Here is a 115,343-nt window from a genome sequence, read left to right as displayed (position 1 = left end):
AATCGCCTATAGGGCTTTCTTATATAAATTATGCCATGTGGGGTATTGCTGGTATCTTTCTGATCCGTTTTATTGGTGATTTTAAATATGTCGGTATTACCAAAAGGTTCCGACAATCTGTTTTCGCTCAGAAAGATACTTTTTTCTATAGTCCGTTATGTTTTTTACTGGCCGTATCTCATGCTATTTTGCTTATGGATTAGCTAGATCTGATCAATTCCACCTTTAAATTGTGGTACAAAGTCTACTTTACTGTAAATATGAGGGGCGTTCATTTCAATACCAGCAGCTAGGAAATCGTTCAGGATCAACTGAAATATTTCAGATTTGGCGAGCTCAATTTCCCCAGATTGGGTGATGTAGACATTCAATTCATATAATACATAAAAATCATCTAATTTCTTTTGTAATACAAAAGGAGCTGGGGTTGTATTGACTCGAGCGACGCGGGGTGGTATACTCAGTAATAGCTCATGGATCCGCTCCCAGGGTTCTTCATATCCCACAGATAATTCGACTTGAAAGCAAATACCTTGATCTGAAAAAGTGGAATAGTTAACCGTGTTGCCCGATAATATAGATGAATTAGGGATTGTAATTTCTTCGTTTTTAATGGTTCGAAGCCGTGTTACTAGTGGAGACTTTTCAATGACGACTCCTGTTTTATCGGCTATGGTGATTCGATCTCCTATGCGGAAGGGTCTCATGTAAGTGATAACAAGACCGGCAATAATGTTGGATATCGCAGATGAAGATCCTAACGAAAACAATACCCCGATAAATACCGATATACCTTTGAAAATATCGGAGTTTGATCCTGGTAGATAGGGAAATATGAGAACGAGTGTGAAAGCCTGTAATAGAAAGCGGACAATGGTAAAAGTGGGCATGGCAAATTCTCGGTGAAAACCATTGATCTCTAATTTTCCTTTATCGATTTCAGTGAAAATATACTTCACAAAACGTACCGCATAGCGCATGACAAATAGGATCACAAATACCGTAATCAGATTGGGGATATAAGCCCAGATCGCTAAGATTGCTTTTTTTAAGGGTTTGGTGAAAAGGCCTATTAAACTGTTTGCCCAGCTTTGTGTAAACGGAAATACACTGAATATAATAGGTAGCATGATAAAAGCCATCACAACGATCAATATCCAGCGCAACATGTCGATGCTGCTGATGAGTATGCGTGTTTTCTGAACGGAACTGATCAGGACATAGTTTTTAATTTTTACATCCTTGATCCGTTGGGTACGCTCGGTCATGATCCGTTGAATGCTGTAATTTTTAATTCTGTTGATCAACAGAATTAAAAGATAAAATACAAATAAAATGAGGATAATAAGTCCGATACGGATCATTACTTTGGTGATGCTGTTTTCTTCTTTTTCTTGGGAAATGGCTTGTTGAATGCTTTTTAAATATTGGTTGGCTACTTCTTCTTTGCTTTTCCCTTCCAATAGGGCATCGAGTTCTGTAATTGAAGTAATGATCAAATCTTTGTATACAATATCGGAGCTGATTTCATTGTTTTCTATCTTAAAGGAATCAACACGAACAAAGTCATCTTCGTACAGATTATGAATACGATTGACCACGTTGGCAGCACGGTCTTTTGCTAAAGATGAACCTAGTTTATTGTAAACGTAAAAAAGGGTATCCTGAAAAGGAGCAACGGCATAGCCTTTGGTATTTTTCTTAATGGAATCGACTTTAAGCTTTGCCTGTTGGTTGCGGATGAGATTTTCTTCATCCAAATTATTCAATTGCTGTTTGAGATTTTCTTTTTTAGTGCTGTTTTGAGTCTTTAGATTGGTAATCTCATTTTGAAGCTTCACGCGCTCTAAGGAATCGTTGATCTGCTGTTGTCTAATACCGTTTAATAGGGAGCTCAATCCGAGTTCTTTTGCATCTACGGAGTCTATCTCTTGCGCCGACAGTGGGTTAAGGGCGGTAAAACAGAGTAAAGAAAAAAGGAAACATATGTAAAGTCTTTTCATGTGTACGGGCTTTTTGATGATACTTCCATCTGGATGGTTGTCGATCGGGCTGTTTTAGAAAAATCAAACATAGATAAATTTGCTTGTAAACGCAATCAAATAACCTGATAAAATTTTGAAAGGTATCGCCTTTTCTGAGTTTTTTGGGTTGCACTGATTCCGTTTAGGGAATATTGGCTACTAATAAGATAAGTGATTGAGTTTGGTTCTTGTTATAGCTGGAGAAACAAGTTCAGAAAAGGCCAATAAGATGATATGTCTTTACTTTTTTAATTTCGATAACACAAGATCAACATGAAGAATGATTAGTGTAATGGTCGATAAGATGATGATCGGTATGACCGAAGTATACAGCGTACAATAGATTTCGGCTTTTAAATCATAAGTGCTCCAAGAAGATTCGCGATCCACAAAAATCGTGTAATCCCAGAAAAACCATCCAGCCATTAATAATATCCATTTTGCTGCGACCTTGACGCTATTTTTCTTGATGAGATCCAGCAGTACAAATAGAACAGTCAAAATCAGAGTGGAAAATAAAGAAATGAAAAAAGCATCATGAAAGAAGCTACAGTCCAAACATCCGCTTGATGTGTTATCTGTCAGTACACCCATGGACCAATATATCTGGATGAAGGTGCAGATCCAGATCAGGATGGCAGTTCGTGCTGTGTTTGTCAGTAAGTTGATCATCAGTCCTTATTTAGCAGTATTTATCAGTTGATGTATTCCTTTTTTTTAACATCTCATGTTGTGTCCGATTTTTTGAACAGGCTAAAATAATGAATAATTAATGAATATCTACTGAGTTGATGACATAAACCCGCAGGATTGCTGAGCAATACTCTGCGGGTGGCAACCGCTAAGTTACAGTTCGTTTTCCTCAAACATCTTGGCGTCGCGGGTATTTTTTTGAACAGCAATAGCTGAAAACATACTTAAGCAAAATGACATGGCATAAAATCCTTTTTCACTAAGCAATAAATCTGCATTCCATAGACCTACAGTGAGTAGGATCATAGCAGCTATGGTAGCAAACCAACTTAATCCATAATAAAGGTCGGTCACGACAATACCTTCAGATCGATCTCTCACACTTTTTTGCACCGAGATCACGGCAAATAATCCAAAGAGTAGGATGGTGAAGTAATATCCTTTTTCGTTGAGTTCCATCGTGGCATTCCATAAACCTATACAGAATCCCACTGTCCCTGTAAGTAAGGCAAACCAAGATGCACCGATAAAAGCACCTGTGGGTTTAAATGGGTTTTTTACTTTTTCATCATGTTTTGTAAGTGGAGCATGCTCCTCAGTTTTGTTTTTTAGCGGTTCCATATTTGTAGTTTTTAGTGTTTTACTGATAGCAAATGTCTGATGTAAGTGAGTATTGCACAAATGAATTATTGTTAAATACTGACGATATAAGTTGTCAATGATGCGTATATTTATTATCAAATTAAAATTGTATGGATACACTTTCTGCATTGGTAAATTTGTTATTAGATGATGATAAAAAGGCTTTTAGGTTATTTTTACAAAAAAGAAATAAGCGAGATGATGTCCGGAATATTATCTTATTTGATTTGATAAATACTGATGATATAAATGGTTTAGATAAGCTGTATAAAAAAGCTAAAAATAGATATTCTTATCATGCTTTACGTAAGAGACTGCAGGATAACCTGCTATTGTTTCTTTCACAGAAAATATTTGAAAGGAACAGTAGTCAATCTGCTGAAGTGATGCGTCTGATCGTCGTAAGCCGTTACTTATTGGAAAACAATTTGGATAAAACGGCTTTCAAGTCTTTGGCAAAGGCAGAACAGCTAGCCGTAAAATTAGAGGAATATAACCTATTGAACGATGTTTTGCTGCTGAAGATACAATATGCACATAGTGCAGCTGCTGAAAACCTTGAACTGTTGACCGCCCGTTTAGTGACTAATCAGCAGCATATGCAACGTGAGACAAAATTAAATCTCGCTTATGCCTTCTTACGGCAAGAACTGCGGGATGTGAATCTGAATGGTAAAGTTGTTAATCTGACAACACTGATGATGACGACTATTCGTAAATATCAAATCGCTGTCAGTGATCTCATGACTTATAAGTCAATCTATCAGATTCTTTTTATTGCAAATGAGTATGCCGCTATTTATCATGATTATCGTTTTATAGAACGCTATATCAAGCGTATTCATCATTTTTTGAAGAAGCAAACGAAAACTAATGAGCAGCAGTTGTTTTATCATCTTTATGTACTCTATTTTTTAGCCAATTTTCATTTCCGTAATAAAGATTTTGCTCAGAGTGATAAATATATTGCAGAAATGCAACTCTGCATGGATGGCAAAAGCGTTTATAGCGTTCAATTTTATGCAAGGCAACAATTAATGTCAGCACTCAATCTTTATTTTACAGGAAATGATGGAAAAGCTATTTTGCTGTTGCAGCACATGTTGACAGGTGCAACCCAAAAGTATAAGCAGGAGGATGTGGAAGATCTGAGGATCTGTCTGACCATGTTCTTGTCTTTGCGGCAGGATAAAAATTGTCTGCGGCAGCTGGCCATGTTTCAACATACAGATCAATGGTACGAAAAGAAAATGGGTATGCTCTGGACGATCCGAAAGAATCTAATGGAAATCTTGATCCATGCACAGTTTGAACATCTGGATCTTGCTATGTCGAGATTGAATAGTTTTAAGCGTAGGTATAGTGCATATCTTGCAAGCACCCATGAAGAAAGGGTCTTGAAGTTTGTGAGTTTCGTTGAAAAATATTTGATTAAGCCTGATGTTGTATTTCATCCAGCATTTCAACAGGATGTTCATCAGCTCTTAAAAGCTAATCAGGATATTTTCCACCTTTGTTTTCTCTCTTGGCTGATCGCGACTTGGAAGAAGAAGTCTGCCTATCAAATTGTAATGGAACATCTTGCAGTTCATTAATGCTTTCTTAAACTACCTTTCATGACTTTGAAATACCAGTTTTAATTGAGGTTGTGCTGTTTTTATATGGATCTGTTTAGCTTGTGACAACTTATTGTGATATTGCTTGTTTTATAGTTATGGATGCATGGTATTATTCTGGAACAAGCGGTATTCTATTACCGTATAAAAACAAAAACTTTTATCCCGAGAGTTTTCAGGGTAAAAGCAGGCTTACGGTTTGTAGTCACCTTTTCAATTCTTTGGAGGTAAATAGTTCTTTTTATAAAATACCACGTCAGGAAACTGTACAGCGGTGGTCGGAAGAAGTGACTGCCGATTTTCGCTTTACCTTTAAATTATGGCGTGGCATTACGCATGCTAAAGGATTGAGTTTTGATCCTCAGGAAGTGCATCAATTTATGGATGTCATTGCTGCGGTTGGAGACAAGAAGGGATGCCTGCTCGTACAATTGCCGCCATCAATTTCATTGAGTTACAACACTCAGGTAAATCATTTGTTGGAGACGATCATGAAAAATGATCAAAGTAATGGTTGGAGGGTGTGTGTGGAATTTAGACATGAGTCGTGGTATCGGGAGGAAACATACCAACTGTTGGAGGACTATGGAATTGCTTCTGTGATACATGATAAACATGGTCGTGGTATACACCTACAGGATACCGTAATGCCATTTGTCTATGTTCGTTTTCATGGTCCTGATGGGAATTATAAAGGTTCTTACGAAGATGCATTTTTGCAAGAATACAGTTATTACATTAAAGATTGGCTTGACGCTAAAAAAGAAGTATATGTCTATTTCAATAATACCATTGGAGCTGCTATTGATAACTTAAATACTTTGTCTGCATATGTTGCGGAACGTGATTGATTGCTTGTTGCGTCACTTTTTATGAACAGATGAAGTGCTGAAATGCGAGTAGCGCAGAGGCTAATTTTTTGCGGAGTAAAGAGGAGCAAAACTTATAGCTCTTAATCAGGCTTTCATGCCATAGGTTTTCGAATTGAACTAAAAACATCTCTTAAAAAGCAATCAATTGTAAGAGATGTTTTTAGTTTATCTATTTTAAAAAATCAGCATACCAATGTCCTGATGATTTAATAATGCGTTGCTGCGTTTCAAAGTCAACATAAACCAAACCAAATCGTGGTTCATAACCCTCTGCCCATTCGAAGTTATCGAGAAAAGTCCATGCAAAATAACCGTTTACTTGAACACCTTCTTGTTTCGCTCGATATACTTGTTCAATAATCGCTTGTAAATACTGTACTCTTTTGGGATCATCTACCCTGTTATTTTCTACTTGATCAGGAAAAGCAGCGCCATTTTCTGTGATAATCAAAGGCGGCATATTTTCGTAGGCATGAAATTTTTTAAGGATGTGATACATGGACTCTGGATAGACTTCCCATTTCATGGCTGTCATGGAGACTTTACGATCCTTGGCACTTACAATTTTTGCTTGCAGGTAGGGGACAAATAAGGAATGGCGGATAATCTCTCGAGTATAGTTTTGTACACCAATGAAATCCATGTCAAATTTTAGATCTTGTTCATCGTTTTGTTTGATGTACTTCTCGATTCTTTTTAGAATTTTGATTTCACTAGTCGGATAGCCCTTGCCTAGTAACGGTTCTATAAAGAGTCTATTCAATAGTACGTCTGCTCGTTGTGCAGCACGGATATCTTTTTCCCGCGTGGAGAACGGTTCAACATGTGAGCATGAGAAGGTCGTGCCTACAAAACTGTCTTTTTGTAACGATTTAATGATTCTGGCACCATGTGCCTGTGCTAAAGTGGCATGATGTGCGGCGGCTAAGAAATAATCAATTCCTTTTTTTCCAGGGGCATGTACTCCAAAGAAATATCCTGCTGCGGTAAATACGGCAGGTTCATTGAGCACCATCCAGTTTTTTACCCGATCACCAAATGATCTGACACAGACTGCTACGTAATTGCCAAACCATTCTTTAACATCGCGGTTGAGCCAGCCCCCTTTTTTTTCAAGGGCATGGGGTAGGTCCCAATGGTATAAGGTCACCCAGGGCGTAATACCTAACTCCAAAGACAGGTCGATAAGCCGATTGTAAAAATCGATTCCTAATGGATTGATTGTTCCGGTACCTTCTGGAACTATGCGGCTCCATGAAATGGAAAATCTATAGTTTCGAATATTTAAACTGTACATCAAATACAGATCTTGGGTATATTGATTGTAAAAATCGCAAGCTATATCTCCGCTATGGTTTTTGAATATTTTATTTCTTTTCTGAACAAAAACGTCCCATATGGAAAGTCCTTTTCCATCTAGATTATGTGCTCCTTCGATTTGGTAAGCTGCGGTTGAGACACCCCAGATAAAATCTTCACCAAAGGATTTTTTAGTTAAAGGCATTTACTCGTATAAATTTTCAGGTGCAGTAAAAAAATGTTCTATTATATCTTCTAGTTTTTATGGAATCTAAGAGGGGAATAGAATGAACTAAACTGTACAAGAAAGAGACGAAATATCATCCTTTGAAATAAATGAGTGATCGTTTTCATAATTCAAATGTTTTAAACCACAGGCTATGTAAATTTACTTGTCTAAATATACATCGTCAGTGTGAACTGTAGGTTAATAACCTATTAATTTTCAAAACATGATGATGGTGGCTTTCTTGTCCTCTATATTAGATCTTATTTTGATTTTAGATCATGCCATAAAGCTTAAAGATACCTTTTTATTTTCCTATTTGCTATGTGTTTGATTTTTTTGATCTTTTGAATAATTTTTATTTCCTAAATGGGCATTAAACTCTGGACTTAGAGCAGTCCTTGTCTATATCTTTGAGGGCTGATTCCTATTAATTCTTTGAATAGGTTTGAAAAAGTGGGAATACTGTCGTAACCGATTTTGTAAACAATTTCACTAATATGCAATGATTGGTCTTCTAATAATTCTAATGCGAGCTGCATACGGCTTAATTTTATAAACTGAAAGATGGTTATATCTGTTTCTTTCTTAAATTGTCTTGACAAGGTCCGCTCGGGAATATTTACGTGTTGCGATAAGGATGCTATTGTAATCTGTTCACTAATGGATTGGGTAATATATTCAACAACTTTTAAGAGTGATTCGGACTTTGGTGGTTGTGCATGAAGTTTTAGGGGGCTGATCAATATATGTGCTAACATTTTTTTTAAAGACGCTAGCCCAACTTCTTTCAGTTCTTTATCGGACCAATGTTGTACGCCAAATGCTAAAAGATGATCAAGTAAGTTTGATGGAGAGAAAATAGCGATATTTCCCCAATGAGCAATAGGATACGTTTCCTTATTCAAATCAAGAAAGATCGTCTTGAGTTTTAAATTGGGCGATCTTGATATTAATTTATGTTTGACATGTGCGTCAACATAAGCATAGTGTCGGGCAGGAATACAAAAACTTCCCTTTTCTGAGTAAAGATATACAGCACTCATTTCAGGGGAGATCAGCTGTGCTTTTTCATGATGATGTATTTAGGTATTAAATTGACCAAAATACCGGATCTCAATATCTCCATCATCAATAACTTTTGTACAATCTAGTGTTGATATGTAAGCTTTTGGCATAATTAGATAAGTATTGCTTTATTTTCAAATATAACAAAATAAAAACGCTCATTATTTTTGATAAAACAAAAGATCATGAATAAGAAAAAAATAGATATTTTCGATACCACTCTCCGTGATGGTGAGCAGGGGCCTGGGTGCTTGCTGACTCTTCAATCAAAACTAGAAATAGCCGAACAGCTTGAATTTCTCGGTGTTGATATTATAGAAGCGGGTTTCCCTGTGAGTTCTCCTGCAGATTTTAAGGCGGTACAGGAAGTTTCAAAATTAATTAAAAATGCTAAAGTGTGCGCATTGGCCAGAGCCCGTGAGCTAGATATTGACACTGCGGTTAATGCGCTCAAAAATGCGGTATGTCCTAGAGTACAACTTGGAATCGGGACTTCGGATATTCATATTAAAAATAAATTTAATAGTACCAGAGATGATATTTTAGCTGTAGCATTTAAAATGGTGCGGTATGCCTCTAATAAAATTGAGGAGGTGCAATTTTTTGCTGAAGATGCGGGTAGAGCCGATAATTTATTCTTAGCAAAAATGGTTGAAAATGTGATTGAGGCAGGTGCAACTATTGTTAATCTACCTGATACCAATGGTTTTTGTACTCCTTTTGAATATTATGAAAAGATCAAATTTGTTATAGAAAATGTCCCGAATATGGACAAAGCTAAAATTTCGGTACACTGTCATAACGATCTAGGCATGGCAACTGCAAATACAATTGCGGGGCTGCTGGCTGGTGCAAGTCAGGCGGAAGGAACAATAAATGGTGTCGGGGAGCGGGCTGGTAATGCGGCATTGGAAGAAATTGTAATGACTCTTATTATTAAAGATTTACCCATATTTACTACTGTTGATCCTAGTTATATAAGCAAGTTGAGTAAAATGGTTGAAATGGCCATGTCCAACCCTATACAAGCGAATAAGGCTATCGTGGGACGGAATGCTTTTTCCCATTCGTCTGGAATACACCAAGACGGCGTTCTGAAAGATAGGAGCAATTATGAAATTATTGATCCGGCTGTGATTGGGTTTGAAATGCCAGATCTTATACTGACTGCCCGCAGTGGTCGTGCAGCTTTGCGACATCGAATGGAAATTCTTGATATTCATGTTCAGGAAAATGAATTTGAACAGTACTATGCCTATTTTTTGCAAGTAGCAGATACCAAATCTATTGTGGCGGATAGCGATCTTATTGACTTATGCACATCGCGCTCAAGAAAGGTCTGCTAAGTATCATCAAGCAATTGTAGGGCTTCAGTAATTGAATCTTGTTTTTAATCCTATCGTCATTGCGCCGATATATAGAGGAGAAAGAAAGTTTCCATCTTTCCCCTCTATAATCGTGGTCTTTAGGTATTAGGTGAATCTAAAATTTACATCAGTCCAAATTTTAATCCTAAGAAAAATGTTCTAGGCCTACTCGGGCCATAAATATAGTTGCTGTCTCTATTTTTGCCCGTATCAAAATCGCGTTGATATTGATTGAATATATTTTGAATACCAATATGGAATTGTAAATCTTGCTTGATTTGTTTTAGTGTACATGTATAAGATAGCTTAATATTGTTTTCAAAGAATGTAGGGGAGGTGTAGAGAACATCCTGATCGATACCTGGAGCACCTGCAAAATGAGGAACTTGCGTGGGACCGGTCAAGACGCCGGACAATACAGCATTGAATGGATTTTGAGGCCAAAAACTAAGGGTATAATAACCATAAAGATCAGGAGAGCGCAGATATTGTTTCGTGCCTGGAAGATCGGATGACCAGGATACAGTTTGATCATAGGTGGATTTTTGTAAGGTCAAACCGATCTCCAGTTGTATTTTTTGATCATAATTTAATCTACCTTCCACTGTTACCCCTCGTACGGATGAGTTTCCTCCGTTTTTTCGTAAGAGTTGCTGATTGTTATTTTGATCAATACCGATTTCTTCCAAAACGAATGTGTTGTACAAGCGGGTGAAAAATCCATCTACTGTAAACCCATAAATCATGTGTTCACTGGCTCTGTTAAAGTCCAAAGAACTATTCAAACTATTGGACGTTTCTGCTATCAAATTTGCATCGGTTCGAATGACGGAAACGCCACCTCCGGCAAAAGCCATATGCATATCGGTTTCTAACGCTTGTGGGGCTTTAAATCCTCTTGCATATGATGTTCTCCATTGGGTTTCATGGCCAATTTTATATAACGTGCTGAGTCTCGGTGTGGGAACCATGTTGTCCATACGGTTGGATTTGTTTAAGCGAAGTCCGGATAGTAATGTTAATTTACGGGTTACTTCCCAGTCACTCTGTAAAAAAGCTCCGAGTAAATTGACCTGTTGGTCAATCAGGTAATCGTATGCTTTAATTTCATCAAACGTGTATTCGTATTGATTTTCTACTCCAGCGGTAAAGGTGTTTTTTCCATTTAGGAATTCCGAACTGATATAATTGTATTGAACTCCGTTTTGTACCGAATAATTTTTTGTATGTCCCCATGCATCGATTTGGTCTATACCTGTGTAATGTGTTCTTTTTGTATTTTGGGCAGAACCATAGATACTGAATGAACTTGATTTGTCTTTTGCCTGACGTTCGTAATTGAAGCCTGCTACCAGAATATGATGCAAGCGGTATTCAGATTGATCGGCTTTGTCGGCTTGAAGATCTAATTTGTTTCCGCCTTTTCTTTCTTCATTGATACTCCATCCATTGATCTCCAGTTTATCTTGCGGAGATAACTTAAAAAATGAATTGAAACCGAAAGAGTTGTTTTGTAAGATGGGCATTTCAGAAAATCCATCGCCATTTGCATCATAGGAGTCACGATTGCGATGAGATGCGAAAAGAGAAACTCCAGCATTCTGCTCATCATTAACTGCTGTTAGATTGGCATTGAAAAAATGATCCCAGGTTTTGTTCCCGATTAATGAGCTGTTATTGGAAAGTGTGAACGAGCTTTTTCGCGGTTCCTTTGTTAAGATATTGACCGTTCCAGCAATGGCTGAGGATCCATATAAAACCGATCCACCACCTTTTACAATTTCGACGCGGTCAATCATATTGGCAGGTATCTGTTCCAGTCCATACAGACTCATCAATGAACTGAATACGGGGCGGCTATTAATTAGGATCTGGGAATAGGAGCCCCCAAGCCCATTCATTCTTAACTGAGAATAGTTACACGTCTGACAGTCTGTTTCCATTCGCAATCCCGGTTGAAAACATAGACCATCTGCTAAGGTGTTGGATTGCGTAATATCGAAAGTCTTACTGTCTAGAATATGGACTGCTATAGGACTTTCGGATTTTCGGTGCGCTGTTCGGGTGCCGGTAACGACAACGCTATTTAATCGGTTTGAGCTAGCATTCAGTTCTAGATTTTTTACTTGAACTACCCTCTCTACTATGGTTACCGATAAGAGCTTGGTTTCAAAACCAATAAAACTGACCTTTAATTGATAGGATCCTGCTGGAATAGGAGGTAATTCATAATTTCCAATGCTATCCGCTTTTGTAGCCATACCTAATCGTGGAATGCTGATAGTAGCCCGCTCAATGGGGGCTCCTTCGGGATCGGTTATCTTACCTTTTAATTGCCCTGTCTGTGCAGAAAGGGTCAAACTCGATAAGATGAGGCTACCCATTATTAGAAAATGATTGATCTTCATCGTGTAAATATTATTTGTTAGTGTTGCAAATCTATAAAGTTTGTTTGAACTAACAAATTATTTAGAACAATATTGTTAGATTGTGCTAATAATTTGTATTTTTGTTATCATGATATCACAGACGGAAGAAAATTATCTGAAAGCATTATTTGCTTTGACGAGTACAAAAGGTGAAGCTAGTGTAAATGAGTTAAGTAAAATGCTGAACATTAAAATGCCTACCGTAAATGGTATGATGAAACGTCTTAGTGAAAAAGATTTTGTTATTTATGAAAGTTATAAACCTTTGAAACTAACGGAAAAGGGAAGGAAAGAAGCATCATTAATTATTCGGAAACATCGTCTGACAGAAATGTATCTGGTGGAAAAAATGGGATTTGGTTGGGAGGAAGTACATGACATTGCTGAACAAATTGAACATATACAGTCTCCGGCTTTTTTTGCTAAAATGGATGAAATCTTAGGTTTTCCTGAGGTGGATCCACATGGTTCGCCTATACCTGATGAAAATGGTAAAGTGATCGTTAAGGATTTTGATAGGTTGAGTGATTGTGAAAGTGGCGATGTTGTAAAATTTATGGCAGTGAAACCGTCTTCGGAAGAATTGCTTAAATTTTTAAATAGCCGCGAATTGGTACTGGGAGCTGTGATTACTATACAATCTGTTGAATTGTTTGATAAAAGCATGTCGGTCAATTATGCGCATAGAGAGATGGAGGTCTTGAGCAATATGGTTTGTGAAAAATTACTTGTGGAGCATGTTGCTAAATAAATGATTTAATTTCCAGCAGCCCTTGATTGATTTGAATAGCTGCTGGAAATGTTTATTTATTGTTTCTCTAAGACCCACCTTTGATTGTTGCTGCCAAGATTATTATTGATACTGTATAATACGACTTGCGTATTGTCGCTTGTACTGCTTCCAGGGTTGTCTATGATCAATCCTTTGCTCAGTATACTTCTTATAAATACTGTATTGCTGATATCTAAAAAGTTAAAGGTCCATTGTTGATTTTGATTTGTTGAGCTACTGTACTGAATCAATCCGGTATTGAGATCATCTGTACTGGCCGGGATATCGACGGATTTGGAACTTCCAACATTAACTAATGCATATCCGGAACTGCCACTGACAATTTTCCATTTTTGAAAATCGCTTGTATGAGCACTGTATTGTACAATTTGAGCAGAATTGGCTGTGCTATTATCCCGAACTGTGAGATACTTACCGCTACTGACATTTTTAATCTTATACGTATCATTATTATTGAAAACTGTTATAGGAACTAATTTTGCCGGAGCTTGTTGATTAAAAATATCTGTCAATGTGATCCTAATGGTATAATTTCCATTTGCTAAAGTACTGGAAAGGGTATCTATTCTTTTCTCTGGTTGTATTTTTTCTTGTGTCTGTAAAACGGAACCTGAAGCATTTAATAGTTCAAGTTTATAGCGTAGTTGTGGAGATTTGTTCTCGTTGATTCCCCAAGAAACAATAACTTTAGTATTATGATAGCGGGCGGTACTATAGCTATTTTCGATAGTTGTCAATACGGGAGCAGTTCCTTGTCCTGCCTGTTCTGGTAAGTTTAATACACGACCAGTACCAAAAGCGGGATCTGGAGTCGTGGAACCTCCATGCTCCATAAAATACGCGTCCTCGGCACTATTGTAACCGACATTAAATGCTCGATCAAATTGCCCATTTCGTGCAGCATCATTATCATTGGCCGAGAAATAACGACTACTCGATTTTTCCCAAACATTATTCACACTGAGGTTCCAATTATCTTTCAACAATGCTTTTCTATGGAATCTGCCATCATAGCTCGGATTGTCGCCTACCCAGTTTTCTAAAAATGTACCACTGCCCGAACCTAAATATCCTGCGCTAGCTTCTCTACCGATGGTGGAGGTGTGTAACCATTTTCCCGTTGAGAGGTCTTGAACGAAATTGGCAATGTATATTTTTCCGTTTTCTTTCCAAGAACGGATGACCATATTGTACCACGTATTGATGCTCCAATGATATGGATTTAATGTTTTTTGACCATCTCCTTCACCTCCGAAACGACTAGCAACTGTTTTGCTATCTAAATATGAATAGAAAGCGAGATTATTTGTTGCGGTATTTTTATCCCACAGCGAAGCAAGCATAATGTTGGATGTTCCATAACGCAGATCTGGTGTGTCTTGTAAACCCATATATCCACCATCATAATTGAGCACCGAGAAATATTCCGTTTTAGCTGTATTTGTAATCTTTATTTTGCCCATCTTCAATACCGCATCATTTGGAAAACTATAGACGAGATGCTGTGAGGGTGCAGCATTACTTCCTGTTAATATCAGATTGGGTAGATCTTTATCACTCTGTGAGATAGTCGCAGAGGGTTTTTCTAATCTTGATTTTACAATTTCTTTTGAGCAGGAAATCGTAGCGAGTGTTGCGAATAGTACGCCTGTGAGATGTGTTTTTTTCATAACTGGAATGGATTCATAATGGTTTATTATTGATTTTGGTTAACATAATAGTATTAAGTTAGCCGTTTTGTTTGGATAATTTATGGGCTTATTAAATGAAATCGATTGCGTAATTTTTATTGTTCATGATATCTATTGTAAGGGGTAACTGATTGATAGCTAGATTTGAGCGTGATGTATGCTTCACATTGCTTATCTCTTAAAATCAAGCTGGTTGGAAATTACTTTCGATAGGGCATTTTTATCTTGCTTCTGGTGGATTAATTATTTTACGTTATCTGGATTGATCAAAAACATTAAAAGCTGCTGTGTCTGTACGCTGTTTTTTTCGATTTGTAAGAATTAATCAGCGTCTATTTTTATATTGGAGAGGATCATAAAGCTTTTTTTTTAATTTTTTGTTTAGTACCACAAACCAATATCCCATTTCAATTGTTATATAAGCAGGTTACTAAATATTTAAACATCATAAACTACATTATACTATGGGAAATTTATTATACATCATCGCAGTAATTTTAGTCATTATCTGGGCGATCAGTTTTTTAGGAGGATTTTACAGTGGAGGTATTATTCACGTATTATTAGTAATTGCTATTATTGTCGTGTTACTACGTGTTATTCGAGGAAATGCATAAAATTTTAGCTTATTCATAACATTCAGAATATTTCAAGTTAGTAAGCTATAGAAAAAGAGACTTTTAAAGTCTCTTTTTTGTTTTGTATGACAGCATCTACATGCTGATCAGTAAGTTTTATATTTTGCTCTGCAAATGGTATTTTAAAATTATAGTGATACATTTGATATCTATATAACAATAGACTTTTTATGAAATTTTGCTCATCTGTTTGTTTTCTCCTTTCATTGTATGCTATTCATCCTGTATTTTCACAATCATCGATTCGGGATCTGAATCGAGAAAAGATCAATAAAAATCTTAAGATCTTGGTCTTATCGGATTTAAATGACGGCTATGGGTCGACCACTTATAGTCAAGAAGTATTGGATGTGGTAGACCGAATTGCTGAGCTGAAGCCCAATCTTATTTTATGTGGCGGAGATATGGTCGCTGGTCAGAAAAAAGCTTTGACGCGAGTAGATCTAGAGGCTATGTGGGCAGGATTTGATCGGGTTGTTTTACAACCAATAAAGACAGCTGCTGTACCTTTTGGATTTACCATGGGCAATCATGATGCTTCTCCTGGCTACGCTTTAGATCGTGAAGTTTCAGCGTCATTTTGGAACAATCATAAGCGTGATGTGAATCTGACTTTTATAGACAGTAATCATTTTCCATATTATTATTCCTACTTGAAAAATAATGTACTGATCATCTCATGGGATGCCTCCTCTGCTCAGATACCAACTGAAGTAAAAAGTTGGATGAAAGAACAATTGAACTCTTCCTTGGCTAAAAAAACAAGATTTAAAATTGTACTCGGGCATCTTCCTTTATATGCTCTCGTTGAATCCAAGAACAAACCTGGTGAAGTATTGGAACAAGCTGATGAAACCTTAGCTTTTTTAAAGGAAAATGGAGTTGATCTATATCTGTCTGGTCATCAACATGTCTATTACCCCGCACAGAAAGAAAGTGTCCTATTATATCATAGTGGATGCTTAGGTGGGGGACCACGATCTTTATTAGGAGATGATCAAGTGCCATATAAGGCATATGGTCTGATTGAAATTCCGAAGAAGATCAATAAAAAACAGGATGTCAGAATCAGTGGTATAAAGGCGGTTGATCATCAGGAAATTGAACTTCACAAGTTACCTGTTCAGGTGTCGGGTTTTAATGGTACATTGAATCGGATAGATGTTGTTAAGTAGAATAAAGAACATAAAAAGCTAGTTTTTTTTACGATTTGAGTTGTCATCATAGGTTTTTTTACAGCTGTGTTTGTACACTTATTAAAATATCGATTACGTCCTCTTTTTAGATCCATCATCGGCTTGATGTACACCATAATAAAAATGTTTAGCTATTTTTTTAAATTAAGTGCTATTTTCCTGTTTTTTAAAGAAAATCATTCCGTATATTTGGCCATATTGAAAAAAACTAAAAGGTTTTGAAACGTATCTGTACTTATATTATTCTGATAACATTGACATTGCAGTCCTTCTATCGCAATGTCATGGTACTTGAATATGAGATACACTTGCCCGATTATATTGCTCAATGTATCAACAAGGATCGCCCTCAGATTCATTGTAATGGGCAATGTGTATTTATGAAAAAAATAAGAGAAGAAGAGCAGAAGGAAGCAAAAAAGAATCTGGTAGTAAATGAGCGTAACGCTTTTTATATGCATAAGGAAAGTATCTTTTTTACTATGCATCCACCAGAAGAAAATCTTTTTGTTAAACATTTTTCTCCTTATTTGGCGGATTACAGATTTACATTTACCACGCCTATTTTTCGTCCTCCTGTCCCGTTTTTGCTTACCAGCGAAGCTTAGTTATTAACGTCAGCTATTTTAATTTAGTGATCTGATTTTATCCCGATATTATCGAGACGGATACTGATATCGTATTTCATGAATTTCTTGATGTATTGTTTAAGATAGATTTTTATCCTATTCATGTGATTTTACCTGCGATAGATCAAGATTGAAAATGAGGCTCTGCATTACGAATTTTATTGATCATTTCGGAGAACAGACTTCAAGATGTTGATTAGTGGCTGAAACAAAAATGAATTGAAGTATAGCATTTATTAAAATACTATCAGAGCATTAATTAATGATCTCGCATGAATTATTTCTGCAGGATAGCTTTTTATATTAGGTATGTAGCAGTGGAAGATTTATAGCGTATGATTGTCTTATTTTGATAAGCTGTTTTCTACTTACTGATGACTACTATGAATCAAAGTCATTCCCAAGTCTTAGATCAAGGTAAGGATATTCCTTATCTTTAGATTTGACGTTGTACCACATATAGCTAGAAGCCAAGCTGGATTTCCCATTTTTTTTCACAAAACAGTAGATAATAATGAAAATACTATTATTTATGGCCGCGCTATGCGTTGTGGTCATGTCATGTACAAAGGGTAAAACGGATTACGAAGCTGAAATCGATACTGTAGTAACGGAACATGTCGAGTTTAAAGAGGCTGCAGCTGTTACTACTAACGGTTATTATATTCGTATTGAAGCTTTGAATGGAACATTTTATAAGGGTTATAATGAAATCCGTTTAAAAATCACCGATAGTCAGACAGGCGAAATATCAAATACTTCTGAAGTTACATTTTTGCCTATTATGACTAATACCATAGGGGAACATCAATCTTGTCCTCATCGGTATCAATTGATTGAACAATCTGATGAAAAATATTTTTCTGGATATGCTGTATTTACAGAGCAAAGTAGTTTAAATGGCAGCTGGAATCTATACCTCAGTTTTACAATAAATGGTCAAACTTTCCAGGTCACAAAAAGCATAAATGTACAGGAGCAAGCGAATAAAAATCTCAATATGACGGCGTTTACGGGGAAGGATAACGAACAATATATCATCGCTTTAATATCTCCTCAGAAGCCAAAAGTTTCTGAAAACCAACTGCTAGCTGGAATCTATAGATATCAACGAGCTATAGGTAATCCATCGGGAGTATTTCCAGATCCGACACAGTTCTCCTACACTGAGGTTAATGGTTATATGTTGCAGCTGGATCCGCGAATGCCAGAACCTTCTATGGGGAATCATTCGTCACCCAACAATAAAGATCTCACGCAACAGAACGACGGGTTGTATCATGGCGTAGTGAATTATACCATGACCGGAAACTGGACATTGAATTTTATTATGCAGAACCAAGATGGACAGATCATAAAAGGAACTGTTGTACCGGATGATTTTACACCTGGCATTGCAGGTGCTAAAAGCGACCTGCATATTGATATTTTATTTTAACCATGATGAAGAAATTAAGTGTTGGCTTAGTGCTTCTGGTATTTGGTATATATGCTAAAGCGCAAGATTTGCAGATAAAACAAGATAGTACGCGTCGTATCGATGAAGTACAGGTAAATAGGATGGTCAAAAAGAAAATAGAGACTGAAATGAAAATGTCCGTGTCGGTTGATGAATTTTTGGCATCCTCGGAAAATATAAGTTTTATCAAACGTGGTGCTTATGCTTGGGAGCCCTTGTTGAATAATATGAGTTCAGAACGGACGAATCTGACCATTGATGGTATGCATATCTTCGGAGCTTGTACCGATAAAATGGATCCGATCACCTCTTATGTGGAGAGTAACAACCTTTCTGCGATTGACATTACATCGGGGCAGGCTGGAAGTATGCACGGATCTACCGTGTCGGGAAGTATTGATCTGAAGCGAAAAAGTACCCCGTTTAGTCTGGATCCGAAGTGGAGTGGTACCTACCAAACAGGATTCGAATGGAATAATAAACAGTTTTTCAATATGGGAAATTTGTCTTATTCAGATGACAAATTTGTAGCAGATGGAACTATTTCTTTTAGAAAAGCGGGTAATTATGCTGATGGACATAACGATGAAGTCAAGCATTCGCAGTACAATAAATTTAATACGTCTTTAGGTATGGCTTATAAAACAAGTCCATTGTCTGCATTAAGAGTGGATGCTATTTTTGATATGGCCAAGGATGTCGGTTTCCCAGCATTACCGATGGACCTTTGGCTATCCCGAGCATTGATCACATCTGCTTCCTATAAGCAAATGTTTGAGGATGGGCCAGTCAAAGTGTGGGATTCAAAAATCTATTTTAATGCAGTAGAGCACTATATGGATGATACAACTCGGCCTGAAAATCTAGTGCATATGGATATGCCGGGATGGAGTACGACTTACGGACTTGTGAGTAAGATTAATCTAAAAAAAGATGATTACGCTTCCGAAATACAGTTGAATGCTTACGAGAATGTATCGATCGCTGAAATGAGAATGTATCCTCAAGATCGAAGCAACCGTACCATGTTTGCCTACAGTTGGCCATGAGTAACGACTCGATATGGAGGACTTTCGATGAATAATGCATGGGAAATCTCCGATAAGAGTCAAGTAAATGTTGGTGGAACATTGGGGTTGAACTACAATCATGCTAAGTACGTGGAATTTAATTGGATTTTCCATCCGGGTACACCACAAGAAAAAACAAGAGTCTTGCCAAGTCTTCATGCAAATTATCAGCTTAATTTTGACAGTTTTCATTTTTCTGCGGGAACGGGTTATGGACATAGGGCACCATCTGTTTCCGAAGGTTATGGTTATTATATCTACAATAGTTTCGATCGATACGATTATATCGGAAACCCGGATTTGAAAAATGAAATTTCATATGAAATGAATGCGAGTTTGGGCTTTAAGAAAGAAAAAGTCGGGATTGACGTTAAGGCAAACTACTTCTATATCCAAAACTATATCGTTGGTCGGATTTTAAGTATGGGTAGTCCAATGAATTACCAATCGGTAGGTGTCAAAGGTTATACCTCTTTGGACCATGCTACACTTTTCAATTTCTCTATTGGTGGTCATTACGACATCTTGCAAAATCTGCAATGGAAAGGTCTGCTGACTTATGCTCGCGGTCAAGATGACAGAGGTGGAAATTTACCCTTTATACGTCCCCTAAGTTATCAGACATCAGTCCATTTTACACATCATAAAATTGGGTTTCAAACCAGTTTGAATGGTGATTTTACACAAAATAATTACAGTCCGGAGTATGGAGAAGATAAAACTTCCTCTTATAAGATTTGGAATGTTTCGGCAGACTATCGATTTAATATCAAGAATTGTAAAGCTGTTGTACAGGTAGGTGCCGAAAACTTATGGAATGAATACTACAGTACATACGCTGACTGGGGAAATATTCCTCGAATGGGGCGTAATATATTTACATCCTTAAAAGTGGGTTTTTAGAAAAACCCATAGTGCTAACAATAAATAATGTTTAATTAAATAAAAATTGAAATGAAGAATCTAAAAAACTATCTATTATTATCAGCCTGTACACTGGCCATGGTTTCATGTAGTAAAAGTGATGACATGCCTGTGGCTAATCATGTAACCTTACATTTTAATAATACCTTTAAAAATACAACGATAATCTTAGGGGGTGCGAGTTCAACTACTGCTACAACAAATACTTCTGCAGTAGGACAAGTCCATCATTTATCTGAATTGAAATATGTGATTAGCAATATCCGTCTTATCAAAGCTGATGGTGGGGAGATACCTTACCATGTTAATGATCTGGATAAGGGAGCAACAGTTATTGATCAAGCGAAGCAACCTAGTCTCGATTATGTCTTAACGAACATTCCATCGGGTACCTATAAGCAGATCAAATTTGGTTTGGGTGTAAAACAGGATTTGAATACCATCGATCAAGTAAGATTTCCAACATTTTATGCCACTGCTGGTGCTAATGATACTAAAATGATGTGGGAGTGGGGAACAGGTTATCGATTTACAAAATTGGAAGGCTTTTATGAAGTCGATAATAAGACCATGTCTATACACACCGGTAGCACTATTGAAGGAAAGGAAGGAGCATATACGCAAGGAGTGGATGCATACCGGGATATCACCTTAGATCTGACAACAGATGCTATCGTGGGTCAACGTGGCCCTAAAATAACCATCACCGCAGATTTTAATAAACTCTTGAGTGGTAAAACCAATATTACGCTGTCAACGGGGACAGGTATGGGGAATAATGCTACACCAAATGTTCATACTGCTGTTCAAATGCTAAAATTTGTGGACAATCTAGGCGGTAATGGTTCTAGTGATATATCTGGAATGTTTTCTATAAGTAAAGTAGAAAACTAATTTTTAGCACGAGCTGATCAAATGAGCTGATTTGGGCAGCTCGTGTATTGTTTAATTTAAAAATAGGCATGCAAGTGAAAAAAATAGTAGGAATTATAGTCGTGCTCGCATTGTTGCTCTCTTGTAGTAAAGAAGATGATAAAACTTCCTTTTCTTTTGATAACCCAGAGCTTTCATTGGAAATTCCTGCTGGGTTTCCTATTTTAAATAATAGTGTGAAAAATAATAGGCCAACAAAATATGGAGCAGAACTGGGAGAAAAGTTATTTAATGAAAAAAAATTAAGCGGAAATAATAGCATATCCTGTGCGAGCTGTCACCATAGGGCCCATGCTTTTGCTGATCAAAATCCTAGAGCTATTGGTATCTATGGACGGATCGGTCTGAGAAATACTCCACCAATACAAAATATGGCCTTTATGCAGTTTTATAATTGGGATGGGAATGTTCTGCAGCTAGAAAAGCAACCTTTGGTGCCTATTATAACACATGAAGAGATGAATTCTTCTATTGTGGAAGTTATTGGGAAATTAGGAGGAGACGTGGTATATCAAGATATGTTTAAAAAAGCCTTTGGTGACGAGCATATTACACCTGATCGCATTTATCGTAGTATTGCTCAGTACGCCTATACGCTTATCAGTGCTAATAGTAGATATGATCAAGTAATGCGAAATAAGGGGGGAAAATTTACTAAAAGTGAAGCGCAGGGTTATCAGATATTTAAACAGAAATGCCAGAGCTGTCATAGTACGGAGCTTTTTACGGATCAAACTTTCAGAAACGTGGGCTTTCCGCTACACAGTAGTTCTGAAGAAGCGGGACGAGCTCGGGTGACGGGGATACTTTCCGATTATATGAGCTTTCGTGTTCCTAGTTTAAGGAATATTGAATATACTGCGCCTTATGGCAGCTTCGGACAGTTTGCAACTTTATTAGAGGTGTTGGATTACTTTGATAAAGGTGTTATAGATGCTGAAAATCTGGATCCTATTTTAAAAGAAAATGGCAATCGGATTCCATTAACGGATCAAGAAAAACAAGATATCATTTCATTTTTGAAAACGCTAAGTGATCCTGAATTTTTAAGATCAGGATCCTAACTTTGGATAATATAATCTACTGAGGCTTATAATAAAAATAAGTGAAAGTTATGATTGATAAATTAGGATATTCCTCTTGTCTTGAGTTCTTGATTGATTTTCTTTAAATTTTTAAAATTAATGATAGTGATGGGTGACAAAGCAAAAGGAATAGCTACCAATGCACTGAATTTTTTGGTTACGGAAATATAGATTCCCATTCCCAATAGGATAAGTAACATAACGGTCAATAGAACTGCAGCTATTGTTGTTACTTTTTTAGCATTGATTAGTTCTTCATTGCTCATTTCATGGTATGATTTCTTATTCATGGTAGGTTGTAGTTGATTGATTGTTAGTTAAAGATAAAAACCTTTGTTTATTAATTTGATTTTTTTTATAAAAAAATCAAATCATATAGCATTTTTAAGAATTGTTTAATGATGATTTACTAGTTTTTAAAAGTCGTTTTGTTAAATACTTTCTTACTGGTATGTCGTAAAATTTTAAACAGATATAAGCGAGTATAATACTTCCAATAAGAACAGCGGCTGCACCAGGTAATGACTCTTCAAATGTAAGTTTATGATTTTTTACCCAGGCATAATACAGATAGATAAAAGGATAATGAACCGTATATAAAGGATACGAAATATCGCCTAAAAATTTACATATCTGAGTTGTAAACTTATCGCTGGTTTTTCCAGATGCTCCAACGTAAACTAATATTGGGAAAATCAAGATACAGCATAAGGTATCATATAGCCCGTTTATCCATAAATACTCTGCTCCGCCAATACGTGGTACGGCAAGAAGAGCAACTAATAGGAGACTACAAATCCAAAAAGCTCTTTTTATATGAACGGGATTGAAAACACGTGAGAGTAATAAACCTGCAGAAAAAGAAAATAGCATCCTTAAAAATCCAGCAGTAAATTCGATTTCGGTCAGCGAGAATCCAGCACAGAGATCTCCGTATGGGCCTACTATTGCAAATGTCGCTAAGCCACAACCTGCAATAAAGACTAAACCTGCAAGAATCTTGGTAGAAAATCTTCGGATAATCAAGGCATAGAGTATATTTCCGATATATTCAAAAAATAAAGACCAGCTTGGGCCATTCAAAGGGAACATTTCACCTAGACCGCGTACTTCATGCCCTGGCATTGCCGGGATCAAAAATGCGTTTAATAATGTCGCACCGAGCAAAGCCATGATACTCACAGTAGAAACATCCCACACCGAGCAGCCTTGGAAGTAAAATAGAATAGCGCCAATGATCGCACCTATAAAGACCATGGGATGGAGTCGAATTATTCGGCGTTTGATAAAATCTAAGGTCGATGTTGTTGCCCAACGATCATCATAAGCATAACCAATCACAAATCCCGATAGCATAAAGAAAAAATCGACGGCTAAATAACCATGATTGATGATCTGATCCAAATGACTCGTTGCAAAAGCTTCAAATATGTGAAAACATACCACCGTAATCGCTGCCACTCCTCGTAACCCATCGAGTATAGCGTAATGTGGCTTTGTATTACTGAAAGTTGCTGTTGAAATTTGCGTATGGAGCATAACATATAAGTCGGTTGTTCGTATTGTTGGTTTTTGTAAGAGAAAGATGGTGAATATAGGAAATTATAACAATTTATAAAATAATTATTTATAATTAGATACCATCAACTTGTTTGGACTTGTTTATCTCAGCGTATTAAGAGCTAATAAAAACGGTGTATAGGAATATTTAGGTTGATATCTTAAGAGTGAGGGAGGCTCGTTGTAATGATGCTGTAATGGTATTATGCATGTAGATGTTAGAATACATCAAATATGATATCAAAGGAATGAAATTAGGTCATGATAAATAGAACAGGATAAGAATATTGCTCGACTTGCAAAAGTTTATATATTCATCTTATTACGTTAATGAATACGTTAAGGGAAATAAAAAACTTATTTTAAAAACACAATTAGGAATGGAAATATCGGTATTTTATCTATAGACTGTATATGCTATAGATAAAATACTTGATGATATCACAACAATCAATTTTTATAAACTCATGATGTAAAATTAGTTTGGAATAGTGCCTTTTTAGTGCTTTGACCGATCTAAGACAAGCTACCCAAACTTTTTGCTTCAAATGTCGACAGTTCATCGAACTTCTCTGCATGTACTTTTTTGACCCAATTTGGATCTTGTAAAATTGCTCTACCTACGGCAACAAGATCAAAATCTCCTCTTTCATATCTGCGAACCAATTCATCTAAGGCAACTGGAGCTGATTTTGATTCGGAATTGGTAAATACATCCCCAAAATCTTGATCAAGACCTACAGAACCCACGGTAATAGTGGGTTGTCCAGAGACTTTTTTCAGCCAACCTGCAAAATTTAGGTCACTGCCTTCAAATTCCGGTTCCCAATAACGGCGTTGGCTACCATGAAAAATATCTACTCCAGCATCGACCAGTGGTAAGATCCAATCTTCTAAAGATGTAGGTGTTGGAGCCAATTTAGCAGTATAATCCTGTTGTTTCCATTGCGACAGGCGTAGGATAATAACAAAATCAGGGCCTACTGCTTGGCGCATCGCTTTTATGACCTCAACAGCAAATCTGGATCTTTCTTTGATTGTTTTACCTCCAAATTCGTCAGTTCTATGATTCATACCTTCCCAGAAAAACTGGTCAATTAAATAGCCATGTGCACCATGAATTTCAAATGCATCGAATCCTAGATCTTTCGCTGCTTTCGCCGCATGCGCATAAGCTTGTATCGTATGTTCAATATCTGCTAAGCTCATCGAGTCTGGACTTTCAAAAGGTGCTGGAGGAGTCCATTGCATCGGTGTATAGCCTACATGCCATATTTGAGGGGCTATTTTTCCACCTTTTTGGTGTACGGCATCAGCAATATTTTTCCAAGCTGCTAATGCTTGGTCACCATAAAAATTTGGAATATCCTTTAGGTTTTTTGAAGAAGGTCTGTCAATGACGGTACCTTCTGTCAGGATCAATCCAACTTCAGCAGCAGCACGACGTTCGTAATAACCTTTGACATCATCACCAGGAATACCATCAATAGAAAATGCTCTTGTCATCGGTGCCATAACAAAGCGATTGTTCAGAACGAGTTTTTTGTAATGAAATGGATTAAATAGTGTTTGTATACTCATTATCTTTTTATTTTAAAATTTGATTGTTGCAAATATATTTCAATTAGTATACTTTTGTAACTATTAATAGTATAAAGTAGTTACCTATATGTAACTATTCAAGAATTTGTATATGAAAAGAACTGATTTGAAAAGCTGCTCGTGCGCTATGCAGCGTTCGATGGGAATTTTAGGAACAAGATGGAAGCCTGTCATCATCTATACTTTGCGAGATCGAAAAGCACGTTTTGGACAATTGGATGCTTTGATAGAACATATATCAAGAAAGGTATTGACAAGCTCGTTGAAAGAGTTAGAAGAGGATGGTGTTATTTTTAGAGAGGAGTTTAAAGAATTGCCCCCTCGAGTCGAGTATTCTTTAACCGAAAAAGGAAAAGCATTGATTCCAATCATGTGTCAATTGGCAAAATGGAATGAAGAATATCATGAAAAGCCAGAAATGGAAATGGTTTAGTTGGCTTTTTTGTTGTATAGGTAGATGAAATTAATGATTCATCTTGTCTTTTCACATCTTAACTATATCCGCAACAATAGGAGAGCTGCGTGTTTTTCAATAAATTGAAAAGTTCATGGAAAAATATAAAATATAAGGGATTCAATCTTCAGTTTTTAAGCGATCGTTTGTGTATTGATTAGTGATTTTTTAATTATATTAGTCACTGGTTTCTGATATTTGAAAAAGTTAATGCTTAATTTATAATATAGCCTTATCTCTTAAATAGTTTCTTAAGATTACCACAATAAATTTTAAAAATTAGCAATTTATGCGTCAATTGGAGTGTCATCAAGAAGAAATACATTTATGTGGTAAGATTCAGTTTGGAGGATTTCTTTTTGTTTTTAACAATAGTGGTTGTGTGGCTATTAGTGAAAATATAACAGATCTTTTAAATAGGACTATAGATCAAGTATTGGGTTTACAAATTGAAGATATATTAAGTTTACTGTCTCAAGAAACGGAATGGAATCTTGCAGAAATAGAGCGTCAGATCAACGGGCAGGTGTTTATACGTTTTGTTGAACGGATCCAGATCGACAAAATAGAATATTACTTAAGTATATATAGCTATGATGAAAAGAAATATATCGAAATAGAACCTTGTAATGAAACTCATTTAAAGGAAACACGATTATTTTACTATGCTAAATACCTGGAAGAACAGCATGATCGCGCATGGCAATCTTTGACGGTTCTAATAAGACAAATCATTGGATTTGATCGGGTGATGGTTTATCAGTTCCTTGAAGATAACAGTGGTCAGGTTATTGCGGAATCCATTTCTGAGGATATGACTTCTCTCATTGGGTATCGATATCCTGAATTTGATATTCCCGAGCAAGCACGAGCACTATATACCAAATTTCTGGCTCGAAATATTGCAGATATTGATGCGTCTACAGTTAATGTAAAGGGGATAGATCCAAAGGAATTAGATCTTACAAGATGTAGTCTCAGAGCTTTATCTCCGATCCATTTGCAGTACCTACGAAATGCTGGGATGCGCGCTAGTGCAAGTTTTTCCATTATTATGAATGGAAAGCTTTGGGGATTGGTTGCTTGTCAAAATCGGCAACCACTGCATGTTGACCTTGCGCAACGACATTTAGGCGCTTTCCTTACGCAATATGCCGTGAACTATTATCTTTCGGAACATCAGAAAATGAATCTGTTCAATCAGGAAGTCATGGGAGCGATGGAGATTGACCTCAAGTCCGAGCTTCTAATCAAGACAGATATGTATGCTGTTCTTGAAAAGTTTGCACCACAAATTATGAAAATTGCCGAAGCTGATGGGTTGATCATTTTACATGATCGGGGACTTAAATCATTTGGAGATGTACCGACTGAGGAGCTTCATGCGCAAATCGACCAAAGTTTAATAAATCATGAAGAAAATTTATATGCCACTTCAAATTTTGTTTATGATATACCAGCTCACATAATAGATCCGATTATCTTTCCAGGTGTGATCAGAATAAATGTTCAGCCTGGGAGTAAAGTATATATGTATTTGTTTAGAAAGGAGCATGTATATGAAGAGATATGGGCAGGCAAACCGGAGAAAATATTTAAATATGATCCAGAGAATAATGTAAAATTTCCTTCACCCAGAACATCGTTTGATGCATGGATCGAACACACAAAAGGTAATGCTCCGAAATGGAAACAATCTGAACTGTCGTTTATGGGCAGAATCGTACAGATTATACAGCAGGCCATTGCGCAGCGAAGTGTCGAAATAGCCAACTTAAATAAAGAGCTTGTTCGATCAAATAATGCACTAGATACATTTAGCTATACGCTGACACATGATCTTAAAAACCCACTTTCTTCAATACAGCTTGCAGCACAAATGATTCTTTTAAAAAATGACATCTCCAAAGAACTGTTGCATAAATTAGGTGAAAATATTTTGGATGCTACTCGTTTGATTACAGAGATGATGGATAAAGTATACCAATTATCTCAGTCTAACTATGTGGCATTCAAGAATGAATTGATCGATCCGCGAACAAAAATTCTGAGTATTTTAGAAAGTTGTAAGCAACAGTATGGTGTTGTAGATCTTGACTTTAGGCTTGGTCCTACGATTCCTATTTTAGGAGAAAGAACGTTACTATATCAATTGTTTTTAAATTTGATGGGTAACGCTATTAAATATAGGAGTACGATTCAAAAGCCATTTGTTGAGATATCCAGTGAGAACGTAGGCAACTCTGTTTTTTATTATATTAAGGACAATGGCATAGGTATGGACCTTAGAGAAGGCGTCAATATATTTGATATCTTTAAGCGATTGCCTAATTCTCAGGGATATGAGGGATCGGGTATTGGACTTTCTATTGTCAAGCGTATCATTGATCGTTTAAATGCTGAAATTACTGTTAAAAGCGAACTTCATGTTGGAACTACTTTTTGTATTGAATTTAAAAAAGAATAATCGACATCTGTAGTCGCTTTGCGCCAGAGATAATCGAAATAAAGATAACTTGAATATCTTTATCTGGTCAACTATATCTACTGTTTAAATAGGCTGGGAGGGACACGGGTTAAGCTTGGGCTAAACAAACTTATTAAAGCTTATCAAAATATTGGAGTTCCTACTCATATGATTTATTCATGTATAAATATCTATTCATCAAATAGATGTTTTCAAGATGTCTTTAGTGGATCTGAGTTGGACGTCTAAAAGCGAAATTATTATATCCACGACCCAACCACTTTTTATTGCTGGAGGTAAATACGTTATCGCAGTGTTAATACCCGAAATGAATTTAATACTGAACCTATTGCTGATGTTGTTGTTTTCAATGCAATGATTTACAACTCAAATAACATAATTGCTATGGAAAATCAAATTAATAATCCAGAAATTATCAATGATCTTATCAAGATCAACAATGATCGCATAGAAGGATATAAAACAGCATCTGATCTTGCAAACAATATGGGAGTGGATAGCTTAGGTGGTATTTTCGGGAAATATATGCAGCAATCAAAACAATTTATAGAAGAGTTAACACCTTATGTTAAACTCGAGGGTGAGGAACCAACGGAAAGTACGATGATGAGTGGTAAACTTTTTAGAATGTGGATGAATGTTAAAGTAAATATTTCAGGAAATGATAAGAGAAGCTTATTGGAAAGTTGTGAAAAAGGAGAAGATGCTTTTAAGGAAACCTATAAAAACACACTAGAAGAGGATGCTGATCAGTTATCAATAGAAGTGAAAAATATGGTGTTGAACCAACTGGGTAAGCAGCTAGCTGCGCATAATGATATTAAAATGTTACGTGATAACGCATCGTTATAAAACAAGACTTTATTATGTAATTGTAGTTTGAATATAAATATAGTATATTTAAATTACTGAATTAAATGAAAAGGGGACCCATGTCCCCTTTTCAACATAAGGCTTATATCACCTGATGGTATGCTGCACAACATTCATTTTATAAACTTAGAAATTGGAATATAAACATCATAATTGGAGAGAATATGGGAAAACGTTTTTTTGTGTGTGTATTTTTTGTGTTAAGTACAATTATTTGCTTTGGTCAAATTGATATTGATAAAATAAGATCGGACTATTCGGTAGCTGTTAAAGATAAAAAACTCTGTGAGAACAATCTAAAAACCTTAGAATCTGGAGCCAAAACTGCAACAGAACAAGGATATCTCGCAGCATATGAGATATTATGGGCAAAGCATAAGAACAATCCATTTACAAAGCTAAGCCAGTTTAAAAAAGGTAAGAATAGACTAGAATCTGTTATATCAAAAAATAAAGACAATATTGATCTGCATTTTATAAGATGGTCTGTCCAAACACATGCTCCCTCATTTCTAGATTATCATAAAGATCGATTAGTGGATAAAAATTTTTTAGTTCAAAATCTTAAAAAATTGCCAAGTCAAGAAGGTAAAAAAATAATTTTCAAATATCTGAAGGAAGCAAATAGTTATTTGAAAGGGGATCATGTATTCACGAAAGATGAACTTGCGGAACTGTCAAAATAGAGACTTTCTGTGGAGTTTTAAAAATATTGTCATTATAAAAAACCTTTTCCCATTGTCGGTTGTACCTATACTGATCGATATTGATAAAATAAATAATATGCTGATGAATCAATCCTATTTTCAAAAGGTAAGCAGAATTGCTCTTGGTACTTTTTTAATGACTGCTGGTATCTCACATCTAACATTTGCTCGTAAAGAATTTCGGGCTCAGGTGCCTAATTGGGTTCCTCTTAAAAAAGATGATACGGTGGTGTTTTCTGGACTAGCGGAAATTTCTTTAGGTGCTGCTCTAATTTTTACAAATGAAAAACATAGAGAAACTGTTGGTCAAATAGCGGCTGGATTTTTTACATCTGTGTTTCCTGGCAATATCGCCCAATATGTAGAAAAACGTGATGCCTTTGGTCTCGATACCAATGCTAAAAGATTTGCACGACTGTTCTTTCAACCCGTACTTATTGCTTGGGCATTAGCGAGTACGAAGGATAACAAAAGCAAATAAAATAACTTTCTTTTTTTATTCAAAACATATTATTTTATCTCAAATAGTAATATGATGGATATATTATTTTTAATAAAATTCCTGTATTAATTTCTTAATACCATTTTCAACAATATATACCTAGCCTTTATGCTATGTTTTGAGTCACATTGGTTCAGTACAAGGAGTATAATGGATCCAATTATGCACAACATGCCTAAGCATGATTAATACGTGCTGATATTATCAATTGGTTATAATTTGTAGATGCTCCTTTCCTATGGATATATCTGCCTTGGCATGTCTTAGTTTTGCAATCTACGGTATGCTGAATTTACTTGGATGTGTTGAGAAAGTGCCTCATTGCCATTTACAAATAAAGGGGTAGAGTCTGAGTGAAAATTTTGGATTTTGATAGGCGACACTAGTCATCTCATGATGGATTGAAATTTCATTTGCCAATTCTTCATAAATTTCCATTTTTAAACAATTTTCTGTGCTTTTATCAGTTTCGATCTTTCTTCCCCGAAATTTTCATTTCAATATAGTGTTCATTAAATTAGAACGGTTAGATTAATACTTTTGATCATGTTATAGTGGTGGGACCAGAGTAGCATGGTGGATTAAAAATAGATATTCTACCCTTCTAAAATTGTCGTATCTGATTGTCATAGATGGTTTATCATGTTCTTCATGTATCAAGATTGTGTATGATAAATTACTTACTAAAATGGCTTAGCGATTGTATTAAATACCGAAAGGGCAAGTATTATGCGAAAACGCATAACCTTGCCCAAATCGTAATCATATTAATTAAATATGATACATGGAATATTATTATTTACTGGAGTTACCCTCTTGTCAACCATCCGCTGCGTCCTGCTGTAGCAATTGCATATGGAGTAATCCAGAATAGAGAGAATGTATAGAATATACTGTAAGTATAAGCCCAAAATGCTTCTTTTTTATTGTCACTTTTTGAGGCAAAGAAGAATGCTTGAATACTTGAAAAAATTAGTATTCCTACAAAAGTTGAACTCAAGAACATTAAAGGATAATGAAATATTGTCCACATCATTAACAAAAGCAGGGGATAGGAAAGCAATACTTTTTTCCATTGCATAAGTAATAAAATACGCGTTCCTAATTTTTTGCCTTCACGGAAATTGGTAAAAGCAAAACGGCTCATCATAATATTTTCACGCACATTACTTCTTTCCCAACGAATAAACATCTTATATAAGTTTTTGTAACGTACAGGAGTATCGGTATAGACATATGCATTGGATTGAAACAAAACATGGAAACCTTGTTTCAAAATCATGTTGGTCATAGCCCTGTCTTCTCCAATATCCGAAGGTTGATTCATGAATGTTTGATTCATCCAATCTTCTAAACAATTCATGACGGCATCTTTTCGATATGCTGATAAAGCCCCCGGTGTACACATGACCGAACCTAATACACTTTGTGCGGAGCGGACAAATTCAAAACTGAATATAAAACTCACACTAAGCATGCGTGGTATTATAGCTTTTTTATTATTGAGTACACGAACATTTCCAGCAACAGCACCACAATCTTTATTTTTCACAAAAGGAGAGGCCATATTTCTAAGTGTATCTTTTTTTACCACAGAATCACTATCAACAGTAATGAATATATCACCTTTACCTAATTTGAAACCACGGTAAAGCGCATGTCGTTTTCCCATATTCTTAGGTTGTTGATAAATTTCGACGCGATCACCCAACTCTGCTTTAGCGCGTTGTATCCACGAGAATGTATCATCTTTACTACCATCATCGATTGCTATTAATTGGAGCTTGTGACCAGGATAATCGCTATTAGCAAGACTACGTAAAGTATCATAGACAAGATGTCCTTCATTGTAAGCTGGTACTATAACTGTACAAGAAGGCAATTCTTCATCAGATACAGAGGCAATAGGCTTATATTTTGTATGTAAAATTATCAAATAGACCAAGAAACTGATACTGGATAGTAAAAGGAAAATACCGAATCCAATAATTATAGTTCCGCCAATGCTATCTAGACGTTCAAAACGTAATGCTTCGAATTCTGTCTGAAGCATATATAGACCAAATACTGACGTTAATAAAATCAAAAATGTTATGCCCCATATACTATACTCTTTGAGACCATATTGAATTGATTTGCGTAACAAACTGTTTTTTTGTTGTTTTAATTGCTGCTCGTTTGAATTTAATACAGCTGGCTTTACTAGCACCTTAACCTCCTTTGTAGGAGTGAGAACTTCTTCCATGTAATTCATATCCTATATTATTTAGTGTGTGTTAATGCATTTGATCTTAGATACAAATGACAAACTTACCTTTGTAATAAAAATATTACGATTTGGTATTTACAAAAGACATGCCTCAATAATTAGCACGAATTGAACTAAATTTATAATTGTAACAAACTTGATATAATAAGTGGTTTTGTAAATAGTTGATTTACAGTGATATTTATGTGAATATTTTTATTTAAATCTTTTTTAACATGATATATGGTATGTGCGTTTTTTAAGGTTTTTTAACATTTCGATCATTTTTTCATTATATTCTTTATGGTTATGATTTCGAATTTGTACTGTAATTTGGGATAATTATCCATAGATCTTATTCCATTGTGACGAATATTTGGATGGTTTTCTTTTAGAATTGCTGTTCTAGTAAACAAGATCATCCTACCTAAATTTGTCAATTAGATGGCTCTCCTTAATATAATTTGATGTTCAAATAGATATTTCCACTTTACAGATGCAAATAGGGTGGTTTGATGATGAAAAATGAACTAATGCCAATGTAAAAGAATGATAGAGTAGTTGTAGATCCCTGCCAATATAAAAAAGATAGATAGATGATTTCTAGGTACCCATCTGTTACTGGGTCTGGTAGTAAAGAATTTGCTGCTCTTTCTGTTTTTTAGAAAGCATAATTAAAACTTATGTCAAATGTTGCTATTTCAGCTACATATGAAACGGGTCGAGGTTCTAAGGTGACTTTTGTAAAATAAAAAAACTAGTCTTATATACGAGAAATAGAAAACGGATTGGCCCTAAGGGATCAATCCGTTGATTAATAGTTTAAAACTGTATTGCATTAATATCTATTTCGATAATAGGGCGAGTAATTCCTTAGCCGTTTCTTCTGAAGAACCTGGATTTTGACCTGTGATCAAATTGCCATCTTTTAAAACATAACTACCCCAATCTTCTCCTTTACTATAATCACCACCAAGTTTTATAAGTTCATCTTCTACTAAGAAGGGAACAACATCTGTCAATTGAACAGCCTCTTCTTCAGAATTCGAAAATCCAGTAACTTTTTTACCTTTTACTAATGGGATACCATCGCTGTCTTTAACAAACCGGAATACACCAGGAGCATGACATACCGCGGCAACAGGCTTATTGTTTTTCCAAAAATCTTCTATAAGTGTTATAGAGGTTTTATCATTCGCCAAATCCCAAAGTGGGCCATGTCCTCCGGGATAAAAAATAGCATCGTAATCCTGTTCTTCTACTTCACTCAATATCATGCTATTGGCCAATTTAGCTTGTAATTCCTTGTCCCCATCAAATCGTTTTGTCGCTTCAGTCTGGAATTCTGGAAGTGCGCTTTTAGGATCTATCGGAGGTTGTCCCCCTTTTGGAGAAGCGATTGTCACATCGACTCCTGCATCAGCCATAATATAGTAGGGTGCAGCAAATTCTTCGATCCAAAAACCTGTTTTATTTCCTGTATCTCCAAGTTGATCATGAGAGGTAAGTACGACTAATACTTTCAAATTTTCTTTTTCCATCTTTAAAATTTTTTAAATGATATCACAAAATAGGGTATAAATTATCGAACCCTTATGTGATATACATCACATTTTAAAGAATGTTTGTTTTGGTGACATATATCACCCTATCTGGCATGATACAGGCGGCTGAGGGTTTCGCGGGATACACCAAGATACGCCGCAATTAAATGCTTTGGAACCAGGTTGTAGAGTTCTGGATATTGTTGCATCAATTCTTCATACCGACTTCGGGCATCGTTGTTAAGTAAGGAGAGGATTCTTTTTTGTAAACCTATATAACCCTTATTGGAACGCCACCTTAGAAAAGTTTCCACTTCGTGTATTTCTTTGCACACTTTTTCTCGGTCTTCACTAAACAGGCAAAGGGTATCTGCATCACTTACACAATCCAGATTAACTGTTGCTTTTTTATTGTTATGTAACGCATTATAATCAGATGCCCACCAGGTTTTTGTTGCAAATTGTAGGATGTGCATCTTTTGTTCATCATTAACAAAAAATGTTTTAAGACAGCCATTTAAAACAAAATACTCGCATGGTACATCATCACCAATTTGGATGATGGATTGTTTCTTCTTAAATGATACGGGTTTAAAAAAAGAAAAGAAGTAATCAAACTGTTCATCGTTGAGTTGAATAGTTTGATCGATATGTCGTCTAAGAATTTCGCGATCCTTCATGAGTAGAAGATACATTTTTTATAGCAAAGTTCAATAATATCTCGATTATTGAACTTTGCTCTTTCTTATTATTTAGAATGATCATCAGCTTCTAAACGATATTTTGATCTTTATTTTTGTTTTTAAGTTTGTTCTTTAGATTTTTCCCGAGTATGTAAATGGAAAATATAAAGACAACGCTGTAAACAATAGCTAGTGCTGGTTTCTCAAATTTTAGATTTTCAAAGTCGAATTCTTTATATAATCTTACCCCAATTATGATCGCTATAATACCAAAAATAAAGGATGATGCTTTTTTATTTTCCATATGTTAATGTTTTATAAGTATGTCAATTAATGTTCCTATTGCAACAGCTAAAATTGCAGCACTCACGACCCCTAACATATATGCAGCAAATCCTTTTAGATAATTACTGAGTTTCTTATCAAAAAATTGTCCAATAGCCCAACTGAAATATGCAATTCCAATAATGCCTCCATATTGCATGATGTCAATTTTTATTAAAGCTTGCAAGAGTGCGCAACATGCAAAAATGAGCATTTCTATCCCCATGACAAAACAAAGTAAGATTAGAATCTCAAATAAATTGTAGTTATAGTTTTTAAAAAATATTTTAACCCAGAAAGCAATGAATATTCCAAGTATAATATTGGAATAACCATAGTGAGCTTGCACCCAAGTAAAAATTTTTCCTGTCGTTGTTTGCTCGATTTCTTGATAATTTATATAGCCGTCTTCTATATGGAAAAAACCATTAATCAACGAATAAATAAGAGAAGTTACAATAATAAATATGATTGGTTTTACAAGTCGAGCACGATTTTCTGAAATATAATGCCTGACATTATCACCGGGTTTGGTTAGTAATTCTCTTATCGTATATAAAATCCCTCTTTCGAAATGTAAAACATGCTCGATTTCGTGCGTAATGTAGTGTCTATCAATTCTTTTAAGGATTGCGGGTTGTCCACAATTTGGACAATAGTTTTGAAAGACTTCGGTGTTGCAGTTTTTACAATTCATTTATTTTTTAATATTTTACACAATATGTAGTTAAGGTTAGTTCGGTTAAAACTGCTATTTATATACAAATATGTAAAAGTTTCATCAAATATGCAATTGCAGTTAGGTTTTTAAGATACCAACGATAAGTAAATTGTTTAAGCAGATTATTGTAGATATGATTATGCTACTTATTGGTTCCATTTTGTGTGTTAGGTCGGAGATTGGTTATTTGAAATCATTAACTATTGTGAGCATAGATTTAATTGATTAATCATTAAGCACCAAGTAGTCTATTTTTCCATCTTCATGAAACATTGATCTATTCCCTTTCCAAAACCATCCTGTACAATAGCTATGGTATGAAATCCATTTTTTTCGTAAAATGCTGCAGTATGTTGTGAGGTTTCCAATACATATGTTTTATTCGGGTAGCAGTTTTTCATGATCTCTAGCCTATATTGAGTAAGCAATTTACCTATTCCTTTTTTATGATGCTGGGCATGCACCATTCCCCATGCTAGACTGGCTTCGCCTTTTATTTCGTCAATAAAAATTCCTCCACAGGCTAATATCTGCTCACCTTCTTTAATCAGGTAGTAATTTTCATGAGTATGGTGATCTAAAAAGTTTTCAAATAATGGCAACTCTTGCTGGTCAAAAAAGATCGGTAAATTACTTTTAAATATTTCGATACATTTTTCCCTGTAAAATGCTGTATAGTTTATGAATAGCATGAAAATAAAAAATTTAAGCAATTAAGATACAGCAAAAGTAGTAGAATACCTAACAGGTCATGGTTTTTTAAGAGATTGTATTATCTTCCAATTGATTCCAATAGCCTTTTAATGAAGAGTGTATTAAAAATGGTTGTTTACAATAACGTTAGTAGTACGATAGGAGTAATAATCAATGGATATGGTAATTTTTAAATATTGGGTTTGATTATCTATTATCATCATTTAATAATGGCATCATGAATAAAGGTATGGATCGTGTTTATTTACTTTCAATTCTCGTTAAGATCATGATATCTCGATCTATGGAATCAATTTTATATAAATTGTTTGATGGATAAAATGCACTGTCGAAATGGATCATATTCTTTGAAAATTTAAATCTTCCCTTAGTCGTTTGCTGATTATTGGGAATGGTATAAGACTCCCGGTACATGCGATCGTATTCCTTACGGTGACGCCATGCATTTTGATATGTAATTGTTTTTTTTCCTTTATAGGTTCCATCTTTGCTTAATTTAATTAAATAAGAAGTTTCTATATCATAAGATTCGGGACTCCATGCCGTGTCGGGTTTGACCGGATTCTCAAATCGATGGAGTAATCCGCCATTGAATTTGTTGTCAAAATTAGGATTATTGGTGATTGGGTTTTGAAGACGATAATTTTTATTGATCCCAAATAAGGTATCGAGATTTTTATTTGCAACAAATTGCCAGTTGTCGTAAATATAATCTTCAGGTTGGATTACTTCACTTATACGTTTAATATATAGGGTATCTAGATTGTCTATGGCACCCTTTGTTCTACCGCCACCATATCTGCTAAAAAAATCTTTGCTATAACTTTGATAACCTGGCTTTTCTATATCCAATTCAAAAAATAAAGGCGGAGCCTCCATAACCATGATCTCTGATAATAAAAATCTACTTGACCTGATTTCTTTTAAATAAAATTTTCCGTTTTCATCAGTATGTGTTTCTCCAACTTTACAGCCAGGGATAGGCTTGTTGTCATAATCATAAATATAGCCTGTGATAGCGGGGCGGCTTAATCTTGAAATACAAGAATTAAAGAAGCATAAGATTGTACTTAAACACAAGATAATGATGATGCTTTTTTTCATGATTTTAATTTATTTGTATCTAAGCCTATTTTCTTTCAACGAATAATTGACTTATTTGTTTTCCAAAGTAATCGATTTTGAATTGGGTAATGTATTCTCAACATAATTTCTTATTTATCAGGTTCGAATAGATTTTAATATCTATTTTGTAGATATTATCTTATCGATTTATAATCGATCCATTTGTCTGGGGATATACTAATTCTATATATTTTTGAGATCAAAAGATTTTATATAACCTGTTCCTTGAAAGGAAACACGTGCACCTACAATTTTACCAATACTTTTTGCAAAACGATCTTCATAAATCTTCGTTCCATTCAAATCAATTTTTATAGATTTTGATTTTGAAATACAGCTGATTTGTACTGGTTTTTTAAAATCAGTCGAGAATGTTGATAAGTCATTTGTCATCCCATCAACTAACTTTTCACCAATCCTTAATTTAAGTTCCCCAACACATCCTGGTGTTGATAAAGGAATGGTAATCACACCTTCAGTTCCTAATAACATAATACTTGCTTGTTTGCAAGGATTATTGTAATGGTTAGCAGTATTTTGTAGTTCAAGCTTTAATGCAAAATTTTCACTGGAAACATTGAATTTTTTACCTACATGTGTAAGAATAAGCGTTGGTACTTCTTTTTGATTATCCAATTGCTCATTCTTTAAATCACTTTCTTTAATCCCAACCCAATCGCCATGATTAACCGTCTTTTCTGGTAAGTAAATGGGTATTGGTTCCCTATGAAGCATTCCCATCCAATCTTTAGATTCTATCAGAATATCATGTTCACGAACGATCGAATCATTGAGAATCAATTTAGCTCGGTAATAGCCAGGCATGTAATAGGTACTCGTATATTCATGTTTATTTTTATCTACTTTAAATCTTCTTTTAGGATCCCAGCTTTGTTGGATAAAAACACTGTCCGCATTACTTTTGCTCACATTGTATTTGAATATCACTGTATTTGGCACGCCAAAGGTGACAGGTCTACTGGAAAAAGTGATCTGACTATAGATTAGTTTTTTAGCATCTTTAATGAAGAATGCAAAGCTGATCAACAGTGTACATGCTAAGATTAAAAAAGCAAGAAAGAAAGGATGCTTGAAATCATATTTTTTACGATTTATTGGAGTATGGCTTATATTTAACGAATTTGTAAAAGATCGCCAGTTAGGAAAATCAGCAAACTTTGCTAGAGCATCCAGTGTACTCAAATTTGGAGTACTATTATATTGAATTTTACCCCAAATACGTTTTAAAGTACTGGCACTTAGCATGACATTGGTCTGCTCGAATATCAGATTGCTCAGATTCTCAAAATCTTGAGATTGCCACAAAGAGCTATTTCCCCAACCAAGTTTGTTTTCGATCAGTTCTTTGCATTTATCTATAAGCTGTTGATTTTTAAACATATATTTCTTGTGATCAATCTTGAAATGACTTGAATGGCTTTGAATATACAACTTATCCAGCATATAAATATCTTAGTTGCCGAACAATAAATTAATTAAATATAAATTTCAAACCCTAACACATGTTAAAGATGAATAGATTTAAAATTTTTCTATGTATCATAACTTTTATCAGTCTTACGTTAAGCACCCGTGCACAAGAAATTATTCTTAAACCAGTTCTCTCGCATCAGGCATTAGAAGTGATCAATAGAACAATAGTTGTTTTAAAAGATCAGCATAATAGGCCGATCGTGAATGTAAAGGCTCAACCTTATCCTGGTATTGCTTGGATAAAAGGAATTGAATTTCAAAATGGGATAATTGAATTTGATGTAAAAGGAAAGGATGTTTTACAGGAGAGTTTTGTAGGAATTGCCTTTCATGGCATGCGTGATAGCATATATGAAGCAGTTTATTTTCGTCCGTTTAATTTTCATGCCAAAGATCCAATAAGAAGAAAACATGCTGTACAGTACATTGCAGTCCCTGAAAATGATTGGCCTTATTTAAGGGAGAATTTTCCGGATAAGTATGAAGCTCCTTTGTCAATCCCCGTCGATCCTAATGACTGGTTTCATGTCAAAATTATTATTCATAATAACAACATTAAAACCTTTATAAATGGAGCTCCTAATCCTGCTCTTATTGTTGAATCTCTTCATCCGAATACAGCTGGCAAAATAGGTTTTTGGACTGGACACAAATCGGATGGTTATTTTTCGGATCTGGTTATTACTCGTGAAGGCAATAGTGTCTTAGTAGAATAATAAAAGATGAGTTAAATATATTTTAGTAAATAAATCCCATGTATAAGTTAGTAGTAACTTATACATGGGATTTATTTTGACAGTTTTAAAATTTGTAGACAAACGCGTTGATATTCATGCCTGCTCCAACAGAGGCGAATAGCGTAATATCTCCTTTATTGATCGAATGCTCGGGTATTTCTCCGTGTAGAATCATTGCTAATAATGTAGGTATGGTTGCAACACTATTATTGCCCAATTTCTGAATGATCATAGGCATAACATTTGGCGGCTTCGGGAGATCGTATAGTTGATAGAACCTGCTTACGATCGCTTCGTCCATTTTCTCATTAGCTTGATGAATGATGATCTTAGAAAGTTCTTTTATGGAGTAACCGCTATTGTCAAAACACGTTTTCATAGCCTGAGATACATTTGTTAGCGCAAATTCATATATTTTACGTCCTTTCATTTTTAAATACTTGGTATTTGAATCCTGATGGAAGTAAGACTTGCCGAAATATAAATAATCGCTTTCATTAAGGGTGAAAGAAGCCGATAGATGAGATAGAAGTCCAGAATCATCTTGATTAGCATCTAGGATTACTGCACCAGCACCATCTGCATAAATCATGCTGTCTCTATCGTGAGGATCTATTACTCTAGATAATGTTTCTGCTCCGATAACCAGACATCTTTTAGCAATACCTGCTTGAATAAATGCATTGGCCTGGATGACGCCTTCAATCCACCCCGGACAACCGAATAATAAATCGTACGCAACACAAAAGTTATTTTTAACCTTTAAAAGGTGTTTAACACGAGAGGCTAAACTTGGAACCATGTCGGACTGTATAGATCCATGCACAACATCTCCATAATTATGAGCAAAGATGATATAATCTAGGGTTTCGGGATCGATCTGAGCATCTTCGATTGCTTTCTGTGCAGCAAGAAAACCAAGGTCAGATGCCACTTGGTCAGTTTCTGCATAACGCCTTTCTTCAATTCCAGTTATTTCCTTTAATTTTTGGGTTATAATTGCATTTGACTGTTTTAATGGTACTCCGTTTTCGTCAAAGAAAGTAGAATCGTCAAAAAATTTATTTGTAACGGTATGTAAAGGAATATAATTTCCAGCGCCTATAATTTTGCTATTCATTTTTTTTTATATTACTTATTAATGTAGTCATTATTACTGATATCTGCAAATCTGCATCTCACGGCAATTGTAAATTTTATCAATCTAATATAATTTTCCTTTATTTGTGAATATTATATTTGTATATTAAATTAAAGCTATACTTATGTAGTTTTTAAATTGGTTCACACACTATAATTTGATTTTATAATGGGTAATAATTGTAATTTGATATTAGGTTCGTTTTATACGAAAAATCTTGTAGATGAACTTCAGCTTTCGATGTGTGTGTTTATTAACAAGCATAAACAAAAGTCGATCGGGTTATTTCTCATGAGCGATCTAAAAGTAGATAATGAATTATTGGTCAGTTATGTACAGAAAAATGCAGGTCAAGGTCCAAAGCTTATCATCAATGAGGATTTGGTATTAAAGCATTTCAATAATAAAAAGGAACAATTTTACTATTGGAAGGGTACCGTAGCTACGATTCGAAGTATGTTAAGATTATTGGACTTCTATTGTTTTACTGAATTGGGACAAAAACCAATTACTCCGATTGAAGGCCATCCATTTGTTATTCAAACAATGTATATGTTAGAGGAAGTGGAAAAAAGAAATTTGCAGATTGAAGCGAAGCTGAAGCAGTAATTGTTTTCGCTTTTATACATCATGTATATGAATTTAGAGTGATTTGTATTTGAATAAGACATTAAGATTGATTCTTCAAATTTACTCGTTACGATGATTTGGTAATTCTCCGATTTTGGTTGATATTATTTATACAGGATGATTTCCTGAACTCGTGAAAAATTCAACCTCATTTCCAATCTTTGAGTACCATATCTTTCCTATATCTTCCATACTCAAAGTATCTTTATTCTCTAAAAGTTTTATAATCTATGTTTATCACGTGCTATAACCATATTGGGTTGGTTTTTAGCAGCGCAGTCTACTTTTTCAAATTTATCACCGTACCAACACATACATTCCTTAGATGTGAAGGTGTAGATTATAGTGGTAATAAAAAAAGTTAATAAAGGACAAGATTATGCTCGATCAAATCAGTTGGGACTGTGGAAACTATATGAAAATCCAGTATTTGATTAATGTCTACACGTTTAAATTAAAAGTTTTCTTAATAAAAGCTCGACCTCTTTAGCATGGGTAATGGTCATAAAATGACCAGCATGGTCGATTACATAAGATGTATTGATATTATTAATGGGGATTATACGATCTTTACTCCCATGGATATGAATGAGATCAGCTGAAATGATTTTATTTTTCCAGTTTAATATTTTATCGACTGCCCATGCTAAGAATTGTGGGTCAGTATCACGTAAAATCTGTTTGAGCATCAATTTGTCTTCTTCGTAAGTTATGCCAAAGAAATAATTCATCACCATAGTATGTTTTTTGAGGAAATTATTAGGAATAATATTATTGAGTTTTAGCGCTCCTATGATTCTGTAAAGTACGGGTATTTCCTTAGTGCACTTTGCGGAGGCTAGCAGTATTATTTTTTTTACTTTAATTATCTTTGCTATTTCCATTGCCATCATGCCTCCAAAAGATAGCCCGATTAGGATGGGATTTTTGACTGTTATTTTTAATGATAACCTTTGAGCATATGATACCATTGACTCACTCGGAAGCGGAGACATCCAATCTAAGTATTCTATATTTATACCTTCAAAGTTTATTTTTGAAAATACTCTTCGATCTACGCCCAATCCGCTTAGTATATAAATATGACTGTTGCTCATGTACTAATTGATGATTATACTTGATGAATAATTCAATTCCTTAAAATTTATAGAGATATTGACCGGAATCTATATTTTATTATTAATACTTTTAAATTAGTGAAAATATAACAAAATCGATCTTATGAAAATTATTTTTTTGGTTTAATGGGAAGATGTTCAATATAAAATTTGAAGCAAACATGTTACATTATGATTTGGGACAACAATTAATTGGGGAAATTAATTATTGTCAGAAAAAAATACTTCTAATCAAAGGATTAGTCACTTCTTTTTGATCGCTGTAGAAATTTAGTTATTAAAAATGTGAATTTTGGATATAAGCTTACATGATTTGTTAGATCATGTAAGCTTAAACTAATTATTTTCCAGTTATTGCAATTTTGATTTCATTTCCTTTATCAAGTCCACTAACACCACCGCCCGTGTATTTTACGGTGTATTTTCCCGGCTTAATGGTGTAATTCTTGGCCAGGTTATATATGGTGCTCACGCTATCATGTGGTTGCACATGAATAAAGCTGTCTATAGGAGGGGGCATTATTCTTCTAGCCATAGGACCAGTAAAAAGTGCTTCGTTGCCCTCCTCATCGAGAACTTCCATGTATTTTCCTAAAAATGGTTCAAAAGGTGTTTCCCATTTGCAAAAATGCTGCACCGTATCCGCATGATTGATCACAGTGAAAGACAATTGTACAGAATCTGTTGAGAAATTATTACCTATTGTTCTTAAATGTGTTTGAAGTGTGGGTAGTGCGGAGTCATTTTGTTTTACTTCATTGGACGAGCTTACCGTTTTTTGATTTTGACAACCTGTTAACGTTACAGCTGCAATACATAATATTAAGGAATAGTGACGAATCATACATTTTTGAATTTTAATAATTAATTATTATTGTGTTTAGGATGTATTTAGATCGATGACATGTTACTGAGAAAGGGGAGTGCTAATGAACATTTTTCATATCTGAAATTGTATTGTGCTCAATATCATTACTTGAGCGAAATATCTGATACTTCAATCAATTCGGGTCCGGCCTCTAAAGGATAGCCTGCGAGCTTTTTACCTTTAATTATAACAGATTTATTTATATAATCATCCAACTTTATTTTAATACTTTTCAACGCATAGCTTTTATTCTCTGCATTTATCATGTGTGTTCCATATTGAAAGGTAGTTATTCCTAACGGAGTTATTTCCCCTGTAATAACAAGATTGCTCTTATCTCCAGTATTTTTCATACTGCAGCAGCTAGAGAGAAAGCCTACAAGGATGGTAAATATCACGATCTTTTTCATACGTACTAAACGATTAAAACAATATTGATGCTACATATTTACTGGTATTAAATAAATCAGCTTAGAATTTGATAAACATACTGGTGCCTGATGTCTCTTTATATATACAAAACGCCCAAATATCTGGGCGTTTTGCATTACTTTAAATATACTAATCTATATTTTTCTTATAGATTTCTTCTGCTTCTTTATCATCAAAAAGACGCATTTGTTTTACTAACTTTTTTTTCATCATCTTGACCACAGCGCCATAGACAGGATCAAGATATACATTATGAAGTTCTTGAGGATCTTTCTGTAAATCAAATAATTCCCATGTTTCTAGACGTTTGTAATATCTGATCAATTTGTATCGGTCATCACGCACTCCAAAATGTGGACTTACTGCGTGCTCCCCATTTTCAAAATAATGATAGAAAAGATCTTTCCTATGTTCTTTGTTAGGTTTTTTGAGCACATGTACAAAAGATTCACCTTGGATATCCTTCGGCTTTTTGACCGATGCAAGTTCAAGTAGAGTCGGTGCAATATCGGCATTGACCACTTTGGCATTAATTTCAGTATAGGGTTTTATCAATGCTGGATAGCGCATGACCATCGGTGTACGGAAGGATTCTTCATACATCCAACGTTTATCAAACCAACCATGTTCGCCCATATAAAAACCTTGATCGGACAGATAGATGACGACTGTATTTTCCTTGAGTTGCTTACTGTCTATATAGTCCAGTACTTTTCCGATGTTCCTGTCCATGGATTGTGCAGTATTGAGGTAATCGGTCATATAGCGCTTAAATTTCCACTCTGCTAAAGCTTTTCCCGTCAACTTGGATTGCTTAAGTTCTTCATAGATCGGTCTGTAATAATTGATGTATTTTTCTTGCTGTGCTGGTGTCATGCGTTTAAAATTACCATCCTGCATCATCGCTTCAACAGATTCGAACATCTTTAGATCGTAGCCCATGCGCATATCCTTATCAATAGACATCTCCTGAAGCTTGGCTGGTTTACGGCTTTCGTAGTCGTCGTAAAAGGTTTCCGGTAATTTAAAATCAACGCTGTCATAAGTGCCAAAATCTGCAGGATCGGGCATCCATGTACGATGGGTCGCTTTATGACCGATAACCAAGCAAAAAGGTTGTTCTTGATTTATGGTATCGAGCCAATTTAAAGCTTTGTCGGTCACGATATCTGACACATATCCTTCACTTTGTTTACGTCCTTGTTTACTGATAAAATCTGGATTGAAATAGGTGCCTTGATCAACCAAGATGTCAAAATAATTGAATCCTTGTAATTTATCCCCCAAATGGATTTTACCGACCCAGGCGGTATTGTAACCGACCTGCTGGAGCTGTTTGACAAATAAATCTTGACTGAAATCGAATTCGGAAGTCTCGTTATCCTTAAAACCATTTTTGTGACTGTACTTTCCTGTCAATAAAGTGGCCCTACTGGGGCCACATATTGAATTGTTGACAAAAGCATTTTTAAAAATAGCCCCTTCATTGGCGATACGATCTATCTGGGGTGTTTTTCCGTATTTTGAACCATATGCTCCTATGGTTTGATAGGCATGGTCATCGGAAATGATGATCAAGACATTAGGTCTTTTTTGTCCGTAAGCATGTCTTCCTGTAGTCAAAGCAAGCGCTAGAATTACAATAAAACTTAATTTCATGAGCCTTTTTGTTTAAAGTTGATGGTTAATTCTTCTTTTGAAGTGGAGTTTATTTTGACCCAGCCTGATCGATCTTGACCCGAATCATTTGCTTTGATCGTCAGCTTTTGTGTTACATTACCAGATCCGAATTTGCGTTCCACACTGTACCACTGTACATTTGCCGGTAAAGTAACCCACCAGCCATTGGTGGTCCCCTCAATACTTATGGTATAAGTACCTGCTATTTTCTCTATTTCGTTTGTCACGGTACTGGTCACCTGAAATGGACCAGAGACAGGTTTAGCAGGAAGGTTTTCTTTTTTGCAAGCAATTAACGATAATAAGATTAGGAGTATAAGGAAACCGGAGTTTCCTTTTTTATAAATTAATGTCTTCATGATAGTGATTTTACCAGTTTGGGTTTTGTTTCCATTTACCATTTGTCAATTCGATCATCCGTTGCTGGATGGGAAGTAAGTAATCTCGATCGACTCTAAATCGATAGCCACTTGGCAATACTGCTTTGTAAGGATCCATGTAGCGTGTAGCATCACCAGGATTACCTGAAAGGAAGAAATTGACATTTTTTCCTGTTGGTGCTGTGTCATAGTATAAAAGATTGTCTTTGTAAAAACCTGCACTGCTGTTTTCTTGCGCAATATTGCTTCCCATAAAAAGGATACCTAAAGGTCTTTTGCCAACGATCAGTTGATCAGCAGCTGCCCAACGGAAAATATCTTGCAAGCGCAGACCTTCAGCTACGAGTTCAACACGTCTTTCTCTTCTCACTGCTTGTATATATTTGTCTAGCTGTGCAAAAGGATAGTTTACTGAAGTATTATATTCTCGGTCGAAGTCCATGTCAGGCATATTAACGCGTGCACGCAATGGTCGTATCGCATCAATAATTTTACTCGGATCTTCTTTAAGTTCAGCTATAGCTTCCGCATAGTTGAGCAATACTTCTGCATAACGAAAATAAATGACAGGAGCAGCACTCATGCCATCATCAGATACCGCAGGAAGACTGTTGTATTCCACATATTTGTACATCGGGTAACCTGTGGTGGAACGATTGAATCCACTTTGATTGATCGGTGGAAAATTGGCTGCAACAGCATCAGGTCGTAAAGGTGCCTGTGGCACTACTGCTGTTTGTGCCAATCGTGGATCACGAACTGTAGGTCTTAAATCTTGGCTGTATGTTTTTTGCACTTCGGTCTGTAGTGTACCTACAAATGGTTTCCCATCTGCTGTTAAATAATCACTCACGAGACTCTGGGTCAAACCGATATCTCCTCCTCCTGTTGATAGGTATTTGGAAACACCGTGTCCGACATTTTCTGAAGGATTATAGCGTCGATATAATAAAACTTCATTGTTTGTAGAAAGATTTGCCGTATTGAACATATTGCGATAATCATCATTGAATTTTCCGGTGGTATATATTTTCCAGCGGTTACCATCTATAATAGTCTTGGCGGCATCGCGTGCTTGAGTCAGATAACTCTTAATCTTATCTTCTGTAGCTTCCGTGCTCGCAAATGGTGTCCCTTTTAATTTATGGTACCGCTGCCACGTTCCTTCATAAAGACCAACTCGCGATTTTAATGCCAGAGCCACATCACGGTGCACACGCATACTCGCATTGTTAGATGCTGTAGGTAAAAGATCGATTGAACGGTTCAGGTCGTTGAGGATAGAATCTACGATCATAATACGACTATCCCTAGCTAATAACGTGGATTCATCTTCGGAACTCAACAATTGATTGACCCAGGTGACATCGCCATACTTTTTGACCAATTCGAAATAATACCAAGCACGGAAGAAATATGCTTCGCCGAGATATTTGTTGATATCGGTTTGATTTCCTTTTGCATTTTTAGATTGCTTTAGAAAAAAATTAATCGATCTTATTTGCGTGTATTCACTAATACTGGAAGCATTGGAGATCGTCAACTGTCCGCTAAGTCTCGGATCCACACTGGTAAAAATCATATTGTCAGTACGTGCATCGTCAAAGGCTGGACCTACACCGCCTGTAAAATTGGGATGCCCAGGTAAGGTTTGATAGAATTGATTGACATACAATTTAAGCTCATTGGTCGAAGATAAACTCCCTGTTGTAGATAGCTGATCCAATGGTTCCCGATCCAGAAAATTACTGTTGCATGCTGAAAATATCGTAATACTTGCTGCAAGTAGGCATAAATATAGATTATATAGTTTCATGTTGCTCGGATTAAAAATTAACGTTTAGACCAAAAGAATACACTTTGCTCAAGGGATATATCTTCCCAGTACCTGAACCGCCGTTAATGGTTTCTGGGTCAAACATTTTCGCCAATGGGCTAAAAGTCAATAAGTTTTCGCCACTAACGAATAGATTGATGCGTTCGAATTTCCAGCGCTGTATTAATGATTTTGGAATATTATAACTGATAGTTAGGTTTTTGAGGCGCAAGTACGCAGCACTTTGCAAATAACGGGTTGAAGATAGCTGTGTCTTATTGATATAAGAATTGATGGCACCTGCAGGTGCTGCATAAGGATTTGGATAGTAAGCATCAGGATTACTTTCAGAGAAATAATCTAAATGTTGTTTGAAAACGGTCACTTGTGCTAAGGCACCTGCTCCCCAGAAATAAGCATCTGCAACTGCTGGACTAAAATCCCTTTTACCAATACCTTGCCACAGCATATTCATCGATAAATTTTTCCACGTTAATCCACCAGATAAACTATAGTTGTACCTTGGGGTGTTGTTTCCGATGATGGAAATGTCGCCCATATCACCTAATCGGTTGGTCCCATTATTGATTTTCCCATCATTATTGTTATCTAGATACATGACATCTCCAGGGATCCAATCACGAGCGGACAAAAATGATTGATCCAATTTATTATAAGCATCTGCTTCTGCTTGTGTACGGATCAATTGATTGGCGGTATAGCCCCAGATTTCACCAGAGGTTTTGCCTTCATACCATTGTCCACTTGGATCAAATTTGGTTGGATTTTGATATTTCGTAACCATTGATTGGTAATCTGTGAGTATTAAGCCTAGGTTATAGCTCCAATCGTCAGAAAGTTGATCACGCCATTTAACATTGACTTCCCAGCCACGTGTTCTTAAATCAGCATTATTACTTTTTGCAGGTACTGTACCGAAAAGATCGGCTACATCTCGAGATGGACCGAGCATATCTTTGGTATTGCGCTGATAGATATCAATTGCACCTGTCAATCTATATTGGAATGCCGTAAAATCAAGACCGAAATTTGCGCTGCGTACAGTTTCCCAAGTAATCAAAGGATTGAATGCTCCTGGAGCGTTTATGTAGCTCTCGCGGCCATTTTCAAAATAATACCTTCCCCCAGCTCCATTAGCTCCTGGTACGACGATGCTCATGTTTTCCGAGTACGCATAGAGTCCTGCTCCAGCCTGATTTCCTAGTGATCCGTATGAACCTCTTATTTTCAGTTGATTGACCCAGCTCACTTCATCTTTAAAGAATGACTCTTCACTTATGTTGTATGCAGCCGATACCGATGGAAAGAATCCCCAACGATTGTCGGATGCGAAACGTGAAGAACCATCATAACGTCCATTCACTTCCAATAGGTATTTTTGGTCGAAATTGTAATTCAAACGCGCAAAGAAACCACGAGTTGCCCAATGATTACGGGCTTCTTTACTGGATTTGGTTCCTGTTGATAAGTCTATGCCAGGGCGGTCAAAACTAATCAAATCACTAGCGGATGCATAGATTTCCTTAAACTGATTTAGCTCTTGCTGAAAACCCGCTGTGAGATCAAAGTTGTGCTTGTCGACCGAAACTTTGTAATTGGTATAGATGTTGGGTGTGAGATAATTGTTAGTATTCATTTTACGTTCGAAACTGCCACCTAAGGGTATATTGTACTCAGAACGGTTAACAAGATAGGACGTTCCATCGATGCCATAGATCGTGCCTGGTAATTTTAAGATATCATTGGCATCATTATCCAATCTGTAATTGAGATCAGCAAATATTTTCCAGTTTTTTAGGGGATTTATTTCTACACCACCTAATATAGCTAATGTATTGTTTGTTAATTCATCTTTTGTACCCGATTGTAAATATGGCACCATGGATTGTTCATTCCAGTTTCCATAAAAATCATAGGGTGATACATTAGGACGCATACGAGCTAAATTGTGAAAGAACATGTCTTCGTATCCTGCTAAAGGTGTTTGATTGTTGTTTTTAGTATATTTAACATTGGCTTTGACTTTTAACCAAGAGGTCAGATCTGAAGAAATAGAACTGTTGAAATTATAGCGTTTATAGTCAATATTTGCATAGCGCAAGATTCCTTCTTCGTTGTAATAACCTGCCGATACGTAAAATTGAGTACCAGCATTACCTCCGCTCATGTTTACGGTATAATTCTGACGTAGAGCAGTAGGTTTATAGTGCAGATTGAACCAGTTAGTATTAGCAATTCCATTGGCACTGTTTTCCCAGCTTGCATAATTGTTCGTGTTGATTTCTGGAAAGATCGACAGACTGCTTGGATCATTAATATACTGTTGCAATAGCGCAATTTTGTCTTCCGAATATTGCTTTGTACCCAATGCATTAAAGGTTGCTGTATTGAAGAAATTGGCAAACTCTACCGAATTGGCCATATCGGGTAATCTTACAGGGGATGTGAGTCCAGTATTACCAGTAAAACTGATTACTTTTTTTCCTGCGGTACCTTTTTTAGTTGTTACCAAAATAACACCGTACGCAGCTCTTGATCCATATATCGCAGATGCTGATGCATCTTTTAATACCGAGATGTTTTCAATATCGCTGGGATTGATATCTGCTAGTGACATCTCCATTCCGTCGACAAGTACATAAGGACCATCGGTACCGCTGATATTTCCTACTCCACGTACATTGAGATTGAAACTTTGACCAGGCTTGGTATTCCCTCCAACATTCACATTTAGTCCTGGGACCACACCCTGCAAGCTTTGTGTGGCATTGACAACGGGTCTATTCTCCAATTCCCGACCGCTTATAGCGGAAACAGCACCTGTTAAGTTGACACGTTTTTGCGTTCCATAACCAACGACAACGACTTCTTCGAGTTGAGCAAGATCATCGGCCAATTGGATAGATTGAAAAGTCGATGAGTAAGATAATTCTCGCGAAACAAAACCGACACTACTGATCATGATCGTACTTTGAGTGTTTTTAACTGCAATTATAAATTCACCTTTTTCATTTGTAAGTGTACTTCTATCAGATCCTTTTTCCTTAATGGATACGCCAGCTAAAGGCTCGCCTTTGCTATCGGTGACCTTACCATGAAATTTTGGATCTTGTATTACGATTGGTGAAATGATGATGCGACCACCATTGATCTCCTGCATTTTTAGTCCTGTTTTTTGTAAAATAGGTTCCAATAGTTCATACCATGGTTTTCTAATTGCATTGATATCACTGATCACAAATTTGTCGATCTGATTGTCATTGTAGATAAATCGCAGATCAGTTTGTTTTTCGATCAACTGCAGTAAAGTTTTAAATTTTATGCTTTTGTTTTTTAATGTAATGTTGCCTTGAGCAAGTGTCGAATTTGCATAACTACTGTAGCCAAAAGCTACAATAAGTAAAAGCGTAAATTTTACCATGAAGAGCCACTTTAGGTAATAAAGAATTGGCACATGACTGACGACATGTGAATTTTTTTTCATAATTTTAGATATTAGAAGTTAGTAATTAAGCACATTACTTTCCTAGGGCTTTGTGCTTGTTCATTCATCTTTAAGGGTGTATCATTACGATATACCCTTTTTTGTAAAGTTCTGATTCATAATTTTAAGTTTTAATAAATTAATATACTGTCTTGTTTTTCTGTATAATGTAAATTAACACCTGTTTTAATCAACAGGTCAAGTAAATCTTTACAGGTTTTTTCCTCAAATACACCGCTGAAAGATTCATTCATAAGTTTTTCATTTTCGATTAGAATCGTTTTATTATACCAACGTTCCATTTTTTTTGTCATAAGCGCTAGTGGATCATTTTGAAAAACAAGCTTATTTTTAGTCCAAAGCATATCCAGTTGCTCACCGTCTTCAGAGTTAGCTTTTTTTATATCAATAATTACTTTCGTATTTTCAGTTGAGGCACTTTGACGATTTGTGTTGATCCGCATGGCATTGGTCATCATATTGGTCACTTCAATCTTGTCTCCAGGCTGCATGATATAGTGGCGAAATTTACCATTGTCCTTTATCTGCAAGTTGACCTTCCCTTCAATCAATGCTGTTTCCATTCTCTTTTCTTCGGGATATGCTCTGACATTAAATTGAGTCCCTAATACCTCGATTCGGTTACCATAAGAATCGACATGAAAAGGTAGCTTTTTGTTTTTTGCAACATTAAAGTAAGCTTCACCAGAGAGTTTCACATCACGGTTACTATGTCCATATGACTTGTTGTACTCCAATTTGCTCTCACTATTGAGCCAAATCTCCGTACCGTCTTTCAACCGGTAGAATTTGCGTTCTCCTTTGGCAGATATAAGTATGATGTTGTCATTGGTCATTGGTTTATAGATGTAGTTTACAACTATTGCGAGCATAAAAAGTATTAGTATTGCCGCTAGAGGAATACTATATTTTCTTATTTTACTGTATATTTTTTGTTGTTGCGGTATGATTTGTTCTTCTTGAATAGCAGTTAATTTAAATTTCTGCTTAGATTTTTCATATTGCGTCTCGATCGATATTATTTTTTCGGTAGAAGTAGGTTTACTGTTCGTAAGGAAAAGGTATAGATCGATTCTGCTTTCATCTTCAGCCATCAGACGATATAGATCATCTAGTTGTGGCCCCGTGATAGTTTGGTCCAAAACTTTATGAATCAATTGTAGATATTGCTGATCTGTTGATGACATATTTTTAGGGTTTATCATGAAGACACATGAAAAGATCAATATCCCCAATATGAAATCTTATTTTTTTGATTTTAATAGAAAATACAATTTTTCAATCGCGATCTGGATATGTCGATCTACTGTTTTTACCGCAATGCCCATCGTTTCTGCAGCTTGTTTATAAGTCATTTGGCAATCTTTTACCAATAGAAAAGCTTCTTTGGTTTTAGGCGAAAGTTGATCTATAGCTCGTTCTATCTCTCGAGTTTTTTCTTTCGATATGAGTAGAGCTTCCGGTGATAAGTCGTCCACTAGAGTATCACAATACACTTCTGCAGGTTGGTATTGAATGATTTTGTTTCGTAATAGATTGAGACATTTATTCTTTGTCGCTCTGTATGTATAGGCAGATAGTGATTTGATCTGAACAAGTTTTGGACCCATATTCCAAATTTCCCAAAGAACTTCACATGCTACATCTTCAGCATGATATCCGTCTTTTATAATAGATGATGCATAGCCTTTTAGAACTTCAAAATTTTGCATGAAAAACTGTTTAAACACATCTTCATTGCGCATAATGGCAATTTTATGTTTTTGTTCTTCAGTGATTTCTTGAATGTCGTACATCGTTATGGGTTTTTGATTGGGCTTGACTAAGATAAACAAATCATACATAAAACGATTATTCTTGAAAAAATATTCTTTGCGCTGTCTCTTACTTAATGAAAAAAAATCAATCTACTATCTAGTTTTAACATCTACAAACTTATCTTTCTTTAAATCTTACGTACATTAAATAACACTGAAAATCTTTTAGTTATCTACATGTAATTTATCAATGGTTTGAGTATTTATCAAATATTCTTTTCAAGTATTAATGCTGTTTTGCAAATATAAAACGAGGAAAATTGCAATGTTGAATTGGGATAATACTAAATAAAGCTAGCATATTCAAGTAATACATTTGATAATGTATACTTAAAAATTAACCAATATTGTAAACCTTTTCTTTGTTGCCAAAGAAAACGAAACCAAAAAACATAAAAAAAAGTATGTTTTACTGCCTATTATGATCGGGCTTTCCCTACATAGTTGGGTTCAGGCTAAACTCACATTTATATCATTTAAAAATGATTTGGAATCGAATAATATAAATCAATGACCTATTAAAGGAGTTCTCAAATCTACTAATGGAACAGTAATCACCAACCTCTCTACGTGTAAGACGACTCAAACAGACACAGTTGGGACATTTGAAATAGCTGGATTTATGGACCAAAGTCTTAAAATCACAATGGTAGGTTATCATGCACAAATACTCAAGGTTGAATCAAATGAGATACAGATTATGTTATCTACAGCGGACGTATCACTCGCCAACACTAAAATACCTAATTTTAATTATAAATTCTATTTTGGATTTTTGATCAGGTTTGAAGTTATTCAATAATTTCGGTAGGCTTGTGGATATGCTATGATAACCTTTTTTATCTGATAAATATTTCTGAAGTTGAAATAGAGGTGATTGAGCAATTATTACTACTAAATATCGAAAATGTGTTACGTTGATATCTGTATAAATTGATTACATGTAATACTTAATCTGACCTAATAAAGTATTTGTATACCATTGATTTTTATATCTATACAACCGGTCTTTCCATCTCTTTAGCCATTCCAAAAGCATTGCTGCCACTATTATTTTTGTTAGATTATTTTTCTAGATAATAGATATGTAATTCCAGTTGACCATTTTTCATGTCATAAAGATATTAGTAGATATTAAGTATTGAAATGTATCATTAATGGAGTGAAATTGTCGGCTATGGGATAAATAAAATATATACATATTTATTGATCTCTCCATAGTCGGCTAATAAATAGATGTTACAGAGTGAATTTGGGTATAAATTTTTTTTATAAAAAAAATAGTTATTATAAAAATTATTGTATCTTAGAAATATTATGTACTACATAATTAATAAATTAATCATTTGTAACTAAAGCAGCTAAGATTAGAATAGACTGAAAAAGAAATGTGATAAGGAGGATTTTCTAGTTACAATTTATAGTGAACACATTTTAAATTTTTTTAATAATCATTATGAAAAAGAGAATCCTAAATTTTATGACAGCAAGTTCCTTGCTATTTCTTTGCAGTACAATAGTATCTTGCAACAAAGAACAAGTAGATCAATCAAGTAATCAAATGGTAAGTGTATCAAAAACAAATGCTTTGACGATTACTTCTTCTTTACAAAGCCTATCCGATTACGAGTTAATTTGGTCAGATGAATTTAATACAGTCGGTGGATTTGACGATAGTAAATGGAGTTATGCAGAACGTGGTACCGTTGCCTGGAACAAATATATGACGCACACTTCTGATTATGTTTCGCAAGATGGTAATAACTTATTATTGCGTATGGATAATGCTGTGATTCCAACAGATCCAGTCCCTTATCATAGTGGGGGAGTAAAATCTCAGAATAAATTCAGTATGACTTTTGGTAAGGTTGAGGTAAGAGCAAAATTTACACAGGGTAGGGGTTCATGGCCAGCAATTTGGATGATGCCAGAGCCTGCAACAGCTTACGCTGGATGGCCAGGTTGTGGCGAAATTGATGTTATGGAACATGTTAATAATGAGATGGTCGTACACCAGTCCGTACACAATGCTACAGTTACAGGGTCTGGGGGGGGCACAAGTGCTACACATTCTACGAGTTATAATGCAGCAGACTATAATATTTATAGTCTAGAATGGAGCCCGGTTGCACTCAAATTTTATGTCAACAATATTTTGCAATATACTTATAACAAAGCCAGTGGAGCTACTTGGCAACAATGGCCATTTGATGTTCCATTTTATATAATTTTAAATCAAGCTGGAGGTGCTGGTTGGCCAGGAGCCATTACAAATGCAGATTTACCTTTTAATATGCAAGTGGATTATGTTCGTGTTTATAATCTGCCTATATTTTACAATGGTGGTTTTGAAACAGGCACACTTTCCCCTTGGACTTCTTGGGGTGGAAATGCATCTATTATCAACACCAATGTGCGTACCGGTTTAAAATGCATTCAATTATCAGGTGGGGCCAATGCTATAGAACAATATTTAACAGGTTTACAACCCAATACAACATATCGCTTTTCTGGTTATGGTAAAGTGTCTGCAGCTGGCCAACAGGTGTTGTTAGGAGTTAAAGGCTATGGCGGCACGGCTGTTAATGTCGCTTTTAATACGACCTCATATATCAATAACTCAGTTACATTTACAACAGGAGCGACACAAACTACAGCAACCCTATATTTTTATAAGGCAGGTTCTGGAACTGTTTATGGCGATGACTTTACATTGGAAAAATTATAATAATATCTTAAGTATTTAATATTTCATTCACTAAAACTCAATGAATATCAGCAGGTTTTAGTGAGTGAAATTTATCCCCTTTTAGGGGGTTTTATCGTTGCATTCTTTTGCAGATGTACTTTTTAAAAAGTAGCAAGGAGCTCGCATGGAAATTCTTTTTGGCAAGAAATGTACAATAATTAAATCCTAACCTTTCCACTGTATAGTTAAACTAGCGGTTGTTAAAATGGTCATTGATAATTATGCTTGCTAGCTAGTCCAAATAGATCAAGTGTGTTTATATGAAAAAAAAAGATCTGATTATCCTACAATTTTTACTTAGTATCGGCTGACAAATAATTTGCATTAGCTATTTAGTTATTATATTTCTAATAATATGTTTTGTTCAAAGCATTAGTTATGAGTGTGTAACATATGTTGTGATTGATTTTACGTTGATATATAGTCTGGGCGTGACTTACATAAAGCTCAATTTAACCGATTATAAGTAATACGTATGTTAAAAACTAATTGTATTATGTTATGTATTAATATACATATTGCTTTATTTTTATTTAAAAATATTCATGGAAAAAAGAACAGTACTAGTATCTGGAGCCAGTATTGCTGGTCCAACTCTTGCTTTTTGGTTGTCTCGATTTGGTTTTGAAGTGACTGTAGTAGAGCGCGCTCCAGAATTGAGATTAGGTGGACAAAATATAGATGTTAGAGATGAAGCACAGAAAGTCGTACAACTCATGGGGTTGGAAGATAAAATCCTAGCCGCTAATACTGGTGAGTTAGGAATTCGTTTTGTCGATGCCGCTCATCGTATTAAAGCTGAGTTTCCAAAAGCAAATTCAGATTTTGGAACGGCTGAATTAGAAATCCTCCGAGGGGATCTTGCTCAAATCCTCTATCATGCAACCCAGGAAAATGTAGGTTATATTTTTGATGACCAGATTACGGTGTTAGAAGATCAGGGAAATCAGGTTTTAGTTACCTTTAAAAATAATGCGCCGCGCATTTTTGACCTCGTGATCGCGGCAGATGGAATCCGTTCCACGACACGTAAGTTGATGTTCGGAGATGAGCCACAAATCAAGTACATTGGCGTTTATTGTTCATATCTCACCATTCCTCGGATCGAGTCTGATGATGAATGGGCATATTGGTATAATGCACCTGGCTCGAGAGTCTTAAACACAAGACCTGATAATGTGGGTACAACCCGAGCTTCCTTTTCTTTTCTTTCACCAGATAACGGCTATGAAAAATTAGATTTAGTAAAACAGAGAGAAATTTTGAAGGATAAATTTGCAGATGCCGGATGGCAAGCTCCACGTATTCTAAAAGCATTAGATCAAAGTAAAGATGTGTATTTTGATCGTATAAGTCAGGTAAAGGCTCCTCGATGGTCTAATGGAAGGTGCGCAATGGTTGGTGATGCGGCCTATTGCCCCACTCCAATGTCAGGAATGGGAGCAAGTCTATCCATTGTGGGCGCATATATATTGGCAGGTGAATTAGGACGACATAAAAATCATCAAGATGCTTTTGAAGCTTACAAAAGTTGATGAGACCTTTTGTTGAAGATATTCAAAACTTACCTCCAGGAGTGCCATGGGTAGCACATCCTAAGACAAAGTTGGGCATCACACTTTTTAATGCTGCCCTTGGAATAGCATCAAGCAGGTTGGTGAAAAAAATTTCAAAAATTTTTGGAGGTAATGCCAAAAAGGATCTAAAAGAGCGTGTTAAATTGCCTAATTATAGATAAATAAGTTGTTAAATTTTAATGGTTCAATCTTTCTTTGTTTCCATATTAATATTTGGATAATAAACAGATACTAAATTTAATTTTTTAAGTCAATGCTTATATACTCTCCCAAATATCTAGTTTTAATTTTTGCCATGCTGGTATTGATCGTAAGTAAACTGAAAGGGCAGTTGATTAATAATAATGATATTGGGTATGTTGAAGATTACCAGAAATTACCAAGAATAAATTTTGTAAAATCCAATGTTGTGGAATATGAACAATGCAAATCACTAAATCAATTCGTAATACCTAAGATTAAGCAGAGCAAAACAAATTTTTATTTACAGACAAATACCGGTCAAATAAAATTTAAGAAAACACTACCGGATAAAAAAGATTTTAATGGATATGAATTCCTTGGATACTATCCTCAGCTTAATATGTATGCGATCACAGAGAATATCATGTCTGATGAATTAAGTTTTGGTTCACTTGCATTAATCGATAGTATAACAGGAAATTCGTATACGATTGTTTCCATAGGGGATGGGGCAGTTGAAACCCCTATCATATCTCCACGGGGCAACTATTTAGTTTATTATTATAATTGGCTATATGATGGCAATAGTTGTTTTATTGGGTTATTGCAGATGAATAGAAATAAGACACATATTCTTGAAGAGCATCAAAGTTTCGAGAGTAAAAATTTTATGATTGAAGGAATCCGTTGGTTGGACAACGATACGTTTATAGTAAAAACTTTTCAATCAAAAGATATCGATGGTGTTCACTTTAAAAAAATCAATTATTATAGAGCCAGTTTAAATTGATAATGGATCAAAGACATGTAATAGATCCGTTGGAATGTTACTATAAAATAAAGACGTAGTTCCCACATAAAAATGTATGTTAACATTTAAGCGTATTTTTTGTTAATAGAGTACTTATGGTAAATCAGAAGTTAACCGTTAAATTATAGATATATTGAATTATAAATATTTTATTATGAGAATTAAGTTGGCCATTTTATTATTGTCCGTTTTGTTTTGTGCTCCGGTTTTTGGTCAGATCAAAAGTATTTATGAAAAAACAGTAGATTCTTTAAATCAAATCGGCCAACCAGAGAAGATTATTCCATATTTAGAGATAGAAGTTAAAAAGCAACCTAAAGACGAAACGTTACTTCGATTAACGGGGTATCAATATTTGCAATTAAACAACTTAGAGCGTGGTGAGCATTATTACCGTCAAGCACTTATGGTCAATCCAGCATGTGCACGTTGTTATCTCAATCTAGGTCTGATTTACGCTTTTAAAAATGATTTTAATCAAGCATTAAACTATTTAGATAAAGCTGTGGCTAATGATTCAAACGATGATATGATTTTATCAAATCGAGGAAGAATAAAGGATATGATCGGTGATAAGATTGGTGCTTTAGTAGATTATGATAAATCAATATCAATTGCTCCTGATCGCGCCAGTAACTATGTGGAAAGAGGAAATTATCATTTAAATCATCAAGAAAAATCTAAAGCTTTGTTGGATTTTAATAAAGCGATCGAACTCGATTCTAAGCATTATAAGGCTTATTTTTTTAGAGGTAGATTGAAATTTGAAAATAACGACCTCTCTGCTGCATTGGAAGATATCAATCAAGCAATCTCCTTAGTTGCTCCTGATCCTCAATTATATAATTTTCGGGGTACTGTTTATAACCATTTGAAACAATTTGAAAATGCTTTGACAGATCTTAATACATCGATCCAACTTAATCCCAATGATGTTATCACTTATTTAAATAGAGCCGAAATATATTATGCGCTAGAAGATTTGGATGCATCCTGTCAAGACTATACAACAGCAAAAGCATTAGCTCTGGAGCAAAAGTTAGAGGATGCTGAATTATACAAAAACATGGAGGAATCAATGTCGACCTTTTGTGATTCCAGCAAAGCCAGTTATTACTATCAGCGCGGGGTGGCTTTTTATAACTTACAACAATATGAAAAAGCATTAAAAATTTACGATGCAGGATTACGGCAATTTCCTGATAACGCCATGATTTTATCTTTTAAAGGTAATGCACACTTGGCTCTGAAAGATTTTACTAACGCTACTTTAAATTATGATATTGCTTTAATTAATAAGGCGAGCTTGATGCTTGAATTTAAAAATAATCCTCGCTTTATCAATGCAAGCCAACAAGAACTTCAATCCTATTACGATGCTTCTTTAGCGGATATTTATTATCACGACGCGGAAAGTAAAGTGAATACTGGAAAATTGGATACCGCTTTAGTACGAATGAATGATGCCATTGCATTGATTCCAAATCTCAATGGATTTGCAAAAGAATTATATTTTAATAGAAGAGGCCATATCTATTTGTTGCTAGGGCAATATAATCAAGCTTTGGTTGACTTCAACCAAAGTATCCAAATCAATGGAAAGTATGCTCTAGCTTACATAAATAGGGCCATAGCCAAGGTAAGCCTATCCGAAAAACCAACCCAGTCAGCTATTATTATCCGTACTAAACAGCCTAACCAACCTTTCAGGATGAATTGGACAATTAATTCAAAAATACGTTCTGAAAAAGCAGATCTAAATCTTAAATCTGCTTTAGCAGATTGTAATAAGGCAATAGATCTAGACAAAAGCGATGGTTTTTCATATTATGTTAGGGGACAGATTAAACAGTTTTTAAATGATCCAACATGTTGCGCAGATCTTCTTAAAGCAAAAAAAATGGGTATTGTCGTAGAAGATGATTTGCTAGTTTCATGTAATCAATAATTCTAAATTAAAATAGTATAACCTAATCGTTAAATAATGAAAATTTTAAAATACTTTCTATTACTTTTTGTTGTCGTTGCTAGTCAAAGTATAGCACAAACAAAGTCTACAAAGAAAACTAGAATTAAAAGACCAGATATTATAGCACCGCCAGAAATTGTCATTCCTGAGGAATATAAAACGAGTGAAAATGTACCGCTTTTTCCTCTAGCTTTTGCTTGGCAAATAAATGCGGATACGACCTTAGCTCCAAATGTTATTTTTAGGGAAATTATCGAATTAAACGGTGACCAGGTAGACAGCAGAGTTTCCTTTAGAGATGTTGAAGTTAAATTGAAAAAGAGCGAACAAGAGAATTATAATGTACAGAACGACGTGCTATCTATGTTTGTCAAATTAGTTCAGTATGATGCAAAAATTGACCAGAATATGCTTTATCTCACGGATAGGAAGAACAAGATTTTGCGAACTTTTAAAATATTTTATGATCAGCATAACCATATCGAACGCTTGCAAGATCTGAGCACAAAAAAGTTCTATGAATCTACCCCGTTCGAAGGTGCTTCACCTTCTATGTAAAAAAGTTAAAAATTGCTTTAATGTAATATGATGTCTAGTCATTATATTACAATTATAAAAAGCTTATAGGTTTGGGTATATTCCTCCAAAACAAAGCTAGACTTAGTTTGTTGTTTTTATATACATAAAATGATACTAGATATGCTTAGAGTTATTCAAAATCTACCAGACCATGTATTTGGTGTACGTGCAAGCGGAGAGGTCACAGCAGATGACTTAAAAAATGTTTTATTACCCGGGCTAGAATCATTAACTGATCGTTATAACGAGATCTATTATCTTTTACTGTTGGAAACAGAGGTGCAAAATTTTACAGCAGGTGCTTGGGTGCAAGATCTAATAGCGGGCTTGAAACATTTTACAGCTTGGAAAAAAATGGCTATCGTGACTGATCAAACAGCAGTAGAAAAATTTACGGATGCCTTTAGCTATATCAGTCCAGGAGAGGCTAAAGGTTATGAAATAAGTGAACTACAAGAAGCTATAGATTGGTTAAGCATAAAAAAGTAAGAAAAGTTTATCCATTTATTGTAGGAGTTTAGGCTGTAGAAGTGCATAGGATATATAGGGAATAAATAAATGGAGTACAATATAAATGGGTTACATCATGTGATGTAACCCATTTATATTTTGGGAAAATATTTCATCAATAATGATCCTGTCTATTGATTTATTTTATTGAAAACTAGTTTTTTAAGTTGATAAAAATTTCATTAGGAATTTTTTTTTATTTAAATTTATTAGATTAGAATAACCAAAATAAGAATTTAAATTACTGATAAAATAGCAATCAATGGAAAACGAATTAAATGATATTAATAAGTGTCCATTTCATAATGGAACAATGCGAAAAGCTGTTGCAGGTGGAGGTACAACAAATCAAGATTGGTGGCCCAATCAGTTAAAAGTTAATTTGCTACGTCAACATGCTACTAAGTCAGACCCAATGGGATCAGATTTCAATTATACGGAAGAATTTAAAACCTTAGATTTAGAAGCAGTAAAAAATGATTTAAAACAGTTAATGACACAGTCACAAGATTGGTGGCCAGCTGATTTTGGGCATTATGGGCCATTATTTATTCGAATGGCTTGGCATAGTGCTGGAACTTATCGAGTGGGTGATGGACGGGGCGGTGCTGGGCGTGGGCAACAACGATTTGCTCCGCTAAATAGTTGGCCCGATAATGTGAGCTTAGATAAAGCAAGACGTTTATTATGGCCTATAAAACAAAAGTGCGGACGTAAAATATCTTGGGCAGATTTACTGATCTTAACTGGAAATATGGCTTTAGAATCCATGGGATTCAAAACTTTAGGTTTCGCAGGTGGTCGAGAGGATGTATGGGAAGCAGATCAGGATGTGTATTGGGGTTCCGAAAAAACTTGGTTAGGAGGTGATGTCCGTTATGCGCAGGGATCTGAAGGTGTTGCAGAGTCACATGGTGTATTGGTGTCGGATGATGATGCAGATGGAAAAATACACAGCCGGAATTTGGAAAATCCCTTAGCAGCTGTTCAAATGGGATTAATATATGTGAATCCAGAAGGTCCCGATGGCAACCCTGATCCAATTGCTGCCGCAAAAGATATTCGTGATACATTTGGTCGTATGGCTATGAATGACGAAGAAACCGTTGCCTTGATCGCAGGCGGTCATACATTCGGTAAAACACATGGTGCAGGTCCTGCTGACCATGTTGGTAAAGAACCTGAAGCTGCAGATCTAGCATCTCAAGGTTTAGGATGGGCAAACTCATTTGGATCTGGAAAAGGCGCAGACACGATTACCTCTGGCTTAGAAGTAACTTGGACTAGTAAACCCACAGAATGGACGAATCAGTTTTTTGAATATTTATTTGATTTTGAATGGGAATTAACAAAAAGTCCTGCTGGAGCACATCAGTGGATCGCTAAAGATGTTGGAGAAATTATTCCGCATGCTCATGATGCCACTAAGAAATTAAAACCAACCATGTTAACAACGGATTTGTCACTGCGTTTTGATCCGGAATATGAAAAAATATCTCGGAGATTTCGCAATAATCCAGACGAGTTTGCTGACGCTTTTGCTCGTGCTTGGTTTAAGTTGACCCATCGCGATATGGGACCTCGGTCACGTTACTTAGGACCAGATGTACCTCATGAGGAGTTTGTATGGCAAGATCCACTTCCAAAAATAGAATATATACAGATCGATGACGCTGATGTTCAGTTTTTAAAGACTGAAATTTTGAATACAGGTCTATCAATTTCTGAGTTAGTATCCGTAGCTTGGGCATCGGCATCTACTTTTCGTAATTCGGATAAACGCGGTGGTGCCAACGGTGCTCGCATCCGCCTTTTACCGATGAGTAATTGGGAGGTCAATCGGCCAAACCAATTGAATCAGGTTTTGATCGTGTTAACAGATATCCAGCAAAGGTTTAATCATGCGCAATTTGACGGAAAGCAGGTTTCAATTGCAGATTTAATTGTGTTGTCTGGCGTAGCTGCTATTGAAAAAGCAGCACAGAATGCAGGTCATGATGTGCAGATACCATTTAATCCTGGACGTACGGACGCTAGTCAGGAGCAAACCGATATGGAATCCATTGCATTTTTAGAACCACTTGCAGATGGCTTCAGAAACTATCGTAAATTAAAAAATAAAGCCATTTCAACAGAGGAGCTTTTAATTGATAAAGCTCAGTTGTTAAATCTTTCTGTTCCCGAAATGACCGTTCTAATTGGTGGTCTTCGAGTGTTAGACATCAATTATGATGGCTCTAAACATGGTGTCTTTACCTTGCGCCCAGGGCAATTAACTAATGATTTTTTCGTGAATCTGTTAGATATGCAGACAGAATGGAAAGCCATGGACGAGACAAAAGAATTATATTTAGGGACTTGTCGAAAAACGGGGCAACCAAAATGGACTGCTAGTCGAGCTGATCTCGTGTTTGGATCACATGCTGAGTTGCGAGCAGTGGCAGAAGTATTTGCTGAATCGGGAAATGAGAAATCTTTTGTCCATGCTTTTATAAAAGCATGGAATAAAATCATGAATGCTGATCGATTTGATCTGGTATCAGCATAAATAAAGATTTGATTTTAGAATTCGTATTATAGTTTTTTGATCTAAAATAATATTGAAATATGATCAATCCTAGTTTTTAACCTAAAAGTGCCTAAAGAATCTAGTTCTTTGGGCATTTTTTATGCTTCATTATTCCCCATGTTTTTAGAAAGAGCAATCCGATAAGCACAGCGTCTAGCACCAGCTACTATGTGGTCGGTACGGTGAATAGAAACACTTTCTCCTAAAACGGACTGGAAAATTTGTAATTCTGAATTACAAAACCCTTGACAAGCTTTTGCCGCTGCACAAATGGGACAATGATTTTCGACCAGTAGATATCCTTCTTCATCTTCAGAATAATCTGCCATATACCCCTCACGTGTACGAATAGCAACCAAACGGGCGATTTTAGAGTTTAGATCGGGTAGAGGATCGATCTCTTCATGATATCTTTTTTTACCTGTTACCTCATTAGCATCAATAATCGTTTGTAAAGCATCCTTGCCCATTGCATCTTTTATGATTGTTAATAATTTAACAGTCAATTCAGCATGAGTATCCGGAAATTTCCGATTTCCGATTTCTGAAATCGTAAAATACTTTTGAGGCCTTCCAACTCCTTTCGATTCTGTTTCAACTTCTATTAAGCCTTCTTCCATAAACTTAACGAGTTGTTGTCGAACACCTTCCTTAGTTATTTTTAATTCATGGGCAATGTCGAGTGCCGTTAGAGGCCCACGCATTTTCAGTAACATTAAAATTCGATTTGTCGTCATAAAATAATAAAACAAGTATTTGGTTGTTTTATTATTCAAAATTACTACTTTTGTTACACTTATCAAAATGGATAATTTTAAGCATAGACTTTCAATTATAAATTTGATGAATGTAAAGTAAGAATTGTAATATTTATTTTATGTGGATTGATACATCAAAAATACACCTTCCTAAACAAATAACTCAAGGAGCTCATTTTGCCTTTATAATTGTGGTTCCGTACTGGAATACGCTGAAGAGGTAATAACCCTCGCGCAAAAGATGAACATATAGATTTCATCATCTAAATATTTAAAATATCCCCAATCCCAAAACAGGTTTGAGCGGGGGAACGGGATAACTATGTCTTGTTATTAATAGCATGTTGTGGTCTAAAAATCTCATTATTAAATTTTTACATATTGTTTATTCAAAAATTATTACCATGAAAAAAACACACTTATATCTATTATTCTTTCTTTTCATAGGATTAATATCTTGTGAATCGAAAAAGGAGTCTCCTACAAATAAAATTTTTTTATATCCAGTGTTAACGTTAAATGCGCAGAAAGCGGATTTGTATGTTGAATTTCCAGCTACATTAGAAGGGATACAAACTGTTGAGATTCGATCCAAAATAGATGGTTACATCGAGGAGGTGTTTGTCGAGGAGGGTAGTCTGGTCAAGATAGGACAAAAGCTATTTAAAATTGATGCCAACCGTTTTGTCCAAGATGTTAATCAGCGAAAATCAGCGGTACTAGCTGTCGAGGCTGCTTTGGAGACGGCTAGTATTCAAGTTTTGCGAACACAGGCTTTAGTCGACAAAAAAATAGTGAATTCATTTGAATTGACTACAGCAAGAAATGTGGAACGCGTGAAGAAAGCTGAGCTTAACCAAGCTAAAGCTGCTTTGTCCGATGCGCAATCACAATTGGCATTTACACAGATTGTAAGTCCAATTACGGGTATTGTAGGTCGTCTTCCTCTTAAAAAAGGTAGCCTAGTCAGTAGTAATTCTGAGATGGCCTTAACCACAATTGCCAATACAAGAGAAGTATATGCACACTTTTCATTAAGTCAGAAACAGTTAAATGGCTTTTTAGATCAATATACAGGTCGAAATATGGCTGAAAAATTGAAAAATATGCCTTCTGTTACTTTGAGAACAGCAGATGGAAATGATTACATGCCCCATGGGAAAATTCAAAGCTTAAGTGGTGTGATGAGCAGGGAAACAGGTTCTGCTAATTTTAGAGCATTGTTTCCTAATCCTGAAGGACTTTTATGGAGTGGCGCCAGTGCGATACTTCGTATACCTACTACTATTGATCAAGCAATTTTGCTTCCTAAAAAAGCTGTTTTTGAAATCCAGGGAAATTACTTTGTTTATAAAGTAGGTCCAAAGAATATTGTCAATCACACTGAAATAGTGGTGTATCCAACCTCAACGGAACAAGAATATGTTGTGAAAAGTGGGCTTCATATTGGAGATATTGTCATTACAGAAGGTATTGGGACTTTAAGTAATGGGATGGAGATAAAACCGGCCCCTATTTCGAATAAATAAAATAGAAAAAAAATGTTAAAAAAATTCGTAGAAAATCCGGTATTATCCACGGTAATATCGATTATAATTGTGATGCTTGGTGTTTTAGGATTGTTATCGCTACCCATTTCACAATATCCTGAAATTGCACCTCCTACAGTAGTGGTAACAGCCTCTTATCAAGGAGCAAATGCCAATGTGGTCCTGAAAAGTGTCATTATACCTTTAGAGGAACAAATTAATGGTGTTGAAAATATGACTTATATGACCTCTACTGCCAGTAATAACGGAACAGCTGCTATCACTATATTTTTTAAACAAGGAACTAATGCAGATATGGCGGCAGTGAATGTCCAAAATCGGGTTAGTAAGGCAACTAGTTTATTACCTGCTGAAGTTATTAAATCTGGAATTACCACCAGTAAGCAGTTGAGTAGTACAGCATTTAGTTTCTTATTGTATAGTAAAGATGGAAAGTATGACCGTAAATTTCTCGATAATTACTTACGTATAAATATTATGCCTCAGATGAAGCGCGTAGAAGGGGTTGGTGCAGCAGAGATCTATAGTGATCAAGAGTATTCCATGCGTATTTGGTTGAAACCAGATGTCATGGCGACTCATGGTTTAATACCAGAAGATATTATAACTGCTTTGAAAGAACAGAATATAGAGGCTGCACCAGGTAAAATAGGAGAGAATAGCCGTCAATCTTTACAGTATGCATTGAAATTCACGGGTCGCCTTGAGGATCCAGAGCAATTTGAAAATATCATTTTGAAAAGTGGTGTATCTGGAGATTATTTACGGTTAAAAGAAGTTGCAGATGTAGAATTTGGTGCGCTTGATTATACGACTTCATTGATAACACAAGGTAAGCTCTCGTCTGGAGGAGCGATAAGTCAAATTTCAGGTTCAAACGCAAGAGAATTGATTATTGCTTGTGAAAATATTTTGAAAGAAGCCTCTAAAGATTTTCCTCCCGGTGTGGAGTATCATACTTTTTTAAATGCCAATGAGTTTTTAGATGCATCGGTTGAGAAAGTTATTTATACAATCATCGAGGCGTTTATATTGGTTTTCTTAGTTGTTTTTCTTTTTTTACAAGATTTGCGTTCTACCCTTATTCCTGCCATAGCCGTTCCAGTAGCTATTATAGGAACATTTTTTTTCTTAAAACTCTTTGGCTTTACGATTAATTTATTGACTCTATTTGCACTTGTGTTAGCTATTGGTATTGTGGTAGATGATGCAATTGTCGTAGTTGAGGCGGTACATGCAAAACTTGATCAAGGGGCTAAGTCTGCAAAAAAAGCAACTCTGCATGCCATGAGTGAGATTAGTGGAGCTATTGTTTCGATTACCTTGATCATGTCGGCTGTATTTGTTCCTGTTACTTTTATAACCGGTTCCGCAGGTGTCTTTTATAAACAATTTGGTTTAACGCTAGCTGTGGCTATTATTATTTCGGCGATCAATGCCTTGACTCTAAGTCCAGCATTATGTGCTTTATTATTGAAACCACATACAGCTGATGCTGAAAACCACAAAGGTTTTATTCCTAAATTTTTTACAGGTTTTAATATCGCCTTTGAAGTTGTGACTAAAAAATATGTAGGAGTGGTGCGCTTTTTAATACGACGCAAATGGATTTCTTTTGTTGGTATTGCAGCCTTTGCATTGCTATTTTATACCTTAATAAAAACCACGCCAACGGGGTTTGTTCCTAATGAAGATGGCGGTGCGATCTTTGGAAATGTTGTTTTACCTCCAGCCTCAACTTTGGAACGTACTGAAAAGATCGCTTTCGAGGTTGATAGTATCGCCCGTAGCATACCAGAAATTGAATTATCCTCGACATTGTCTGGAATGGATTTACTGCACGGTACCGGTGGATCTTATGGTGCCTTGTTCATCCGTTTAAAGCCTTGGAAAGAACGTAAAGGAAAAGATCAAAGTGCAGCAGCGATTGTTCAAAAATTATTTGAAAAGACAGCTCATATCAAAGGTGCAAGTGTTATTTTCTTTGCGGCACCGACTTTACAGGGATTTGGAAATAGCAATGGTTTTGAAGTGCAGTTGCAAGATAAAACAGGAGGAAGTTATTTGCAATTTAACGAAAATATTGATCAATTTATTACTGCCCTGAGCAAACGTCCAGAGATTAATTATGCGACGAGTTCATTTAATGTTGGTTTCCCTGAATTGGAAATTAATATCAATGTAGCGCAGTGTAAAACTGCTGGTGTGAGCGTCAATACCGTGTTGACCACTTTGCAAGGATACTTTGGTGGTATTTATGCCTCAGATCTCAATCGCTTTGGAAAGCAGTATCGTGTGATGATGCAGGCTGGAGCTGATTATAGAGCAAAGGAGGAAGATATCAATAAAATTTATGTGCGTACGATAAAAGGTAATATGGCGCCAATTGCTGAGTTTGTAACCTTAAAAAAAACTTATGGGCCAGAATTTATTCAACGATTTAACCTATTTACCTCCAGTACCATTACAGGAATCCCAAATGTGGGTTATAGTTCTGGCGATGCTATTAAAGCCATAGAAGAGACAGCCGCTCAAACATTAGATCGTGGCTATTCGTACGAATTTTCAGGATTGACGCGTGAAGAATTATCCAGCGGTAACCAAACGGTTTTAATTTTTTCCCTTTGCCTTCTTTTTATATACTTTCTTTTAAGTGCACAGTATAAAAGTTATATTCTTCCATTTTCAGTACTCTTGTCATTACCTATTGGTCTAGCGGGGGCATTTGCTTTTGCGCAATTATTTGGAATTGATAATAACATTTTTTTACAAATCAGTCTAATTATGCTGATTGGTCTATTAGCAAAGAATGCCATTTTGATTGTAGAATTTGCTCTTTTACATCGTCTGAGTGGTAGAACTTTGGTTCAGTCCGCTATTTATGGAGCAAAGTCGCGATTAAGACCTATTTTGATGACTTCCTTTGCTTTCATTTTCGGATTGATTCCTTTGATGTTAGCAACTGGAGCTGGTGCGCTAAGTAATAAGTCTATTGGGACTGCTGCAGTAGGGGGTATGTTGATTGGGACTGTATTTGGTGTTTTTGTAATACCTATTCTTTTTATAGTATTCCAAGGTTTACAAGAAAAGATTTCAGGTGTGAAAATATCCAATCAATCAGCTCGTGCCTGAGAAGATATATAATAAAAAATGACAATCACTTTTAAAATAAATTCAATTTAGATGATAAATATGCCTTATAAAATAATGGTGCTTGTTATGATCGGCCTGGTTAGTTGGAGTTCCTGCCAGATAACACGCCCATATGCATCACCAGAAAATAAAGTGAATGAACGTTATCATTCCCCTATGTCCAACCCTAAGGATACCACAGGTCAATCGTCTTTAGAGATCGATACCATGAATATGGCTACTTTAAAATGGTCTGAAATTTTTACTGATACCCTTTTGCAGGGATTGATAGCAGAAGGACTAAAAGCAAATATCGATATCAAAATAGCTGTTGAACGTATAACAGAAGCGCAAGTTAATTTACGTTTGCAAAAGGCAGCATTTTTGCCCTCATTGAACACTAATATATCTGCAAATTCTCAACAATATCCTACTTTTCAAAGTTTTGGTTTTCCCAGAAATAATACACAGTATGATGTGCGGTTAAGCACCGATTGGGAAATTGATATCTGGGGTAAACTAGGGAGTGCTAAACGTGCTGCTTTATCTCAGCTATTGGCTACTGATGCAGCAAAACGTGCTGTACAGACGCAATTGATTGCAGATATTGCGTCAAATTATTATGAACTATTGGCGTTGGATCAACAGTTGCTGATTATAAAAAAAACAGCTGAAAATCGGGCTGAGGATGCAGTTGCCATTGAAATGCTTTTTGAAAATGCATTGCTTAATGGAGTAGCAGTTGTACAAAGTAAAGCTAATTTTTATGAAGCTAAATTGGATATTCCAGATATTGAGCAAAAAATAAAAGAAAAAGAACATCGTCTTAGTTTTTTAGTGGCTCGAAATCCAGGTACAATCATACGTCAATCATTAAAGGAACAGCAGGTTGAATATGATCTAAAACCAGGTATTCCTGCACAACTCTTAGCGCATCGTCCAGATGTACAAATGGCAGAATTAAATTTCAGAACAGCATTTGAGGAAACGAACGTAGCCCGTACCTACTTCTACCCCGTTTTAAAAATAACTGCTTCTGGAGGTTTTTCAAATCTTGGTTGGAACCAATGGTTTTCAAGTAAAAGTCTTTTTGGTTCCATCGCTGGTGGTTTGACACAGTCAATCTTTAATAAAGGTGCTAATCAAGCACGTTTATCTACCGCTCAATCTAGACAGCAACAAGCTTTATATCAATTTGAAAAATCCCTATTGATTGCCAGTCAAGAAGTGTCTAATGCTCTTTTTGAATATGATACTGCTTTACAAAAAGAAAAATCGAGGAGAAAACAGTTGGATGCCTTATCCCAAGCACTTGAATTTAATAAGGAACTGTTTATAAACCATCAACAAACTAATTATACAGATGTGTTGGCTGCGGAACAAAATCTTTTAAGGGCACAATTGAAAGATATTGATGACCAAAGCCAAAAATTATATGCGGTAGTTCAACTATATCGTGCATTGGGTGGCGGTTGGGATTAATTAGGATATGGAGAAGGTCTATTCGATTAAATTAAGGACTAGACCTTCCCCATTCTATATGATTAGATCCATCAATCTCGAGGTTCACACATCACATATAGAACTCTATTCTATCAATACACCTATATAGTAATTGAAAGTGTCTATGGTGATATTTTCTTTAGTTAGATTGGGTATTTTTATCTCTTTGAAATGTTGATCCAGCATCAAAAGCTGTTTTGGATTTTCGTTTGTACCGATATGGATGGGCATATGAAAGTCTTTTACTTCACTGATCCACCGCCCAAGTATTTTACCAGAAATATCCTTTCTTATTTCAAGTATCGGAATAGAAATGTGTTGTACATATTGTTCAAAAAACTTGGAGAGATCTATACCTGATTTTTCAATGATGTACTGAGCAATATCTTGATAGTCAACCTGCTGATGAAAGTACTTCGCATTTAATCCTCTCAAGATGGACCGCCATTTTTCATCATCATCAATCATTGTACGAATCATATTGAGCATGACTCCTCCTTTGGGATACATATCACCAGATCCTTCTTTATTAACATGAAATGGGCCCTGCATGGGCTTATCATTCTGTATGCCGCTGCGATTACCATGGACATAGGCCTGACTCGCTTCTTTTCCATAGAAATAATCTATAAATAAAGCTTCTGAGTAGTTAGTAAAGCTCTCATGAATCCACATGTCGGCAAGATCTTTGGAGGTTATGTTATTGCCAAACCATTCATGTCCAGATTCATGGACTACAATGAAATCCCATTTTTTGCCCCAGCCAGTTCCAGAGGCATCTCGTCCACGATAGCCGTTTTGGTATTGATTGCCATAGGCGACTGCGCTTTGGTGTTCCATACCAGTATGTAAAGTTTCGACTAATTTGTATCCATCCTCATAAAATGGATATGGGCCAAACCAATGTTCAAATGCTTCTAATGTTTGCTTTGCATTTGTTTGTAAATGTTGTTTTTTCTGTGGTTGATTATTTTCTCTCAAGATATAATAATCAATATCAAGAGGACCTTTTTCACCCTTATATTTTTCTTTGAAATGAATGTAGTCTCCAATATTCAGAGCGACATTGTAATTGTTGATTGGATTGACAACCTTCCAATGATACTTAGTAAAGCCGTCCTTCATTTTTTCTATTTGGATTAATTTTCCATTGGAAACATTCATAAGCCCATTTGGAACCGCTATGGAGATTAACATACTGTCCACTTCATCATATTGATGATCTTTATTTGGCCACCAAACACTAGCACCCATTCCTTGACATGCCGTAGCAATCCAAGGTTTTCCATTGCTATCTTTTTTCCAATCAAAACCACCATCCCAAGGAGCGCGTGCTGCTTCTGTTGGATGACCCTCGTATGATACTATAAACTCATCTTCTTTGCCTTTGGTAATGGTTTCGGGAAAGTCAATAAAAACGGCATTGTATTCTCGTGTAAAAGGTAGTTCTTTACCACGATAAATAACCTTGTTCACTTTTAGATTGGCAAATAAGTCAAATTGTAATTGCTTAAAATCTTGTGTTGCCTTAAAACGAAATAGATTAGTTCCTGATATAAATTTACGATCAATATCAACTTTAACATCCAGATGATAATATCGAATATCATAACAGGTCCTTAAAGGAGTTAAATGACCTCGCAAGGAATCTGCTCGGGAAAATTCTTCCTTCTCTTTTTCATTAACTGAGCTGAAGCAGATTTTATACCTGCTGTAAATAAACAGCAACTGGTGAATAGATATATTAGTTGTCTTTTCATATTAAGATGATATGTTATGGAGCCTAAACTATTACTCATTATTTGAAATGAGTAATAGATTATACTTATTTAGTAATGATAAACACTTATAATTTGCTCTAATTTTATCGATTTTTCTAATTTTTTAATTCGGTTTGCTATTAAACTATTTTTTGAACATTTCTTATTGAATAGCTATCTTAAATATAGTGACATCATGGTATATCAATTGATTGTCAAAATTGGACCATAGAGAAGATGACTTGTTCATAATTTGTTACAATTTTTTAAATATATTATATTCTTACACCAAATAGACTAGGAATGAGATGATATAAAGTTCAATAATTTTCATGAGGTACAACAACAGAAAATTATCTAAGTAGATTTGTATATTAACATTATTCTTTTTTTTGGAAAAAAGATTCTCAGTATGATGAGTTTGTTGCATTAATCTATTCAATCACGTCGATTAAGTAAGTTTCCTTTTTATGATTTTTTAATTAAGTTTTTTGAATGTTTACTTGATTTTTGGGGATATTGAGATGTAGTTGTTATATTTAGATCAACCAAATAATAAATTTTTGTAAAGTTTAATTTTGAATATGCTATGAAAACTCTCCAATTTAACGTGCCAACAACCCAAGGACAAAGCTTAACAATACAAGAAGATGTAATGGATTCCTTCTATCCTCATTTGCACAGGCATCAAGAAGCACAATTGATGTGGATTAAAAAAGGTAAGGGCGTATTGGTTGTTGAGGATACTTTGCATCCTTTTAAAGAAAATGATATATTCTTTCTGGGAGCAAATCAGCCACATGTATTTAAATCGATGTCACAAGATGGCTTATCAAATGAATCTAGATCTATTTCTATTTTCTTTGATCCTAATGGTAAATTGAAATCTTTGTTTTCGTTAGGTGAGTTTGATTCTTTGAACCATTTTATTCAAAGTAATGCTCGCGGATTTAAAGTTCCTCACACTTATTTTCAACAAATCTCGGAAAGAGTAGTGCAATTAAAGGAAGCTGATGAGCTCGATAAATTGATGCAATTTTTTTATTTGTTACGCTCTTTAGCTATGATTTCAAAAGAAACAGAACCGCTTTGTGCAGAAAGAATTGAATTTAATCATGAAAATTCAAGTGGTGTAAGCCGAATTACTTTAATATGCAATTATATAAAGGAAAATTTTAAGAATGAACTTACTCTAGAAGATGTTGCCAATTATGCTAGCCTTACCCCACAGGCTTTTTGTCGGTATTTTAAAAAACACTGTGGAGTAACCTTTGTATCTTACTTAAATCGTATTCGGATAAAAGAAGTCTGCAACCAATTAAATGAGGATCATTTGGAGAGTGTATCCTTTATTGCCTATAACTGTGGTTTCAACAGTATCACTAATTTCAATCGTGTCTTCAAACAGATAAGGGGATGTAATCCAAAAGAATATACGGATAATTATAAAAGTACAGTTTTTTCAGAAGTTTAATGAAATAAATACCTATTAAATTCCCTTTTAAGAGAAGATAATAATATCAAATATTTAGGGTTAAAATATGGCTGATCATTGTTAAGATAATGTTAAGATTCCAAGGATAGTATTGATAACTTAGTTTATACATATAAATCATAAACTAACATTTGAAACTACTATTTTATGAAGAAAACAGCTATTGCATTTCTAGCAGCTAACTTGTTGGTTAGTTCAGCTATTTATGCACAGACCGTACTCAAGGGTACGGTTGTCGGTCAAGATGGAAAACCAATCCCTGGGGTTTCCATTTCCTTACAGGACGGCACAGGAACACAAACTGGGCAAAATGGTGATTTTTCTATTTCTTACAAACAAGCAGGCACATTAAGTGTATCAGCAATTGGCTACGAGCGAAAACAAATTAATCTCAGTAACCAAACAAACCTCTCTATTACTTTAATCTCAAATACGGAAAGTTTGGACGAGGTCGTAGTGACGGCAATGGGTATTTCAAGAGATAAGAAATCTTTGGGATATGCCGTTCAAGAAGTAAAAGCCAAAGAATTGACCGATGCAGGACAATTAAGTGTCACAGGTGCATTGACAGGTAAGGTCGCCGGAGTACAGGTGAATCAATTTGGGGGAGCTGTAGGTTCTTCTGCAAGGATATCAATTAGAGGAAATACGTCCTTGCAAACTGATCAACAGCCACTAATTGTTATCGACGGTGTACCTATGACAAATAATAGCCAACGAAGCGGAGATAATACTTATTCAGGGGTTGACTATGGATCAGGTATCAACGATATCAATCCAGAAGATATTGAAAGTATGACGGTCTTAAAAGGTGGATCAGCTGCCTTATACGGAATGCGTGCAGGTAAGGGTGTCATTATGATTACAACCAAATCGGGTAAGCGAGCTAATAATGGCGTACAAATCTCTTATGATGCTAATTTTAGTGTTGACAGAGTATCCACTCTTCCCAAATATCAAAATTTGTATGGACAGGGGTCAAGAGGAGATGAATATAGCTATGGTCGATACGCTAAAGGAAAAGGTATCACTTATCAACAATATGCACAAGATAGTTCTTTCAATTATGTTGATGGTGCAGGAGGTGGCGTGAACGATGGATTTGATGAATCTTGGGGTCCTCGCCTAGATGCAGGATTAATGATTCCACAGTTTAATAGCCCATTTGTGGATGATGTAAGACAAGCGACTCCGTGGATTTCTCATAAAAATAATATTAGAGATTTTTTCCAAACTGGTTTTTCTCAAAATCATAATCTTTCATTACTGTCAAAAACTGACCGCTCATCAACTCGGGCAGCAATATCTTACCGTAATCAAAAGGGAACCGTTCCTAATACGGATCAAAAGAAATATACGGCTCAACTCAATAATGACTATAAAATCAGTGATAAGGTTTCTTTTGATATCATGTCCAATTATACACGAACAGAAAGTGATAACTTGATTATGCAAGGATATGCTGGAGCAAATCCGATGAATGGATTGATTTGGTTTGGTAGGCAAGTCGATATGAAAGACTTGAAAAAAAATTGGGATCAACGAGATGCACAAGGCAATTATACGTATTATAACTGGAACTCCAACTATCATATGAATCCATTTTATACGATGAATGAGTCCATTAATTCATTGCAAATGAATCGTGTATTTGGAAAAAGTTCATTGTATTATCAACCTGTTGATTTCTTAACATTTGAAGGAAGGGTTGGTCTTGATTATGTTAATTCGCAAAGATTTGAAAGAAACTATTATAATTTCGATCATTTGAATGGAAGTTTTAATGAAAATAAGAATGATAGGACAGAGCTAAATGTTGACTTTTTAGCTAATTTTAATAAACAATACGGTGATTTTAGTGTACTGGGTACTTTAGGGGCAAATTATCGTGATTATAAAATGAGTATGAATTCATTAGGAGCAACAGGTCTTAATGTACTAGGTGTATATACGATTACCAATAAAATAGGACCTGCAGAAGTGGATATGGATCATGCACATAATCGTTCTAATTCCATTTATGGGCAAGCATCAGTTGGCTGGAGAGATCAATTGTATGTGGATATGACAGCACGAAACGATTGGTCATCCACTTTAACCAAATCATTCTTTTATCCATCGGTTAGCATGAGTTGGATTCCAACGACTTCTTTTTCGAATCTTAAGGGGGATGTATTATCTTATTTAAAATTTAGATTGAATATTTCTGAAGTAGGAAATGCAACGGATCCTTATCGTAATCAAAACTATTATTATGCACAACTTGATGGATTCAAAGATCTAGCTCAAATGTATAAGAGTATGACCTATGCGATTCCTGGTTTAGAGCCTGAAAAAATTCGAACTTGGGAGACTGGTGCTGAAATTGCTTTATTTAATAATCGATTTCATGCAGATTTCACCTACTATCATAAAAATGCTAGAAAACAATTGCTTGCGGTAAGTACATCAAATACCGTAGGTTTTACACGTATTTTTTTGAATGCTGGTGATATACAGAGCCATGGTGTAGAGCTTCAATTGCGTGGTGATATTTTTAAAAAGGAAAATGATTTTAACTGGACTGCGACAGCAAACTTTTCAAAAGATAAAAGTAAAATTTTGGAATTATATCCGGCACTTGATTTAAGAGATCATCAAATTGGATGGACTTGGGGGATTGCGAATATGGCTAGAGAAGGTCAGCCATGGGGAACTTTAGTTGGAATGGGATATGATCGCGTTGAGGATGGACCGATGAAAGGGGCGATTAAAGTGACTGATACTGGAGTAGTTGAACGAAAAGCAGACCAAAATATAGGTAGTGTTGTGCCAGATTTCTTGGCAAGTCTGCGGAATGATTTTTCTTACAAGAATTTTAGTTTTGGCTTTATGTTGGATTTTCGAAAGGGCGGCGACATTTGGTCTCAAACCATGTCGCATGGTTATACTACCGGAATAGCAGAGATTACAGCGGCCAATGGAATACGCGAACGTTCAATTGTCGCAGGAAAGGATATGATGACAAATGAGCGCTTTGCGATGTCTGATGGCAAGAACGGATGGGTAGAGAATACCATAGAAACTAACGCTCAAAGTTGGTATGAAGGAGGAGGGATTGATGAAATGTATGTTTTTGATGGTTCGTTTTTGAAATTAAGGGAAGCCTACTTTACATATAATTTACCTCAACATCTTTATAGTCGTATCAAAGGTATTAAGAGGGCAAATCTATCTGTTATCGGATCTAATTTGGCTTTACTTTGGGTAGATAAATCTAATACCATGAGAATAGATCCTGAATCAGGAGGCGTATCTAGTGATTCGAGAGGTGTTGGTTTTGAACAGGCGACAGTTCCAAATTCTAGAAGTATTGGCTTAAAACTAGGATTTACATTTTAAGTCAAAATACTATTTATCTGGAATGAATTTCAATTGAATTAAAGAATCAGAAAAATGAAAAAACTACTATTTAATATAAAATTTGCTTCCATACTCGCGATAGTTTGTCTAGCAAGTTGTACAAAAGATTTTGAGAAAATAAATACGGATCCCGATGCATTACCCAATGTTCCTCCCCAAAATATGTTGATCAATGTACTACGAAATGCGGGCGAGCAGTTTGGAGGAGATGTGGACGGCTATGGTACTTTTGCAGGCTATATTGTTAAAATTCAGTATCCTGATTATCTGTCATCATTAGTTCCTGGAAATAATACCTATGGTAACCGTTGGTATGCTTGTTATTACAATATCACCCAAATGAATGATATGTTGAAGAAAACCGAAGACCGAGCTGAGGGGTTTAAGAATATTAGAACTGTTGCTCGTATTTGGCAAAATTATATGTGGTCTTATCTTTTAGATGGCTGGGGAGATATACCTTACTCAGAGGCATTTAAAGGAATGCCAGAAGATGGTAATCTGTTAAGACCCAAATATGACAAACAGGAAGATGTTTTTCCTGCAGTATTAGCTGATTTAAAGAAGATAGCTGATGAAATGTCCGATGGTCTAGGAACCGATGATATTGGCGATTACGATATTATCTATGAAGGAGATATGCTCAAATGGCAAAAGTTTTGTAATTCTTTGCGACTTCGTATAGCTATGCGTATCTCATCAGTTGCCCCAGCTTTAGCAAAATCAACCATTGAAGAAATTGCAGGAAGTAAGATTAACTATCCAGTTATGGAAACAAATGATGAAAACTGTTATTTATATTATCCTGGAACTTTACCCTATATGGAGCCTTGGTACAAATCGGGTATAAATGGTAAGCGTATTGATAATTGGGGTATGTTTGACATCTTTATTAATTATTTAAATGAAGTAAAAGATCCTAGAATTGCATCGATAGCACAAAAAACCAATTTGGGAACTTATGTTGGATATAAGAATGGTTTAGCTGCCTCACCTAATCCCCTTAGATCAGTTTCTTGGATAGGTGAACATTACATTAATGATGCTTCAGGATATACTCCCTTTTTTAAATCGTGTGAAACTTACTATATTCTGGCTGAAGCTGCAATGCTTGGTTATGATGTTGGAATTAGTGCAAAAGATGCATACAATAAAGCTGTTATGATTTCAATGGAAGATAATGGAATTTCTAAAGACGATGCGAATTTATACCTTTCAAAAGAAGGTCAATTCGATGGGACAAAGGAGAGAATTTGGTGGGATATGTGGACAGCATTATTTAAAGAAAATTACGAAGCCTGGGCATTGTATAGGAGAACTGGTATTCCTTCAACCAATTATCCTTCTGTAGGCTCGATATTTTTGGATAGGCACACCGATCAACCATGGAGATTGCCTTATCCCAACAATGAGTATTTAAATAATAAGGTTAATACCGATGCAGCAGCAACTGGCATTGTTGACCACTCTTGGGGTAAAAGACTTTGGTGGGCAAAAGATAATGGTAAAAATTAATTTCATGTGTATATGTTTATTGAAAAGCGGGGTGACGAAAGTCATCTCGCTTTTTTTAGTTCACTGAGGGAGGTGTTACAAAATTTAGTAACTAATATTTTGGTTAAGGACATTAAATGCTTTTGAGACCTCTAAAATTTAATTTTTAAATAAGACAAGAGCGATTCTTAGAATAGCTCTTTTGTATGAAAAAGGTTTGATAAAATTAATCCATCTTAATGGTCACCATATCCGACATCATCTAATTTGCCTCTGAAAACTTTAAATTGAATGATGAAATATACAATCACCAATACTGCTGCTACACAGAACCAACCTATCCCAACAGATAAACCATATTCGTTTGCGGATACATTCTGTATAGTTAAAGAAGGATTTACCGCATTAGTCGAAGGTAGTAATATGGGGAACATGGAAGCTATAGTAGATCCAAAACTTCCAAAAATAAATAAGGATGAATAAATAAAACCGGATAAATCTTTTGTAAATTTTTTAATTCTAAACTGTCCAAAAAGACCAACTGCAGCAATAAGAGGGAAGATCCACAACCAATAATAAGTTTCAAAATTATGTAATGATATTGGTTTCACATCATGCCATACGTAAGCGGATAATATTACTAAAAACAATAAAACAAAATTGAGTTTAAAAATTACAGTTTTTAGACGTATACTCAGGGTGCTTGATGTTTTAAGAATGATCCAATTTGCACCATGAATGGTCAGGGTCACAACTGCGACAAGACCCAATAATAAAGTGAACCAATCAATCACTCCTTGATGTTCGGCCAATGGATCAAATGTTGGATTCCATAAGGCTAAAAAGAAATAATGAGGTTCTTGAGTAGATACACCATTTTCAACCATACCAAGATTAACTCCTCGAACGACATTTCCTAAAGCTGCTCCAAAAAATAGAGCGAGTAATAGACTCGCCAAACCGAACAATTTATCCCACATCAATTCCCACATCCGGTTATGAACCTGTCCTCTTAATTCTAGACTGATCGCTCTAAAGATAAGCAACCATAACACAAGCATAAGGGGTAAGTAAAAACCACTAAAAGCTGAAGCATATAAGGTTGGAAAAGCGAAAAAAAGTACCCCTCCCGATGCGATGAGCCAAACTTCATTGGCATCCCAAAATGGTCCAATGGAATTGGTTACAGCTTTTTTTTCTTCTTCTGTTTTAGCAAAGAAAAGATGAACAATTCCTGCTCCAAAATCGTAGCCATCGAGAATGACATAGATTCCGAGCATAATCATCAACACAACAAACCAAAATATTTCCATAGCTAATTATTTAAAGCAATTTGGGATTCAGGACCTTTTCTGATGATTTTTAATACCAGCATTAAAAACAATAATCCCAGTAGTATATAAAGTCCTACGAATCCTAAAAGTGTGAATAATGCATTTCCAGAAGAAACGGTAGGTGATACACCATCTACCATGCGCATCAGGTTATATACCAGCCATGGTTGCCTTCCTAATTCAGCTGTATACCAACCTGCAGTATTGGCGATATAAGGAAATGGAATCATAAACATGAGGATCCATAGTAGCCATTTCGTTTGAAATAGTCTATTCTTCCAAAGTAAAAAAGTAGCTGTTAACATGATCGCAATAAATATGGTTCCAAGACCAGCCATGATGTGGTAGCCATAGTATAATCCTGGAATATTTGTAGGGTGTATAGATTCATCAAATTCATTTAAGCCCTTAATTTCAGCATCCCAGCGTTGATAAGTAAGAAAGCTAAGGACATTTGGAACAGCAATTTTGTTATCTAATTTTTTATTTAGCATATCAGGCTGACCGATAAGAACAATTTCAGAACCTCCTTTTTCCGTTTTGAAAATGCCCTCCATGGCAGCAAAAGTGACAGGTTGATATTTGACTACATTTTTTGCAGCCATATCACCTGTGGGGAACGCAACCACAATAGAAGATATGACTCCAAAAATAACTCCAGTCTTCACGAATATTTTTCCAAATCGACTATGCTTGTTACTCAGCAAGTAAAAAGCTCCCACTGCAGCAACAAAGAATGAACTGGTGATCAGAGAGCCAGCTTGATTATGTAAATATGATGGCCAGAGCCAAGGATTATTGAATAGAGCTGTAAAGTTATTTAAGACAAACTTCCCATTTTCTACTATTTCATATCCCACAGGATATTGCATCCAGGAGTGTGTAGCGATAATAAGGAAACCACTTGCCCAAGATCCTATAAATACCATCAACCCAGAGAGAAAATGGAGTTTATGACCAAGAAGCTTTTCCCCAAATAGAAACATTCCTAAAAAAGAAGATTCTAAAAAAAAGGAAAACATACCTTCCATGGCTAGTGTTTGTCCGATAATACCTCCCGTCAACTCAGAAAATTTGGCCCAATTTGTACCAAATTGAAATTCCATTGGTATTCCTGTAACCACTCCCATTGTAAAATTCAAGGCAAAGATTTTCATCCAAAATTTTGCAGCATGATTGTAGTCATCAATTTTTGTGCGTAAAAATTTCCATTTGAAGTAAACAATCATTAAAGATAATCCCATCGTCAATTGCGGAAACAGGTAGTGAAAAGTGATGGTAAAAGCAAACTGTAACCGATTGTAAAGTATCATGTCTTCCATACGACATTTTTGTAGGTTGAAATATAAATTAAATATAACTGTTTTTTACTTAAAACTCCATGTTAAAATGCTCTTTTTTATGGTATAATTTAAGGGAATATTAGTTGTTAAAATGTCTCATGAGTAAGCATTATTATTGGATAATTTCAAATATTTATTTTATATTTACCTATCAGTCAGGTTAAAATTGATTTGAGTGTAAACCTAAAAAAATCTCCAGGTTATAATTAAAATACAAAATAATAAGCATGCAGATGTCTTTGTCAACATGTGCATGTATGATAATAGTATGTTTAATAAATTATAAATAAATATGAACAAGAATTTTTTAATGATAATGAGTAGTTGTATGCTGTTCTTTGCATCTTCAACTTATGGACAAACGAAAAGACAAAGCTCTTTCATACCAATTTTTGATGGAAAAACATTTAATGGATGGAAAATCCTTGGAGGAAAAGCAAAATATACGATTGAAGATGGTGTGATTGTAGGCGAAATGGTCAAAGGAGTGCCAAATTCATTTTTGTCAACAGAAAAGGAATATGAAGACTTTATTTTAGAGTTGGAATTTAGAATTGAAGGAACAGAAACTAATTCTGGGATTCAGTTTAGAAGTAATTATGATCCACAGGGAAATAATGGTCAAGGTCTTGTTTTTGGTAAGCAGATGGATATTGATCCAAGTGAGCGAGCATGGACCGGTGGAGTATATGATGAAGGTCGGCGAAACTGGCTTTATCCGCTGGATTTGCAGGAATCTGCTCAAAAAGCTTTTAAAGCAAATCAATTTAATAAAGTACGTATAGAAGCGATTGGTGATGAAGTCCGTATATGGTTAAATGATATTCCTACCGCCACTGTAATTGATACACTTGATAGAAAAGGAATAATTGCATTGCAAGTGCATAGCGTACCAGATCGTTTGGTTGGTCAGAAAGTGTATTTTAAAAATATAAGAATTAAAACAGCAGGCTTGTCATTCACCAAATTGCCTCAAGATATGTTTGTTGTTAATCTCAAAAAAAACAATGTATCATCTCAAGAAAAGAAGTCTGGCATCAACTTATTGTTTAATGGTATAGATTCAAAAGGATGGCGTAGTATAGATGCAAATCATTTTCCAAAAAAAGGATGGGAAATTAAAGATGGTGAAATAACTGTTTTAAAAGCTAATGGAGGAGAGTCAACTAATGGAAGGGATATAATAACCGATAAACAATATAGCGCTTTTGATCTTTCATTTGAATTTAAACTAACTCCAGGAGCGAACAGCGGTGTGAAATATTTTGTTACGATGCAGGAGGAGACGAAAGGATCGGCGATTGGACTTGAATACCAATTGTTGGATGATGAAAAACATCCAGATGCTAAAATGGGTAAAAATGGTAATCGTACCATGGCATCTTTATATGATTTAATTCCTTCGCTGAAACATGTGCGCGCACCACGACCTATAGGTGAATGGAATAGAGGACGAATTATGGTTACACCAGACAATCAAGTCACACACTATTTGAATGGTATAAAAGTATTGACTTATAGACGAGGTTCGCCAGAATTTAAAGAGCTTGTAGCAGGGAGTAAATATAAGGATTGGCCAAATTTTGGAGAGGCTGAAAAAGGACATATTCTGTTGCAAGATCATGGTGATGAGGTTCATTTTCGAAATATTAAAATTAAGGAATTGAAATAATGAAGCAATTATCAAGAAGAAATTTTTTACGTAACACAGCTTTTATAGGGGGTGGATTATTGATGTCAAACGCAGCTCTTGGAAATGTAAAATTAGCATCGGCAAATGAAAGACTGAATTTGGCATGTGTAGGAATAGGAAATCGAGCAGCAGAAGTGATCAAAGAACTTTACAAAACAGGTTTGTGTAATGTTGTAGCATTATGTGATGTTGATTTAGAAGCTCCACATACTTTGGAAATATTAAAGATGTTTCCTAACGTACCCCGCTTTCGAGATTTTAGGCAAATGTTTGATAAAATGGGTGGACAAATTGATGCGGTATCTATAGGTACTCCTGATTTTGCACATTTTGCAATTACCATGATGGCTATAGACATGGGGATTCATGTATACGTAGAAAAACCGATGGCGAGTACATTTTGGGAAACAGAGCTTATGATGCAAAAGGCTCAAAAATTTAATAAAGTAGTTACTCAAATGGGCAATCAGGGACATTCGGAACCCAACTATTTTCAATTCAAAAGTTGGCAGGAAGCTGGTATCATCAAAGACGTGACACGCATAGATGCACATATGAATTTTGCAAGACGTTGGCATACTTGGGATGCTAATATCAAAGGTTTTCCATATCCAGAACGCATTCCCTCGACGTTGGATTGGGATATGTGGCAGATGCAAACTTTAGGTCATGATTATAATAAAGACTTTGTTAACGGACAGTGGCGTTGTTGGTTTGATTTTGGGATGGGAGCTTTGGGAGATTGGGGAGCACATATCTTGGACACAGCACATGAATTTTTACAATTAGGTTTACCTCATCGTGTAGAAGCAGTGAAACTTTTGGAGCATAATTCTTATTTCTTTCCGAAATCATCCACGTTGAAATTCAAATTTTCCAAAAGAAAGCATATGCCAGCTCTTGATATCAATTGGTATGATGGATTGGACAATTTACCAGAAATACCATCAGGTTATGGAGGTTCTAGCTTGGATCCAAATATACCAGCTCCTAGTACGGGTAAAGTAGAAACTGTGAAGTTGAACCCTGGGAAAATTATATATACTAAAGATTTGATATTCAAAGGAGGTTCGCATGCAAGTATCTTAGAGATTATTCCAGAAGAGAGGGCTCGTGAGGTAGCAAAACTTCTTCCAGAAATACCGAAATCACCCTCTAATCATTTTGCAAATTTCTTGAACGCCTGTAAAGGGCTAGAAAAAACACGCTCAAGTTTTGAAGTAGCAGGTCCATTGAGCCAAGTGTTTTGCTTAGGCGTCATTGCACAAAGATTGAATGCTAAGTTTGATTTCGATGCAGTTAAAAAAGAAATTCCTAATGATCGTTTTGCCAATGCTTTGCTCTATGGTCCTCCACCAGCAAAAGGATGGGAGCAATTTTATCGAGTATAAAATAAATTAGACCATCTAGAACAGCAAGTAGTTGCAGGATGGTCTAATTTTCTTTCTTTCTTTCTTTCTTTCTTTCCTTATTTCTTCTTAAAATGGTTTTACTTCAGGACTATTGAGGATTGATTGACAAATCAAATTACTTATATTCTTATCTATATTTAGGATCTCGTCATGCTTTTATACATAGGGCAAAAAGTATTAAATGATTTTATGTATTGCTGAATAGTAACTTATGTCTAAATTCATTTGAGAAATGATTATGATATGTTGAGATTAAAATTTATAATTTAATTAAGCAACTATGTTGCATTTGAATCTTGTTTTATTATATTTGCAACATAGTTGCAAATGCTATAACATTTAATGGTTGAATTATTAAACTGAAATCAAAATCAAATCATGAAAATTAAATTTATCAAACGTACTACTGTATTCGTGTTAACATCCTTAGGTCTTTTAGTTGGTATTGTATCGTGTAAAAAAGACGATGATACTCCAATAGTAGGTAAGGAAGTGAGAGCATCCTTACAATTTACTGAGCTTGAAGGAACTAAAGGAGCCGCTCACGGAGACCATTTCCATGGTGTAGCTACTGCAAAAGAAGGCGCTGTGATCAAAATAAATTTTGATGCTTCAGGTCAATCACTAGCGAGTAGTGCTATTAATCTAAATACTGAGATTGCCTATAAGGTCGACTTAAAAGTTTACGATGAAAATGGAGGCGAAATCCAAGATACTTATGTCAAGAATCTCACTACAGCAAATGAATATAAAGCTTTCCTAATCGGCGATAAATTGATCGCAAATGCAAAGTCAGAAACGAATGGTGGAGCGATTTTTCAACCACGTGATACAATTTATGCAGACGGAACAAAGGTTAATGGTAAATATGAAATGACAGGCTTGATGGCTTTCTTTACATTAGGAAATGAAAATAAAGGAAATACGAAGAAATTATCGTACATCTTACGCAAAATAGAACCGGATGTTAAAGCAAAGATTGAACGTGTAGATCTACTTGATCAGGCATATGCCACTAAATTCCAAGGCAAAAATATCTTAGAATTGACATTTGATATCAAATAAGTTCTCTAATGACTTTAAATTGAAAAGGAAATTAGAGAAATAGGCTATCCATTTTGGATAGGCAAGTACACGTATAGGAAAGGAGTTATCTATTTTTTTTGGACAGCTCCTTTCTTATTGATGTTTTATTGAATAGTAATGGTTAGCCATATCATAGCGTATTAAAAAATTATAGTTTATAATTTAATTAGTTATAAGAATTATTCTTCTGGTTTTTCTGGCGCAATCGTTAACGAGTTCTCATTAAAAGTAAATATCACATTCTTTCCTTGAAGTGAGGCTAGATAAACTCCCTCTTTCACTTAGGTCACATTTTTATCAAGTGTACAAGTTGGTTTTTTCTTGTCAGCACGCGATCTGACTTGTATCGTGATACTGCTGTCCTGTTCGCTTTTAATAGTAATACCAACCCAGTCAAATCCCTCCGCTCTTTGATCATATTCAGAAGTCACATAACTGCCATCTACGATTAATGTACCTGCAGTTTAAGCCGCTGTGGCTTGGATTTTGGAATTTGGTTGCTTACAACTGTTAAGTGTCAAAAGAAAAAATCCACACACAACGATGCTTTTTAGAATATACATTTAAAGTGATTTTATTGCTCCTAGTAATATCGCAAAAGACCTATCAGAAATAAAAATGTATTGGTTAAAAGTAGAATATCTTCATAGTAGGATTTATTTTTAATAGTTGAGGTAATATAGTGTCAAATCAGGTTAGTATTGTTGCAGTAAGTTGTTTTATATCCCATTCACTTTATGATCAAGTCAATGATTATTTGTAAGCATAAATCTGTACAGATCGTATTCGTATCGTTGTGTATTGTTTTTTAATAGTCAGATTGCAGAGTGAATTCTCCAAAAAATCCAGATCCAAAATTGTTTATTAATCAGGGACAGGTATATTATATGCCATTCGAGACAACAGTAGTTTTGGGACAGCAGTTTTTGGGAAAAGATCGTTTTATTATGCAGATGATCATACGCCGCGCCCTGTTGCTGAGCTCGCTGATCTTTATAACAAAGCAACGGCTCAAGATCATATTTTGATATTAAACGTAGGAGCTAATCGTGCAGGTCGGATAAAAGATTCGGATGTAGAAGTGCTAAAACAATTAAAAGTAAATCTGGGTTTATAATCGATCTATTAATTTTTGTTATACACCCAATTTTCAATTTGATCGAGATGGTTTTTAAATTTAGCAGATTATAGTCTTTTATCTAAGATAATATTAATTTATTACGATATTCACGAGGCGTTGAGCCTTTAATTTTTTTAAAAAACTTGTTAAAATTAGAGAGACTATTAAATCCGCAGTCATAAGCTAAATTGCTCACCCGATACTCTTCCTGATTAAGTAATTTACAGGCATGACCGATGCGAACTTCATTCACAAATTCAACAAATGTTTTTTGTGTTCTGTTTTTGAAATATCGGCAAAAAGATTGTTTATTCATATGGATCATATCTGCTACATCTTCTAATAGTATTTCTTTAGAAAAATTATTGAAAATATACTTTAAAATGATATCCATCCGATCGTTATCTTTTAAGTGATAGGTGTTGGTGTAACCCGCACCGGTAAGTAAATCATAATCTTTAGTTTGACTCAATACGTGAAGTATTTTTGTGAGCAATGTCAATCTCTGCAATACGTTTGCTTCCTCCGCTAATTCCATTAAAAGATTTTTGATTTGTAGTTTTGCTTCCCCCTTAAATCGCATACAGCGTTTACTGAGTTGAAAAAAATCAGCAAGTGTCTTGACATTTCCAAACTGTGAAAAGATATCGAGTATTTTATCGGGATGAAAAAAAAGTGTGATTGACTTGGCCTTATTTTCAGGATTAGAAGAGATGAAATATTCCCTACTGTTGTGCCAGACATGTGGAATATTAGAACCCACTAAAATAAGATCATCATGACCAAAACTCTCGAGACTATCTCCGATCATTCTAGTGCCTACACTCTCGACGACATAGTTTATCTGACATTCTTCATGAAAATGAAATAAGGTAGAAAAATAAGGTGAGGTGACAATTTTTGTATCAAATACATCATTTTCTTTACCCTCTAATATTTTAGCAGGAATCGGTTTCATAATTTGATATCACTTAAATATTTAAAAGCAATGTTCTATTGCCTGAATATTAACGTGAAATTTTTCATTATGCTAATATAACGCATATAATGGTGAATTGCCAATTGGTTTTTAATTTTTTTAGCAGCTACCTTAGTATTTATATACACGAGCTATATATCCTTAATGATAAAAATATCAAATTAATGAAATCAATTATAAAAAGTAAGCGTTACTCAATATGGGCAATTGGAAAAATTAGTCTTTTGTTATATGTGTTGCCCATACTTTCGACTGCCGTTTACGCACAAGATAAGCGTGATCTGTATCCCTTACAGTCTGATTTTGTTGATCTACGATTTGGTGTGATGCTGCATTTTAATATGGGGACATTTACCGATGAAGAATGGGCATCTCCAGATCATGATCCGCAAAAATTTAATCCTACCCAACTTGACTGCCATCAATGGGCTGATGCATGTCTTGCAGCAGGAATGAAATATGCGATTCTGACAACAAAACATCACGATGGCTTTTGTTTATGGGATTCGAAATATACGGATTACGATGTAGCCAGTAGTCCCTATAAAAAAGATATTGTTAGAGAATATGTAGATGCATTTCGTAGTCGTGGTATTAAGCCCTGTTTGTATTTTTCCATTTGGGATCGGCATAATGGTGTAGAAAATGGAGGACAGGAAGAAGAAGAATTTGTCATCAACCAACTTACGGAATTATTAACAAACTATGGAGAGATTCCACAAATTATCTTTGATGGTTGGAATTGGAAAATGGGTCACAGTAGAATCTCTTATCAGCGTATCTATGACCATATAAAAAAATTGCAACCCAACTGCCTAGTATCAGAACACAATGGAAATAGCAATTTTCAGACGGATCTTATCTATTATGAAGGCCCCAAAGGAGTCTTTCCTCCGGGAAATAATATCTTTGCTTCACAGATGGCTCTAACGATGACAAATGGTTGGTTTTGGCATACAGACTCACCTAAGAATGTGAAAAGTCTTGACTATACCCTTGACAAGTTACAGCGTCTCGAGCCATTGTATTGCAATTTTATGCTCAATGTAGCACCTAATCGCAACGGTCTTTTTGATAAAGAGGTGGTTGATCGCTTGGCTGAAATAGGAAAAAGATGGAAACCCAATATGAGTCGATTACCACTGCCAACTCAGCCTAAGACGATCAATAACTATATATTGCCAGCAGGGATCATCGCTTCTGCAGGTAAAGCAGTGACTCAACCGTCACCACCAGCCAGTGAAGGATCGCCTATTGCCGCATTACTGACACAGACTAATGCTGACGTTATGATTGATGGATGCAGCGATGAAATACCAGACAATGGTGGATTTTCTGCATTCCAGACCTATTGGAAATTTGAGCCAAATCCATCTCGTTATCTTATTCTTGATCTTGGAATCTCCAAAGATATCAGTAAGCTTTATTATCTCCCTGCACGATGGTTAGGGTATAATGGAGTGGTGACTAAATATCGTATTCTAACAAGCATAGATGGTAAAAATTATAAAAAGATCAATGAAGGAAAGTGGGAAAAAAACACCAATCTAAAGATTTTAGATTTTCTTTCAGTGAAAGCACGCTATGTGAAATTTGAAATTTTGGAATCTATTGATGAAGCTATTATAAGCGAAATAGGAGTTGGAAATTGATCTTAAGATCAATGATTGATCATCAATTTTTAGTTTAATGTATGATTTTTATAAAAGAAAAAATGAAAGCAATTATATTACAAGAGCCTGGCAAGTTTCAATATATGGAAAAGGAAAATCCGACAGAATTGAAACCCGATGAAGTCCTATTGAAAATTAATAAAGTATCCATTTGCGGTACAGATTTGCACGCGTTTAATGGTAAACAACCGTTTTTTACGTATCCCCGAATTTTGGGACACGAAGTGTCTGCTGAAATCGTAGCTACTGGAGATGAAGTTAACCAATTTACTGTAGGAGATAAGTGTACTGTGGAGCCCTACCGTAATCTTATGAATGATCAGGCGGTCTATAGAGGTAAAACTAATTGTGGCATTACGCTAACGGTTCTGGGAGTGCATGAGGATGGAGCTATGCAAGAATATATCACGTATAAAGCAAGTAATGTACACCTCGCCAATGGGCTTGAAGATGATCAAATTTCTCTAATTGAACCGTTTGCTGTTGCAGCACATGCAGTCGATCGAGCTAATATTATAGACGGTGATACTATTTTAGTAATCGGTGCCGGACCCATTGGCTTAGGTATTATTGCTATTGCGCGCTTATTGGGGGTCAAAGTCGCTGTTTTAGATCTTTCAAAATTTAGATTAGATTTTGTGAAAAATAAATTTCCTGATGTGGCAACCATAGTCTTGTCTGATGATTTGGAAAAAGATATCAAAACATCTTTCAATGGCGAACTTCCCACTGTAATATTCGATGCTACGGGAAATAAAAACTCGATGGAAAATTCATTTAATCTCATTGCCCATGGTGGTACAATCATTTTTGTCGGACTTTTTGTTGGACATGTTACATTTGATGATCCTAATTTCCACAGAAAAGAAATTACTTTAAAAGCCAGCCGTTCTGCTCGTGCAGTTGATTTTAAAAAAGTGATTCAACTGATGAAAGCAGGACTTATCAACACGAACGGATTTATTACCCATCGTATCCCATTTGATCATCTTATTGATAAATTTGATCATCTATACAATCCCGAAGAAAATCTTATTAAAGCTGTTATCGATTTTTAAAATATAAAAAGTGTCGATTTTTATGAATTTCTAGAGTCAAAGAATCATGTATTCAGAATCAAAAAATCTATGTTAACCAAAAATTAATAAAATTATGAATAAATCCATCCTATGGACAGCTATGTTAGGGCTTGTCTCTGTATATAGTCATGCGCAAGTGAATAATAAGAAAATACCTGTTAAAAGCACCTATGAAGTTAAGAGTACAGATCGTCCGGAAGATATCATATGGAAAGCCGTACATGTTGTGCCTACAGCAAATCAATATCAGGCTCTCAAAAATGAATTTATAGCTTTTATCCATTTTGGCCCTAATACATTTACGAAAATGGAATGGGGAAATGGTATGGAGGATCCTCAAGTTTTTGATCTTAAAACTTTGGATACCGATCAATGGTGTGAGGCTATGAAAGCTGCAGGAATGAAAAAAGTGATTATTACAGTGAAGCATCACGATGGTTTTGTGCTTTGGCAGAGTAGATATACAAAACATGGAATTATGTCTTCAGGATTTAGAGGTGGTCAAGGAGATGTACTGAAAGACTTAACCGCTTCTTGTCAGAAATATGGATTAAAACTGGGAATTTACTTGTCCCCTGCAGATCTTTTTCAGATTGAAAGTCCCGACGGACTTTATGGTAATTTAAGCGAGTATACGCAACGTACCATCCCTCGTGAAGTAGCTGGAAGACCATTTAAAAATAAAACGAAGTTTAATTTTAAAGTGGACGATTATAATGAATATTTCTTAAATCAGCTATTTGAATTACTGACGGAGTATGGTCCGGTACATGAAGTTTGGTTTGATGGTGCACATCCAAAGAGAAAAGGAGGCCAAACATATAATTATAATGCCTGGCGCGAGTTAATTAAAAAATTAGCTCCAGAAGCGGTTGTATTCGGAAAAGAAGGCATTAGATGGTGTGGAAATGAATCCGGAAACACTAGAAGTACCGAGTGGAATGTAATTCCTTATCAAGAAGATCCAGCAATACTTCAAAATTTCAGTGATTTGATGGATGAGGATTTGGCAAGCAGAGAAAAGCTTTTTAAAGGAAAATTTCTTCATTATCAACCCGCAGAAACCAATACTTCCATTCGAGAAGGATGGTTTTATAGAGATGATATACATCAGAAAGTGAGGAGTACAGACGATGTTTTTGACATTTATGAACGATCGGTTGGCGGTAATTCTATATTTCTTTTGAATATTCCACCCAATAGGGAAGGAAAGTTTTCACCAGAAGATGTAAAAGTTTTACATGAAGTAGGAAGTCGTATTAAAGAAACATATGGTCGTCATCTTTTGCGAGGAGCAAAAGGAAGTAAAGAAACATTAGATGGCAATCTGGAGTCCTTTACTGTACTATCCGATAAAAGTCCGGAATTGATTTATACAACTCCAAAAGCTATAAAAATAAATCGTTTTGTGATTCAAGAAGCAGTAAGTACGCATGGAGAGCGTATAGAAAAGCATGCTTTAGATGCCTGGATTGGTGGAAAATGGAAGGAGATCGCTCAGGCGACTAATGTAGGATACAAACGTATTCTTCGTTTTCCAGAAATAACAGCAGATAAATTCCGCATTCGAGTACTGGCTAGTCGGGCAACTCCCATAATCAGTGAGGTGTCGGCGCATTATGCTCCGGGAAGACCTCCACAACTGGTATTTAATCGCAGTATAGATGGTATGGTTACTATTGATCCTATGAAAAGTGAATTTGGATGGAATCCTCACGGAGAGGATATTCTTAAAAATCTAAATACCAATTATCAAATACATTACACATTAGATGGTAGTCAGCCTACCGAACAGTCACCGGTATATAAACAACAGATCTATGTAAAAGGCGGTCAAATAAAAGCTGTAGCCATCAGTGCAGATAAACGAATAGGAGCAGTTGCTGAAGAAACAATTGGTATTGCGAAAAAACTAGGAAAAATTTTAGATTTTACTAGCGAAGAGCCTAAGCATAGTGCAAAGATGGCTTTCGATGCAGATCCGAAAACGTATTGGCAGTCTAATAACGATGGTGCCACTCAGCATATTTCAATAGATCTTGGACAGCAGTACAATTTAACAGCATTTAGTTATACGCCACAAAAAGAGCATGGAAGTGGTATGATGGCTAAGGGTATTTTAAAAATCAGTAATGATGGAAAAAATTGGAATGAGGTCGAGCGATTTGAATTCGGAAATCTAATTAATGACCCTACAAAACGAACGCATCGATTTTCTAAAAACATTCAAGCGAGGTACATTCAGGTTGAATCCACTGAAATAACGGGTGGAGGAAAACTGCTTACTATTGCTGAACTGGATTTTATTGAGCAATAGCTTTGAGTTCGGTTCTTAATTTTTTTTAAAATCAATAAATAACAATTCTCGAGCTGTTATTTATTGGTTTTTTAAATTTGATCTGTCTGTATAATTTAAGATGTAGATGTGATATCTGGACTGAATTACCTTGATTTAAAACTCGCAAACCTAGTTTGGTCATTAATGAATGTAGTTGCTGTAAATTTCAAATTTTGAAAGATTAGCTATCTTTATAGTGAATGATTAAGTTTTTTATGTCGACTTCTTTAAGGTGTTCAACAGGGCTTTTATTCATTATTGGTTTAATTTAAAAATCGGAGAAGCCAAGCCCTCCGATTTTTAAAAATGATTTCTTTTCATTATCATTTACAACCTAATAGAGATTGTTATAACTGTTTGATAATATCAATATACGCTTTAGGTTCTTTAATAAATAGGTCATGTGGATAAGCCATTAATTCATTTTCTTTGTGCGTGCCGTAAAGAGAACCTACTGAATAAAGTACATTTGCATGGTGTGCAGATTGTAGATCAGAAGGGGTATCTCCTAAGTTAATTACAGATTTGCTGTCTGAAATATTAAACTTTTGCATCGCCAATTTGATCATATCTGGAGCTGGTCTGCCATACATCACATCGCTGCTGGATATGGAACAGTTAATGCAATTAGATTCTGTATTGTCTATACAAAGATAATTCTTGTCTAAGTCTTTATCCCAGCCTAGTTTTTGTAGAATGATGCCCGTTACTTTACGGTAGAAACCTGTTGTCAAAGCTATTTTAATATCCTGCTTTCTACAGAACTCGAATACGTCCAGTACGCCATCGTATGGCTTAGCTCCAACAGACTCATAATGATTTTCTAAGGTATGACAGAATAGTTGATAAGACTTATTTACTTGATCACGGTAGGAGGGATGATCAATACCAATTTCCTCTTTCCAGATCGTTTCAAATACTAAGATCTTTGACCAGCCCATCATACTATTTATTTTTTCCGGAGATACGTCTATGTTTGTTGCTTTAATGGCATCAAAGAAACATTTTTCTACTTCATTGTGGTCTTGAACTGTTGTTCCCGCCATGTCAAATACGGCTAATTTTACCTTACTCATGTTTATTAATAGATGTTTGCGGTTTTAAAAAGATATAATGATTGCGCAAGAAGCATAAAACCACAAAATGTATGAAGATCACTGCCACAAAGTGTAGCATAATTTATTTTAACCAGTATTTCGCCATCTTCAAGAGTGAGTATCTTACTTGATACTGCCCGAAGTAGTTGATGAGGTTTTTCAAAAACAAAAAAATTTCCTTGTATAGCCATGATAGTATGGTAAATATAACTTAAAAAGTTTTACAATACTAAACATTGTTTATAAATACTACATTTAATATATATTAAGTTTATATTAAATAGTTGATTTTTGCCTTTATGTTATCGGCCCTAATAGATTGGAAAAAGGGATTTTTATAATGCAGCCATCCAATGCATACTCCTATATCGTATAAATATGATTTCAATAAGATAAATATGATTTTAAATCAGAAATACTTTTTATCCTTTGATCATGAGCATCTTTATTTCGCATCATCAAAGCGTATGCATTATTAAAACCGATCGGTTTTAACCATTTTACACCATATTTATCTTTAAATTCTTGTTGAACATAATCATATGTTTTTTCCGGGTTTTGGGTCACCTCTTTCATATTTTCTTGTGTCGTATTTAAGAGGACCAATAGTCCAGTACCGGTATACTCCGGATAGAGATCGATTGCATCATTCATGAGCGCATCAAAGCAAATTTTAGTACCCCCTAATCCTGTTTTTGTTTCCACGGCATAGGAGGTATGTCCTTCAATTAGCATTTTGTATAATGCCGCAAGAATATACTGTTCTCCAAAAATTTTAGAACCAATTCTTATCTTTCCTGCATTAAGTTGGCCGGCACCTTTATATAGATGTATGGACTTTAAAAAGTCTTGTGCTACTTTTTCCGGTGTTTGCTGTAGAAAATCAGTTTTATAATTCATTTCTGTCATCAAGGAATCATTGATCTTACCCGCTAATAGATCAATAACAGGTTCTAAATCTGGATATTTTAGTAATGTTTTTGATTTAATGATTGGTGCAGCATAGTAAGGTGGAAATATTTTTTTATCATCTTCTAATACGTTAAGGTCAAATGCCTTTATTCGTCCGTCTGTCGAATAGCCACTAATCACATCCAATTTACCTTCATGGATAGCTTTGTACATAATCGCATCACTGATAATTTTTGGATTCATGTACAAGCCATATACCGCACGTAAGCCGAGATCACCATCTTGTCTACCCATAAACTCTGGAGTAAAACCTGCTTTTAATTTGTTTGATGTAGGGGAGGGCCAAAAATAAGATGCAAGAGCAATTATGGTTATCAATGAGCTGATTACACGCCATCGATTTAAATTTCTAAATTTTAAACGTTGCAAAAAAGCGATAGTCTGATCCAAAAAAATGGCTAGAAATGCTGCCGGAATTGCGCCCGCTAATATCATATTACTATTGTTGAGTGATATACCTCCGAAGATAAATTCACCCAGCCCACCAGCGCCAACAAATGAAGCCAAAGTTGCAACTCCTACATTGATCACCGTAGCGGTTCTGATTCCAGCAAGTATGACGGGCATTGCCAAGGGGAATTGTACTTTAAATAATAATTGGCGTGAATTCATACCCATCGCTTTTCCTGCTTCCATCACATTGGTACTAACTCCAGTAATGCCTGTATACGTGTTTCGAATAATTGGCAACAGCGCATAAATCAATAATGCTACAATTGCAGGAATTGCTCCTATACCAAAAAAAGGAATCATAAAACCGAGCAATGCAATACTCGGTACTGTTTGTAAAATGCCTGCTATACCCAATATAAAATGGGCTAGTTTTTTCTTTCTTGATATCAATATACCGAGTGGAATACCCACAATAATAGCAAGCAAGAGCGATGAAAAGGTCAATCCCAGATGCTGTATGACCTGCATGAACAGTTTTTCATGTTGCTCGACAACAAAGGTCCAAAAGTTTTGTTTCATCATGCTATTTGCATTTTTCTGTAAGCAGCAAATGCTTTTGAAAGTTTTTCATAACGATCAAAGTCATGCTTATCTGTACTCAAATGTTGTAAAGCCGACCATACCGTTGATTGTGCTGAAAGGCTTGATTGTATGATATCCTGAATATGGAACATCTTCTCGAGATCTGCTAGGGTTGTTACTTTATGTTCTAACAATAATCTATTGCTAGCAAAAAAATCACTTACAAAATTATTTTTAGGATGATAGATCATTTCTTTTGGAGTCCCAATTTGAAGGATTTTTCCCTTGTCCATTAAAGCGATTCGATGACCAAGTTCAAAAGCCTCCTGCACATCGTGAGTCACTAAAATAGTCGTTTTATTTTTTAATTCATCCAGCGATTTAAACGCGGTATGAATTTCGGATTTAGTAATATTGTCCAGTGCACCAAATGGCTCATCCATTAAAAGGACAGGTGTATTGGCAATTAAGGCTCTGATGATCCCTACCCGTTGTTGTTGTCCACCACTTAATTCATGTGGATATCGGATTAACATATCCGTAGAAAGATGCAATTTATGCATCAATTCATATGTACGGTTTTGAATATGTTTTTTATCCCATTTCAATAGCTTTGGAACTGTGGCGATATTTTCTTGAATGGTATAATGTGGAAACAACCCCGTATTTTGCATGATAAATCCTATTCCCATCCTGAGATCTTCCATTTTTTTATCCCGTATATTTTGACCATTGATCGAGATATGACCCGTATCCGTTTCGATGAGCCGATTGATCATTTTGAGCGTCGTTGTTTTACCGCATCCGCTAGTTCCTAAAAGAATCAAGATTTCTTGGTCAAAAGCTTCAAAGGATATTCCATCGACAACAGATCGTCCTTCATAATGCTTTGAAATAGACTCTACTTTAATCATAAGCTATAACTCATTTTGCAAGTCTTATACCAGTAAATTGCCATTGATGATGAGCGTGAAAGAAATTTCGATATGTCTTTCTACTATGTCCTTGGGAGGTAGCTTCTGAGGCCCCTCTTAAAACCATTTGGTTGACCATAAATTTGCCATTGTATTCACCTACTGCACCTGCTTCCTTTTTGAATCCAGGATAGGGAAGATAAGCACTTCCGGTCCATTCCCAGCGTTCGCCCCAGTTTAGCAGATCAGCGGAGATTTCCCATTCCGCTTCTGTCGGCAAACGCATTCCTTTCCAATTCGCATAAGCAGTAGCTTCATAAAAGTTCACATGGTTGACAGGAGCATTCAGATCCAGTTCTTGTAAACCAGCAAGTGTATAATGCATCCATTGATGATCAATTTGATGCCAATATAAAGGTGATCTTCGCTGAGAGGTTTTTACCCAATCCCAACCCTCGGCATGCCAATGATTAAATTCAAGATAACCACCAGCTTCCATAAATTCTAGATATTCGCGATTACTAACCAAGCGATTCGCAATTTCAAAATCTCCAAGATATACACGATGCCGCCCAAGTTCATTGTCAAAGCAAAAACCTGTACCTTCAAATCCTATTTCGTATATACCTTCACGGAAGTTTATCATTTCCATAGCCTTCAATTCAGCTGTGGGAGAAATGCTATCTTGCAAATAAGGAGGGAAAAGTGGATTATGACCTAAGATATATTTAATATCGGTGATGAGCAATTCCTGATGTTGTTGCTCATGATTGAGTCCCAGTTCTAATAAAATAGCAATAGGTTCTGATAGATGAAATTTTTGATCAAAAAATAGCTGCATCTGTTCATCAACATATGCTCTATATTGATAAATATCGGCTACCGAAGGACGGCTCAAATTTCCACGATCTGTTCTGATCACACGCGCACCTACAGTCTCATAATAACTATTGAAAACATAATTATACTGTGGATCGAAAGTTTGGTATCCGGTGAAGTATGGAATTAATAAAAAAGTTTCAAAAAACCATGTAGTATGACCAAGATGCCATTTTGGAGGACTTACATCGGCAATGGGTTGTACCACATAGTCTTCGATAGCTAAAGGAGCGCAAATATGGACAGAATGATTTCTGATCGTCCTATATTTTTCTTCTAAATCGATGATGTGCTTGCTTACTGTATCTGCTGTTTTCATGTTACAATTTTTTATTTGACTTGCCAAATGACATCTACAAACCAATGTTTTGAATCGTACAGTTCCTTTACAGGATTAAAACCTGCTTGATGAGCAAGCTGTCGAATATCGTTATCGGAGAATTTCTGAGATATTTCCATATAGATCGGTTCATTTTCTACAAAGGAAATGTGCTGATTATCTATGATTACTTGTTGTGCCGCAAGACTGATGAGATAACTTCGACAGGCACCGCTGAGCGGATCATAGGTTTGATAATGCTCGAATAGATTCAGATCAAAATTAGCTTCCAGTTCCCTATTGATGCGTGCAAGAAGATTTAAGTTAAATTTTGCCGTAATGCCGCTAGGGTCATCGTAAGCATTTAATATGGTTTGAGGGTGTTTCTTTAAATCAAAACCAATGACCAGGTAATCGCCTACGTTAAGTTTTTGCCGCAATGAGGCACAAAACTGTGCGGCTTCTTCCAGTTCCATATTACCAATATTGCTTCCTAAAAACAAAACCACTTTGCGTCTTGAAGATAATGCCATAGCTTGATCGATCATCTCAAAATATTCACCTTTAAGACAAGTGATTTCAAGATTTGGTATGGATTTATTGAGATTTGTTTTTAAAAGAGACAGAATATTTCCTGATATATCGATAGGCATGTAACTGAAATTGACATCTTGATCAATCAGATGTCTCAGTAAGTAAGAAGATTTCATAGCATCACCAGCACCTAATTCAATCAGATCAAAAGGCTCCTCATCAGCTTTTATAAAATGAGCAATATCTGCCGTTTTATTTTTGAATATATCGAGTTCGCAATTGGTCAAATAATAGGTTTGCATAGCCATAATTTGTTGAAATAGATTATCGCCAATGCTATCGTAGAAGTATTTGGAAGATAATTTCTTCGGAGTGTTGCCTAAATCTTCTAATACTTCCTGACGAAATTTCTGAATAGTTTGACTAATATTATCTTGTTGGTGTTCGCTTTGCAGACCAAATTTCATTATGTCGTAATTTTTAATTTGTTATCGATGAAAAGTTCGACGGTTTCTATCGTTCTACTGTTATAACATATGAAAACTATGACTTGTTTGCAATATCGGATATTGTTAAAAAAGTAAAGCCATTTTTTCAAGGGCTTTATACGACTTAATTTGAACTATTATAATTTTAGGAAAGATAATCAGTCGGTTTTTATGATATTTTTATTTGGCTTTTGCTATCTTTTTTTTCTTTTTCTTCATTTTATTGATCCAAATAATAGTACCGGTAATCGGTAGCGAGGCACAGATCAAACCCACGATAAATGTTAGGATTTTGGTTAACATTCCGCCATAACTTCCTACATGAAGATCATAATTCATTGCACCAATTTTATCACCGATCGGAGCATTTTGAGACTGTTTCAGTTTTTCAATTTGACCGCTTGTTTGATTAAAATAATACCAAATGAATTCTCCAGTACGCTCCTCTGAAAACCGTACTTGTATATCCTGAGATTCGGCAATTGATTTGCGTAAGCGGATTGACATCATCTCTGCTTGAGGATGTTTGGATAAGGTGTAATGCAGGGCATTATCTATAGTTTTTGATTGATTTTGAGGTACATAATCAAAGTTGTTTTGTGGTGGTAGTTTTTTTGTATCCCCCAGATGATTGAAAGCATTCACATAAAATTCTTTAAAAGCAGGGAAAGTAAACGCAATACCTGTTGTTGCAATTAGAAGAGCAAAGATTAAACTATAAAGTCCCAAAATCTGATGCAAATCATAATTTAATCGCTTCCATTTCACGTTGAAATCAAACCAAATCTGTCTTTTTATTTTTTTTAAACTCCATTTTTTGGGCCACCATAGAACAATGCCTGATAGTAGAATAATAATAAATATAATAATAGAAATTCCTACGACCCAATGACCGATCTTTTTCCCCAACAGGAGGTTCATATGTAACTGCAATATCACTTGGAAAAATTCAGTTTTGGAATTTTCCACTACTTGTACCTGACCCGAATAAGGATTTATAAATACCCGCTTATGATAAGTGAAATATTGATGATGACCAATACCCTGTTCATTCGTTTTTACAGCACGAAAAACCCATGTTCTGTTTGGAGAAAGATAAAGATCTGCACGGCTGATATTTTCACCTTCAGGTAAAGCTTTTTGAGCAATGTCTATCAGTTGGGTAAGGGGTAGGAGCTTACTATGATCGGATTGCGGTTCATGCGTATAATATTTTTGCGGATAGATGATTAATTTAAGCTCGTCATAGAATACATAAAAACAGCCAGATAAGCTTACAATGAAAACGACTAGACCTGTAAACAAGCCTAGCCATTTGTGTAACCATAGTATACCTTTTTTAATCATTCTTAAAACTGGTAATAAAGGTTCACCGAAGTCACAGTACCGCTTCCTTTCACATACTCTGCATCTAAAGCACGATATTGACTCACTGTAGGGTAGTAAGATGTGTTGAATAAATTTTCTATTCCTAAACCTATTCTCCAGTTTTTATTAAATTTATAGTTACCCGATAAATTGAAAAGATCTACATGACTGATAGGTCCTTCACTATTGTTGTATTTTCCTTTATCATTAAGCGCAAATCGATCCCTAGACCCTGTATGTATCCAAAACAATTGTACGTTTAATTGTTGGTTGGGTTTATAGTTAATAAATCCTGTTGCTTTTGGTGGTGCAATGCGGGAGCCATTCAGATAAATTTTAGTGCCATCATCCATTTTTGCTTTTCCTTCCACATAAGCATAACTACCACCTAAACTTAACTGTTCACTAAGCTGAGCATCTAGTGCGATTTCATAACCTTTTACCTCTTCAGGCTCACGTTGTGGCATGAGAAATCCACCGACATCAACTAAGTTTACACCTAAATCCGAAGTACTGATATAATAAGAAGCTGATACATTGAATATGCTGAAACGACTAGAAAAACCCGCTTCATAATTATTGGTAATGATAGGATCTGTTTCTAGATTTCCGATCGTGTTTTCTGTAGCTCTGCGTAAGATACGGCCCAATTCATTGATGGCAAAGGCTTGTGAAAAACTCACAAAGGGATTGAAATAATCGTATTTTGTATACCGTAAACCGGCATTGAACATCGTCGCCTTATAAGGAATATTTCCACCACTCACCATAATGCTACCTTCGCCATTAGCACCTGTAGCGATCGTATTGAAATCATGGATCTTAACAGTCGCATTTTCATAGCGAACCCCTCCTTTGAAGATTAGATTTTCAACTAGATCTGCTTTTAACTGTACATATGGTGCAAAGTTAACCATATTCATTTTAGGAATGTATACACGGCCATCTGTCAAATCTTGATAGGTGACATCTTTTAATAAATCCAAACCATAGGTTATTTCGGTCGGGATAGTAAAAAGTTGAAATGGTGTATTTAAATTGACTCTTAATCCTTTTTTATCCGAGTTGATCATCGTTTGGCCAGGACCATACCAAGCCGTTCCGCTAGCAACGTATCTATTCATGGATCTAAATGAATTCAAATAAGCTGTTACATCTAATTGCGTGGATTGAAAGAGATTATTTTTGGAGTAGCTCAGCATGGCATTGTGATTGTAAGGCGTACCAGCAGGTTTACCTGGTTCTTCGCCCACGACCCCGATGGTAGGCGATTGACCGTACACATCATTTTTACTGATATATTGAGCTCTTTGTGTGCTCCCGTAATAGTTATAGAATCCGGTCAAGGTACTGCTTGAGTCAATTTTATAACCAATTTTCGCAAATCCATTATATTGATAAGAGTTCGATAGACCATCTGTTTGTCCGAGCGGGAGACCATCGGAATCCCTTTGTAAACCAGTGTAATCTACAGATCCGGATACGGTGTAGCTCCACCTTTTCACTTGACCTAATAATTGTTGCGAAAATCTATACCCGATCGTTTCTTTTGGATCAAATGGATTGATTGATGTCCCCAATTGGGTTTGCCCGCCTATCTTTTTACCATCGCTGTTTTTTTTCGTGATATAATTGATGATACCTCCACCTGAACCATTACCATAAATGGAAGTAGCACCTTTTATCACTTCGATACGTTCAATTACACTGGGGTCGATAGTTCGTAGGTCACGTGCTCCATTCATAAGCGGTGTTGATTGTGGGATTCCATCAATTAATATGAGCACAGCACGTCCACGTAGTGTTTGTCCCGAATTGGTTGCTTTATTGGTAGAGGTGCCCAGCCCAGGAATCGCATTTCCTAATACCGAGGCCAAGTTATTGGTAATATTAGTCTGCGCTTGAATATCTTGTTGGTTCAGAATCGTAATAGAGGAGGGGATAGTTGAAATGCTTTCTGGTTTTCGACCTGCTGTCACCACGATCTCATCAAGTACATGCGTGCTTGCCACTAAAATAATGTTTAAAGCATCATGAAGCATCTGGTTTGATATTTTGAGCGTTTGCTCACGAAAACCCACAGCAGAAACCGATAGTTTTTGATTCACAATTTTTTCATTCGTTGTCCTTAGCAAACCACTTGTATCCGTACTTCCTAGAAACTGTTGATTAAGAAGGATTGTGGCACCAGCAATTGGATTACCTTTTTCTGTTTTGACATGTATAAGCATCTGTTGGGCTTCACATATGAAAACAAATAGCTGAAAGGCCGCAAACAGTAGGAGATATTTCCATCTTTCTTGGATGGATCTGAATGAAATAAGCATCTGTATTGTTCTATATTAATTTAGATTTGTTCTAAACAGAGGCAAATATACAATCTATTTGATTCGAGTAAAATTTTTTTTCAGTTTTTTTGGTCAATAATGTGATTTTTTTTAGGCTATTAAAAAAGGCCGCTCTAAAATACGATGATTTAGAGCGACCTTTTTTGTTTGTACCGACATTGCTATTGGCATTCTTTATTTTATAGTTTGGTTTCCTATATCCATTGTTTATAAGCTTTTTTAAGCTTGATGATGATCAGTGTAACAAACCCTAAAAATGCAAAAATAGCGTAGCCTATTCCAATTTCAGTTTGGGTATCTGGATTCACGAGACTCACGACAATATAGCTTAATGCCGAAGTGACCAGATACGTAATACCTCCTGCGAGTCCACCTGCTATTCCAGCTGATGAAGGAAAACGACCCAGGCAGTACCCAAAATAGTTATTGAATATAAATCCCGCAGTCACATGGATGAGAAAAGCAAATAACGATAAGGTGTAAATATTGGTGGCATATGGTGATATGAAGATCATCACAACGATAAAACCTATTTGTAGATAATTAGCTATTTGTAATTTTGGCAACAAAGATTTCTGGATAAGGGCTCGCCCTATAAATCCACCCGACATCCATGCAAGTCCCATCAGTAATGAAATGTAGCCGGTCGTAATAGAACTAAAGCCTAGGTTGTGCTCGATAAAGAACGGTCCACTGAGATTATAAAACATGACCAATCCATAACTTATACCACACATCAATACACCGAAGGTAAAATCTTTGGTTTGAAGCATGGTTTTAAATTCGGTCACTAAATAATTCAGTTGTAGCGGGTTCTTTTTACGTATAGTTTCGGCAGAAAAAATCAGTTCCAATACAAATAGAATAGCACTATATGCTGCCAGCAACATAAAGTTCGAGCGCCATCCAAATTGTGCTTGTAAATAACCACCGATAAAAGGTGCGATGATTGGGGCTAATGACCATACGATAGTAATAGCGCTTAAGTAACGTTTTCTTTCTTCCCCTTCATATACATCCACAAAATAGGCGCGCTTTGAAACAACGACAAATGCAGATAAAATCCCCTGCAATATGCGCATCAGATAAATAACCAAGATATTGTCTGTTGTGGCAGTTACCCAAAAACTTAAGGTAAAGAGAAAAAGTGAAATTAAAGTAATCCGGTATCTTCCCCAAGCATCAACAAGGGCACCCGTAAAAAATTGAGCGATCCCATAGCTGATTAAGAAAAGTGATAAGGTAAGTTGAATATTGCTTTCAGCCAATCCAAGCTCTTGCGCCATCTGCGGCATTGATGGTAAATAGATATCGGTAGCCAAACCTGAAATCGGTACTAATGCAAAAGCAATTAGTGTCGGTGCAAATGATTTTTTTGAATGTATAGTATTGCTTTGCATGTAACTCTTTTTATTGAAAAAATGAGGTGGGTAGATAAAGGGAAACCCATGTTGGGCAAAGGTATAAAATTCAACAATGACGTGTACTTGTTTTTACTGCAAGTGCAGCGTTACATGATCTATAAAAGCAATTGAATGTTCTATATAAATTTTATGGTATATAGGGTGTTAGATGATTTGTTGTTAATTATAGTGTTGATAATGAGTGTGATGATTTTTTTTATGCTGATTGATAATCGTTTTAAGACCTTTGTTAATCAGCATCCTGATAAAGAAATGACATCCTTTCTTACCATTTGTTTGACATTTAAATGATGTTATTTGCGGTTATGATGCTATTACTAATATGCTTGGAGATATTGATTATTGAACATAATTTATGAAAATATCCAGCGATATCGTTTTCGTATTTAATATCTATATTTATATCAATCAGCTTAATTTATTAATAATATTCATTTATACTTGTACGATCAACAGCACCAGTGGACTGCTATTATGATTAATTTAAACCAGAACTCATTATTATGAACATCTTGTTGCGCTTCAAAGAATGGTTATTATTGATAGGCATATGCTTTAGTTTCTTATCATACGGGCAAAAACAACCCCCTAATATTATATTTATATTGACCGATGATATGGGGTATTCCGATTTAGGTTCTTATGGCAGTCCGAATATTCAGACTCCATTCTTAGATTCATTAGCAAGCAAAGGTGTACGGGCTACAAATTATGTCGTTTCCACTCCTTCATGTACACCATCTCGCGCATCGCTATTGACCGGGCGCTATGCTTCTCGCTATAACTTGCCTCAGCCGATCGGTCCTGGTTCTGATTTAGGTCTACCTGATGCTGAGGTAACGATCGCTGAAATGTTAAAACAGCGGGGCTATCGAACAGCTTTGGTAGGAAAATGGCATCTTGGTGATAAAGCAGAATCGCTACCCAATGCACAAGGATTTGATTTCTTTTATGGGATGCTATATAGTCATGATTACCGTGCCCCATATGTCAAAACGGATACAGTGATTAAACTTTTTAGAAATCGTACTCCTGAAGTATTTGCACCTGATGACTCAGATCTTAGTCAACATTATCATCGTGAAGCGCTTCAATTTATCAATAAGCAAAAAAAAGACAAACCGTTCTTTTTGTATTATGCCCATAATTTTCCACATCTTCCATTGGCATTTTCAAACAAGAAAAATCCTTATGCTAATGCACAAAATGCGGGTACCCTTGGGGCGGTGTTGTATGAGCTGGATCAATATATTGCTCAATTATGGCACGCATTAGAAGCGAAAGGTCTGGATAAAAATACCATCTTGATGTTTTCAAGTGATAATGGACCTTGGATAGAATATCCAGCACGTATGGCAGATGATGGCGAGACGAAAAACTGGCATGTCGGAACTGCAGGAGTATTTAAAGGCTCGAAAGCGCTGACTTATGAAGGCGGTGCGCGCGTCCCTTTTATTGTTTTCGGAAAGGGGATCATTCCTGAAGGAAAAGTTATTCGTTCTTCTATCAGCAATCTAGATATTTTACCAACTATTGCTTCTTGGACAGGATCTTCTTTACCAGATAGAAAATTGGATGGCCAATCGATTCGTACTTTGCTAGAAGGCAAGGATCCTGATTTACATTATAATCACAGACCGATATTTTTGGTCAATTACGGTAAGCCAGAGGCAGTAAAGGTTGGCGATTGGAAATACAGGATTGTCAAACAGCGAACCAATTTGATATCAGGTAAAACCGAAGAAACGGTTGAAGAATTGTTTAATGTTGCATGGGATCCTAGCGAACGGACCAATTTGATCCATCAATATCCAGAAAAAATGGCAGAGCTGAAAACGGTATTTGCTTCTTTTGATCAAACAGAATAATTTTTCAGTATCTCCTATAACCTCAAATCAAATGATTAAGATAATTTGATTTGAGGTTTCAAACCCATAGTATTAATTTAGGCAATATCTTCGAAGTGGAATGGGAAATTTTCTCCCATAATGTTTCTATATTCGCTAGCAAAGCTTTGAAAACGTATACGGGCTTCTTGTGTCAATTTTAAAGCAAGCATTGCCCTAATTTGCATAAATAATACCTGTTCATGGAGTGGATCAAACATAAATATAACTTCAGCCAATGCTATACTATCGTTGTAGGCATGTGCCTCCATACTGTGATAGAGTTCTGCGATTAAAAGTGGTATTATATTTTTCTCCAGATCAGCCTTAGTCGAATCGAAAATAGGTTGATTGGTACTCTGTAAAAACTTTCCCCTTCCTAGTAAATGAATTAACTCATCTCTGTTTTCCGTAATGTTAAGAGATGAAGTCAGTTCCATGCATCTCGTGTAATCACAATAGAAATCGGCATCTTGTTCTATTTTAAAACGTCCTTTTTCATAGCGTAATTCTATTCCATCTAATTCGCTTAATGCTTTTCTTAAATGATTGATCGTCACACCCCTTGAATTTTTGACTTTATCTTCAGATTTGTCTGGCCAAACCAGATGACTCAATAATGCGGACGAAATTCCAGATTCACCCTGGTGTGTCAAAATCAAACAAAAGACTTGTTTCAGTCGGGTGCTAAATAAATGGGAGATATCCTTTTGATTGCGATCAAATACCTTAAATTCTCCAAACAAATAGATTGCATTGGCTCTAGAGTTGTTTTTCCATATAATTGCATCCGTAGTAATGGGTTTTAATTGATCGATGGGGGCTAATGGTTCAGTCTCGATCAACGCATGTTCCTTAGTCCTATCAGCTTCATTTTCGGGTATTGGAAAGGCAGCAGGTCCATCAAATTTCTTTTTCTTTAATCTTTTGATAATACTATAACTTGCTGTTCCGATAAGCGCCCCTAGCAGCACTAAAATCACATACTTTACTTTATTATCCTTTTTTGGATAGTTACTTAACTCAGCTTCTGAGATAGGAGGAGAATTTAAAGAATAGATTTTCAAGGTTGATTTGATATCATCACTTGACTCCTGTACCAAAGCGAGTAGACGACCAAGTTGATGATCATAGTAAAGCTGTGCCCGAGTTGAAATCTTATCCGAGTAGATCAACACGGAGTCACCTAATATTTCATAGCTTCCATCTTGAATTGAAAACCGATAAAGCTTGATTGCTGATCGGGTTAAGTGCTCAGGGTAGCATAAAGCATAGAAATGTGACTGATCGGGAAATACAATTCCTCTTGCAGGTACGACGTGTTTATCTTTCCATGCAATGTCCCACATCTTGGTTACCTTCTTCGTATCTAAGTTAATTTTATAGAGATCATAATAGTATTTTCTTCCCACGATGTGCTCCCCAGATTCGTTGCCCATACCCCCAAAAATATAAGCTGTACGACTATTTTCCATGTAACCAGCCGATAGAAAATAGCGGGGAAAGAGTTTCTCTCCTGCAAGATCATCCAATTTTTGCCACTTGGAAGAGTCAATGGCATATTTATAAAATTGGTCACTATAGGACATGTTTCCATACCCTCCGAAGATGTAATATTGCTTTTCTTGCTGATCAAAAAAGAACCCATGGTGATGTAGCTCCTTTTGCACCCGGTCATAGCTTTCAATAGTCCAAGTAAAGTTATCCAGATTAAGACTTGCAACGGTTGGGCCATCATAGGGATAGTTATGATATAATTCATAGACATACAGCTTATTTGCTTTTACATCTAGAAAGTTTGTTGCTTGAATCAAGTCAACAGGGCATTGTTTTTGAAAAGCAACTTTTCGAGTATCATTCGTTTTAATATTATGAATGAATATCGAATCGCGATTGAAATAATAGATTTCTTTTCTGATGTCATGATAAGTAGACCCTGCTTGAGTCGACGAATGAAAGGTGTTCACTAATTTCCACTGGTATGAATCATTGATTAACCATTCCGGATTGGTTACTAATCCATAACTATTTCCTTCAAAGTCATGAACGATATGACCTTCATTTTCTCGTAATGGAAATATATATTTGGTGTTTTTATTTCCAATGGACAGATTTTTAATCCCCATATTCGGTACATCGATCAGGTAATCACTTTTTCCAAAAGTAATGATTGGAAAATAAGGATTAGAAAGTGCAATTTTTTCGGATGAAAAAACTTTGTTTTCTATTTGAAGTTTAAAAATACCCTGTAGGAGATCAAAAGTTAATTTAACCGGAAACCAAGTGTTATTATTTAATAATCGACGATCTATTTTAGCGGTGATCAAACTACTTTTTCCTTCTTCATTTAGTCTGAAGATGCATTGATCTTTTTCTTCATCGTAAAAGAGATTATAAATAGTGTTATTTTCCTTGTTTTGAACTCTGAGGATATTCCCAAGTGAATTAGTCTCATAGATAGATAGTTGAAAGTCAATGTCAAATGATCCTTCAAATGAAATATTTTTTTTCGCAAATACTTCATAAGATGTGCGTTTATCGATTGCATGATGACCTCCGTTAAATTTAAGTCCCTGTGAAAAGGCTAGCGTCGGCAGGAAAAAGTAAATAGCAAAATATATATAATAGAGTCTCATACAGAGCAATCAAAAACTTAAATCAGAAAGGATGGACGCATGATGCCTTTTTAAAAGGCGACTGCATCAAACCTCTAGCTGATTTAATGGTTAGTAACTAATTTGTCAACATCTTAATGCCCTAAAAGTATACAAAAAAACAATCAAATGAAATAAAAGCTTTGTTACATTTTTGCTGATTTTTTGATGTTTTCAATAGGCTATGCCATTAAAATACGGTGGGGTTATGGTTTTATTTTTATGTATTAACCCCTTTTTAACCCTAAAATTAATCGACTCCACGTATCTTGTTCCAGAATTTAATGCTCTCATCATGGGCACAATTCTGACTAATTATAAACCAGATACTTCTTATGAAATTTTTAAGAAAGCTGCAAAGCATTTTTATTCATGCTATGCCACTGTTTGTACAGTTTTGTTTTTTAATGCCTACTCATGCCGCGATGCCAATGGGCAGAAATGGTGAGAATGTGCCAGATTTACAAACTCAAAATTTATTACGTTCGATTCAACTTGTTGACAAATCTGTTTCCACTTATTTTTCAGGTGATGAGATGACCATGGCTAGATTTTACAATCCGGACACCAAAGAGCATTCTACAGAAAGAGGTAGTGTGTGGATGTATACGGCATCTATGGAAGCTGTCAATGCTGTCTTGACAAGTCTTAAGCTCCAAAAGGAAAACGGTAATACAATTTTGTATGATCAACATTATAATCGTTATGTCGATTTGTTAAAGAAACTATTTAATAATGCTGATTATTATCTAGGCACTTTTACGCTGACTTCATTTACACAAGAAAAAGAGTGGGCTGTTTACGCGGTAGACCGTGTTCGGGAAAAAGGTAAAGCGAATGTTGGCGGTATATTGAATGTCTATGATGACCAGATGTGGCTTGCCCGTGAATTATTAGATGCCTATCATCTCACGAATGATCAGATCTTTTTAGAGAAGGCTGAGTATTTGACGGCATATGTACTTGATGGCTGGGATAGTACGCTAGATGATAAAAATAAAGAGCATGGTGGTATTCCTTGGGGACCCGGTTATGTGACCAAGCATGCTTGCAGCAATGGCCCCATGGTTAGCCCTTTAGTATGGCTACATGAAATTTATAAGCATAAATCTGATCAGATCGAGCATCGCTATGTCGATAAAAAAGATAAAAAATCACGCCGTTCCAAAATGGTCAATAAAGGTGATTATTATTTAAGTTTTGCACAAAAAGTTTACGATTGGCAAAAACGCTATCTTTTAAACAATCAAGGTGTCTATACAGATATGATGGGAGATTGTTCCCCAGATTGTACTATCGCATATGAAACTGTCCATGGAACGAGATACCGGGCAAATACATTCTTGAAAACTGCTGTAGGTCCCTCATTTTCCTATAACAGCGGGACGATGATTTCTGGAGCTGCAGATCTATATCGCGTAACAAAATCAAAAAAATACAGGGAAGATGGTCAATCATTATCTCATGCTAGTTTCCAGTATTTTGCCAAACTAGGAAAACAGATTCCAGCATATTATACTTACGAATCCTCGGGATTCAATAATTGGTTCAACGGTATCCTACTCCGAGGATTCTTTAATATTTATACCTATGATAAAAAAGCGGGAAGTTACATGGACTCTTTTCAAAAGAATCTGGATTATGGTTATGACCACTTCTTGAAGGATGGGTTTTTACCAACAGATTTATTAATGGGTTGGGACAGCGATCAAAACAAAAATAATCTGGAAGGTATGTTTATGTTTACCTATGCTGCGCAATATGCTATTTTATCGCAATACGAATTAGACAAATCGAAATAAACCTAAATAAGACTATGATGATAAAAACATTTAAAATTGGGGGGGCTATAGGGTTTTTACTACTGTTGCTCACACTTTGTGTTCCTATAACAGGTTGGGCACAGCAAGCATCTATCACAGGAAAGGTGCTGAATAGCAGCAATCAACCACTAGCTGGTGTTCTGGTTAGTGTACAAGGAGCAACTGTAAAAACAGAAACAGCGACCAATGAGGACGGCAGTTATTCCATACAGGTTACTGATGGAGCTTCTCTATTATTTAAGTTCATTGGTTATGAGTCCAAAGAAGAAGTTATTGGGGCAAGAAAGACCATTAATGTCATCTTGATGACCGATGAAACTGAATTGGAAACAGTTGTGGTCGTCGGTTACGGGACACAGAAAAAGATGACGTTAACCGGAGCTGTTGCTGGTGTAAAAGGGTCTGAAATGCGACAGACTAAAAATGAAAACCCACAAAATATGCTTGCTGGTCGTATTGCTGGTGTGCGTGTTTGGCAAAAAAGTGCCGAACCAGGTGCATTTAAAGCCAATTTTGATATCCGTGGTATGGGGGCGCCTTTGGTAATTATTGATGGAGTTCCCCGTACTTCCGAAGATTTTCAGCGTCTAAATCCTAGTGATATTGAAGAAGTTTCGGTTTTGAAAGATGGATCTGCGGCAATCTATGGTGTACGGTCGGCAAATGGTGTCGTTTTAGTTACGACAAAAAAGGGAAAAGAAGGCAAAGTATCTATCGGTTATAACGGTTCATTTACCTTCCAAAAGCCTTCTGGAATGCCTTTTTTAGCAAATGCATCTGATGCCATGACGATCTATAACGAAAAGTCGATGAACAACATCAATGGGGGAAGTCTAATTTATACGGAAAAAGATTTTGAAGACTTTCGAAATGGTACCCGCCGTGCCACAGACTGGACTTCACTGATCTTCTCCAAATTTTCACCACAGACACAACATGATATTAATTTTTCTGGAGGAAGCAGTAAAATACAGTATTATATTGGAGGGGGCTATTCCTACCAAGAAGGCTTTTTTAAATCGGGTGATCTCAATTATGATAAGTATAATTTACGGGCCAATATCAGCGCAGAATTAGCTAAAGGACTGAAGTTAGAATTAAATCTAAGTGGTATGGCCGATCAACAGAATAATCCATACACAAGTTCTGTCGATATTATTCGGAACTATTGGAAACAGGGTGTTTTATTTCCAGCTTATGCAGATCCTGAGAATACTAGATTGAATTATGAGGGGCTTGATTTGGAACAAAATACATTAGCGATGATCGACTCCGATGTATCTGGATATCGTAAATATAAAAAGAAGACATTTCAATCCTCTGCAGCATTACATTATGACTTCAGTAATTTATCGCAAGCTCTTACCGGATTCTCAGCTAAAGCATTAATTGGTTATGATTATCGCGTGGATAACAATGCGATCTTTAGAAAAGAATATTACCAATATGCCTATAATGCGGCTACAAATACCTACAATCAAAAATTATATAACCTCAGTAGTCCTAATCAGATGAAAAGAGAGTTTTTTGATAAACAGCAGCTATTGACACAATTTATCGTGAATTATGACCGTACCTTTTCGGAAAAGCATAAAATTGCGGGATTAGTAGGTTGGGAAACACAAAAGAATAATGGAGACAATTTTTATGGTGTTAAGAATTTAGCATTCGGTTCAGATCAATTATTAGCAGGAGTGGAAGATGGCCAGATGACATCGATGTATGGCGGATTGACCGACTATTATGATGAGGCAAAATCGGCCTTAATTGGAAGAGTTAATTATGATTTCGGAGGTCGTTATATTGCAGAATTTCAATTTCGATATGATGGCTCATCGCGATTTGCAAAAGGGCATCAATGGGGATTTTTCCCATCAGCTTCTGCTGCTTGGCGAATATCAGAAGAACCATTCTTTAAATCTATTAAAGCACTTTCATTTGTCGATCAATTGAAAGTAAGAGCAAGCTATGGTGTGCTTGGAGATGATTTGTCAAGCTCTTGGGATTTTGGTTGGATTCCTGGTTATATCTATCCTGCGACAAGTGGAAATGCCGAGAATGGTTATAACAATCAATATGCACCAGGTTACTTATTTGGAGATAAATTTATTACAGGAGTAAATCGTAAAGCTATTGCCAATGAGCTTATTACGTGGTATAAAGCTAAATCGTTTAATGTTGGTGTAGATTTCGAAGGTTGGAATGGCTTGTTCGGCTTTACATTAGATTATTTCGATCGGGTACGTTCTGGTTTATTCCAGCGTCGTAACAGTGAATTTCCGACTGTCATTGGAACCACAGCACCTTTAGAAAATGTAAATAGTGATCGTCATTTCGGATTAGAACTCGAGTTGAAACACCGTAATAAAATTAATGATTTTTCTTATAACCTTCGTGCCATAGCAACCATTACTCGAAATAAGTATTTGACCGCTGTGCAAAATGGGCCCTATAAAAATTCATATGATCGTTGGAGAAATGATAACTTAAATCAACGTTATCAAGGATTTCAGTTTGGATATGAAGGTGCTGGACGCTATGAGAATTGGGATGATATCCGCAATTATCCGATTTATAAAGAACGTGATCTATTGCCTGGTGATTATAAGTATTTAGATTGGAATGGGGATGGTGAAATTAGTGGCTTGGATGAACATCCATTTGCTTTGGATCAAACTCCTTGGTTAAATTATAGTTTAAATGTAGAAACAGCCTATAAGAATTTTGATTTAAATGTATTGTTGCAAGGATCTGCATTAGGATCAATGGAATATAAAGAGCCTTTGTATTCGATTTGGGGAACAAATGGCGGCGGAACTCTGGAGCAATACGTGGATCGTTGGCACCCCCTAGATCCAACGGCAGATCCTTACGATCCAAGTATCGAATGGGTAAAGGGTTACTACGGTTACACCGGTAGATATCCAAAATCAAACTCATCATTCAATCGTGTGAGTACAGCTTATTTGCGTTTGAAAAGTATTGAATTGGGCTATACTATTTCCAATTTAAGACCATCTTCCAATATGCGCTTACGTCTATTTGCTAATGCTTATAACTTGTTTACGATCACGGGTGTTAAGTTTGTTGATCCAGAGCATCCAGATGATGATTTAGGTCGGATGTACCCGCTCAATAAAACCTATTCTTTAGGTCTATCCCTTACATTTTAATCGGTTAATGATGTATAAAAATTTAAATCACATGAAAAAAATATTGATCATATTATCTCTTTTTGGATCGTTAGGTCTTGCTGGTTGTACCGATTTGGACATTACACCAAAAAATATTGTTACTGATGAGGATCTATTGACTACTCCCGCTGGGATGGATATCTACATGGCTAGGATGTATAGTTTAATGCCTTTCGAAGATTTTAAATATATGGCCGAATGGGGTATTGAATTTAATGGCTGGTTAGCTTCTAATGGAATTGAAGGTACTGGAGAGGCTGTCAATAGGGATGGAATCACCCGATCTTTTACGGGAGAAAGAACACCGTACTGGGGTAGGGCTTTTGAATTGATACGCGATGCCAATCATCTGATTGAGACTTTGCCTAATTATAAAGATAAATTTTCACAAGAAATCTATAATCATTATTTGGGTGAAGCTTATTATGTACGAGCAACTGCTTTTTATGCTATGGCACGCAGATTTGGTGGTATACCTTTGGTCACTAAGGTTATTCAATATCCTGCTTCATCTGCCGATCTTGAAGTGGCA

The 115,343-nt window shown here is 35.7% G+C and carries 86 protein-coding genes (2 of these 86 cut by a window edge); 44 read left to right on the top strand and 42 right to left on the bottom strand.

Annotated elements, in window-relative coordinates:
* Positions 1–203, top strand: the end of a protein-coding gene (locus tag AC06G9_RS15535; protein ID WP_248753098.1) for a DUF3995 domain-containing protein. It extends 220 nt beyond the left edge of the window; 203 of the gene's 423 nt are visible here — the last part of the coding sequence; its start codon lies off the left edge, out of view; it ends in the stop codon at positions 201–203.
* Here the strand turns inward: AC06G9_RS15535 and AC06G9_RS15530 are convergent, their stop codons facing one another.
* The 3 genes from AC06G9_RS15530 to yiaA all read right to left on the bottom strand — a co-directional run bounded on the left by AC06G9_RS15530 (position 204) and on the right by yiaA (position 3,338).
* Complete coding sequence (locus AC06G9_RS15530) at positions 204–2,003, bottom strand: mechanosensitive ion channel family protein (RefSeq protein ID WP_293927192.1); 1,800 nt, start codon at positions 2,001–2,003, stop codon at positions 204–206.
* A gap of 261 nt (positions 2,004–2,264) precedes the next feature.
* Positions 2,265–2,696 (bottom strand): hypothetical protein, encoded by a 432-nt coding sequence (locus AC06G9_RS15525; protein WP_480956649.1) that lies wholly within the window; start codon positions 2,694–2,696, stop codon positions 2,265–2,267.
* Positions 2,697–2,870: 174 nt separating this feature from the next.
* A complete protein-coding gene (gene yiaA / locus AC06G9_RS15520) occupies positions 2,871–3,338 on the bottom strand; it encodes an inner membrane protein YiaA (RefSeq protein ID WP_045754864.1) in 468 nt (155 codons plus the stop codon).
* Between the two features lie 131 nt (positions 3,339–3,469).
* On the opposite strand from yiaA, the gene AC06G9_RS15515 reads away from it, so the two are divergent.
* Together AC06G9_RS15515 and AC06G9_RS15510 are read left to right on the top strand one after the other, a co-directional pair.
* Positions 3,470–4,954 carry a hypothetical protein gene (locus AC06G9_RS15515; protein WP_480956648.1) on the top strand — a complete coding sequence of 495 codons (1,485 nt, stop codon included), beginning with the start codon at positions 3,470–3,472 and terminating at the stop codon, positions 4,952–4,954.
* Positions 4,955–5,073: 119 nt separating this feature from the next.
* Positions 5,074–5,826: a DUF72 domain-containing protein gene (locus AC06G9_RS15510; protein ID WP_480956647.1), complete on the top strand. Its 753-nt coding sequence runs from the start codon at positions 5,074–5,076 to the stop codon at positions 5,824–5,826.
* Positions 5,827–6,016: 190 nt separating this feature from the next.
* Here the strand turns inward: AC06G9_RS15510 and AC06G9_RS15505 are convergent, their stop codons facing one another.
* Positions 6,017–7,351, bottom strand: coding sequence for a GH1 family beta-glucosidase (locus tag AC06G9_RS15505; protein WP_248753104.1), 1,335 nt, complete (start codon positions 7,349–7,351; stop codon positions 6,017–6,019).
* A gap of 410 nt (positions 7,352–7,761) precedes the next feature.
* Positions 7,762–8,418, bottom strand: coding sequence for a helix-turn-helix domain-containing protein (locus tag AC06G9_RS15500; protein WP_480956646.1), 657 nt, complete (start codon positions 8,416–8,418; stop codon positions 7,762–7,764).
* 207 nt (positions 8,419–8,625) lie between these two features.
* On the opposite strand from AC06G9_RS15500, the gene AC06G9_RS15495 reads away from it, so the two are divergent.
* Positions 8,626–9,786: a 2-isopropylmalate synthase gene (locus AC06G9_RS15495; protein WP_480956645.1), complete on the top strand. Its 1,161-nt coding sequence runs from the start codon at positions 8,626–8,628 to the stop codon at positions 9,784–9,786.
* 143 nt (positions 9,787–9,929) lie between these two features.
* Here AC06G9_RS15495 and AC06G9_RS15490 read toward each other — a convergent pair whose 3' ends face one another.
* Positions 9,930–12,215 carry a TonB-dependent receptor gene (locus AC06G9_RS15490; RefSeq protein ID WP_480956644.1) on the bottom strand — a complete coding sequence of 762 codons (2,286 nt, stop codon included), beginning with the start codon at positions 12,213–12,215 and terminating at the stop codon, positions 9,930–9,932.
* 109 nt (positions 12,216–12,324) lie between these two features.
* Here AC06G9_RS15490 and AC06G9_RS15485 point away from each other — a divergent pair, with 109 nt between their 5' ends.
* Positions 12,325–12,987 carry a metal-dependent transcriptional regulator gene (locus AC06G9_RS15485; RefSeq protein ID WP_480956643.1) on the top strand — a complete coding sequence of 221 codons (663 nt, stop codon included), beginning with the start codon at positions 12,325–12,327 and terminating at the stop codon, positions 12,985–12,987.
* Between the two features lie 56 nt (positions 12,988–13,043).
* On the opposite strand, the gene AC06G9_RS15480 is transcribed toward AC06G9_RS15485, so the two are convergent.
* Positions 13,044–14,699, bottom strand: a complete 1,656-nt coding sequence (locus tag AC06G9_RS15480; RefSeq protein ID WP_480956642.1) for a DUF3472 domain-containing protein — start codon at positions 14,697–14,699, stop codon at positions 13,044–13,046.
* Positions 14,700–15,184: 485 nt separating this feature from the next.
* Between AC06G9_RS15480 and AC06G9_RS15475 the strand changes: the two genes are divergently transcribed.
* The 8 genes from AC06G9_RS15475 (at position 15,185) to AC06G9_RS15440 (ending at position 22,633) form a co-directional block, all read left to right on the top strand.
* A complete protein-coding gene (locus tag AC06G9_RS15475) occupies positions 15,185–15,337 on the top strand; it encodes a lmo0937 family membrane protein (protein WP_248753110.1) in 153 nt (50 codons plus the stop codon).
* Between the two features lie 191 nt (positions 15,338–15,528).
* A complete protein-coding gene (locus AC06G9_RS15470; protein ID WP_480956641.1) occupies positions 15,529–16,533 on the top strand; it encodes a metallophosphoesterase family protein in 1,005 nt (334 codons plus the stop codon).
* 401 nt (positions 16,534–16,934) lie between these two features.
* Positions 16,935–17,162, top strand: a complete 228-nt coding sequence (locus AC06G9_RS15465) for a hypothetical protein (protein ID WP_480956640.1) — start codon at positions 16,935–16,937, stop codon at positions 17,160–17,162.
* A gap of 535 nt (positions 17,163–17,697) precedes the next feature.
* On the top strand, positions 17,698–18,621 hold the full coding sequence (locus AC06G9_RS15460) for a hypothetical protein (protein ID WP_480956639.1): 924 nt from the start codon (positions 17,698–17,700) through the stop codon (positions 18,619–18,621).
* Positions 18,622–18,623: 2 nt separating this feature from the next.
* On the top strand, positions 18,624–19,691 hold the full coding sequence (locus AC06G9_RS15455) for a TonB-copper family protein (RefSeq protein ID WP_480956638.1): 1,068 nt from the start codon (positions 18,624–18,626) through the stop codon (positions 19,689–19,691).
* 27 nt (positions 19,692–19,718) lie between these two features.
* Complete coding sequence (locus AC06G9_RS15450) at positions 19,719–20,615, top strand: TonB-dependent receptor (RefSeq protein WP_480956637.1); 897 nt, start codon at positions 19,719–19,721, stop codon at positions 20,613–20,615.
* A 51-nt stretch (positions 20,616–20,666) separates the two neighbouring features.
* A complete protein-coding gene (locus tag AC06G9_RS15445; protein ID WP_260948773.1) occupies positions 20,667–21,530 on the top strand; it encodes an MbnP family protein in 864 nt (287 codons plus the stop codon).
* Positions 21,531–21,604: 74 nt separating this feature from the next.
* On the top strand, positions 21,605–22,633 hold the full coding sequence (locus AC06G9_RS15440) for a cytochrome-c peroxidase (protein ID WP_480956636.1): 1,029 nt from the start codon (positions 21,605–21,607) through the stop codon (positions 22,631–22,633).
* Positions 22,634–22,695: 62 nt separating this feature from the next.
* Here AC06G9_RS15440 and AC06G9_RS15435 read toward each other — a convergent pair whose 3' ends face one another.
* The 3 genes from AC06G9_RS15435 to AC06G9_RS15425 form a co-directional block, all read right to left on the bottom strand.
* Entirely contained in the window at positions 22,696–22,944 is a 249-nt protein-coding gene (locus tag AC06G9_RS15435) for a redox-active disulfide protein 2 (RefSeq protein WP_248753116.1), read from the bottom strand.
* A 94-nt stretch (positions 22,945–23,038) separates the two neighbouring features.
* Positions 23,039–24,193 carry an acyltransferase family protein gene (locus AC06G9_RS15430; RefSeq protein ID WP_480956635.1) on the bottom strand — a complete coding sequence of 385 codons (1,155 nt, stop codon included), beginning with the start codon at positions 24,191–24,193 and terminating at the stop codon, positions 23,039–23,041.
* Positions 24,194–24,730: 537 nt separating this feature from the next.
* The gene (locus AC06G9_RS15425; RefSeq protein WP_480956634.1) at positions 24,731–25,795 is read right to left on the bottom strand and encodes an NADH:flavin oxidoreductase; all 1,065 of its coding nucleotides are present in this window, start codon (positions 25,793–25,795) and stop codon (positions 24,731–24,733) included.
* Positions 25,796–25,907: 112 nt separating this feature from the next.
* On the opposite strand from AC06G9_RS15425, the gene AC06G9_RS15420 reads away from it, so the two are divergent.
* The 5 genes from AC06G9_RS15420 (at position 25,908) to AC06G9_RS15400 (ending at position 30,819) form a co-directional block, all read left to right on the top strand.
* Positions 25,908–26,249: a winged helix-turn-helix transcriptional regulator gene (locus AC06G9_RS15420; protein WP_248753118.1), complete on the top strand. Its 342-nt coding sequence runs from the start codon at positions 25,908–25,910 to the stop codon at positions 26,247–26,249.
* A 310-nt stretch (positions 26,250–26,559) separates the two neighbouring features.
* The gene (locus AC06G9_RS15415) at positions 26,560–28,737 is read left to right on the top strand and encodes an ATP-binding protein (protein ID WP_480956633.1); all 2,178 of its coding nucleotides are present in this window, start codon (positions 26,560–26,562) and stop codon (positions 28,735–28,737) included.
* A 405-nt stretch (positions 28,738–29,142) separates the two neighbouring features.
* Positions 29,143–29,610 (top strand): ferritin-like domain-containing protein, encoded by a 468-nt coding sequence (locus AC06G9_RS15410; RefSeq protein WP_293927244.1) that lies wholly within the window; start codon positions 29,143–29,145, stop codon positions 29,608–29,610.
* A 185-nt stretch (positions 29,611–29,795) separates the two neighbouring features.
* On the top strand, positions 29,796–30,317 hold the full coding sequence (locus AC06G9_RS15405; RefSeq protein WP_293927247.1) for a hypothetical protein: 522 nt from the start codon (positions 29,796–29,798) through the stop codon (positions 30,315–30,317).
* A gap of 103 nt (positions 30,318–30,420) precedes the next feature.
* Positions 30,421–30,819, top strand: coding sequence for a DoxX family protein (locus AC06G9_RS15400; protein ID WP_045755659.1), 399 nt, complete (start codon positions 30,421–30,423; stop codon positions 30,817–30,819).
* Between the two features lie 829 nt (positions 30,820–31,648).
* On the opposite strand, the gene AC06G9_RS15395 is transcribed toward AC06G9_RS15400, so the two are convergent.
* The 8 genes from AC06G9_RS15395 to AC06G9_RS15360 all read right to left on the bottom strand — a co-directional run bounded on the left by AC06G9_RS15395 (position 31,649) and on the right by AC06G9_RS15360 (position 39,600).
* Entirely contained in the window at positions 31,649–33,094 is a 1,446-nt protein-coding gene (locus tag AC06G9_RS15395) for a glycosyltransferase family 2 protein (RefSeq protein ID WP_346572271.1), read from the bottom strand.
* Positions 33,095–33,933: 839 nt separating this feature from the next.
* Positions 33,934–34,629, bottom strand: a complete 696-nt coding sequence (locus tag AC06G9_RS15390; RefSeq protein ID WP_480956632.1) for a type 1 glutamine amidotransferase domain-containing protein — start codon at positions 34,627–34,629, stop codon at positions 33,934–33,936.
* A gap of 107 nt (positions 34,630–34,736) precedes the next feature.
* Complete coding sequence (locus tag AC06G9_RS15385) at positions 34,737–35,327, bottom strand: Crp/Fnr family transcriptional regulator (RefSeq protein ID WP_228115825.1); 591 nt, start codon at positions 35,325–35,327, stop codon at positions 34,737–34,739.
* Positions 35,328–35,403: 76 nt separating this feature from the next.
* A complete protein-coding gene (locus AC06G9_RS15380; protein WP_045754847.1) occupies positions 35,404–35,619 on the bottom strand; it encodes a hypothetical protein in 216 nt (71 codons plus the stop codon).
* A 3-nt stretch (positions 35,620–35,622) separates the two neighbouring features.
* Positions 35,623–36,336: a DUF3667 domain-containing protein gene (locus tag AC06G9_RS15375; RefSeq protein WP_260948789.1), complete on the bottom strand. Its 714-nt coding sequence runs from the start codon at positions 36,334–36,336 to the stop codon at positions 35,623–35,625.
* A 272-nt stretch (positions 36,337–36,608) separates the two neighbouring features.
* On the bottom strand, positions 36,609–37,052 hold the full coding sequence (locus tag AC06G9_RS15370; protein ID WP_293927263.1) for a GNAT family N-acetyltransferase: 444 nt from the start codon (positions 37,050–37,052) through the stop codon (positions 36,609–36,611).
* Between the two features lie 262 nt (positions 37,053–37,314).
* Positions 37,315–38,178: a transthyretin-like family protein gene (locus tag AC06G9_RS15365; protein ID WP_052627684.1), complete on the bottom strand. Its 864-nt coding sequence runs from the start codon at positions 38,176–38,178 to the stop codon at positions 37,315–37,317.
* Positions 38,179–38,382: 204 nt separating this feature from the next.
* Positions 38,383–39,600: a hypothetical protein gene (locus AC06G9_RS15360; RefSeq protein ID WP_480956631.1), complete on the bottom strand. Its 1,218-nt coding sequence runs from the start codon at positions 39,598–39,600 to the stop codon at positions 38,383–38,385.
* 131 nt (positions 39,601–39,731) lie between these two features.
* Here AC06G9_RS15360 and AC06G9_RS15355 point away from each other — a divergent pair, with 131 nt between their 5' ends.
* Positions 39,732–40,409 carry a hypothetical protein gene (locus AC06G9_RS15355; protein ID WP_480956630.1) on the top strand — a complete coding sequence of 226 codons (678 nt, stop codon included), beginning with the start codon at positions 39,732–39,734 and terminating at the stop codon, positions 40,407–40,409.
* Between the two features lie 85 nt (positions 40,410–40,494).
* Here the strand turns inward: AC06G9_RS15355 and AC06G9_RS15350 are convergent, their stop codons facing one another.
* Positions 40,495–41,550 (bottom strand): 3-oxoacyl-ACP synthase III family protein, encoded by a 1,056-nt coding sequence (locus AC06G9_RS15350; RefSeq protein WP_480956629.1) that lies wholly within the window; start codon positions 41,548–41,550, stop codon positions 40,495–40,497.
* A gap of 189 nt (positions 41,551–41,739) precedes the next feature.
* On the opposite strand from AC06G9_RS15350, the gene AC06G9_RS15345 reads away from it, so the two are divergent.
* The gene (locus AC06G9_RS15345; protein WP_346567477.1) at positions 41,740–42,180 is read left to right on the top strand and encodes a hypothetical protein; all 441 of its coding nucleotides are present in this window, start codon (positions 41,740–41,742) and stop codon (positions 42,178–42,180) included.
* A 470-nt stretch (positions 42,181–42,650) separates the two neighbouring features.
* Here the strand turns inward: AC06G9_RS15345 and AC06G9_RS15340 are convergent, their stop codons facing one another.
* The 9 genes from AC06G9_RS15340 to AC06G9_RS15300 all read right to left on the bottom strand — a co-directional run bounded on the left by AC06G9_RS15340 (position 42,651) and on the right by AC06G9_RS15300 (position 53,865).
* The gene (locus tag AC06G9_RS15340; RefSeq protein ID WP_480956628.1) at positions 42,651–43,298 is read right to left on the bottom strand and encodes an alpha/beta hydrolase; all 648 of its coding nucleotides are present in this window, start codon (positions 43,296–43,298) and stop codon (positions 42,651–42,653) included.
* Positions 43,299–43,659: 361 nt separating this feature from the next.
* Positions 43,660–44,163, bottom strand: a complete 504-nt coding sequence (locus AC06G9_RS15335) for a protease (protein WP_480956627.1) — start codon at positions 44,161–44,163, stop codon at positions 43,660–43,662.
* A 128-nt stretch (positions 44,164–44,291) separates the two neighbouring features.
* A complete protein-coding gene (locus AC06G9_RS15330) occupies positions 44,292–44,540 on the bottom strand; it encodes a hypothetical protein (protein WP_480956626.1) in 249 nt (82 codons plus the stop codon).
* Positions 44,541–44,748: 208 nt separating this feature from the next.
* The gene (locus tag AC06G9_RS15325; protein WP_480956625.1) at positions 44,749–46,278 is read right to left on the bottom strand and encodes a sulfatase family protein; all 1,530 of its coding nucleotides are present in this window, start codon (positions 46,276–46,278) and stop codon (positions 44,749–44,751) included.
* On the bottom strand, positions 46,275–46,658 hold the full coding sequence (locus AC06G9_RS15320; RefSeq protein WP_260948805.1) for a hypothetical protein: 384 nt from the start codon (positions 46,656–46,658) through the stop codon (positions 46,275–46,277). Before AC06G9_RS15320 ends, AC06G9_RS15325 begins: the two co-directional genes overlap by 4 nt.
* A 10-nt stretch (positions 46,659–46,668) precedes the next feature.
* The gene (locus AC06G9_RS15315) at positions 46,669–48,495 is read right to left on the bottom strand and encodes a RagB/SusD family nutrient uptake outer membrane protein (protein WP_094772437.1); all 1,827 of its coding nucleotides are present in this window, start codon (positions 48,493–48,495) and stop codon (positions 46,669–46,671) included.
* 10 nt (positions 48,496–48,505) lie between these two features.
* Positions 48,506–52,000, bottom strand: coding sequence for a SusC/RagA family TonB-linked outer membrane protein (locus tag AC06G9_RS15310; RefSeq protein ID WP_480956624.1), 3,495 nt, complete (start codon positions 51,998–52,000; stop codon positions 48,506–48,508).
* 131 nt (positions 52,001–52,131) lie between these two features.
* Positions 52,132–53,208 (bottom strand): FecR family protein, encoded by a 1,077-nt coding sequence (locus AC06G9_RS15305; protein ID WP_045756553.1) that lies wholly within the window; start codon positions 53,206–53,208, stop codon positions 52,132–52,134.
* 57 nt (positions 53,209–53,265) lie between these two features.
* Positions 53,266–53,865, bottom strand: coding sequence for a sigma-70 family RNA polymerase sigma factor (locus AC06G9_RS15300; RefSeq protein WP_045756552.1), 600 nt, complete (start codon positions 53,863–53,865; stop codon positions 53,266–53,268).
* A gap of 1,429 nt (positions 53,866–55,294) precedes the next feature.
* On the opposite strand from AC06G9_RS15300, the gene AC06G9_RS15295 reads away from it, so the two are divergent.
* The 8 genes from AC06G9_RS15295 to katG all read left to right on the top strand — a co-directional run bounded on the left by AC06G9_RS15295 (position 55,295) and on the right by katG (position 64,764).
* Positions 55,295–56,566 (top strand): family 16 glycosylhydrolase, encoded by a 1,272-nt coding sequence (locus AC06G9_RS15295; RefSeq protein WP_480956623.1) that lies wholly within the window; start codon positions 55,295–55,297, stop codon positions 56,564–56,566.
* Positions 56,567–57,132: 566 nt separating this feature from the next.
* Positions 57,133–58,122, top strand: coding sequence for an FAD-dependent monooxygenase (locus AC06G9_RS15290; protein ID WP_480956622.1), 990 nt, complete (start codon positions 57,133–57,135; stop codon positions 58,120–58,122).
* The gene (locus AC06G9_RS15285) at positions 58,122–58,325 is read left to right on the top strand and encodes a hypothetical protein (protein ID WP_480956621.1); all 204 of its coding nucleotides are present in this window, start codon (positions 58,122–58,124) and stop codon (positions 58,323–58,325) included. Before AC06G9_RS15290 ends, AC06G9_RS15285 begins: the two co-directional genes overlap by 1 nt.
* A gap of 92 nt (positions 58,326–58,417) precedes the next feature.
* On the top strand, positions 58,418–59,137 hold the full coding sequence (locus AC06G9_RS15280; protein WP_094772439.1) for a hypothetical protein: 720 nt from the start codon (positions 58,418–58,420) through the stop codon (positions 59,135–59,137).
* A gap of 175 nt (positions 59,138–59,312) precedes the next feature.
* Positions 59,313–61,106, top strand: coding sequence for a tetratricopeptide repeat protein (locus AC06G9_RS15275; protein ID WP_248753142.1), 1,794 nt, complete (start codon positions 59,313–59,315; stop codon positions 61,104–61,106).
* A gap of 36 nt (positions 61,107–61,142) precedes the next feature.
* The gene (locus AC06G9_RS15270; RefSeq protein WP_045756313.1) at positions 61,143–61,685 is read left to right on the top strand and encodes a hypothetical protein; all 543 of its coding nucleotides are present in this window, start codon (positions 61,143–61,145) and stop codon (positions 61,683–61,685) included.
* A gap of 141 nt (positions 61,686–61,826) precedes the next feature.
* On the top strand, positions 61,827–62,195 hold the full coding sequence (locus AC06G9_RS15265) for a SpoIIAA family protein (RefSeq protein WP_094772562.1): 369 nt from the start codon (positions 61,827–61,829) through the stop codon (positions 62,193–62,195).
* Between the two features lie 283 nt (positions 62,196–62,478).
* The gene (katG, locus tag AC06G9_RS15260; protein WP_293927307.1) at positions 62,479–64,764 is read left to right on the top strand and encodes a catalase/peroxidase HPI; all 2,286 of its coding nucleotides are present in this window, start codon (positions 62,479–62,481) and stop codon (positions 64,762–64,764) included.
* 119 nt (positions 64,765–64,883) lie between these two features.
* Here katG and AC06G9_RS15255 read toward each other — a convergent pair whose 3' ends face one another.
* Positions 64,884–65,501 (bottom strand): helix-turn-helix transcriptional regulator, encoded by a 618-nt coding sequence (locus AC06G9_RS15255; RefSeq protein WP_244914395.1) that lies wholly within the window; start codon positions 65,499–65,501, stop codon positions 64,884–64,886.
* A 446-nt stretch (positions 65,502–65,947) separates the two neighbouring features.
* Here AC06G9_RS15255 and AC06G9_RS15250 point away from each other — a divergent pair, with 446 nt between their 5' ends.
* Genes AC06G9_RS15250 through AC06G9_RS15240 form a run of 3 tightly spaced genes read left to right on the top strand, consistent with a single transcriptional unit; the run spans position 65,948 to position 71,707 of the window.
* Complete coding sequence (locus tag AC06G9_RS15250) at positions 65,948–67,072, top strand: efflux RND transporter periplasmic adaptor subunit (protein WP_480956620.1); 1,125 nt, start codon at positions 65,948–65,950, stop codon at positions 67,070–67,072.
* A gap of 12 nt (positions 67,073–67,084) precedes the next feature.
* Entirely contained in the window at positions 67,085–70,225 is a 3,141-nt protein-coding gene (locus tag AC06G9_RS15245) for an efflux RND transporter permease subunit (protein ID WP_480956619.1), read from the top strand.
* A gap of 60 nt (positions 70,226–70,285) precedes the next feature.
* Positions 70,286–71,707 carry a TolC family protein gene (locus AC06G9_RS15240; RefSeq protein WP_480956618.1) on the top strand — a complete coding sequence of 474 codons (1,422 nt, stop codon included), beginning with the start codon at positions 70,286–70,288 and terminating at the stop codon, positions 71,705–71,707.
* Positions 71,708–71,812: 105 nt separating this feature from the next.
* Here AC06G9_RS15240 and AC06G9_RS15235 read toward each other — a convergent pair whose 3' ends face one another.
* Entirely contained in the window at positions 71,813–73,372 is a 1,560-nt protein-coding gene (locus tag AC06G9_RS15235; RefSeq protein ID WP_480956617.1) for a M1 family metallopeptidase, read from the bottom strand.
* A gap of 705 nt (positions 73,373–74,077) precedes the next feature.
* On the opposite strand from AC06G9_RS15235, the gene AC06G9_RS15230 reads away from it, so the two are divergent.
* From AC06G9_RS15230 to AC06G9_RS15220, 3 genes are all read left to right on the top strand, one after another.
* On the top strand, positions 74,078–74,962 hold the full coding sequence (locus AC06G9_RS15230) for an AraC family transcriptional regulator (protein ID WP_293927324.1): 885 nt from the start codon (positions 74,078–74,080) through the stop codon (positions 74,960–74,962).
* A 168-nt stretch (positions 74,963–75,130) separates the two neighbouring features.
* Positions 75,131–78,364: a SusC/RagA family TonB-linked outer membrane protein gene (locus AC06G9_RS15225; protein WP_480956616.1), complete on the top strand. Its 3,234-nt coding sequence runs from the start codon at positions 75,131–75,133 to the stop codon at positions 78,362–78,364.
* 54 nt (positions 78,365–78,418) lie between these two features.
* Positions 78,419–79,900: a SusD/RagB family nutrient-binding outer membrane lipoprotein gene (locus AC06G9_RS15220; protein WP_293927330.1), complete on the top strand. Its 1,482-nt coding sequence runs from the start codon at positions 78,419–78,421 to the stop codon at positions 79,898–79,900.
* 215 nt (positions 79,901–80,115) lie between these two features.
* Here AC06G9_RS15220 and cydB read toward each other — a convergent pair whose 3' ends face one another.
* Positions 80,116–81,192, bottom strand: a complete 1,077-nt coding sequence (cydB, locus tag AC06G9_RS15215; RefSeq protein WP_293927333.1) for a cytochrome d ubiquinol oxidase subunit II — start codon at positions 81,190–81,192, stop codon at positions 80,116–80,118.
* A 2-nt stretch (positions 81,193–81,194) separates the two neighbouring features.
* Positions 81,195–82,535: a cytochrome ubiquinol oxidase subunit I gene (locus tag AC06G9_RS15210; RefSeq protein WP_094772449.1), complete on the bottom strand. Its 1,341-nt coding sequence runs from the start codon at positions 82,533–82,535 to the stop codon at positions 81,195–81,197.
* 313 nt (positions 82,536–82,848) lie between these two features.
* On the opposite strand from AC06G9_RS15210, the gene AC06G9_RS15205 reads away from it, so the two are divergent.
* The 3 genes from AC06G9_RS15205 (at position 82,849) to AC06G9_RS15195 (ending at position 86,726) form a co-directional block, all read left to right on the top strand.
* On the top strand, positions 82,849–84,228 hold the full coding sequence (locus tag AC06G9_RS15205) for a 3-keto-disaccharide hydrolase (protein WP_094772450.1): 1,380 nt from the start codon (positions 82,849–82,851) through the stop codon (positions 84,226–84,228).
* Complete coding sequence (locus AC06G9_RS15200; RefSeq protein ID WP_094772451.1) at positions 84,228–85,640, top strand: Gfo/Idh/MocA family oxidoreductase; 1,413 nt, start codon at positions 84,228–84,230, stop codon at positions 85,638–85,640. The genes AC06G9_RS15205 and AC06G9_RS15200 overlap by 1 nt, the downstream gene beginning before the upstream one ends.
* 399 nt (positions 85,641–86,039) lie before the next feature.
* Positions 86,040–86,726 (top strand): hypothetical protein, encoded by a 687-nt coding sequence (locus tag AC06G9_RS15195; protein WP_480956615.1) that lies wholly within the window; start codon positions 86,040–86,042, stop codon positions 86,724–86,726.
* A 1,220-nt stretch (positions 86,727–87,946) separates the two neighbouring features.
* On the opposite strand, the gene AC06G9_RS15190 is transcribed toward AC06G9_RS15195, so the two are convergent.
* On the bottom strand, positions 87,947–88,825 hold the full coding sequence (locus AC06G9_RS15190; protein WP_480956614.1) for an AraC family transcriptional regulator: 879 nt from the start codon (positions 88,823–88,825) through the stop codon (positions 87,947–87,949).
* Positions 88,826–89,010: 185 nt separating this feature from the next.
* Here AC06G9_RS15190 and AC06G9_RS15185 point away from each other — a divergent pair, with 185 nt between their 5' ends.
* From AC06G9_RS15185 to AC06G9_RS15175, 3 genes are all read left to right on the top strand, one after another.
* Entirely contained in the window at positions 89,011–90,498 is a 1,488-nt protein-coding gene (locus AC06G9_RS15185; RefSeq protein ID WP_480956613.1) for an alpha-L-fucosidase, read from the top strand.
* Positions 90,499–90,560: 62 nt separating this feature from the next.
* Positions 90,561–91,577 carry a zinc-binding alcohol dehydrogenase family protein gene (locus AC06G9_RS15180; RefSeq protein WP_480956612.1) on the top strand — a complete coding sequence of 339 codons (1,017 nt, stop codon included), beginning with the start codon at positions 90,561–90,563 and terminating at the stop codon, positions 91,575–91,577.
* 94 nt (positions 91,578–91,671) lie between these two features.
* On the top strand, positions 91,672–93,915 hold the full coding sequence (locus AC06G9_RS15175; protein ID WP_293927350.1) for an alpha-L-fucosidase: 2,244 nt from the start codon (positions 91,672–91,674) through the stop codon (positions 93,913–93,915).
* Between the two features lie 368 nt (positions 93,916–94,283).
* On the opposite strand, the gene AC06G9_RS15170 is transcribed toward AC06G9_RS15175, so the two are convergent.
* From AC06G9_RS15170 to AC06G9_RS15135, 8 genes are all read right to left on the bottom strand, one after another.
* Positions 94,284–95,012: an HAD family hydrolase gene (locus AC06G9_RS15170; RefSeq protein WP_094772455.1), complete on the bottom strand. Its 729-nt coding sequence runs from the start codon at positions 95,010–95,012 to the stop codon at positions 94,284–94,286.
* A 405-nt stretch (positions 95,013–95,417) separates the two neighbouring features.
* Complete coding sequence (locus AC06G9_RS15165) at positions 95,418–96,980, bottom strand: ABC transporter permease/substrate-binding protein (RefSeq protein WP_480956611.1); 1,563 nt, start codon at positions 96,978–96,980, stop codon at positions 95,418–95,420.
* On the bottom strand, positions 96,977–97,894 hold the full coding sequence (locus tag AC06G9_RS15160) for an ATP-binding cassette domain-containing protein (RefSeq protein ID WP_293927361.1): 918 nt from the start codon (positions 97,892–97,894) through the stop codon (positions 96,977–96,979). The genes AC06G9_RS15165 and AC06G9_RS15160 overlap by 4 nt, the downstream gene beginning before the upstream one ends.
* Before the next feature lie 10 nt (positions 97,895–97,904).
* Complete coding sequence (gene egtB / locus AC06G9_RS15155) at positions 97,905–99,092, bottom strand: ergothioneine biosynthesis protein EgtB (protein ID WP_293927364.1); 1,188 nt, start codon at positions 99,090–99,092, stop codon at positions 97,905–97,907.
* An 11-nt stretch (positions 99,093–99,103) separates the two neighbouring features.
* Positions 99,104–100,093 carry an L-histidine N(alpha)-methyltransferase gene (locus tag AC06G9_RS15150; RefSeq protein WP_260948846.1) on the bottom strand — a complete coding sequence of 330 codons (990 nt, stop codon included), beginning with the start codon at positions 100,091–100,093 and terminating at the stop codon, positions 99,104–99,106.
* A gap of 201 nt (positions 100,094–100,294) precedes the next feature.
* Positions 100,295–101,461, bottom strand: a complete 1,167-nt coding sequence (locus AC06G9_RS15145) for a PepSY-associated TM helix domain-containing protein (RefSeq protein WP_293927368.1) — start codon at positions 101,459–101,461, stop codon at positions 100,295–100,297.
* 2 nt (positions 101,462–101,463) lie between these two features.
* Positions 101,464–103,809: a TonB-dependent receptor gene (locus tag AC06G9_RS15140; protein ID WP_480956610.1), complete on the bottom strand. Its 2,346-nt coding sequence runs from the start codon at positions 103,807–103,809 to the stop codon at positions 101,464–101,466.
* Between the two features lie 215 nt (positions 103,810–104,024).
* A complete protein-coding gene (locus tag AC06G9_RS15135) occupies positions 104,025–105,230 on the bottom strand; it encodes an MFS transporter (protein ID WP_293927374.1) in 1,206 nt (401 codons plus the stop codon).
* A gap of 527 nt (positions 105,231–105,757) precedes the next feature.
* Here AC06G9_RS15135 and AC06G9_RS15130 point away from each other — a divergent pair.
* Positions 105,758–107,122, top strand: coding sequence for a sulfatase-like hydrolase/transferase (locus AC06G9_RS15130; protein ID WP_293927377.1), 1,365 nt, complete (start codon positions 105,758–105,760; stop codon positions 107,120–107,122).
* 77 nt (positions 107,123–107,199) lie between these two features.
* Here the strand turns inward: AC06G9_RS15130 and AC06G9_RS15125 are convergent, their stop codons facing one another.
* Positions 107,200–109,776: a hypothetical protein gene (locus AC06G9_RS15125; protein ID WP_293927380.1), complete on the bottom strand. Its 2,577-nt coding sequence runs from the start codon at positions 109,774–109,776 to the stop codon at positions 107,200–107,202.
* 353 nt (positions 109,777–110,129) lie between these two features.
* Here AC06G9_RS15125 and AC06G9_RS15120 point away from each other — a divergent pair, with 353 nt between their 5' ends.
* The 3 genes in view from AC06G9_RS15120 to AC06G9_RS15110 are tightly spaced (at most 31 nt apart) and all read left to right on the top strand, a layout consistent with a single transcriptional unit that may run on beyond the window.
* Positions 110,130–111,596, top strand: coding sequence for a glycoside hydrolase family 76 protein (locus AC06G9_RS15120; RefSeq protein ID WP_480956609.1), 1,467 nt, complete (start codon positions 110,130–110,132; stop codon positions 111,594–111,596).
* Positions 111,597–111,610: 14 nt separating this feature from the next.
* Complete coding sequence (locus AC06G9_RS15115) at positions 111,611–114,790, top strand: SusC/RagA family TonB-linked outer membrane protein (protein ID WP_480956608.1); 3,180 nt, start codon at positions 111,611–111,613, stop codon at positions 114,788–114,790.
* A gap of 31 nt (positions 114,791–114,821) precedes the next feature.
* Positions 114,822–115,343, top strand: partial view of a RagB/SusD family nutrient uptake outer membrane protein gene (locus AC06G9_RS15110; protein ID WP_281046931.1) — the 5' end (the start) only. It continues 1,539 nt past the right edge of the window; 522 of the gene's 2,061 nt are visible here — the first part of the coding sequence; its start codon is at positions 114,822–114,824; the stop codon falls past the right edge of the window.

Source organism: Sphingobacterium sp. MAE (genome assembly GCF_056711605.1).
Note: the sequence above shows the minus strand (reverse complement) of the source record. Positions and strands in the feature narration are given on the sequence as shown.

What these genes read in the sequence shown, in the direction of transcription:
- AC06G9_RS15530 (WP_293927192.1), bottom strand. Translation starts at nt 2,003, where the DNA reads ATGAAAAGACTTTACATATGTTTCCTTTTTTCTTTACTCTGTTTTACC.
- AC06G9_RS15525 (WP_480956649.1), bottom strand. Translation starts at nt 2,696, where the DNA reads ATGATCAACTTACTGACAAACACAGCACGAACTGCCATCCTGATCTGG.
- yiaA (WP_045754864.1), bottom strand. Translation starts at nt 3,338, where the DNA reads ATGGAACCGCTAAAAAACAAAACTGAGGAGCATGCTCCACTTACAAAA.
- AC06G9_RS15515 (WP_480956648.1), top strand. Translation starts at nt 3,470, where the DNA reads ATGGATACACTTTCTGCATTGGTAAATTTGTTATTAGATGATGATAAA.
- AC06G9_RS15510 (WP_480956647.1), top strand. Translation starts at nt 5,074, where the DNA reads ATGGATGCATGGTATTATTCTGGAACAAGCGGTATTCTATTACCGTAT.
- AC06G9_RS15505 (WP_248753104.1), bottom strand. Translation starts at nt 7,351, where the DNA reads ATGCCTTTAACTAAAAAATCCTTTGGTGAAGATTTTATCTGGGGTGTC.
- AC06G9_RS15500 (WP_480956646.1), bottom strand. Translation starts at nt 8,418, where the DNA reads ATGAGTGCTGTATATCTTTACTCAGAAAAGGGAAGTTTTTGTATTCCT.
- AC06G9_RS15495 (WP_480956645.1), top strand. Translation starts at nt 8,626, where the DNA reads ATGAATAAGAAAAAAATAGATATTTTCGATACCACTCTCCGTGATGGT.
- AC06G9_RS15490 (WP_480956644.1), bottom strand. Translation starts at nt 12,215, where the DNA reads ATGAAGATCAATCATTTTCTAATAATGGGTAGCCTCATCTTATCGAGT.
- AC06G9_RS15485 (WP_480956643.1), top strand. Translation starts at nt 12,325, where the DNA reads ATGATATCACAGACGGAAGAAAATTATCTGAAAGCATTATTTGCTTTG.
- AC06G9_RS15480 (WP_480956642.1), bottom strand. Translation starts at nt 14,699, where the DNA reads ATGAAAAAAACACATCTCACAGGCGTACTATTCGCAACACTCGCTACG.
- AC06G9_RS15475 (WP_248753110.1), top strand. Translation starts at nt 15,185, where the DNA reads ATGGGAAATTTATTATACATCATCGCAGTAATTTTAGTCATTATCTGG.
- AC06G9_RS15470 (WP_480956641.1), top strand. Translation starts at nt 15,529, where the DNA reads ATGAAATTTTGCTCATCTGTTTGTTTTCTCCTTTCATTGTATGCTATT.
- AC06G9_RS15465 (WP_480956640.1), top strand. Translation starts at nt 16,935, where the DNA reads ATGAAAAAAATAAGAGAAGAAGAGCAGAAGGAAGCAAAAAAGAATCTG.
- AC06G9_RS15460 (WP_480956639.1), top strand. Translation starts at nt 17,698, where the DNA reads ATGAAAATACTATTATTTATGGCCGCGCTATGCGTTGTGGTCATGTCA.
- AC06G9_RS15455 (WP_480956638.1), top strand. Translation starts at nt 18,624, where the DNA reads ATGATGAAGAAATTAAGTGTTGGCTTAGTGCTTCTGGTATTTGGTATA.
- AC06G9_RS15450 (WP_480956637.1), top strand. Translation starts at nt 19,719, where the DNA reads ATGAATAATGCATGGGAAATCTCCGATAAGAGTCAAGTAAATGTTGGT.
- AC06G9_RS15445 (WP_260948773.1), top strand. Translation starts at nt 20,667, where the DNA reads ATGAAGAATCTAAAAAACTATCTATTATTATCAGCCTGTACACTGGCC.
- AC06G9_RS15435 (WP_248753116.1), bottom strand. Translation starts at nt 22,944, where the DNA reads ATGAATAAGAAATCATACCATGAAATGAGCAATGAAGAACTAATCAAT.
- AC06G9_RS15430 (WP_480956635.1), bottom strand. Translation starts at nt 24,193, where the DNA reads ATGCTCCATACGCAAATTTCAACAGCAACTTTCAGTAATACAAAGCCA.
- AC06G9_RS15425 (WP_480956634.1), bottom strand. Translation starts at nt 25,795, where the DNA reads ATGAGTATACAAACACTATTTAATCCATTTCATTACAAAAAACTCGTT.
- AC06G9_RS15420 (WP_248753118.1), top strand. Translation starts at nt 25,908, where the DNA reads ATGAAAAGAACTGATTTGAAAAGCTGCTCGTGCGCTATGCAGCGTTCG.
- AC06G9_RS15415 (WP_480956633.1), top strand. Translation starts at nt 26,560, where the DNA reads ATGCGTCAATTGGAGTGTCATCAAGAAGAAATACATTTATGTGGTAAG.
- AC06G9_RS15410 (WP_293927244.1), top strand. Translation starts at nt 29,143, where the DNA reads ATGGAAAATCAAATTAATAATCCAGAAATTATCAATGATCTTATCAAG.
- AC06G9_RS15405 (WP_293927247.1), top strand. Translation starts at nt 29,796, where the DNA reads ATGGGAAAACGTTTTTTTGTGTGTGTATTTTTTGTGTTAAGTACAATT.
- AC06G9_RS15400 (WP_045755659.1), top strand. Translation starts at nt 30,421, where the DNA reads ATGAATCAATCCTATTTTCAAAAGGTAAGCAGAATTGCTCTTGGTACT.
- AC06G9_RS15395 (WP_346572271.1), bottom strand. Translation starts at nt 33,094, where the DNA reads ATGAATTACATGGAAGAAGTTCTCACTCCTACAAAGGAGGTTAAGGTG.
- AC06G9_RS15390 (WP_480956632.1), bottom strand. Translation starts at nt 34,629, where the DNA reads ATGGAAAAAGAAAATTTGAAAGTATTAGTCGTACTTACCTCTCATGAT.
- AC06G9_RS15385 (WP_228115825.1), bottom strand. Translation starts at nt 35,327, where the DNA reads ATGTATCTTCTACTCATGAAGGATCGCGAAATTCTTAGACGACATATC.
- AC06G9_RS15380 (WP_045754847.1), bottom strand. Translation starts at nt 35,619, where the DNA reads ATGGAAAATAAAAAAGCATCATCCTTTATTTTTGGTATTATAGCGATC.
- AC06G9_RS15375 (WP_260948789.1), bottom strand. Translation starts at nt 36,336, where the DNA reads ATGAATTGTAAAAACTGCAACACCGAAGTCTTTCAAAACTATTGTCCA.
- AC06G9_RS15370 (WP_293927263.1), bottom strand. Translation starts at nt 37,052, where the DNA reads ATGCTATTCATAAACTATACAGCATTTTACAGGGAAAAATGTATCGAA.
- AC06G9_RS15365 (WP_052627684.1), bottom strand. Translation starts at nt 38,178, where the DNA reads ATGAAAAAAAGCATCATCATTATCTTGTGTTTAAGTACAATCTTATGC.
- AC06G9_RS15360 (WP_480956631.1), bottom strand. Translation starts at nt 39,600, where the DNA reads ATGTTTAAAAATCAACAGCTTATAGATAAATGCAAAGAACTGATCGAA.
- AC06G9_RS15355 (WP_480956630.1), top strand. Translation starts at nt 39,732, where the DNA reads ATGAATAGATTTAAAATTTTTCTATGTATCATAACTTTTATCAGTCTT.
- AC06G9_RS15350 (WP_480956629.1), bottom strand. Translation starts at nt 41,550, where the DNA reads ATGAATAGCAAAATTATAGGCGCTGGAAATTATATTCCTTTACATACC.
- AC06G9_RS15345 (WP_346567477.1), top strand. Translation starts at nt 41,740, where the DNA reads ATGGGTAATAATTGTAATTTGATATTAGGTTCGTTTTATACGAAAAAT.
- AC06G9_RS15340 (WP_480956628.1), bottom strand. Translation starts at nt 43,298, where the DNA reads ATGAGCAACAGTCATATTTATATACTAAGCGGATTGGGCGTAGATCGA.
- AC06G9_RS15335 (WP_480956627.1), bottom strand. Translation starts at nt 44,163, where the DNA reads ATGATTCGTCACTATTCCTTAATATTATGTATTGCAGCTGTAACGTTA.
- AC06G9_RS15330 (WP_480956626.1), bottom strand. Translation starts at nt 44,540, where the DNA reads ATGAAAAATACTGGAGATAAGAGCAATCTTGTTATTACAGGGGAAATA.
- AC06G9_RS15325 (WP_480956625.1), bottom strand. Translation starts at nt 46,278, where the DNA reads ATGAAATTAAGTTTTATTGTAATTCTAGCGCTTGCTTTGACTACAGGA.
- AC06G9_RS15320 (WP_260948805.1), bottom strand. Translation starts at nt 46,658, where the DNA reads ATGAAGACATTAATTTATAAAAAAGGAAACTCCGGTTTCCTTATACTC.
- AC06G9_RS15315 (WP_094772437.1), bottom strand. Translation starts at nt 48,495, where the DNA reads ATGAAACTATATAATCTATATTTATGCCTACTTGCAGCAAGTATTACG.
- AC06G9_RS15310 (WP_480956624.1), bottom strand. Translation starts at nt 52,000, where the DNA reads ATGAAAAAAAATTCACATGTCGTCAGTCATGTGCCAATTCTTTATTAC.
- AC06G9_RS15305 (WP_045756553.1), bottom strand. Translation starts at nt 53,208, where the DNA reads ATGTCATCAACAGATCAGCAATATCTACAATTGATTCATAAAGTTTTG.
- AC06G9_RS15300 (WP_045756552.1), bottom strand. Translation starts at nt 53,865, where the DNA reads ATGTATGATTTGTTTATCTTAGTCAAGCCCAATCAAAAACCCATAACG.
- AC06G9_RS15295 (WP_480956623.1), top strand. Translation starts at nt 55,295, where the DNA reads ATGAAAAAGAGAATCCTAAATTTTATGACAGCAAGTTCCTTGCTATTT.
- AC06G9_RS15290 (WP_480956622.1), top strand. Translation starts at nt 57,133, where the DNA reads ATGGAAAAAAGAACAGTACTAGTATCTGGAGCCAGTATTGCTGGTCCA.
- AC06G9_RS15285 (WP_480956621.1), top strand. Translation starts at nt 58,122, where the DNA reads ATGAGACCTTTTGTTGAAGATATTCAAAACTTACCTCCAGGAGTGCCA.
- AC06G9_RS15280 (WP_094772439.1), top strand. Translation starts at nt 58,418, where the DNA reads ATGCTTATATACTCTCCCAAATATCTAGTTTTAATTTTTGCCATGCTG.
- AC06G9_RS15275 (WP_248753142.1), top strand. Translation starts at nt 59,313, where the DNA reads ATGAGAATTAAGTTGGCCATTTTATTATTGTCCGTTTTGTTTTGTGCT.
- AC06G9_RS15270 (WP_045756313.1), top strand. Translation starts at nt 61,143, where the DNA reads ATGAAAATTTTAAAATACTTTCTATTACTTTTTGTTGTCGTTGCTAGT.
- AC06G9_RS15265 (WP_094772562.1), top strand. Translation starts at nt 61,827, where the DNA reads ATGCTTAGAGTTATTCAAAATCTACCAGACCATGTATTTGGTGTACGT.
- katG (WP_293927307.1), top strand. Translation starts at nt 62,479, where the DNA reads ATGGAAAACGAATTAAATGATATTAATAAGTGTCCATTTCATAATGGA.
- AC06G9_RS15255 (WP_244914395.1), bottom strand. Translation starts at nt 65,501, where the DNA reads ATGTTACTGAAAATGCGTGGGCCTCTAACGGCACTCGACATTGCCCAT.
- AC06G9_RS15250 (WP_480956620.1), top strand. Translation starts at nt 65,948, where the DNA reads ATGAAAAAAACACACTTATATCTATTATTCTTTCTTTTCATAGGATTA.
- AC06G9_RS15245 (WP_480956619.1), top strand. Translation starts at nt 67,085, where the DNA reads ATGTTAAAAAAATTCGTAGAAAATCCGGTATTATCCACGGTAATATCG.
- AC06G9_RS15240 (WP_480956618.1), top strand. Translation starts at nt 70,286, where the DNA reads ATGCCTTATAAAATAATGGTGCTTGTTATGATCGGCCTGGTTAGTTGG.
- AC06G9_RS15230 (WP_293927324.1), top strand. Translation starts at nt 74,078, where the DNA reads ATGAAAACTCTCCAATTTAACGTGCCAACAACCCAAGGACAAAGCTTA.
- AC06G9_RS15225 (WP_480956616.1), top strand. Translation starts at nt 75,131, where the DNA reads ATGAAGAAAACAGCTATTGCATTTCTAGCAGCTAACTTGTTGGTTAGT.
- AC06G9_RS15220 (WP_293927330.1), top strand. Translation starts at nt 78,419, where the DNA reads ATGAAAAAACTACTATTTAATATAAAATTTGCTTCCATACTCGCGATA.
- cydB (WP_293927333.1), bottom strand. Translation starts at nt 81,192, where the DNA reads ATGGAAATATTTTGGTTTGTTGTGTTGATGATTATGCTCGGAATCTAT.
- AC06G9_RS15210 (WP_094772449.1), bottom strand. Translation starts at nt 82,535, where the DNA reads ATGGAAGACATGATACTTTACAATCGGTTACAGTTTGCTTTTACCATC.
- AC06G9_RS15205 (WP_094772450.1), top strand. Translation starts at nt 82,849, where the DNA reads ATGAACAAGAATTTTTTAATGATAATGAGTAGTTGTATGCTGTTCTTT.
- AC06G9_RS15200 (WP_094772451.1), top strand. Translation starts at nt 84,228, where the DNA reads ATGAAGCAATTATCAAGAAGAAATTTTTTACGTAACACAGCTTTTATA.
- AC06G9_RS15195 (WP_480956615.1), top strand. Translation starts at nt 86,040, where the DNA reads ATGAAAATTAAATTTATCAAACGTACTACTGTATTCGTGTTAACATCC.
- AC06G9_RS15190 (WP_480956614.1), bottom strand. Translation starts at nt 88,825, where the DNA reads ATGAAACCGATTCCTGCTAAAATATTAGAGGGTAAAGAAAATGATGTA.
- AC06G9_RS15185 (WP_480956613.1), top strand. Translation starts at nt 89,011, where the DNA reads ATGAAATCAATTATAAAAAGTAAGCGTTACTCAATATGGGCAATTGGA.
- AC06G9_RS15180 (WP_480956612.1), top strand. Translation starts at nt 90,561, where the DNA reads ATGAAAGCAATTATATTACAAGAGCCTGGCAAGTTTCAATATATGGAA.
- AC06G9_RS15175 (WP_293927350.1), top strand. Translation starts at nt 91,672, where the DNA reads ATGAATAAATCCATCCTATGGACAGCTATGTTAGGGCTTGTCTCTGTA.
- AC06G9_RS15170 (WP_094772455.1), bottom strand. Translation starts at nt 95,012, where the DNA reads ATGAGTAAGGTAAAATTAGCCGTATTTGACATGGCGGGAACAACAGTT.
- AC06G9_RS15165 (WP_480956611.1), bottom strand. Translation starts at nt 96,980, where the DNA reads ATGATGAAACAAAACTTTTGGACCTTTGTTGTCGAGCAACATGAAAAA.
- AC06G9_RS15160 (WP_293927361.1), bottom strand. Translation starts at nt 97,894, where the DNA reads ATGATTAAAGTAGAGTCTATTTCAAAGCATTATGAAGGACGATCTGTT.
- egtB (WP_293927364.1), bottom strand. Translation starts at nt 99,092, where the DNA reads ATGAAAACAGCAGATACAGTAAGCAAGCACATCATCGATTTAGAAGAA.
- AC06G9_RS15150 (WP_260948846.1), bottom strand. Translation starts at nt 100,093, where the DNA reads ATGAAATTTGGTCTGCAAAGCGAACACCAACAAGATAATATTAGTCAA.
- AC06G9_RS15145 (WP_293927368.1), bottom strand. Translation starts at nt 101,461, where the DNA reads ATGATTAAAAAAGGTATACTATGGTTACACAAATGGCTAGGCTTGTTT.
- AC06G9_RS15140 (WP_480956610.1), bottom strand. Translation starts at nt 103,809, where the DNA reads ATGCTTATTTCATTCAGATCCATCCAAGAAAGATGGAAATATCTCCTA.
- AC06G9_RS15135 (WP_293927374.1), bottom strand. Translation starts at nt 105,230, where the DNA reads ATGCAAAGCAATACTATACATTCAAAAAAATCATTTGCACCGACACTA.
- AC06G9_RS15130 (WP_293927377.1), top strand. Translation starts at nt 105,758, where the DNA reads ATGAACATCTTGTTGCGCTTCAAAGAATGGTTATTATTGATAGGCATA.
- AC06G9_RS15125 (WP_293927380.1), bottom strand. Translation starts at nt 109,776, where the DNA reads ATGAGACTCTATTATATATATTTTGCTATTTACTTTTTCCTGCCGACG.
- AC06G9_RS15120 (WP_480956609.1), top strand. Translation starts at nt 110,130, where the DNA reads ATGAAATTTTTAAGAAAGCTGCAAAGCATTTTTATTCATGCTATGCCA.
- AC06G9_RS15115 (WP_480956608.1), top strand. Translation starts at nt 111,611, where the DNA reads ATGATGATAAAAACATTTAAAATTGGGGGGGCTATAGGGTTTTTACTA.